The sequence below is a fragment of the Devosia sp. P2_G7 genome (assembly GCF_056403495.1).
The window spans coordinates 1-109,878 of sequence record NZ_JBFUFI010000005.1 but is presented as its reverse complement, the minus strand read 5'-3'; the positions used below and the strand labels follow the sequence as shown (position 1 = coordinate 109,878).

112 protein-coding genes, 1 other RNA gene, 1 pseudogene and 1 riboswitch (1 of these 115 only partly in view) are annotated in these 109,878 nt (G+C 65.4%); of the genes and pseudogenes, 52 read left to right on the top strand and 62 right to left on the bottom strand.

Going from position 1 to position 109,878, the window contains the following annotated elements:
* The 11 genes from AC1DWU_RS10145 to tkt form a co-directional block, all read right to left on the bottom strand.
* Positions 1-687, bottom strand: the 5' portion of a protein-coding gene (locus tag AC1DWU_RS10145; protein WP_477149857.1) for a peptidoglycan -binding protein. It extends 342 nt beyond the left edge of the window; the window shows 687 of its 1,029 coding nt (coding positions 1-687); it begins with the start codon at positions 685-687; its stop codon lies off the left edge, out of view.
* The gene (locus AC1DWU_RS10140) at positions 687-1,682 is read right to left on the bottom strand and encodes a flagellar motor protein MotA (RefSeq protein WP_477149856.1); all 996 of its coding nucleotides are present in this window, start codon (positions 1,680-1,682) and stop codon (positions 687-689) included. The genes AC1DWU_RS10145 and AC1DWU_RS10140 overlap by 1 nt, the downstream gene beginning before the upstream one ends.
* A 146-nt stretch (positions 1,683-1,828) precedes the next feature.
* Positions 1,829-2,620: an inositol monophosphatase family protein gene (locus tag AC1DWU_RS10135; protein ID WP_477149855.1), complete on the bottom strand. Its 792-nt coding sequence runs from the start codon at positions 2,618-2,620 to the stop codon at positions 1,829-1,831.
* Between the two features lie 64 nt (positions 2,621-2,684).
* Positions 2,685-3,806 (bottom strand): tetratricopeptide repeat protein, encoded by a 1,122-nt coding sequence (locus AC1DWU_RS10130; RefSeq protein ID WP_477149854.1) that lies wholly within the window; start codon positions 3,804-3,806, stop codon positions 2,685-2,687.
* Positions 3,803-4,357 (bottom strand): thiamine phosphate synthase, encoded by a 555-nt coding sequence (locus AC1DWU_RS10125; protein ID WP_477149853.1) that lies wholly within the window; start codon positions 4,355-4,357, stop codon positions 3,803-3,805. Before AC1DWU_RS10125 ends, AC1DWU_RS10130 begins: the two co-directional genes overlap by 4 nt.
* 165 nt (positions 4,358-4,522) lie before the next feature.
* On the bottom strand, positions 4,523-5,548 hold the full coding sequence (locus tag AC1DWU_RS10120) for a class I fructose-bisphosphate aldolase (RefSeq protein WP_477149852.1): 1,026 nt from the start codon (positions 5,546-5,548) through the stop codon (positions 4,523-4,525).
* Between the two features lie 121 nt (positions 5,549-5,669).
* Complete coding sequence (locus AC1DWU_RS10115) at positions 5,670-6,869, bottom strand: phosphoglycerate kinase (RefSeq protein ID WP_477149851.1); 1,200 nt, start codon at positions 6,867-6,869, stop codon at positions 5,670-5,672.
* Positions 6,870-6,939: 70 nt separating this feature from the next.
* The gene (locus AC1DWU_RS10110; RefSeq protein ID WP_477149850.1) at positions 6,940-7,227 is read right to left on the bottom strand and encodes a hypothetical protein; all 288 of its coding nucleotides are present in this window, start codon (positions 7,225-7,227) and stop codon (positions 6,940-6,942) included.
* A 100-nt stretch (positions 7,228-7,327) separates the two neighbouring features.
* Positions 7,328-7,873, bottom strand: coding sequence for a putative glycolipid-binding domain-containing protein (locus AC1DWU_RS10105; RefSeq protein WP_477149849.1), 546 nt, complete (start codon positions 7,871-7,873; stop codon positions 7,328-7,330).
* Between the two features lie 5 nt (positions 7,874-7,878).
* On the bottom strand, positions 7,879-8,886 hold the full coding sequence (gene gap, locus AC1DWU_RS10100) for a type I glyceraldehyde-3-phosphate dehydrogenase (protein WP_477149848.1): 1,008 nt from the start codon (positions 8,884-8,886) through the stop codon (positions 7,879-7,881).
* A 50-nt stretch (positions 8,887-8,936) separates the two neighbouring features.
* Positions 8,937-10,916: a transketolase gene (gene tkt, locus AC1DWU_RS10095; protein WP_477149847.1), complete on the bottom strand. Its 1,980-nt coding sequence runs from the start codon at positions 10,914-10,916 to the stop codon at positions 8,937-8,939.
* Between the two features lie 193 nt (positions 10,917-11,109).
* Between tkt and AC1DWU_RS10090 the strand changes: the two genes are divergently transcribed.
* Together AC1DWU_RS10090 and AC1DWU_RS10085 are read left to right on the top strand one after the other, a co-directional pair.
* On the top strand, positions 11,110-11,400 hold the full coding sequence (locus AC1DWU_RS10090; RefSeq protein WP_477149846.1) for a DUF4164 family protein: 291 nt from the start codon (positions 11,110-11,112) through the stop codon (positions 11,398-11,400).
* A gap of 1 nt (position 11,401) precedes the next feature.
* On the top strand, positions 11,402-11,773 hold the full coding sequence (locus AC1DWU_RS10085; protein WP_477149845.1) for a cell division protein ZapA: 372 nt from the start codon (positions 11,402-11,404) through the stop codon (positions 11,771-11,773).
* Here AC1DWU_RS10085 and AC1DWU_RS10080 read toward each other — a convergent pair.
* Entirely contained in the window at positions 11,770-12,699 is a 930-nt protein-coding gene (locus AC1DWU_RS10080; protein ID WP_477149844.1) for a lytic transglycosylase domain-containing protein, read from the bottom strand. The genes AC1DWU_RS10085 and AC1DWU_RS10080 overlap by 4 nt on opposite strands.
* A gap of 45 nt (positions 12,700-12,744) precedes the next feature.
* The gene (locus tag AC1DWU_RS10075) at positions 12,745-14,442 is read right to left on the bottom strand and encodes a cation:proton antiporter (RefSeq protein ID WP_477149843.1); all 1,698 of its coding nucleotides are present in this window, start codon (positions 14,440-14,442) and stop codon (positions 12,745-12,747) included.
* A 93-nt stretch (positions 14,443-14,535) separates the two neighbouring features.
* Between AC1DWU_RS10075 and ssrS the strand changes: the two genes are divergently transcribed.
* The 3 genes from ssrS to AC1DWU_RS10060 all read left to right on the top strand — a co-directional run bounded on the left by ssrS (position 14,536) and on the right by AC1DWU_RS10060 (position 16,120).
* Positions 14,536-14,692: non-coding RNA, 6S RNA (ssrS, locus tag AC1DWU_RS10070), on the top strand.
* A 19-nt stretch (positions 14,693-14,711) separates the two neighbouring features.
* The gene (locus tag AC1DWU_RS10065; RefSeq protein WP_477149842.1) at positions 14,712-15,308 is read left to right on the top strand and encodes a 5-formyltetrahydrofolate cyclo-ligase; all 597 of its coding nucleotides are present in this window, start codon (positions 14,712-14,714) and stop codon (positions 15,306-15,308) included.
* On the top strand, positions 15,305-16,120 hold the full coding sequence (locus tag AC1DWU_RS10060) for a TIGR00282 family metallophosphoesterase (protein ID WP_477149841.1): 816 nt from the start codon (positions 15,305-15,307) through the stop codon (positions 16,118-16,120). The genes AC1DWU_RS10065 and AC1DWU_RS10060 overlap by 4 nt, the downstream gene beginning before the upstream one ends.
* Here AC1DWU_RS10060 and AC1DWU_RS10055 read toward each other — a convergent pair.
* The gene (locus AC1DWU_RS10055; RefSeq protein ID WP_477149840.1) at positions 16,117-16,917 is read right to left on the bottom strand and encodes a hypothetical protein; all 801 of its coding nucleotides are present in this window, start codon (positions 16,915-16,917) and stop codon (positions 16,117-16,119) included. The two genes, AC1DWU_RS10060 and AC1DWU_RS10055, sit on opposite strands and share 4 nt — an antisense overlap.
* A 254-nt stretch (positions 16,918-17,171) precedes the next feature.
* Between AC1DWU_RS10055 and AC1DWU_RS10050 the strand changes: the two genes are divergently transcribed.
* Positions 17,172-17,921: a YebC/PmpR family DNA-binding transcriptional regulator gene (locus tag AC1DWU_RS10050; protein WP_477149839.1), complete on the top strand. Its 750-nt coding sequence runs from the start codon at positions 17,172-17,174 to the stop codon at positions 17,919-17,921.
* A 287-nt stretch (positions 17,922-18,208) separates the two neighbouring features.
* Positions 18,209-18,583 carry a VOC family protein gene (locus AC1DWU_RS10045; protein ID WP_477149838.1) on the top strand — a complete coding sequence of 125 codons (375 nt, stop codon included), beginning with the start codon at positions 18,209-18,211 and terminating at the stop codon, positions 18,581-18,583.
* Here AC1DWU_RS10045 and AC1DWU_RS10040 read toward each other — a convergent pair.
* Positions 18,580-19,353: a GGDEF domain-containing protein gene (locus tag AC1DWU_RS10040; RefSeq protein WP_477149837.1), complete on the bottom strand. Its 774-nt coding sequence runs from the start codon at positions 19,351-19,353 to the stop codon at positions 18,580-18,582. The two genes, AC1DWU_RS10045 and AC1DWU_RS10040, sit on opposite strands and share 4 nt — an antisense overlap.
* Positions 19,354-19,465: 112 nt before the next feature.
* Positions 19,466-20,242, bottom strand: a complete 777-nt coding sequence (locus tag AC1DWU_RS10035) for a GGDEF domain-containing protein (RefSeq protein ID WP_477149836.1) — start codon at positions 20,240-20,242, stop codon at positions 19,466-19,468.
* Positions 20,243-20,395: 153 nt separating this feature from the next.
* On the opposite strand from AC1DWU_RS10035, the gene ruvC reads away from it, so the two are divergent.
* Genes ruvC through AC1DWU_RS10000 form a run of 7 tightly spaced genes read left to right on the top strand, consistent with a single transcriptional unit; the run spans position 20,396 to position 24,202 of the window.
* Positions 20,396-20,899: a crossover junction endodeoxyribonuclease RuvC gene (gene ruvC, locus AC1DWU_RS10030; RefSeq protein WP_477149835.1), complete on the top strand. Its 504-nt coding sequence runs from the start codon at positions 20,396-20,398 to the stop codon at positions 20,897-20,899.
* Entirely contained in the window at positions 20,896-21,513 is a 618-nt protein-coding gene (ruvA, locus tag AC1DWU_RS10025; protein WP_477149834.1) for a Holliday junction branch migration protein RuvA, read from the top strand. Before ruvC ends, ruvA begins: the two co-directional genes overlap by 4 nt.
* A 53-nt stretch (positions 21,514-21,566) precedes the next feature.
* Entirely contained in the window at positions 21,567-21,863 is a 297-nt protein-coding gene (locus AC1DWU_RS10020; RefSeq protein ID WP_477149833.1) for an AbrB/MazE/SpoVT family DNA-binding domain-containing protein, read from the top strand.
* Complete coding sequence (locus AC1DWU_RS10015; protein WP_477149832.1) at positions 21,860-22,255, top strand: PIN domain-containing protein; 396 nt, start codon at positions 21,860-21,862, stop codon at positions 22,253-22,255. Before AC1DWU_RS10020 ends, AC1DWU_RS10015 begins: the two co-directional genes overlap by 4 nt.
* Positions 22,252-23,295, top strand: coding sequence for a Holliday junction branch migration DNA helicase RuvB (gene ruvB, locus AC1DWU_RS10010; protein ID WP_477149831.1), 1,044 nt, complete (start codon positions 22,252-22,254; stop codon positions 23,293-23,295). Before AC1DWU_RS10015 ends, ruvB begins: the two co-directional genes overlap by 4 nt.
* Positions 23,295-23,813, top strand: a complete 519-nt coding sequence (locus AC1DWU_RS10005; protein WP_477149830.1) for an NUDIX hydrolase — start codon at positions 23,295-23,297, stop codon at positions 23,811-23,813. The genes ruvB and AC1DWU_RS10005 overlap by 1 nt, the downstream gene beginning before the upstream one ends.
* Entirely contained in the window at positions 23,810-24,202 is a 393-nt protein-coding gene (locus AC1DWU_RS10000) for a YbgC/FadM family acyl-CoA thioesterase (RefSeq protein ID WP_477149829.1), read from the top strand. The genes AC1DWU_RS10005 and AC1DWU_RS10000 overlap by 4 nt, the downstream gene beginning before the upstream one ends.
* Positions 24,203-24,255: 53 nt before the next feature.
* Here the strand turns inward: AC1DWU_RS10000 and AC1DWU_RS09995 are convergent, their stop codons facing one another.
* The gene (locus AC1DWU_RS09995) at positions 24,256-24,696 is read right to left on the bottom strand and encodes a CHRD domain-containing protein (RefSeq protein ID WP_477149828.1); all 441 of its coding nucleotides are present in this window, start codon (positions 24,694-24,696) and stop codon (positions 24,256-24,258) included.
* A gap of 304 nt (positions 24,697-25,000) precedes the next feature.
* Between AC1DWU_RS09995 and tolQ the strand changes: the two genes are divergently transcribed.
* The 11 genes from tolQ (at position 25,001) to AC1DWU_RS09940 (ending at position 36,527) form a co-directional block, all read left to right on the top strand.
* Complete coding sequence (gene tolQ / locus AC1DWU_RS09990) at positions 25,001-25,705, top strand: protein TolQ (RefSeq protein ID WP_477150062.1); 705 nt, start codon at positions 25,001-25,003, stop codon at positions 25,703-25,705.
* Complete coding sequence (tolR, locus tag AC1DWU_RS09985; protein WP_477149827.1) at positions 25,705-26,166, top strand: protein TolR; 462 nt, start codon at positions 25,705-25,707, stop codon at positions 26,164-26,166. The genes tolQ and tolR overlap by 1 nt, the downstream gene beginning before the upstream one ends.
* Positions 26,167-26,170: 4 nt before the next feature.
* Complete coding sequence (locus AC1DWU_RS09980; protein WP_477149826.1) at positions 26,171-27,253, top strand: hypothetical protein; 1,083 nt, start codon at positions 26,171-26,173, stop codon at positions 27,251-27,253.
* A 35-nt stretch (positions 27,254-27,288) separates the two neighbouring features.
* Positions 27,289-28,596 carry a Tol-Pal system beta propeller repeat protein TolB gene (tolB, locus tag AC1DWU_RS09975; RefSeq protein WP_477149825.1) on the top strand — a complete coding sequence of 436 codons (1,308 nt, stop codon included), beginning with the start codon at positions 27,289-27,291 and terminating at the stop codon, positions 28,594-28,596.
* A gap of 183 nt (positions 28,597-28,779) precedes the next feature.
* Positions 28,780-29,271, top strand: coding sequence for a peptidoglycan-associated lipoprotein Pal (gene pal, locus AC1DWU_RS09970; RefSeq protein WP_477149824.1), 492 nt, complete (start codon positions 28,780-28,782; stop codon positions 29,269-29,271).
* Positions 29,272-29,470: 199 nt separating this feature from the next.
* The gene (gene ybgF / locus AC1DWU_RS09965) at positions 29,471-30,511 is read left to right on the top strand and encodes a tol-pal system protein YbgF (RefSeq protein WP_477149823.1); all 1,041 of its coding nucleotides are present in this window, start codon (positions 29,471-29,473) and stop codon (positions 30,509-30,511) included.
* Positions 30,496-31,521 (top strand): tRNA lysidine(34) synthetase TilS, encoded by a 1,026-nt coding sequence (tilS, locus tag AC1DWU_RS09960; RefSeq protein ID WP_477149822.1) that lies wholly within the window; start codon positions 30,496-30,498, stop codon positions 31,519-31,521. Before ybgF ends, tilS begins: the two co-directional genes overlap by 16 nt.
* A 144-nt stretch (positions 31,522-31,665) precedes the next feature.
* Complete coding sequence (gene ftsH / locus AC1DWU_RS09955; RefSeq protein WP_477149821.1) at positions 31,666-33,597, top strand: ATP-dependent zinc metalloprotease FtsH; 1,932 nt, start codon at positions 31,666-31,668, stop codon at positions 33,595-33,597.
* Positions 33,598-33,780: 183 nt separating this feature from the next.
* On the top strand, positions 33,781-35,124 hold the full coding sequence (glmM, locus tag AC1DWU_RS09950; RefSeq protein WP_477149820.1) for a phosphoglucosamine mutase: 1,344 nt from the start codon (positions 33,781-33,783) through the stop codon (positions 35,122-35,124).
* A 282-nt stretch (positions 35,125-35,406) separates the two neighbouring features.
* Positions 35,407-36,153, top strand: coding sequence for an outer membrane protein (locus AC1DWU_RS09945; protein WP_477149819.1), 747 nt, complete (start codon positions 35,407-35,409; stop codon positions 36,151-36,153).
* A gap of 101 nt (positions 36,154-36,254) precedes the next feature.
* Positions 36,255-36,527: a hypothetical protein gene (locus tag AC1DWU_RS09940; RefSeq protein WP_477149818.1), complete on the top strand. Its 273-nt coding sequence runs from the start codon at positions 36,255-36,257 to the stop codon at positions 36,525-36,527.
* 27 nt (positions 36,528-36,554) lie between these two features.
* Here AC1DWU_RS09940 and AC1DWU_RS09935 read toward each other — a convergent pair whose 3' ends face one another.
* On the bottom strand, positions 36,555-37,004 hold the full coding sequence (locus AC1DWU_RS09935) for a porin (RefSeq protein ID WP_477149817.1): 450 nt from the start codon (positions 37,002-37,004) through the stop codon (positions 36,555-36,557).
* 144 nt (positions 37,005-37,148) lie between these two features.
* Between AC1DWU_RS09935 and AC1DWU_RS09930 the strand changes: the two genes are divergently transcribed.
* Both AC1DWU_RS09930 and AC1DWU_RS09925 read left to right on the top strand, forming a co-directional pair.
* A complete protein-coding gene (locus AC1DWU_RS09930; protein ID WP_477149816.1) occupies positions 37,149-37,841 on the top strand; it encodes a pentapeptide repeat-containing protein in 693 nt (230 codons plus the stop codon).
* 176 nt (positions 37,842-38,017) lie between these two features.
* The gene (locus tag AC1DWU_RS09925) at positions 38,018-38,383 is read left to right on the top strand and encodes a hypothetical protein (RefSeq protein ID WP_477149815.1); all 366 of its coding nucleotides are present in this window, start codon (positions 38,018-38,020) and stop codon (positions 38,381-38,383) included.
* A 50-nt stretch (positions 38,384-38,433) separates the two neighbouring features.
* Here AC1DWU_RS09925 and AC1DWU_RS09920 read toward each other — a convergent pair whose 3' ends face one another.
* The 5 genes from AC1DWU_RS09920 to AC1DWU_RS09900 form a co-directional block, all read right to left on the bottom strand.
* Positions 38,434-39,570: a winged helix-turn-helix domain-containing protein gene (locus tag AC1DWU_RS09920; RefSeq protein ID WP_477149814.1), complete on the bottom strand. Its 1,137-nt coding sequence runs from the start codon at positions 39,568-39,570 to the stop codon at positions 38,434-38,436.
* A gap of 51 nt (positions 39,571-39,621) precedes the next feature.
* Positions 39,622-41,682 carry an ATP-dependent helicase gene (locus tag AC1DWU_RS09915; RefSeq protein ID WP_477149813.1) on the bottom strand — a complete coding sequence of 687 codons (2,061 nt, stop codon included), beginning with the start codon at positions 41,680-41,682 and terminating at the stop codon, positions 39,622-39,624.
* Between the two features lie 38 nt (positions 41,683-41,720).
* The gene (locus tag AC1DWU_RS09910) at positions 41,721-42,899 is read right to left on the bottom strand and encodes an MFS transporter (RefSeq protein WP_477149812.1); all 1,179 of its coding nucleotides are present in this window, start codon (positions 42,897-42,899) and stop codon (positions 41,721-41,723) included.
* A gap of 126 nt (positions 42,900-43,025) precedes the next feature.
* Positions 43,026-43,250, bottom strand: a complete 225-nt coding sequence (locus tag AC1DWU_RS09905) for a hypothetical protein (RefSeq protein WP_477149811.1) — start codon at positions 43,248-43,250, stop codon at positions 43,026-43,028.
* 30 nt (positions 43,251-43,280) lie between these two features.
* Entirely contained in the window at positions 43,281-43,652 is a 372-nt protein-coding gene (locus tag AC1DWU_RS09900) for an iron chaperone (RefSeq protein WP_477149810.1), read from the bottom strand.
* 169 nt (positions 43,653-43,821) lie between these two features.
* Here AC1DWU_RS09900 and AC1DWU_RS09895 point away from each other — a divergent pair, with 169 nt between their 5' ends.
* Complete coding sequence (locus AC1DWU_RS09895; RefSeq protein WP_477149809.1) at positions 43,822-44,091, top strand: protein usg; 270 nt, start codon at positions 43,822-43,824, stop codon at positions 44,089-44,091.
* 23 nt (positions 44,092-44,114) lie between these two features.
* Here AC1DWU_RS09895 and AC1DWU_RS09890 read toward each other — a convergent pair whose 3' ends face one another.
* The 6 genes from AC1DWU_RS09890 to AC1DWU_RS09865 form a co-directional block, all read right to left on the bottom strand.
* Positions 44,115-44,486 carry a hypothetical protein gene (locus AC1DWU_RS09890; protein ID WP_477149808.1) on the bottom strand — a complete coding sequence of 124 codons (372 nt, stop codon included), beginning with the start codon at positions 44,484-44,486 and terminating at the stop codon, positions 44,115-44,117.
* An 86-nt stretch (positions 44,487-44,572) separates the two neighbouring features.
* A complete protein-coding gene (locus tag AC1DWU_RS09885; RefSeq protein WP_477149807.1) occupies positions 44,573-45,709 on the bottom strand; it encodes a hypothetical protein in 1,137 nt (378 codons plus the stop codon).
* A 37-nt stretch (positions 45,710-45,746) separates the two neighbouring features.
* On the bottom strand, positions 45,747-46,439 hold the full coding sequence (locus AC1DWU_RS09880) for a TfuA-like protein (protein ID WP_477149806.1): 693 nt from the start codon (positions 46,437-46,439) through the stop codon (positions 45,747-45,749).
* Positions 46,436-47,560 (bottom strand): YcaO-like family protein, encoded by a 1,125-nt coding sequence (locus tag AC1DWU_RS09875; protein WP_477149805.1) that lies wholly within the window; start codon positions 47,558-47,560, stop codon positions 46,436-46,438. The genes AC1DWU_RS09880 and AC1DWU_RS09875 overlap by 4 nt, the downstream gene beginning before the upstream one ends.
* Before the next feature lie 84 nt (positions 47,561-47,644).
* Entirely contained in the window at positions 47,645-47,863 is a 219-nt protein-coding gene (locus tag AC1DWU_RS09870; RefSeq protein WP_477149804.1) for a hypothetical protein, read from the bottom strand.
* A gap of 19 nt (positions 47,864-47,882) precedes the next feature.
* Positions 47,883-49,646, bottom strand: coding sequence for a BTAD domain-containing putative transcriptional regulator (locus AC1DWU_RS09865; RefSeq protein ID WP_477149803.1), 1,764 nt, complete (start codon positions 49,644-49,646; stop codon positions 47,883-47,885).
* Between the two features lie 402 nt (positions 49,647-50,048).
* On the opposite strand from AC1DWU_RS09865, the gene AC1DWU_RS09860 reads away from it, so the two are divergent.
* Positions 50,049-50,516 (top strand): Ros/MucR family transcriptional regulator, encoded by a 468-nt coding sequence (locus tag AC1DWU_RS09860; RefSeq protein ID WP_477149802.1) that lies wholly within the window; start codon positions 50,049-50,051, stop codon positions 50,514-50,516.
* Between the two features lie 297 nt (positions 50,517-50,813).
* On the opposite strand, the gene AC1DWU_RS09855 is transcribed toward AC1DWU_RS09860, so the two are convergent.
* From AC1DWU_RS09855 to AC1DWU_RS09845, 3 genes are all read right to left on the bottom strand, one after another.
* A complete protein-coding gene (locus AC1DWU_RS09855) occupies positions 50,814-51,245 on the bottom strand; it encodes a DUF1284 domain-containing protein (protein ID WP_477149801.1) in 432 nt (143 codons plus the stop codon).
* A complete protein-coding gene (locus AC1DWU_RS09850; protein ID WP_477149800.1) occupies positions 51,242-51,826 on the bottom strand; it encodes a biotin transporter BioY in 585 nt (194 codons plus the stop codon). The genes AC1DWU_RS09855 and AC1DWU_RS09850 overlap by 4 nt, the downstream gene beginning before the upstream one ends.
* 83 nt (positions 51,827-51,909) lie before the next feature.
* Positions 51,910-52,575, bottom strand: a complete 666-nt coding sequence (locus AC1DWU_RS09845) for a GntR family transcriptional regulator (protein ID WP_477149799.1) — start codon at positions 52,573-52,575, stop codon at positions 51,910-51,912.
* A gap of 140 nt (positions 52,576-52,715) precedes the next feature.
* On the opposite strand from AC1DWU_RS09845, the gene dld reads away from it, so the two are divergent.
* The 3 genes from dld to serA all read left to right on the top strand — a co-directional run bounded on the left by dld (position 52,716) and on the right by serA (position 57,435).
* Entirely contained in the window at positions 52,716-54,425 is a 1,710-nt protein-coding gene (gene dld, locus AC1DWU_RS09840; protein ID WP_477149798.1) for a D-lactate dehydrogenase, read from the top strand.
* A 137-nt stretch (positions 54,426-54,562) separates the two neighbouring features.
* Positions 54,563-55,747 carry a phosphoserine transaminase gene (locus AC1DWU_RS09835; protein ID WP_477149797.1) on the top strand — a complete coding sequence of 395 codons (1,185 nt, stop codon included), beginning with the start codon at positions 54,563-54,565 and terminating at the stop codon, positions 55,745-55,747.
* 101 nt (positions 55,748-55,848) lie between these two features.
* On the top strand, positions 55,849-57,435 hold the full coding sequence (serA, locus tag AC1DWU_RS09830) for a phosphoglycerate dehydrogenase (RefSeq protein WP_477149796.1): 1,587 nt from the start codon (positions 55,849-55,851) through the stop codon (positions 57,433-57,435).
* A gap of 37 nt (positions 57,436-57,472) precedes the next feature.
* Here serA and AC1DWU_RS09825 read toward each other — a convergent pair whose 3' ends face one another.
* Together AC1DWU_RS09825 and AC1DWU_RS09820 are read right to left on the bottom strand one after the other, a co-directional pair.
* On the bottom strand, positions 57,473-58,636 hold the full coding sequence (locus AC1DWU_RS09825) for an epoxide hydrolase family protein (RefSeq protein WP_477149795.1): 1,164 nt from the start codon (positions 58,634-58,636) through the stop codon (positions 57,473-57,475).
* Positions 58,637-58,906: 270 nt separating this feature from the next.
* A complete protein-coding gene (locus AC1DWU_RS09820; RefSeq protein ID WP_477149794.1) occupies positions 58,907-59,404 on the bottom strand; it encodes a cupin domain-containing protein in 498 nt (165 codons plus the stop codon).
* A 107-nt stretch (positions 59,405-59,511) separates the two neighbouring features.
* Between AC1DWU_RS09820 and AC1DWU_RS09815 the strand changes: the two genes are divergently transcribed.
* Positions 59,512-60,417 carry a LysR family transcriptional regulator gene (locus tag AC1DWU_RS09815; protein ID WP_477149793.1) on the top strand — a complete coding sequence of 302 codons (906 nt, stop codon included), beginning with the start codon at positions 59,512-59,514 and terminating at the stop codon, positions 60,415-60,417.
* A gap of 57 nt (positions 60,418-60,474) precedes the next feature.
* On the opposite strand, the gene AC1DWU_RS09810 is transcribed toward AC1DWU_RS09815, so the two are convergent.
* Positions 60,475-60,855: a hypothetical protein gene (locus AC1DWU_RS09810; RefSeq protein ID WP_477149792.1), complete on the bottom strand. Its 381-nt coding sequence runs from the start codon at positions 60,853-60,855 to the stop codon at positions 60,475-60,477.
* A gap of 118 nt (positions 60,856-60,973) precedes the next feature.
* Here AC1DWU_RS09810 and AC1DWU_RS09805 point away from each other — a divergent pair, with 118 nt between their 5' ends.
* On the top strand, positions 60,974-61,783 hold the full coding sequence (locus tag AC1DWU_RS09805) for a helix-turn-helix domain-containing protein (protein WP_477149791.1): 810 nt from the start codon (positions 60,974-60,976) through the stop codon (positions 61,781-61,783).
* Here the strand turns inward: AC1DWU_RS09805 and AC1DWU_RS09800 are convergent.
* The 3 genes from AC1DWU_RS09800 to AC1DWU_RS09790 form a co-directional block, all read right to left on the bottom strand.
* A complete protein-coding gene (locus AC1DWU_RS09800; RefSeq protein ID WP_477149790.1) occupies positions 61,780-62,736 on the bottom strand; it encodes a DMT family transporter in 957 nt (318 codons plus the stop codon). The genes AC1DWU_RS09805 and AC1DWU_RS09800 overlap by 4 nt on opposite strands.
* Positions 62,737-62,828: 92 nt before the next feature.
* Positions 62,829-64,214, bottom strand: coding sequence for an FAD-binding oxidoreductase (locus AC1DWU_RS09795; RefSeq protein ID WP_477149789.1), 1,386 nt, complete (start codon positions 64,212-64,214; stop codon positions 62,829-62,831).
* Positions 64,215-64,357: 143 nt separating this feature from the next.
* Positions 64,358-65,728: an FAD-binding oxidoreductase gene (locus AC1DWU_RS09790; RefSeq protein WP_477149788.1), complete on the bottom strand. Its 1,371-nt coding sequence runs from the start codon at positions 65,726-65,728 to the stop codon at positions 64,358-64,360.
* Positions 65,729-66,040: 312 nt separating this feature from the next.
* Between AC1DWU_RS09790 and AC1DWU_RS09785 the strand changes: the two genes are divergently transcribed.
* Both AC1DWU_RS09785 and AC1DWU_RS09780 read left to right on the top strand, forming a co-directional pair.
* On the top strand, positions 66,041-67,330 hold the full coding sequence (locus AC1DWU_RS09785) for an adenylosuccinate synthase (RefSeq protein WP_477149787.1): 1,290 nt from the start codon (positions 66,041-66,043) through the stop codon (positions 67,328-67,330).
* A 49-nt stretch (positions 67,331-67,379) separates the two neighbouring features.
* Positions 67,380-69,527: a hypothetical protein gene (locus AC1DWU_RS09780; RefSeq protein ID WP_477149786.1), complete on the top strand. Its 2,148-nt coding sequence runs from the start codon at positions 67,380-67,382 to the stop codon at positions 69,525-69,527.
* 60 nt (positions 69,528-69,587) lie between these two features.
* Here the strand turns inward: AC1DWU_RS09780 and AC1DWU_RS09775 are convergent, their stop codons facing one another.
* The 3 genes from AC1DWU_RS09775 to thiB are packed head-to-tail and all read right to left on the bottom strand — an operon-like array spanning position 69,588 to position 72,793.
* Positions 69,588-70,220: an ATP-binding cassette domain-containing protein gene (locus AC1DWU_RS09775; RefSeq protein WP_477149785.1), complete on the bottom strand. Its 633-nt coding sequence runs from the start codon at positions 70,218-70,220 to the stop codon at positions 69,588-69,590.
* Positions 70,207-71,826: an ABC transporter permease family protein gene (locus tag AC1DWU_RS09770; protein ID WP_477149784.1), complete on the bottom strand. Its 1,620-nt coding sequence runs from the start codon at positions 71,824-71,826 to the stop codon at positions 70,207-70,209. Before AC1DWU_RS09770 ends, AC1DWU_RS09775 begins: the two co-directional genes overlap by 14 nt.
* Complete coding sequence (thiB, locus tag AC1DWU_RS09765) at positions 71,801-72,793, bottom strand: thiamine ABC transporter substrate binding subunit (protein ID WP_477149783.1); 993 nt, start codon at positions 72,791-72,793, stop codon at positions 71,801-71,803. Before thiB ends, AC1DWU_RS09770 begins: the two co-directional genes overlap by 26 nt.
* Positions 72,794-72,857: 64 nt before the next feature.
* Positions 72,858-72,955, bottom strand: a riboswitch (TPP riboswitch).
* Between the two features lie 74 nt (positions 72,956-73,029).
* Between thiB and AC1DWU_RS09760 the strand changes: the two genes are divergently transcribed.
* The gene (locus AC1DWU_RS09760; RefSeq protein ID WP_477149782.1) at positions 73,030-73,680 is read left to right on the top strand and encodes a thiamine diphosphokinase; all 651 of its coding nucleotides are present in this window, start codon (positions 73,030-73,032) and stop codon (positions 73,678-73,680) included.
* A gap of 105 nt (positions 73,681-73,785) precedes the next feature.
* Positions 73,786-74,550: pseudogene (blaOXA, locus tag AC1DWU_RS09755) on the top strand (class D beta-lactamase); the annotation flags it as partial.
* A gap of 150 nt (positions 74,551-74,700) precedes the next feature.
* Here blaOXA and rpoH read toward each other — a convergent pair.
* Together rpoH and AC1DWU_RS09745 are read right to left on the bottom strand one after the other, a co-directional pair.
* Positions 74,701-75,588 carry an RNA polymerase sigma factor RpoH gene (gene rpoH, locus AC1DWU_RS09750; RefSeq protein ID WP_477149781.1) on the bottom strand — a complete coding sequence of 296 codons (888 nt, stop codon included), beginning with the start codon at positions 75,586-75,588 and terminating at the stop codon, positions 74,701-74,703.
* Between the two features lie 163 nt (positions 75,589-75,751).
* Positions 75,752-76,771, bottom strand: a complete 1,020-nt coding sequence (locus AC1DWU_RS09745; protein ID WP_477149780.1) for an RluA family pseudouridine synthase — start codon at positions 76,769-76,771, stop codon at positions 75,752-75,754.
* Here AC1DWU_RS09745 and AC1DWU_RS09740 point away from each other — a divergent pair.
* Positions 76,770-77,120, top strand: a complete 351-nt coding sequence (locus AC1DWU_RS09740) for a hypothetical protein (RefSeq protein ID WP_477149779.1) — start codon at positions 76,770-76,772, stop codon at positions 77,118-77,120. The genes AC1DWU_RS09745 and AC1DWU_RS09740 overlap by 2 nt on opposite strands.
* Positions 77,121-77,126: 6 nt before the next feature.
* Here the strand turns inward: AC1DWU_RS09740 and AC1DWU_RS09735 are convergent, their stop codons facing one another.
* Positions 77,127-78,308 carry a hypothetical protein gene (locus tag AC1DWU_RS09735; RefSeq protein WP_477149778.1) on the bottom strand — a complete coding sequence of 394 codons (1,182 nt, stop codon included), beginning with the start codon at positions 78,306-78,308 and terminating at the stop codon, positions 77,127-77,129.
* A gap of 226 nt (positions 78,309-78,534) precedes the next feature.
* Positions 78,535-79,125 (bottom strand): DUF1134 domain-containing protein, encoded by a 591-nt coding sequence (locus AC1DWU_RS09730; protein WP_477149777.1) that lies wholly within the window; start codon positions 79,123-79,125, stop codon positions 78,535-78,537.
* Between the two features lie 127 nt (positions 79,126-79,252).
* Here AC1DWU_RS09730 and AC1DWU_RS09725 point away from each other — a divergent pair, with 127 nt between their 5' ends.
* Entirely contained in the window at positions 79,253-79,819 is a 567-nt protein-coding gene (locus AC1DWU_RS09725) for a YHS domain-containing (seleno)protein (RefSeq protein WP_477149776.1), read from the top strand.
* Here AC1DWU_RS09725 and glf read toward each other — a convergent pair.
* Positions 79,816-80,952 carry a UDP-galactopyranose mutase gene (gene glf, locus AC1DWU_RS09720; RefSeq protein ID WP_477149775.1) on the bottom strand — a complete coding sequence of 379 codons (1,137 nt, stop codon included), beginning with the start codon at positions 80,950-80,952 and terminating at the stop codon, positions 79,816-79,818. The two genes, AC1DWU_RS09725 and glf, sit on opposite strands and share 4 nt — an antisense overlap.
* Positions 80,953-81,363: 411 nt before the next feature.
* Between glf and AC1DWU_RS09715 the strand changes: the two genes are divergently transcribed.
* Both AC1DWU_RS09715 and AC1DWU_RS09710 read left to right on the top strand, forming a co-directional pair.
* On the top strand, positions 81,364-82,038 hold the full coding sequence (locus AC1DWU_RS09715) for a histidine phosphotransferase family protein (protein WP_477149774.1): 675 nt from the start codon (positions 81,364-81,366) through the stop codon (positions 82,036-82,038).
* Between the two features lie 373 nt (positions 82,039-82,411).
* Entirely contained in the window at positions 82,412-82,792 is a 381-nt protein-coding gene (locus AC1DWU_RS09710) for a response regulator (protein WP_477149773.1), read from the top strand.
* Positions 82,793-82,893: 101 nt separating this feature from the next.
* On the opposite strand, the gene AC1DWU_RS09705 is transcribed toward AC1DWU_RS09710, so the two are convergent.
* The gene (locus AC1DWU_RS09705) at positions 82,894-83,118 is read right to left on the bottom strand and encodes a winged helix-turn-helix domain-containing protein (protein WP_477149772.1); all 225 of its coding nucleotides are present in this window, start codon (positions 83,116-83,118) and stop codon (positions 82,894-82,896) included.
* Positions 83,119-83,184: 66 nt separating this feature from the next.
* Between AC1DWU_RS09705 and AC1DWU_RS09700 the strand changes: the two genes are divergently transcribed.
* On the top strand, positions 83,185-84,843 hold the full coding sequence (locus AC1DWU_RS09700) for an FAD-dependent oxidoreductase (RefSeq protein ID WP_477149771.1): 1,659 nt from the start codon (positions 83,185-83,187) through the stop codon (positions 84,841-84,843).
* Here the strand turns inward: AC1DWU_RS09700 and AC1DWU_RS09695 are convergent.
* Positions 84,828-85,484 carry a TetR/AcrR family transcriptional regulator gene (locus AC1DWU_RS09695; RefSeq protein WP_477149770.1) on the bottom strand — a complete coding sequence of 219 codons (657 nt, stop codon included), beginning with the start codon at positions 85,482-85,484 and terminating at the stop codon, positions 84,828-84,830. The genes AC1DWU_RS09700 and AC1DWU_RS09695 overlap by 16 nt on opposite strands.
* A gap of 119 nt (positions 85,485-85,603) precedes the next feature.
* Here AC1DWU_RS09695 and AC1DWU_RS09690 point away from each other — a divergent pair, with 119 nt between their 5' ends.
* Both AC1DWU_RS09690 and AC1DWU_RS09685 read left to right on the top strand, forming a co-directional pair.
* Positions 85,604-86,776: an HlyD family secretion protein gene (locus AC1DWU_RS09690; protein ID WP_477149769.1), complete on the top strand. Its 1,173-nt coding sequence runs from the start codon at positions 85,604-85,606 to the stop codon at positions 86,774-86,776.
* 24 nt (positions 86,777-86,800) lie between these two features.
* Complete coding sequence (locus AC1DWU_RS09685) at positions 86,801-88,387, top strand: DHA2 family efflux MFS transporter permease subunit (protein WP_477149768.1); 1,587 nt, start codon at positions 86,801-86,803, stop codon at positions 88,385-88,387.
* A 74-nt stretch (positions 88,388-88,461) separates the two neighbouring features.
* Here AC1DWU_RS09685 and ctrA read toward each other — a convergent pair whose 3' ends face one another.
* A complete protein-coding gene (gene ctrA / locus AC1DWU_RS09680; protein ID WP_477149767.1) occupies positions 88,462-89,172 on the bottom strand; it encodes a response regulator transcription factor CtrA in 711 nt (236 codons plus the stop codon).
* Between the two features lie 395 nt (positions 89,173-89,567).
* Between ctrA and fliI the strand changes: the two genes are divergently transcribed.
* Entirely contained in the window at positions 89,568-90,908 is a 1,341-nt protein-coding gene (gene fliI / locus AC1DWU_RS09675) for a flagellar protein export ATPase FliI (protein ID WP_477149766.1), read from the top strand.
* A 28-nt stretch (positions 90,909-90,936) separates the two neighbouring features.
* Positions 90,937-91,350 (top strand): flagellar export protein FliJ, encoded by a 414-nt coding sequence (gene fliJ, locus AC1DWU_RS09670; RefSeq protein ID WP_477149765.1) that lies wholly within the window; start codon positions 90,937-90,939, stop codon positions 91,348-91,350.
* A gap of 73 nt (positions 91,351-91,423) precedes the next feature.
* Here the strand turns inward: fliJ and AC1DWU_RS09665 are convergent, their stop codons facing one another.
* The 3 genes from AC1DWU_RS09665 to AC1DWU_RS09655 form a co-directional block, all read right to left on the bottom strand.
* On the bottom strand, positions 91,424-92,359 hold the full coding sequence (locus AC1DWU_RS09665; protein ID WP_477149764.1) for a PRC-barrel domain-containing protein: 936 nt from the start codon (positions 92,357-92,359) through the stop codon (positions 91,424-91,426).
* 286 nt (positions 92,360-92,645) lie between these two features.
* Positions 92,646-93,080, bottom strand: coding sequence for a GNAT family N-acetyltransferase (locus AC1DWU_RS09660; RefSeq protein ID WP_477149763.1), 435 nt, complete (start codon positions 93,078-93,080; stop codon positions 92,646-92,648).
* Positions 93,081-93,118: 38 nt separating this feature from the next.
* A complete protein-coding gene (locus AC1DWU_RS09655; protein ID WP_477149762.1) occupies positions 93,119-94,255 on the bottom strand; it encodes a zinc-binding metallopeptidase family protein in 1,137 nt (378 codons plus the stop codon).
* 123 nt (positions 94,256-94,378) lie between these two features.
* On the opposite strand from AC1DWU_RS09655, the gene AC1DWU_RS09650 reads away from it, so the two are divergent.
* Positions 94,379-95,419, top strand: a complete 1,041-nt coding sequence (locus AC1DWU_RS09650) for a hypothetical protein (protein ID WP_477149761.1) — start codon at positions 94,379-94,381, stop codon at positions 95,417-95,419.
* Between the two features lie 11 nt (positions 95,420-95,430).
* Here AC1DWU_RS09650 and flhA read toward each other — a convergent pair whose 3' ends face one another.
* Genes flhA through fliF form a run of 6 tightly spaced genes read right to left on the bottom strand, consistent with a single transcriptional unit; the run spans position 95,431 to position 102,704 of the window.
* Entirely contained in the window at positions 95,431-97,560 is a 2,130-nt protein-coding gene (gene flhA, locus AC1DWU_RS09645) for a flagellar biosynthesis protein FlhA (protein WP_477149760.1), read from the bottom strand.
* A gap of 45 nt (positions 97,561-97,605) precedes the next feature.
* On the bottom strand, positions 97,606-98,976 hold the full coding sequence (gene flbD / locus AC1DWU_RS09640; protein ID WP_477149759.1) for a sigma-54-dependent transcriptional regulator FlbD: 1,371 nt from the start codon (positions 98,974-98,976) through the stop codon (positions 97,606-97,608).
* Between the two features lie 2 nt (positions 98,977-98,978).
* Positions 98,979-99,266, bottom strand: a complete 288-nt coding sequence (fliN, locus tag AC1DWU_RS09635; RefSeq protein ID WP_477150061.1) for a flagellar motor switch protein FliN — start codon at positions 99,264-99,266, stop codon at positions 98,979-98,981.
* Between the two features lie 32 nt (positions 99,267-99,298).
* Positions 99,299-99,937, bottom strand: a complete 639-nt coding sequence (locus tag AC1DWU_RS09630; protein WP_477149758.1) for a FliH/SctL family protein — start codon at positions 99,935-99,937, stop codon at positions 99,299-99,301.
* Positions 99,937-100,971, bottom strand: coding sequence for a flagellar motor switch protein FliG (gene fliG / locus AC1DWU_RS09625; RefSeq protein WP_477150060.1), 1,035 nt, complete (start codon positions 100,969-100,971; stop codon positions 99,937-99,939). Before fliG ends, AC1DWU_RS09630 begins: the two co-directional genes overlap by 1 nt.
* 53 nt (positions 100,972-101,024) lie before the next feature.
* Positions 101,025-102,704 carry a flagellar basal-body MS-ring/collar protein FliF gene (gene fliF, locus AC1DWU_RS09620; RefSeq protein ID WP_477149757.1) on the bottom strand — a complete coding sequence of 560 codons (1,680 nt, stop codon included), beginning with the start codon at positions 102,702-102,704 and terminating at the stop codon, positions 101,025-101,027.
* A 154-nt stretch (positions 102,705-102,858) separates the two neighbouring features.
* Here fliF and AC1DWU_RS09615 point away from each other — a divergent pair, with 154 nt between their 5' ends.
* Both AC1DWU_RS09615 and AC1DWU_RS09610 read left to right on the top strand, forming a co-directional pair.
* A complete protein-coding gene (locus AC1DWU_RS09615) occupies positions 102,859-103,485 on the top strand; it encodes a glutathione S-transferase family protein (protein WP_477149756.1) in 627 nt (208 codons plus the stop codon).
* A gap of 25 nt (positions 103,486-103,510) precedes the next feature.
* Entirely contained in the window at positions 103,511-104,137 is a 627-nt protein-coding gene (locus AC1DWU_RS09610; protein WP_477149755.1) for a glutathione S-transferase family protein, read from the top strand.
* Between the two features lie 80 nt (positions 104,138-104,217).
* Here the strand turns inward: AC1DWU_RS09610 and sciP are convergent, their stop codons facing one another.
* Positions 104,218-104,496, bottom strand: a complete 279-nt coding sequence (gene sciP / locus AC1DWU_RS09605; protein ID WP_055046067.1) for a CtrA inhibitor SciP — start codon at positions 104,494-104,496, stop codon at positions 104,218-104,220.
* A 226-nt stretch (positions 104,497-104,722) separates the two neighbouring features.
* On the opposite strand from sciP, the gene AC1DWU_RS09600 reads away from it, so the two are divergent.
* Complete coding sequence (locus AC1DWU_RS09600; RefSeq protein WP_477149754.1) at positions 104,723-105,274, top strand: pyridoxamine 5'-phosphate oxidase family protein; 552 nt, start codon at positions 104,723-104,725, stop codon at positions 105,272-105,274.
* A 14-nt stretch (positions 105,275-105,288) separates the two neighbouring features.
* Here AC1DWU_RS09600 and AC1DWU_RS09595 read toward each other — a convergent pair whose 3' ends face one another.
* A complete protein-coding gene (locus AC1DWU_RS09595) occupies positions 105,289-105,978 on the bottom strand; it encodes a flagellar hook assembly protein FlgD (RefSeq protein ID WP_477149753.1) in 690 nt (229 codons plus the stop codon).
* Positions 105,979-106,045: 67 nt separating this feature from the next.
* Positions 106,046-107,830, bottom strand: a complete 1,785-nt coding sequence (locus AC1DWU_RS09590) for a flagellar hook-length control protein FliK (RefSeq protein ID WP_477149752.1) — start codon at positions 107,828-107,830, stop codon at positions 106,046-106,048.
* 225 nt (positions 107,831-108,055) lie between these two features.
* On the opposite strand from AC1DWU_RS09590, the gene mnmA reads away from it, so the two are divergent.
* Entirely contained in the window at positions 108,056-109,207 is a 1,152-nt protein-coding gene (gene mnmA / locus AC1DWU_RS09585) for a tRNA 2-thiouridine(34) synthase MnmA (protein ID WP_477149751.1), read from the top strand.
* Here mnmA and AC1DWU_RS09580 read toward each other — a convergent pair.
* Positions 109,204-109,386, bottom strand: coding sequence for a hypothetical protein (locus AC1DWU_RS09580; protein WP_477149750.1), 183 nt, complete (start codon positions 109,384-109,386; stop codon positions 109,204-109,206). The two genes, mnmA and AC1DWU_RS09580, sit on opposite strands and share 4 nt — an antisense overlap.
* Between the last annotated feature and the right edge of the window lie 492 nt (positions 109,387-109,878).

The following is a 109,878-nucleotide window of genomic DNA, read 5'->3' as shown; positions in this document are numbered from 1 at the left end:
GCCGAACAGCACCTCGGACTGGAACACGAAGCGGTCGCCGACGATGCGCACGTCGGCGCGGCCCTCGAGCACCTCGCGCAGCTTGCCGAAGAAATCCGAGCGGTAGCGGCTGAGATCCTGCACGCGCTGCGCGAGCGCGAGGTTCAGGCGGCGGCCGAGATCGGCGATCTGGGTGCGGTTCTCGGTGTCGGTGGCTTCGGACGCCTGCAACGCCTCTTCGAGAGCGGCGAGCTGGGTGCGGAGCGCCGCGAGCTGCTGGTTGAGTAGGGCCACTTGTGCCGTCGCCTCGCGCGACATGTCCTCCTGGGCTGTAAGATCGGACTCGAGCTTGGCGATCTGCGCGTCCTTGCCGTCGCCGCCGGCACCGATGCCCGCCAGTTGCGCGGCCAGCTGGTCACGTTCGCCGGTTGCCGAGGAGAGCGTCGCGGTCAGGGTGGCGATCGTGGATTCGAGGTCGCTGGAATTGACCTTCTCGAGTTGCAGCAGCTCGGTCAGCTCGGCGATCTGGGCGTTGAGCCGGCTCATCGCCGTGTCCTTGCCGCTGATTTCCTGGCCGAGGAAGAACTGGCTCAGCATGAACAGCGAGAGCAGGAAGATGATGACGAGCAACAGGCTCGAGAGGGCGTCGACGAAGCCCGGCCAGTAGTTGGTAACCTGCGAGCGGCGAGAGCGCGTGGAGCTTGCCATCAGTTCGGCCGCCGGTCGGATTCACCCTCGCGCAGCATGGCTTCCATCAGTTCGCGGAGCTTCTTGTTGGTCTCGCCCTGCTGGATGATGTGGCCGCGCAGGTCCTCCTGCTCGGCCTTGATGTGCTTTACCAGCCCGTCGATGCCACGCGCCAGCTCCGCCATGGCGCGGATGGCGTTCTGCGACGAGCCGGAGTTCTGCAGGGTGGAGCCGAACTGCGCCAGCATTGCCGACATCTCGTCGCCGGAGACGCCGAGCCCGGTGGCCTGCATCTGGGTGACGGGGTGGTCGAGTTCGGTCATCGAGGTCATCCAGTCCTCGAGGTCGGTGTAGAAGGCGTTCTGCGCCTGGCTTGCCTGCAGGTCGAGGAAGCCGAGGATCAGTGAGCCGGAGAGGCCGAGCAGCGAGGCGGAGAACGCCGTGCCCATGCCGCCGAGCGGCGCCGCGAGGCCGTCCTTGAGATTGGAGAACAGCGTCGCCGTATCGCCCGCCGTGGCGTCCAGCGCCTGGATGGTCGAGGCGACGTGGGTCACGGTTTCGAGCAAGCCATAGAAGGTGCCGAGCAGGCCAAGGAAGACCAGCAGGCCCGTCAGATAGCGCGAGGTGTCCTTGGCTTCATCGAGGCGGTTGCCGACGGAATCGAGGATCGAGCGCATCGAGGACGGCGTGATCACCGCTTCGCCAAGCCGGTCGCGCAAGAGGTTCGCCACGGGGGCAAGAAGCCGAGGCTGGGTCGCCGGCATGCGGCCCTCCTGCAGCGCGTTCACCCAGTTGATCTCGGGGAACAGCCGGATCACCTGGCGGAAGCTCAAGATGATGCCGATGAAAAGCGTCAGCAGGATCAGCGAGTTGATGAACGGGTTGGCCCAGAAGAAGATCAGCAGCTGGTTGGCGAGGATCGCGGCGACCAGCGCCACCAGCACCAGGAAGATGACGATCTTGACCAGGTAAACCGCGGGACTCGCCAAGCGGTACGGGTCGTAGCTCTGCGACATCTCGCTGCCCCCAGTCGGTAAAATCGTCCCGACAATAGTGCGCTTCGGCGAAGCCACGCAACGGTCGGCCACCGGCAATGCCGGTTAACCCCATGAAATCCCGGCAATGCGACTGGAGGGTGACGGGGCCGTGGCCCCGACGCGGCTTAGTTGACGGCTTTGACGATCTTCAGCAGCTGGCCCTGGATCACTTCGTTGCCGGCGATCACCTGGCCATTCCACACCGAACCGGTGGTCCCGGCATAGTCCGACATCGTACCGCCCGCCTCGCGCACCATCAGTTGGCCCGGTGCCACGTCCCAGGGGGCGAGGCCGGCTTCCCAGTAGCCGTCGAAGCGGCCGGCGGCGAGCCAGGCGAGGTCGGTCGAGGCCGAGCCGGTTCGGCGGATGCCGGAGACGGCCGGAACGACCTGCGCCAGTTGCTTCAACTGCAGCAAGTCCAGCGCGCGGCCGCGCGAATTGATGCCGGTGACGACGACGGCGTCGGCGAGGTGCTTGCGGCTGGCGACGCGCAGGCGCTTGCGGTCGTTCAGCCAGGCGCCGCCGCCCTTTTCGGCCGTGAACAGCTCTTCCATCGCCGGGTTGTAGATCACCGAGGCGACGATCTCGTTGTTGCGCTCGAGCGCAATCGCGCAGGCGAACATCGGGATGCCGTGGAGGAAATTTGTGGTGCCATCGAGCGGATCGACGATCCAGCGGTGCTGGCCGTCGGTGCCCTTCACCTCAGTGCCTTCCTCGCCGAGGAAGGAATAGGTTGGGCGGGCCTTCTGCAGCTCGTTGAAGACGATCTCTTCGGCGCGCTTGTCGGCGTTGGAGACGAAATCCGCCGGGCCCTTCACCGAGACCTGCAGGTTCTCGACTTCGCCGAAATCCTTGGCGAGCGAGCGGCCGGCTTTGGTAGCGGCCTGGACCATGACGTTGAGAAGCGCCGAGCGCATTGGGAATACTCCGCGCGAGAAACCGAGGACGTGGGAAGGGCCGCTATGTGCCCGAGAACGCTGTTCAGTTCAAGGGCGTCTCGGGCGGCGTTGCGGTCGCAGGCGCCGGCGCGATGGTGTTGGCGGCCACCTTGGTCGGCGGCACCGACGGCCAGAAGCGGGCGCGCTCCTCGGCACGCGACAGTTCTTCGGGCCGGATCGAGACCAGCAGCTTGTCGAGCATGGGGTCCTTCAACCCCTGCCGGCGGGCGAGGGCACGGTACATGGCGGCATCCTCGAGATTGAGCGCCACGCCCTCGCCAGCGGCGAGCAGCTTGGCATAGCGGTTCTGTGCAACGGGGTTGCCGCCATCGGCCGCGCGAGCGTACCAGCTGGCAGCGGCGGCACGATCCGCCGGCACGCCTTTGCCCAGATAGAGGATGGTGGCGTATTCGACCTGCGCCGCGGCGAGGCCATCCTCGGCAGCGAGGCGGAGCTGTTCGGCGGCGCCTTTGGGGTCGGGGGCGATGCCGGCGCCCTCGGCCAGCATGCCGGCGAAGTCATAGCGGGCTTCGGTGATGCCGGAATTTGCCGCTTCGCCGATCAGTTGCGCCGCCTTGGTAAGGCTGGGCTCGGCGTAGACGCCTTCGACATGCAGCAGCCCGAGATTGTACTTGGCCGCCATGTTGCCGGCGTCGGCGGCGGTCTTGAACAGATCGGCGGCGTGCTTGCGATCTTTTTCGACGCCACGGCCATTCTGATAGAGCATCGCCAGCTCGAACGTCGCCAGTGCATCGCCGTTCTTGCTGGCCATGCCGTACCAACTGGCGGCGGAGGTGAGGTTTTCGGGGACGCCGAGGCCCTTGGCGTAGATCTCGGCGATCAGCGTCTGGGCGTGCGGATCGCCCTTTTCCGCGCGGGGCAGGGCGAGGTCGAGGGCGGTGAGGAAGAAGCCACGCTGGTAGGCGCCATAGGCCGGGTCGACCTTCTCACCGAAGACGGAGTCACTGATGGTCAATGCGTCCGGAGCCGGCTGGTTCAGGAACTCCTCGGGCACTGGCCCGATCGGCAGTTCCTCCATGCCGAGATTGTCGGGGAACTGCATGTCCTTGGGGCGCAGGTCCTCGAAATCGGTGCGACCGGCCTGGGCCAGTGCAGGCAGCGACAGGCCGGCGAGGAGCAGGGCAAACCCGAGCCGGCGCATCATTTCGCCGGCTCCGTTACCGTGAGCGGCAAGCCGATGAACTCACAGTCACCGGCATTGTAGTTCGCCGGGCCGGCTTCGGGATCTGACAACACGCTCGGGATTTCCATGGTCTCGGCCCACCACTGCGCCATTTCGCGCTCGGCCGGCGATATGGGCCCGGAAAGCGGCCCAAATAGGATGTAGTCGACGCCGGCCTCGCCTTTCAGCATCGCATCGTCGCGCGAGTGGATATCGCCGGCGCCCACGATCATCTTGGGCTTCAGTGCGGCGATGGCCTCCTGCACCGCCTTGATGCCGCCCGGGACGTGCAGTCCGTCGGCGCCCAACAGGCGGACGAGGCCGGGGTCACCCTCGACCAGCACCGCAGCACCTTTGGCCTGCGCAAGCGGCACGATGCGCTTGGCGAGGTCCTTGTACGCATTCTCGGCCAGGTTACCGCGCGGCAGCAGCAGCGCCGCGACCTCGTCGCGCTCGAGCGTCGTGGTGAGCGCTGCGACGAGCTGGTCGGGTGGGGTGTCGGTGGGTGCGATGAGGAAGATTTCGGCTGACATGGCGGTGTTATAGCGGCCCCATCGCCGATGTGGAGCCGGATTCTGGCCGCAGCTGGGCAAGCGGTTACCGACGCGAAAAGAAAAGGGGCGCGTGAGCGCCCCGGTTCCCGGAAAAGAAAAGGGCGCGTCACGACGCGCCCCTAGTCGTCGGGAAGCTCTCAGAAGTCAGGCCGCGAGGTCGAGTTCCGGCTTGTACTGGCCGAGCGAGGCCAGCGCATTCATCCTGGCGCGATGAGTGAAGGCGCTCTGCGCGGCGGCGACGTTTTCGTCTTCGCCGTTCCAGGTCAGCAGCGCCGAGGTCTGCAGGGCGCGGCCGTAGGAGAAGGTCAGCGCCCAGGGCAGGCCGCCGATCTTGTTCATGGCCGAGAGGTGTGCGGTGGCTTCCTCGTCGGACTGGCCGCCCGAGAGGAAGGCGATACCGGGCACCGCTGCGGGCACGAAGCGGCGGAGCGTCTCGACGGTGCGCTGGGCCACTTCCTCGGTGCTGACACGATCGCGCGAACGCAGACCCGGGGTGACCATGTTAGGCTTCAGCAGCATGCCGCTGAGGTCGACCCCGGCGAGGCGCAGTTCCTTGAATACCGCCTCGAGCGTCTCGCCCGTGACTTCCTCGCAGCGCTGGATCGAGTGATCTCCCGGCTCGCCATCGGCCAGAACTTCCGGCTCGACCACCGGCACGATGCCGGCTTCCTGACAGTACATGGCGTAGCGGGCCAGCGCATGGGCGTTGGCACGGATACCGTTGCGGGAGGGGGCATAGGAGGTGATGGCGATGACGCCGCGCCACTTGGCAAAGCCGGCGCCGAGCTTGGCGTAGTGGGAGAGCCGCTGGCGCAGGCCATCGAGGCCCTCGGTGATCTTTTCATCCTTGCTGCCCGGCATGGCCAGCGCGCCGCGATCGACCTTGATGCCCGGAATGACGTCGGTTTCCTCGAACAGCTGGCGGAACGGCGTGCCGTCCTTGGCCTTCTGCTCCAGCGTCTCCTCGGTGAGGATGACGCCCGAGATGTAGTCGGTCATCGCGCCGGTGGAGCGGAACAGCATCTCGCGATAGTCGCGGCGGGTTTCCAGCGTTACCGGCAGGCCGATCAGCGCGAAGCGCTTGGCGATGGTGCCTTCGGATTCGTCGGCGGCGAGGATGCCCTTGCCGCTGGCGACGAGTTTTTTGGCGATTGCATTGAGCGAGGCCATGGGCGGGAGGGTCTCCGTTTCAACGCCCAAATAATGCCCCGCCCCAGGGCCGCCAGTCGATTGGACGTTCAGGTATCAGACGAAGGGTTGAGCGCGGCGTGACCAGCCGCGCCCGGGTTCGTCAGCCCTTGAGCGCCTCGACCCCCGGCAGCGGCTTGCCTTCCATCCATTCGAGGAAGGCGCCGCCGGCGGTGGAGACGTAGGTGAACTGGTCCTTCACGCCGGCATGGGCGAGGGCGGAGACGGTATCGCCGCCGCCTGCCACCGACACCACCTTGCCGGCCTTGGTGCGGTCGGCGACGTAACGCGCGACCTCAACCGTGCCGTGGTCGAAGGGCTGCATCTCGAAGGCGCCCAGCGGGCCGTTCCAAACGACGGTCTTGGCCTCGTCGATGGCGCCCTTGATGCGCTCGATCGAGCCGGGGCCGACATCAAGGATCATGCCCTCGGGATCCATCGAATCGACGCCGTAGTAGCGGTGCGGGGCGTTGGCTTCGAAGTGCCAGGCGACCGTGGCGTCGATCGGCAGGATGATGGCGCAGTGCGCGGCTTCCGCCTTGTCGCGGATGTCGTTGGCGGTCTCGGCCAGGTCCTTCTCGGCCAGCGACTTGCCGACACCGAGCCCGCCGGCATGGAGGAATGTGTTGGCCATGGCGCCGCCGATGACCAGGGCATCGACCTTGTTGAGGAGGTTGCCGAGCAGGTCGAGCTTGGTCGACACCTTGGCACCGCCAACGATGGCGATCACCGGACGTTCGGGGTTGCCAAGGCCCGCTTCGAGCGCTTTGAGTTCGGCCTCCATGGCGCGGCCGGCGGCCGACGGCAGCAGATGGGCGATGGCCTCGGTCGAGGCGTGGGCGCGGTGGGCCGCCGAGAACGCGTCGTTGACGAATATGTCGCCGAGTTCAGCCATGCGTGCGGCGAGTTCGGGGTCGTTTTCTTCCTCGCCGGGGTGGAAGCGCGTGTTCTCGAGCACGAGGATCGAGCCCGGAGGGGCTTCGTCGATCGCCTGCTTGGCCTTGCTGACATCGGTCCAGTCGGTGGCGATGAAGCCGACCGGGTGGCCTGTTTCGTCGGCCACCGATGGCACGACCATCTCGAGCGAGAACTCGGGATCGACCTTGCCCTTGGGGCGGCCGAAATGGCTGAGGATGATCGCCTTGCCGTCCACCTTGATGATCGAGCGGATCGTCGGCACCAGCCGCTCGATGCGGGTGGCGTCCGTTACCTTGCCATCGGCGACCGGCACGTTGAGATCGGCGCGGACCAGCACGCGCTTACCCGAAAGGTCGAAATCGTCGAGGGTCTTGAAAGCCGGCATGGGACGTATCCGCTGCTAAGGAGAGGTGCCGCTGCTATAGCAAGGATTGCAGCAAGGGCAACAGCGGAGGTCAGAGACCGACGAGGCCTGCCAGGGTGCCCGAGAGGGCAAACAGCAGCGCGCCGATGCCGATATGGCACGCCGCGAAGTAGAGGTTGGTGTTGAAGGTGAAGCGGGCGAAGCCCTCGCTCGGCCAGGCCCGCGGGCCGATGCGCCGGCGCAGCGCGCGGTCGGCCAGCACCACGTAAAGCCCGAAGGCGACAAGGGGTATCAGGAACCAGGTCGCATCGTGCCGGGCGCCGAGCGCGACGCTGCCGACGATGTTGGTGACGACCAGAAGTCGTTCAATATCACGCACCGGCTGATCGCTCCGGTTCAGGGATCAACTGATGCGAACGATAGCACGACGACGTAACGCTTTGGCGACCAAAACGTTAACGGTGGATGACAGTTCCTGCTCACACGCGGCTGAACAGGGTCGGATAGTCCACAACGAAGCCGCTTTCATCTACCGTCAGCACCTGCTCGAAGCTGCCGTCGCCGGACTGGTAGCGGTAGTGGGTGGCATCCAGCCTGGTGTAGATTTGCTCGTCGCGGAACGGCTCGAGCGAGTCCATCGGTACCCAGGCCATGGCGAAATGTTGCGGGACGCCGTCGGTGAACCTGGCGCGGCGGATCGGCAGGGTGTTGGTGAAGGGCGTGCCGGAAATGTCGATGTCGACGCAGCCTTCGAGTGCGGGCGCGCGCTGGCCATTCACCTTCCAGTCGCCGAGACCATCCGACAGCAGCCGCAGGACGCGGCCATCCTGCAGGCGGAGGGTGAGGGAGCGGAAGGTCCAGTCGGTGGCAAGCTGGATGTCGTACTGGGCGCCGTAGGCAAAGCCCTCGAACTCGCCGATCAGCACACTGCGTATGCTGATGCCGTCGTCGGTTTCCCAGACGCGGCAATGCTCGAGCCCGACCTCATCGACTGGTTTCCAGCGGAGGTCGAGCTCGAGAGGCATCGTCGTCAGAGGGTCTTGGCGAACACGGCGGTCATGTCGGCCATGCGGTTCGAGAAGCCCCACTCGTTGTCGTACCAGCCCATGATGTTCACGAAATCGTCGCCGATCACCTTGGTCTGGTCGAGCAGGATGGTGGCGGAATGCGGATCGTGATTCATGTCGCTGGAGACGTTCGGGTAGTACGTCACGGTCATGATGCCGTTGAGCGCGCCGTTCGACGCGGCGATCAGCGCGTCGTTGACTTCCTGCACAGTGGTGTTGCGCTTGGCGACGAACTTCAGGTCGACCAGCGAGACATTCGGGGTCGGGACGCGCACCGAGATGCCGTCGAGCTTGCCCTTCAGTTCCGGCAGCACGAGGCCGATGGCCTTGGCGGCGCCGGTCGAGGTCGGGATCTGGCTCAGCGCCGCGGCGCGGCCCCGGTAGAGATCCTTGTGCATGGTGTCGAGCGTCGGCTGGTCACCGGTATAGGAGTGGATGGTGGTCATCATCCCCTTCTCGATGCCGAGCAGGTCGTTCATCACCTTGGCCATCGGCGCGAGGCAGTTGGTCGTGCACGAGCCGTTCGAGATAACGGTGTGCTCCTTGCCCAGCAGCTGGTGATTGATGCCGTAGACCACGGTCAGGTCGGCGCCTTCGCCCGGAGCCGAGATGATCACCTTCTTGGCGCCGGCCGCGAGGTGCGCCGAGGCCTTTTCCTTCGAGGTGAAGAAGCCGGTGCACTCGAGCACGATCTCGACGCCGAGCTCCTTGTGTGGCAGCAGGGCGGGATCCTTGACGGCAGTGACCTTGAAGGTCTGGTTGCCGGCGGTGATCACATCGCCTTCGACCTTCACTTCATGAGGGAAGCGGCCGTGCACGCTGTCGAAGCGCAGCAGGTGGGCGTTGGTTTCGACCGGGCCCAGATCGTTGACGGCGACGACCTGGATGTCGTTGCGACCGCTTTCGACGATGGCGCGCAGGATGTTGCGACCGATGCGGCCAAAGCCATTGATTGCGACGCGTACAGCCATGATGGCTCCTTGAGGACTTCTAAGGGAGGAGAAAAGGAGAGCGCGGTGTCTTACAACTGCGCCATGACAGCTTCAACTATGGCTTTGGATGTAATGCCAAAGTGCTCATAGAGGGCCTCGGCCGGCGCGCTGGCGCCGAACGAGTGCATGCCGATGAAGCGACCTTTGTCGCCAAGCAGCTTCAGCCAGCTCATCTCGATGCCGGCTTCGATCGCCACCTTGGCCTTGGGCCTGCCGATCACGCTGTCGCGATATTCCTGCGACTGGGCATAGAACAACTCCTGGCTCGGGACGGAGACGACCTTGGCCGAGATGCCCTGGGCCTTCAGCAGCTCGAGGCTCGCGACAGCGATCGCGACTTCCGAGCCGGTTGCGAAGATCACCGCATCGGCGTTCTTGTCGCCGGCGATGACGTAGGCGCCCTTGGCGGACGGGTTGCCCTCGACCGTTTCGGTGCGCAGCGCCGGCAGGTTCTGGCGGCTGAGTGCGAGGATCGAGGGCTTCTCGGCCTCGATGGCGAGCTGCCAGCATTCGAGCGTTTCGACCGCATCGGCCGGGCGGAAGACCAGGAGACCCGGGATAGCGCGGAGCGTCGACAGGTGTTCCACCGGCTGGTGGGTCGGGCCGTCTTCGCCGAGGCCGATCGAGTCATGGGTCATCACGTAGATGACCTTCTGCTCCATGATGGCCGAGAGGCGGATCGCCGGGCGGGCATAGTCGGTGAACACCAGGAACGTGCCGCCATAGGGGATCAGGCCCTTGTGGAGCGCGATGCCGTTCATCGCCGCAGCCATCTCGTGCTCGCGGATGCCGTAGCGCATGTAGCGGCCGGTGTGGTCGGCGGCAGTGAAGGGCAGGGTCTCGGGCGTGTTGGTGAGGTTCGAGCCGGTGAGATCGGCGGAGCCGCCGATGGTCTCGGGCAGCACCTTGTTGATCACCTCCAGCGCCATCTGGCTCGACTTGCGGGTCGCGACCTTCGGCTTGTCGGCAACGAGCTTGGCCTTGAACGTCTCGATGGTCTCGTTCCAGTTCGCCGGCAGTTTGCCGGCGATGCGGCGCTCGAACTCGGCGCGCAGTTCGGGCTTGGCGGCAGCAAGGCGGCCTTCCCAGTCGCCACGGGCGTTCTCGGAACGGGTACCGGCCGCGCGCCAGGCGTTGAGCGTGTGGCTCGGGATTTCGAAAGCCGGGTAGTCGATGCCGAGCTTCTGCTTGGCGCCACCGAGTTCTGCCGCGCCGAGCGGCGAGCCGTGCACCCCGTGCGAGTCCGCCTTGGTGGGCGCGCCGAAGCCGATGATGGTCTTGGCGGCAATCAGTGTCGGCTTGTCCGTCGACTTCTTGGCGTCGAGCAGGGCCTTCTCAACCTGGGCCTGGTCGAGGCCGTCGATCTCGATGGTGTTCCAGCCGCTGGCCTTGAAGCGGGCGATCTGGTCGGTCGAGTCGGCGTTGGAGACGCGGCCGTCGATGGTGATGTTGTTGTTGTCCCAGATCACCACGAGCTTGTTGAGCTTCAGGTGCCCGGCGAGCGAGATGGCTTCCTGCGAGATGCCTTCCATCAGGCAGCCGTCGCCGGCGATGACCCAGGTGTGGTGATCGACGAGGTCGGAACCGAACTCGGCGGCGAGCTTGGCTTCAGCGACGGCGAAGCCGACCGAATTGGCGATACCCTGGCCGAGCGGGCCGGTGGTGGTCTCGATGCCGGGGGCGAAATGGTACTCCGGGTGACCGGCAGTCTTCGACCCAAGCTGGCGGAACTGCTTGATCTGGTCGATCGTCATTTCCTCGTAGCCGAGGAGATAGAGCGATGCGTAAAGCAGCATCGAGCCGTGACCGGCCGAGAGAATGAAACGGTCGCGATCCGGCCACCAGGGGTTCTTCGGATCGAACTTCATCACCTTGGTGAACAGCACCGTCGCGATGTCGGCGACGCCCATCGGCAGGCCGGGGTGACCGGAGTTGGCTTTCTCCACCGCATCCATGGCGAGGGAACGGATGGCATTGGCCATCTCATTGGCTTGGGCGGAGTTGGTCATTACGGGGTGCTCTCGGCTAAGGGGAAAGCCCGGAAAACCGGGCGCCTCGAACCCTCCTGCCGAGGCGGGTTGACGCTTAGCAGGTTCCTTTGACCTGTCAATGTCGCCTCCCGGAGGGGGGCGTTGCCACGCCGCGCTAGCTTTGCGCTATAGTGCCAAGTGGAATCGCCCTTTTCCGCGATGGGGGGTCGGGATGGCCGAGCATAACTCCGATGAAGGATACGAAGCCGCCGCCAGCCGGCTCGACAAGGCGTTCGCGCGGCTCGAAGCGAGCGTGCGCAGCCTCAACGGCCGGATGCGGGCGCATAGCCGGATAGAGTCCGACACCCAGAAGCTGGTGAGCGAACGGCAGCGGCTGGCGCAGGAGCTCGACAAGGTCAGCGCCAAGGCCAAGCGGCTCGACGACAGCTCCGCCGAAGTGGCGCGGCGCCTCGTCGTCGCCATGGAGTCGGTACGCGAAGTGCTGGCGAAAGAGGACAGCTGACATGCCCGAGGTCAATGTCGACATCAACGGCCGCAAGTACCGCATGGCTTGCGAAGAGGGCCAGGAGCAGCACCTGCTCGGCCTCGCCGACCGCTTCAACCAGCATATCGACCAGTTCAAGGGCACCTTCGGCGAGATCGGCGATAACCGCCTGACGGTGATGGCAGGCATCGCGGTGCTCGACGAGCTGGCCGAAGCCGAACGCCGTATCGCCGATCTCAAGCAGGACGTCGCCAACCTCACCCAGGTGGGCGAGGCGCTGACACATGAAGCCGAGGGGCTGGAGCAGCGTTTCGCCAAGCGGCTCAATGAAGCGGCCCGGAAGATCGAGGCGATCTCCACCGCCATCGACGAGACCGGCGCCGGCGCCTAGTTCTTCCTGACGATGCAGGAGCCGCCGGCAGCCTGCAGCCTGGCGCAGAGTGCGTCGGCGTCGGCCCGGTTGTCGCGCCCGATCATGGCATAGTGCCTGAGCCGCGGCCCGAAGTTCGGGTTGCGCGCCATCAACAGCATCAGCTTTTCGCTGCCGAGCACCTTGGGGTAGGCCGCCTGCACCCGCTCGAAGCGACGGATGACCACTCCCTGCGAGAAGTTCTGCGCCAGCAGCACGCCCCACGGCTTCCACTCGCTCGGCTGCCGATCGAGGCGAGGCACCCGTTCTGCTTCAGCCATCTTCACGCAGGCAGCGATGAACGGCTCGTCCTTGCCGATGGCGTAGTCGACCTCGGGTGGGATCTCGGCCAACCACGCGTCGGGATCGCGCCCAGTCACGACCTCCACATAGAACCGGGTCTCGGCTGGCAGATAGTTGCCACCTTTCACAAAGCCAGAGGCCCGTCCTTCGCCGCCGTTATAGGCGACAGCGGCCAGTCCAAGGTTGCCAAACTTGTCAGCGAGGAAGCGCAGATACTCTGCCGATTTCGCCAGCGCCTCGGTTGGATCGAACGCATTCCGCAGGCCGCGGATCCGGGCGGTCGAGGGGATGAATTGTGCAATCCCCTGCGCGCCGGCGGTGCTCAGAGCAAACGGATCGAACCGGCTCTCCTGCCAGATCAGCCGCGCGAAGTATCCGACCGGCAGCTCCTCGCGCCACGCAAACAGCTGGATCGCCCCGCAGGTGTCGCGAAAGAACTGCTCCTGCCCGATGCAGACGGCGGTCCACGCCGGAGCGGCAGGATCAGCGGCGTAGCAGGATCGGAGCTTGGCCGGTTCGGCGTCGCTCTCGACAGCCCAAGCGGTGCAGCTAAACGCCGCGATAACAATCGCTAGTCCGAGGCCGATCAGTCGTCCGCCGCGCATGCTGCAAAGCTAGGGTGCGCTCGGGGCTGGGGCAAGTCCGGCGCCTTAGTCGCTGAACCGTCCCGGTTCCCAGTTCGCCAGCACTGCCTGCTGCAGGTCGATCTCTTCCATGATTTCGCGCAGCACTTCGTCGTCGAGCTTGCGCTCGTCACGGGCGGCGACGAGGGCGGCGCGGCGGGCTTCGAGCACCGTGCGGCCCAGCTCGAGCACCATGGCGTCATGCTCGGAATGGGATTGGCGCTGCGCTGCGTCCTCGACGCTGGCGCGCTTCAGCATCTGCTCGGCGGCGGCCCGCGCGGCTGGATCAGTCTGGCCGTCGCGGAAGGCGGTGATGGCAGCCTTGCTGGCGGCGTCAGCGATATCTCGCGCGATCACGTGCTGTGCGGCGCGATACTTGTCCTCCTCCGGATCGGAGATACCGAGCACGCCGATCAGCCAGGGAAGCGTCAGGCCCTGCACCAGCAGCGTGCCGATGGTGACCGCGAAGGCGACGAACTGGATGACATCGCGTCCGGGGAAGGCCTCGCCCGCCAGCGTCGTCAGCGGAATACCGGCGGCGGCCGCGAGGGTGACCACGCCGCGCATGCCGGTCCAGGCGATGACCAGGTTCTCACGCCAGCTGAATGGCTCGGGTACGTCGTACCCGCCCTGCCGCAGCACTTCCCGGCGGCGCTCGAAACGGCCGCCTCGCCTGCCCAACCGCCGCGGCGGCTCCTCGCCGGCCTCCATGCGGGCGATCGATTCCCGCACCCTGCGTGTCTGCCAGCGCGATACGAAGCCAGTGCCGAACACCCAGGCGATACGCACGAGGATCACCGCAACGAGCACGACCAGCGAGAGCCCGAGCAGTTCGGGCAGGCTGAAGCCGGTTGCCGTCGCCTCCTCGATGACGAACTTCATCTGCAAGCCGATATAGGCGAAGACGAAGGCCTCGAGCAGCGCGTCGGCGGTGCGCCAGAACTGGCGTTCCTGGATGCGCGCGGCATAGCGCGCCTCGGTCGAGTTGTGCCCGAGCGAGAAGCCGGCGGCGACCACGGCGAGGACGCCGGACGCCCCGACTTCTTCGGCCACGAGATAGGCGGTGAACGGCACGAGCACGGAGAGCACGGTGACCAGTGAAGCGTTGGTCATATGTAGCCGAGTGCGATGCACGATCGCGCCGATCACCATCCCGATGACGATGCCGACGATCACGGCATAGCCAAAATAGAGGAAGCCGTTTTCGATGAAGAGGTGGCGGCCGGTCACCGTGGCGGTGGCGAAGGCGAAGAGGGTAAGCGCGGCCGCATCATTGATCAGGCTCTCGCCCTTCAGCACGGTCATCATCCGGCTGGGGAGCCCGAGCTTGCGGCCCACCGCGACAGCGGTCACCGCGTCGGGCGGCGACACCACCGCCGCAAGCACCGTCGCCACCGCCAGCGTCATGCCCGGGATGATCGAGGCGGAGACCGCGCCGACGACGGAGGTGGTGACCAGCACCAGCACCACGCCGAGGTTCACGATCGACCCCAGCCGCTTGATGAAGCTGACGAACGAGAATTCCGTCGCGGCCGAATAGAGCAGCGGCGGCAGCACGACGGTGAGGATGATCTCGGGCTCGAGTTCCAGCCGCGGCAGTCCGGGAACGAATGAGGCGGCGAGGCCGACCAGCGCCAGCAGCAGCGGCGCCTGGATGCTGCGGCGTTCGGCGATAATGGTGACCGCTATGGCTGCGATCATCACCAAGAGGATCTGTGAAACCATGCGTCGCCCCTGTGCCCTTGCCCGCCTGATATAGGCGGGGACGTGGAAAAGGAAAGAAGCGCTTGGCGTTGGCGCGCTGTGCACCCTATATTGAATGGGCTGCCCGGTGCGTGTTGGATCTTATTTCCCTGGGGCCGTACTGATCCTTAAGGGAGCTGTCACCGTTCGGACCCGTGGGTTCGGACACACGGCGCCCACCTACGTAAGTAGGTTCCCAGGATCTGTATCCCACGGCCAGGGCGGCACCTAATTCTTCGCCAGAAAGCCCCATGAGCGACGCAAAGATCGAAGAGGCGAAAGCGGCGCTCCGAGCCGTAGCGCACAAGAAGCGAGCGGCCTTCCATCCGTCCCTGCGCAACGAGGCGGCCCATGCGGCCATGCTGCATTTCTTCGATGCCGTGCCCATCGAGAAGGGCGAAGTGGTCGCAGGCTACTGGCCGATCCGTGACGAGATGGACGTGAAATCGGTGGTGGCCCGGCTGATGGATGCCGGCCAGCCAGTGTGCCTGCCGGTGGTGCTGGGCGACGAGCAGCCGCTCGAGCTTCGGCTCTGGGAAGACGGCGCGCCGCTTTACGAGGCCGGTTTCGGAACGCTCGCCCCTGCGGAGGAAGCGCCGCGCGCCGCGCCCGACGTCATCCTCATGCCGCTCCTCGGCTTCGACAAGCACGGCACCCGCCTTGGCTACGGCGGTGGCTATTACGACCGGACACTGGCCGCGCTGCCGAAGCGGCCAAGGCTCATTGGCTTCGCCTTTGCGCTGCAGGAGGTGGATCTGATCCCGCGCGAGGCGCACGATGTGCCGCTCGACGCTATCGTGACTGAACAGGGCGTCCGCAACTTCGACAAAAAGGCGCCGGTTACGTGAGAGTCCTGTTCCTGGGCGACGTGGTCGGCAAGTCCGGCCGGGACGCCGTTTCCGACCGCCTTGCCGGGCTGGTCGACAAGCACAAGTTCGATTTCGTGGTGATCAACGGCGAGAACGCCAGCCATGGGCGCGGGCTGACCGAAGGGCACTTCGCCGAGATCAAGGCAGCCGGCGCCGACGTCGTGACGCTGGGCGACCACGCCTTCGACCAGCGCGACACACTGACATACATCGCCCGCGAGCCGACGCTGCTGCGGCCGCTCAACCTCGCTCCGGGCACGCCCGGACGCGGTGCCAATCTCTATGAAAGCCGCGCCGGGCACCGGGTGCTGGTGATCAACGCGCAGGGCCGGGTGTTCATGGATCCGGTCGACGATCCATTCCGCGCCGTCGAGGCTGCGGTTGCCGCCTGTCCGCTCGGCGAGCAGGCCGATGCGATCATCCTCGATTTTCACACCGAGGCGACCTCGGAAATCCAGGCGATGGGGCACTTCCTCGACGGCAAGGTCAGCCTTGTCGTCGGCACCCACACCCACATCCCAACGGCCGATCACCGCATTCTCAAGGGCGGCACGGCGCTGATGGCCGATGCGGGCATGTGCGGCGACTATGACTCGGTGATCGGCGTTGAGGTCGACGAACCGCTCAACCGCTTCCTCACCGGCATCGCCACCGGCAGGTTTACCCCGGCGGATGGTGAGGCGACGCTGAGCGGAGTCGCAATCGAGACCGATCCGAGGAACGGTCTCGTCGCCAAGCTGTTTCCCGTGCGGGTCGGTGGGTCGCTGGCCCAGGCAGAGCCGGCGTTCTAGGGAGCAGCGGTCAGATACAGTTTGCACGTCCAGTTTTGCGGCTTCGGGAACAGATTGTAGGCGGCGTAGTAGTCACCAACCGGGATTTCGTTTTCGAGGGTGATGGTCAATTCGGTCCCGTTGGGCAGCGTAAGATGTATCTGGGTGCCGACCGGCCAAGAATCTGGTCCGAGGTTCTGGATGTCGACGCCCCACAGTGATGCGTCGTCGTTCGTGGGACGAAGCTGACACGTCGTCTCGGCGTCGAGAATGACGGGTGGCGCCGGGTCACCTTCGCCGGTCGGCAGATCCGGCATTGGGCCGGGCGGCTGCGCGTCGCCTCCATCGGGTGCTTGATCGCTTCCGTCAGGATCTGGCGTCCCTTCGTTTCCCTTGTCTTCGACTGGCGTGACTTTCATCGAGCATGCAGCGCCCTCGGGCAGTTCGCCGAGCTTCACCGGAACGCCGATCGACTGCCCGGGCTGCCAGTCCGTATCGAGCTTGAACAGCTTCTGGATGTTGCCTGGCTGCAGGTAGAGCGTCACTACCGTTCCCGCCGGGATCACCTTGCCGGTGCCGTTGACTGCAAGGATCGCCGGACCGTCGTGACCCTGCTTGATCAGGCACCGGACGCCCTCGGTGGACTTGGGCAGGCGCGGCTCTTGTCTAGTTTCGGTAGCGCCGGAACCGCTGCTGTCGTCACGTTCGACGACCGGCCGCTCCGGTCGCGTATCGCGGGTTTGTGCAAATGCCGGCGCCGTGCCCGCCGTGAGGAGCGCTGCCATGGCTACGAGCGAAAATCTCTTAAATGCGTCCATCTCTAGTTCTCTCTGCTTGCGGTCCCAATACCGCGCTGATGAGCGCTAGATGCCAGTGAACGACTGAATGTGCGGTGATATCCGCATTTATCGCGGGTTCATATTCAAGTTATCGCTGAAATGGCGGAAACTGTCACGCATTGCCTTGGATCGGGCGAGATGCTCGGCCGGCTGTCACACGGCCTTTATTTTCGCCGCCGCCGCCCCTATAACCGCCCACCACCATTGCCACACATGCCAACAGGGGTGACCGCATGGCCGGCCATTCGCACGCCAAGAACATCATGCACCGCAAGGGCAAGTCCGACGCGGCTCGCTCGAAGGTGTTTTCGAAACTCGCTCGTGAAATCACCGTGGCTGCCAAGCTCGGCGTGCCGGACCCGGCGTTCAATTCGCGCCTGCGCCTCGCAGTCAGCAACGCTCGCGCGCTGTCCATGCCGCGCGACAACATCGAGCGCGCTATCAAGAAGGCGAGCGGCGCCGACACCGAGAACTACGAAGAGATCCGCTACGAAGGCTACGGCCCCGGCGGCGTTGCCGTCATCGTCGAGGCGCTGACCGACAATCGCAACCGCACCGCCTCGAACGTGCGCTCGACCTTCTCCAAGAATGGTGGCGCACTGGGGGAAACCAACTCGGTCGGCTTCATGTTCGATCGCGTCGGCGAAATCTTCTACCCAGCCACCGCCGGCTCGGAAGACAAGGTGATGGAAGCTGCCATCGAGGCCGGCGCCGACGACGTCGAAAGCGACGAAGAGGGCCATTGGATCTACACCTCGTTCGAGGCGCTGAACGAGGTCGCGGCGGCGCTCGAGAAGGTGTTGGGCGAGGCAGAATTGGCCAAGTTCATCTTCAAGCCGCAGAACGAAGTGCCGGTGGACGCGGAAAAGGGTGCGACGCTGCTCAAGCTGATCGGCATCCTCGAAGAGGACGACGATGTGCAGAACGTCTATGCCAACTTTGACATCAGCGACGAAGACATGGCCAAGATCGACGCCGCCTAAGATCGACGCGTGAGCGTTTGACAAATCCGGGCCTGGGCAATAGTTCAGGCTCGTTACGCCGAAAAAACGTAGGCCGGTTAAGGTGAGTCCGGCCCTCCCGCGAGGGAGATTGTCCCGCCCAAAAGGCGAAGGACCCACGGCAAGCCGACGAGCGCCCGATCCCCGGGTGCCCGCTGCTTGTTGGGATATGGGTCGATGAGATTTCACCGCCAGCTTCATGCCCTGAGCCGCGTGCGCCTCGAGACCGGTCGTTCGACCGTTTCCTTCGCAACCATCAGGACATCATCATGCAGTTCAATCACGCCAATTTCGCCGTCGCTGACGTAGGCGCGGCGGCCGAGTTCTTCGCCCGGCATTTCGATTTCACCGTCGTCGGCGAAGCGCACGACAACTTCGCCGTCATGGAGGGTGAGGGCGGGTTCGTCCTCAACTTCATGGCATCAGGCAAGACCGAAGCCACCTACCACAAGAACTTCCATGTCGGCTTTTTCGTCGGCAGCGTCGCCGAGGTGCGGCTGAAGCATGCCGAACTCGTCGATGCCGGCTACGGTCCGGGCGACGTGCAACAGTTCAATCGTGGCGGCAGCCGGACGACGACGTTCTACTGCCAGGCCCCCGGCGGCTTCCTCGTTGAAGTCGCAACGACGGCTGCGGACGACTAGGCCGCTGCAGCGGGCAGCGTCTCGTAATGCGAGATGGACGCGACTGCGGTGCAGTTGCGTCCGTTCTGCTTTGCCGCATAGAGCTGTTGGTCGGCTAATCGGAACAACTCGGTGAAGGGCAGGGAGCGGTCGTAGACCGCGCCGCCCACGCTCACCGTCAACTGGTAGGGCTTCCCGTCGGGGGCGAACCTGGCTTCGCAGACCGCGAGGCGAAGCCGCTCGGCAACGGCCTCGGCGATCAGCAGCGTGGTGCCGGGCAGGTAGACGGCAAACTCCTCGCCACCGATGCGTCCGACGAGATCGGCAGCGCGCAGCACACTGCGCACCGATTTGGCGATCAGCCGCAGCGCGGCGTCGCCGTGGTCGTGGCCGTAGGTATCGTTGATCGCCTTGAAGTTGTCGGCATCGATAACGAGCAGGGTGCCGCGCATGCCATCGTCGGCGAAGCGGCCATCGGCCAGCGCTTCCTCCACTTCACGGGTGAAGGCACCACGGTTCAGCAGCTCGGTTAGATTGTCGGTCGCCGCATGGTGGCGCAGCAATTCGTGGGCGATGGCGAGCTCACGCAATTTGCTCAGCAGGAAGAACAGCATGGGGATGGCGAGGCCCATCGGCACGAACACGTCGAGGGCGATCGACCAGCGGAGCGACTCGGGGCTGAGATTGTGGAAATTGAAGGAATCGACGAACAGCGCGACTGCAATGCAACCGATCGTGCCCAGCGCTGTCCAGAGGAAGACGCGGCCCCAGCCGCTGGGCGAAAAATCCAAAGCTCGCGTTCCTTCAGCACTTCTGCGCAGAAGCCGTGGAAGCTAGGCCGGGCGAGTTGAGATCGCCTCAAGCCGCTGGATCGGATTTTATCTATCGCCGGAATTTAGTGCTTCAGCGCACCGCAGCGTTCAGCGCGACGAGGTCTGGATCGACCTGTTTGCCGCCCAACTCGACACGATTGCGCCCGGTGTGCTTGGCCTCGTAGAGGCGGCGGTCGGCGATGCGGAACAAGTCTGAGAAGCCGGCGTCGCCTGAGCTTACGGCGCCGCCGATGCTGACCGAAAGGCGCTGCGCGACGCCTTCGGACGTGACGAACAGCGCATTGACGGAATCGCGGATGCGCTCGGCGGTGCGCTCGGCAGCGTCCGCTCCGGCGTCCCTGACGAAGACGCCGAATTCCTCGCCACCGATGCGCCCGACCAGATCGCCCTCGCGCACGCTGTCGCGGATGGCGCGAGCGATCAGCTGCAGCACCTCATCGCCGCGCTCATGGCCGAAGCGGTCGTTGATGGTCTTGAAGTGGTCGGCATCGATGACCAGCAGCGCTGCGCTACCGTTCATCCCGCTGAGGCTCGCGCCGACGCGCGAGGTGAAAGCGCGGCGGTTGAGGCAGTCGGTCAGCCAGTCGGTGGAGGCAAGGGTCTCCAGCCTGCGGTTGGCCTCTCTCAGCTGCGCCGACCGGATCTGGAGGAACAGCAGGATCGGGCCACCCAAAGCGGTCGGCATCCCGAGGGCGAGGACGGTGCCGACATCATTCATGCCCTGGTTCAGGGACATCATGACGAGGTTGGAGATCACCCAGGACCCTACCGTCGAAGCGATGAGGATCAGGGTCGTGCGCCGCCAGACGATGCCCCATGCCGACTGCGGCAATACCAACCTGTTCATCCCGCGACCCCCGAGCGAATGCGCATGGCTTAAGGGGCAATGCTTGAATGCGAATTAATGCGGCCGGCAGGAATGCCGGCAATTCCCCCAGGGTGTTTCCGTTTCGTTCACAAAGCGCTTGGTAGGATTCATCACCTGCCCTAAAGCTTCAGAATGGCGGAAACAGTGCGAATCATCGGGATAGATCCGGGGCTGCGGCGCTGCGGCTGGGGGGTGATCGAGAGCTCGGCCAACCGGCTGGGCTTCGTTGCCTGCGGCACAATCACGCCGCCCACCGAGGGCTCGCTGGCCGACCGGCTGGTCGAACTGCATCGCGGCATCACGTCCGTGCTTGATGAATACGCACCGGAAGAGGCCGCGGTCGAAGAAACGTTCGTGTCCGCCGGCGCGCGCTCGGCGCTGCAACTCGGGCAGGCACGCGGCGTGGTGCTGATGACGCCGGCTTTGCGCGGGTTGCCGGTCGGCGAGTACGCCGCCAACCTGATCAAGAAGTCGGTCGTCGGCACCGGCCATGCCGAGAAAACCCAGGTGCAGATGATGATCAAGATCCTGTTGCCCACCGCGATCTTCAAGGGCGCCGACGCGGCCGATGCGCTGGCCATCGCCATCTGCCACGCGCATCACCGCGCCATCCGCAAGCTGAGTGTTCCTGCATGATCGGCAAGCTCAAGGGCCTCGTCGACGGGTTCGGCGACGACCACGTGCATCTCGACGTCAACGGCGTCGTCTACGAGACGTTCTGCTCGGCCAAGACGCTGGCGGCCCTACCGCAGGTTGGCCACGCTGCGGTGATCCATACCGAGATGATCGTCCGCGAGGATATGATCCGGCTCTACGGCTTCTTCACCGAAGCCGAGAAAGCCTGGTTCGGCACGCTGATGACGGTGCAGGGGGTCGGCAGCCGGGTGGCCCTCGCCATCCTATCGGTACTCACCCCATCCGAGCTCGCCAGCGCCATCGCGCTGCAGGACAAGGCGATGATCGGCCGCGCCAACGGCGTAGGTCCCAAGCTCGCCGTCCGCATCGTGACCGAACTCAAGGGCAAGGCCCCGGCGGTCGGTGCTATCGATGCCGGTGTGCTGGGCCTGCAGGCGGCACTTGGAGAGGGGGCTGCGGCCAGCAACGTCACCGATGCGGTCTCTGCCCTCACCAATCTCGGCTACTCGAGCGCGCAGGCCTCCGCTGCCGTGGCGCGGGTGGTCGGCCGCGACGGCGATGGGATGGCGACCGACAAGCTGATCCGGCTGGGACTCAGGGAATTGAGCAGTTAGCCTTGCAGTGCATAACATTCCTTACTACACTAAGAAAGTAAGGAGCACTCGCAATGTCTGGGAAATCACTGCCTGCAAGGACAAGGTACACCGGCAAGGTGACCAGCAAGGGTCAAACCACCGTCCCAAAGGAAGTGCGAGACTTTCTGGGCTTGGAAGAGGGGACGCAGATGGAGTGGATTCTGGACGATGGCAAAGTCACGGTGAAGCCGCGGAAGCTGCGGGCAGTCGACTTGGCTGGTATTCTAGGCCCGCCGCCCAGCGGCGACGTACACGTGACCGTTGAAGAGATGAACGAGGCCATTGGCGACGCAGTAGTGGAACGGTTCGAGCGTTCGACCCGGAGATGATCGGCGTCGACACCAATGTTCTGGTACGCTTGTTCGTGCCGGTTGAGCCACAACGTGAGGCCGCGGTCGCGTTCTTCGGTCAGCGGTCAGCCGCCGATCCGGCCTTCGTCACCACGGTGGTCCTCACCGAGTTCGCCTGGGTTCTGCGCCGCCGATACAAGTACGAGCATGATCAGGTCGGCCAAGCCATTCGCTGGATGCTGGACTCCGACGACTTCGTGATGGAGGACCGTGACCTCATTGAGTGGGCGCTCGCCAACTACACGCGATCGCGCATCGACTTCTCCGACTTGCTGGTGGCACGATCGAGCGAACTGGCCGGTGCGCCCCGCATCGCGACGTTCGACCGTGATGCTGCCAAATACGTCCCTGGCATGGAACTCCTCAAGTGACCGACCTGACCTCTGCCCATACCGGCCGGGACGACCCGCTGGACGTCTCCCTCCGTCCGTCCGGCTTTTCCGAGTTCATCGGGCAGGCCGAGGCGCGGGCTAATCTCGAGGTGTTCATCCAGGCGGCGAAGCACCGCGGCGCGGCGCTGGATCATGTGCTGTTCGTCGGTCCGCCGGGCCTCGGCAAGACCACGCTGGCGCAGATCGTGGCGCGGGAACTCGGCGTCGGGTTCCGCGCGACCTCGGGCCCGGTGATCGCCAAGGCCGGCGATCTCGCGGCGCTGCTCACCAATCTCGAAGAGCGCGACGTGCTGTTCATCGACGAGATCCACCGGCTCAACCCGGCGATCGAGGAAATCCTCTATCCGGCGATGGAGGACTACCAGCTCGACCTGATCATCGGCGAAGGGCCCGCGGCGCGTTCGGTGCGGATCGATCTGGCGAAGTTCACTCTCGTCGGCGCCACCACCCGCGCCGGACTGCTGACAACGCCGCTGCGCGACCGCTTCGGCATCCCGATCCGGCTCAATTTCTACACCCCCGAAGAGCTGGTGAAGATCGTCGAGCGCGGCGCGCGGCTGCTCGGCATCGGAATGGCGCCGGATGGGGCGATGGAAGTTGCCCGCCGTTCCCGCGGTACGCCCCGCATCGCCGGCCGGCTGCTGCGCCGCGTCACCGATTTCGCGCTGGTCGACGGCGCCAAGGAGATCACCCGCTCGGTGGCCGACAAGGCGCTGCTGCGGCTCGATGTCGATGCGCGCGGCCTCGATCAGCTCGACCGTCGCTACCTCAAGGTGATCGCCGATTTCTACGGCGGCGGGCCGGTGGGCATCGAGACCATAGCGGCTGCCCTCAGCGAGCCGCGCGACGCGCTGGAGGAGATCGTCGAGCCCTACCTGATCCAGCAGGGCTTCATCCAGCGCACGCCGCGCGGCCGCATGCTGACGGCGCTCGCCTTCCAGCATATGGGCATCGGCGTGCCGCAGGGGTTCGTCGGGATGCAGGGCAGCCTGTTCGAGGAACCGGAGGGAGAGAACTGATGGTAGAGCACCGCCCTGTCTTGCGCCATGACAGCATGGTCTGCTTCGATGACGGCGCCGCCCGCTTCCAGATGCGGGCTGCCGGCATCGCCATCCGGAATGGGCGCGTGCTGATCCAGAACATCAAGGGCGGGTACGGCACGTTCCTGCCTGGTGGCCGGATCGAGCAGGCAGAGGCGAGTGTCGAAACCCTGGTGCGCGAGATGCAGGAGGAATTCGGCCATCCCGTCGAAGTCGGCCAGCTCGCCTTCGTGATCGAGTCTTTCTATCCCGAGAAATCGCAGGTCTTCCACGAGGTCGGGCTCTACTACCGGATCGAAGTGTCCGACGATTTCCCCTATCACGACACCGATATCTGCCATCGCTGTTACGAGGGCCCGGTCGAGATGGAATATCGCTGGGTGCCGACGACGGCGGAAGCGCTCGCGACAAGCGTGTTCTATCCCGAGCCGCTCCGCGGGCGGCTTGGTGACATACCCTCGACCACGATCCACCTCCTCGATCGGTCGGCGGCATGAGCGGCAGCCATTTCCAGGCCCGCGTGTACTACGAAGACACCGACTTCTCCGGCAACGTCTACCACGCGGCGTACCTGCACTTCTTCGAGCGGGCGCGGACCGAGTTCCTGCGCGAGCGCGGCGTGCATCACTCGGAGCTGGTGAAGGATGGCATCGCCTTTGCGGTGCGCACGATGACCATCGACTTCAAGGCGGCGGCGCATATCGACGACCTGCTGGAGGTGACCACCGAGGTCGCGTCGCACAGCCCGGCGCGGCTCCATCTCGTCCAGTCGATCAGCCGCGACGGTGTCGAGATCACCCGGGCCGATGTACAGGTGGTGGCGATCAAGACCAGCGGCGGCGTGGCGCGGATGCCTCGCCATCTGGTCGAAGCGCTCAAGGCATAGAAAAGGGCCGCCGGTTTGCCGGCGACCCAAGGTTTTGCCTGCGATTGGCGTCCTTACATCGCGGCGGGCTTAACCTGTCCGCGGATCTCGCCGTCAGGGAACTTGGCCGTATGGAGGTTGAAGTACCACTGGCCACCCTGCAACTGGGTGATCTGGTCATCGGTCAGCGTGGCGTTGCCGTTGATCGGGCTCGCGAGCGGATCGGCAAGCGGTACAACCGGATCGGCATTGGCGCCCTCGGCAGCCGGGCCGTGGAAATGGGCGCCGGTCGCGTCGCCGCTCAAGCCTTCATAGGTGACAGTCCAGGTGAAGACCTTGCTGTCGGTGTCGAGCGTCGCTTCCACCTTGCCGGTGGCGGTAGAATCCGTTGGCGGCACCTCCGAGGCGGCCGTCAGGTCGGCGGTGAACTTCACCACTTCTGCAAAGGCCGGCATTGCCGAAAAAGCCAATACGGCGGTGGCGGCCAGCAAGGTGCGAGTCAGATTGAGATGCATTGGGATCTCCCTCGTCGTTGACGTGTTGTGGACAACCGCAGGCCTCCATCTGGCGGCAGGCCACGTCCACAACGCGATAGCTTGCGATCAGTTGCGCTGCGCTGATCGGTCGCGCTCACGCGAACGCGAGGAATCGCTTTGTTAACACTTGCTTGACCATAAGTAAGGCAGTGCACCACCAGTGCTGCCAAAGGTCCGGGATTCCGGGCTTTTCTCTTAAATTTGACAAATTTGGACCGCATCGACCCGACGATCAGGTTTCGGTCGTCGGGGCCGGACTGAGAAGGACCCTTACATGGAAGCCATGGACGCCGTCGGCACGGTCGCTCCGCATGCCGACCTTTCGATCTGGGCGCTGTTCTGGCAGGCCGACCTTGTCGTCAAGACGGTGATGATCGGGCTGCTCGCGGCCTCGGTCTGGTGCTGGGCGATCATCGTCGACAAGTCGATGCTCTATGGCCGCGCCAAGCGCGAGATGAATCGCTTCGAGCGCGTGTTCTGGTCGGGCCAGTCGCTCGAGGAACTGTACCAGCAGATGAGCGAGAAGCCGACGATGGGGCTGGGCGCCATCTTCGTCGCCGCGATGAAGGAGTGGAAGCGCAGCCATGAGCAGAACGCTTCCTCGTTCGTCGGCGTGCAGGGGCGCCTCGACAAGGTGCTCGACGTCGCCATCAGCCGCGAGAGCGAGAATCTCGAGAAGCGCCTCGGCTTTCTCGCCACCGTCGGTTCGGCGTCGCCCTTCATTGGCCTCTTTGGCACGGTATGGGGCATCATGAACGCATTTACGGCCATCTCGGCCGCATCGAGCACCAATCTGTCCGTAGTCGCCGGGCCGATCGCCGAGGCGCTGTTTGCAACGGCGCTGGGCCTGCTCGCCGCTATCCCGGCGGTTATCGCCTACAACAAGCTATCGGGCGACGCCAACAAGCTGATTGGCCGGCTCGAGGGCTTCGCCGACGAATTCTCGACCATCCTCTCGAGGCAGCTCGAAGCGCGGGGTGCCCGCTGATGGCAATGGCAGTATCGGGCGGTGGCGGCGGTGGCCGCCGGCGTGGCCGGCGCCGCGGCGGCGGTTCCAAGCCGATGAGCGACATCAACGTCACGCCGATGGTCGACGTGATGCTGGTGCTGCTGATCGTGTTCATGGTGGCGGCGCCGCTGATGACGGTGGGCGTCCCCATCGACCTGCCGAAGACGCAGGCGACGCAGCTCAATACCGAACAGAAGCCGATCACCATCTCGGTCACCAACGAGGGCGCCATCTTCCTGGCTGACCAGCCGGTGAGCCTCGACGATCTCGTCACCCAGGTGGCTGCCGTGGCCGTCAATGGCACCGAGGATCGCATCTACGTGCGGGGCGACCTCGCGGCCAATTACGGCTCGGTGATGCAGGTGATGGGCGCGCTGTCGGGCGCCGGCTACGCCAAGATCGGTCTGATCACGGAACAGGCCCAGCAACAGGACCAGTGAGCTGATGCGCACCGGGTTCACGGTTTCCACCATTGCACATGCCGGACTGATCGCCATCGCGATCATCGGCATCGGCATGGGGCGACCGATGGACGCGGTTCCGGTCGAGTCGATCGCCGTCGACCTCGTGCCGATCTCGGAATTCGCCAACATCCGCATGGGCTCGATGGACAGCACGGTCGTCGAGACCGAGGCGCCGTCGGTGGTCGACGACGTGAAGCCCGCCGAACTGGCGCAGCCGACCGGCAATACCCAGGAAGACCAGCCGACCCCCGAGGACAATCCCGACCCGACGCCCGCGCCGACCGAGCAGACCGCTCCGGCGCCCGAGGCATCGACCGAGCCGGTGGTCGAGCCCGAGCCGGAAGTTGCGCCGACACCCGCCGAGCGTCCCGCGGTCGAGCCGCAGCCCGAGCCAGTGGTCGAGCCGGTTGCCGAACCCACACCTGAGCCCACTCCGGTGGCGACGCCGGACGTGACGCCCGATCCGACCGATGCGGCACCCAAGCCGACGGTGCACACGGCCTCGCTCGACCAGAAGCGCGCCGAGTTCAAGAAGCAGCAGGAAGCGCAGAAGCAGCAGAAGGCCGATGAAAAGGCCAAGGCGGAAGCGGACAAGAAGAAAGCCGAGGAAGAGAAAAAGAAGAAAGCGGCTGAGGAGAAGGAGCGCGTCGAGCAGGCGAAGGCCGACGACGCAAAGAAGGTCGCCGACGAAGTCGCCAACCTGATCAACAACGAAGAGTCGCGCGGCGCTACTACCGGGGCCGGCGGCGAAGCGACGCTCGGTCGCGAGGATGGTCGCGCCGCTACGCTCAGCAATTCGGAGATCGGTGCGCTGGTGGCGCAGATCCAGGCCTGTATCACGCTGCCGGCCGGCGCCGAGGATGTCGACGCCCGGGCCGAGTTCACTTTCTCGATCGGGGCCGACGGTATGGTGGCGGGCCAGCCGCAGATGATGAGCTCGCCGGCCAATACCATCGAGGATGCCTATGCACGGGCAGTGCAGCGCGCCCTGATGCGCTGCGGTCCGTTCACAATGGCCATGGGCCAGGATGTTAGAGCACAGTTTGCGGCGCGGTCGTTCTAGCGAGCCCGATGCCAGACAAGACATGGAGACGTAAGATGACCCTGATCACCCGGCGCAACGCGCTGAAACTCGGCCTCGCCGGCGGCGCTTTCGCGCTCGCTACCCCGTCCCAGGCTCTGGTCGAGATCGTCGTGACCGGCGGCAATTTCACGCCGCTGCCGATCGCCATTCCGGATTTCGCCTCGTCCGACCCGGCCTTCGGCGCCGAGATCGCCGAGATCGTCCGTAATAACCTGAAGCGCTCGGGGCTGTTCGTGCCGCTCGACCCAGCGTCGCTCCCGATCCGCGTCGGCGACGTGACCAACGAGCCGGATTTCGCCGCCTGGCGTGGCGCAAGCGTCGATGCGCTGGTCATGGGTTCGGTGGAGCGCGGGGCCGAGGTCTCGTCGCAGGTCCGCGTCTGGGATACGCAGGCGGCGGCGCAGGTGGTCGGCAAGTCCTACAAGACCGACGCGCAGAACTATCGCCGCATCGCGCACATCGTCTCGGACGCCATTTACGCCTCGCTGTCGGGCGGCACCGGCTATTTCGATACCCGCATCGTCTATGTGGCCGAGAGCGGCCCCAAGGCGAACCGCGTGAAGCGCCTCGCGATCATGGATCAGGACGGCGCCAATGTGCAGTACCTGACCTCCGGCAAGTCGCTGACCTTCGGGCCGAAGCTCTCGCCGAAGGGCGACAGCCTGGTGTTCACCTCCTATGAGGACGGCAACCCGCAGGTCTACTATTCCGGCCTCGGCGGCGCTTCCAAGAAGCTGATCGAGGGCGCGCCGATGTCGTTTGCCCCGCAGTTCTCGCCCGATGGCGGCACTGTGGTATTCTCGGTGTCGAACGGTGGCACCACCAATATCTACGCGGCCGGTGTCGGCAGCGGCAACCCGACGCAACTGACCAGCGGCGCGGCGATCGACACGTCGCCGAGCTATTCGCCGGATGGCTCGCGCATCTGCTTCGAGAGCGACCGCGGCGGCAGCCCGCAGATCTACATCATGGGTGCCGGCGGCGGCGGGGCGCAGCGCATCTCCTACGGCGAAGGCAGTTATTCGACGCCGGTCTGGTCGCCCACTGGCGATCTCATCGCCTATACCCGCCAGTCGGGTGGACAGTTCCATATCGGCATCATGAAGCCCGATGGTTCGGGCGAGCGCATCCTGTCCTCGTCCGGGCAGGTGCAGGAGGGTCCGACCTGGGCTCCGAACGGTCGCGTCATCGGCTTCTTCCGCGATCCGGGCGGCGATGCCGGTCCGGGGCTGTGGTCGATCGATATCTGGGGACGGAACGAACTCAACCTCGCGACGGAGTCGTTCGCGTCCGACCCGAGCTGGTCCCCGCTGCGCGCCTAGTCGCTAACCAATTGCGGGGAGAGCACAGATCCGTGTCTTCCCCGCAACATCACGGAAAAGCCCGGATTCCGGCCACATTCGCGCCAGAATGACCAACAATTAACCAAGCGCGACAACACCACCTTAAGATTACCGGCGGTAAAACTTCGCCAATCAAATCCTTCCGTTCAGGAGATCAACCGGATGCGTTCCGTAACGCCCCTAATCGCCGTGCTGCGCGCTGCCGCGCTGGTGGTCCTCGTGGTCGCTGTGGCGGCCTGTTCGCGCAATGGCGCTGGCGGCACCGGCGTCGGTAACCTCGGGCCCGGTGGCGGTGCCCCCGGCAGCCAGCAGGAATTCCTGGTGAGCGTCGGCGACCGCGTGTTCTTCGAGACCGACTCCTCGAACCTGACGCCGACCGCCCTGGCGACCCTCGACAAGCAGGCGCAGTGGCTCAACCAGTACCGCAACTACCGCATCATGATCGAAGGCCACGCCGATGAGCGCGGCACCCGCGAGTACAACATCGCGCTGGGCGCCCGCCGTGCCTCGATCGTGGTCAACTACCTGACCTCGAAGGGCGTCGACGCTCGCCGCATCACTTCGAAGTCGTTCGGCAAGGAACGTCCTGTGGCCATCTGCAACGATATCTCGTGCTGGTCACAAAACCGCCGTGCTGTGACGGTCGTACAATAAGCTCGAGCGAACTTCGGGGCGGAGGTCGCGGCCACGCGATGTCTCGCGCGTAATCCCCGAAGCTTGTTCGTACTGGAGGCATAAGCGCCGGGCGCCAGCGTATTTGGGCCCGGCGCTTTCTTTTTGTCGAAATCCTGCGCTAATCCAAGCACGTGCAGCGCCCGCTGCGAGCGACCTCCTTGGACCCGACGGAGCTTTGATGGTGAAACTCCCCCGAATTCGCGGATCGGCCTACCGACCCGCGATCTATGCCACCTTGTTTGCCGCAGCGCTGGCGGTTCCGGCCTTCGCCGCGACCAGCCCGTTGCAGGTCGGTCAGGCGAGCCTCGTGCCGCCGCGGGCGATCGCGGAAACGCGCATCCATGTGGCACAGAACCAGCAGTCGAGCGCCGAGTTGCTGGTGCGCATCCAGGACCTCGAGGAGCAGATCCGCTCGCTCACCGGCCGCGTCGAAGGGCTGGAGTTCCAGCTGACCCAGATGCAGACCCAGCTCCAGAAGCAGGCTGAGGACAACGAGTTCCGCTTCCAGCAGCTGGAAGGCGGTGCTGGGGGAAAACCGCAGGCGGCAGCGCCAACTGACGGCGCGACGCCGTCCAATACGCTGCCGCAGACCCCGGCCCAGCAAGCTCCCGCAACCGCCGCAACACCGGAAGCGCCGGCCACGGCCGCGCCGATGGACGATCTGCCGCTCGCCGATCTTAACGGCGAGCCGATGGACAGCGTCGGCGATTCCGCCGATCCGCTGCTCAAGGGCGGCGTCGACCAGCTCGGGACCATGACAGGGGAGGATCCCCTTGGCGGGCGTCCGCTCGATCTGTCCCTCGGTGGCGGCGGCGAAATCTCCAATGGCGATGCAACGGCGCAGTACGACGCCGGCTACGACGCCATGACCCGCGGCGACTATGCCTTTGCGGCCGACCAGTTCCAGCAGTTCGTCGCGCTCTATCCCGACGATCCGAAGGCGCCCGATGCCATCAACTGGCTGGGCGAAGCACTGATCCAGCAGGGCCAGTTCACCGATGCGGCGCAGGTGCTGGCCGATGGCTACACCAAGCACAAGGACTCGAACCGCGCTCCGGACATGATGCTGAAGCTCGGGGTGGCGCTGGTTGGTGCAGACCAGGTGGATGTGGGCTGCCGCACCTTCTACACGCTGAAGCAGCGCTATACGCAGCTCACGCCCGCCTTCACGCAGCGGCTGGCAGAGGAAGCCCAGAAGGCCAAATGCCCGGTGAGCTGATCGACAGCGAGGCGGTCTTCGCCCCGCTGGCCGAATTCCGGCGGATCGGGCTCGCCGTCTCAGGCGGGCCCGACAGCCTGGCGCTCATGCTGCTGGCGGCAGAGTTCGCCAAGCGGCACGCGGCGCATCAGCGTTTTGTCGTCTACTCGGTCGATCATGGTCTCAGGCCCGAGGCGGCAGGGGAGGTGGCCTATGTCACCGAGGCCGCCGGGAAGCTCGGGTTTACCGCCCGCGGCTTGCGGTGGGAGGGGCCGAAGCCGGCGACCGGCATCCAGCAGGCCGCCCGCGCCGCCCGCTACGGCTTGATCGCCGAGGCGATGGCGACCGACGAGGTCGAGATCCTCCTCACTGCGCATCACCTAGTCGACCAGGCCGAGACTGTGCTCATGCGGTTGGCCCATGGCAGCGGCGTCGAGGGTTTGCGCGGCATGGACTACCTGGCCGAGATCGCCGGCCTCGTCGTCGTGCGGCCGCTGCTCGGCGTCGATCCGGCGGATCTCGCAGCCCTGGTCGCGGCTTCCGACCTCACACCCGTTGCCGATCCCAGCAATTCAGACACCGATTACGAGCGGGTCCGCTGGCGCCAGATGCTGCCGCAACTGGCGGCTCTTGGGCTCGATGCGCGCCGGCTATCGCGCTTCGCCAACCGCATGCGCGATGCCGACCAGGCGCTGGCAGCTATTGCGGCCACCCTCGCGACCGCCGTCGACCCCCGGACCGGGAGCAGCGGCGTCACGCGCGCAGTCCTGCTCCAATCCCCGCGCGCCGTCGCGATCCGGGTCATGGCGAACCTGCTCAATGCCGTCAGCGGCAGGCAGAAGCCGCATGATCTCGCACCCATCGAAGCGCTGACCGATCGCTTGCGGATGGAGCCAGCCCTGAAGCGGACAAGTTTGCATGGTTGTCTCATCGAGAGCGACGGGGTGACGATCGTCGTCGCGCGGGAGCCGGGCCGGCAGGCGGCACGTCAATCTCGCGTGAGGTCTGAGCCACCCGTGACACGGAATTAACCGGAAAAGCGCAAGCTCTCTCGACTTTTCGGCCAAACCGCCGCACGAGTTTCGGCCCGCCGCTACCTTGTAAGGCCCAGGAGCGAGGCCTACATTCGCTCCAACTCTCCGGCCTCTCCCGTGCCGGACTTCAGGACAGGATTGATGAACGTCAATTTCCGGAACTTCGCCATCTGGCTGGTGATTCTGTTCATGCTGATGGGCCTGTTCCAGGTCTTCCAGTCGTCGACCAAGTCGATCTCGATGACAGACAAAAGCTATAGCCAGTTTGTTTCCGACGTGGACGCGGGCAGCGTGAAGTCGGTGACCATTACCAACGACATCGTCTCGGGGGTGTTGAACAACGACACCAAGTTCGAGACCGTGCTCCCGCAGGGTGCCGATATCATTTCGCGCCTCGAGGATCGCGGCGTGCAGATCACGGCCCAGCAGCCGGAGTCGAGCCCGTTCTGGGGCATGCTGCTGACCTCGTGGCTGCCGTTCCTCGTCATCATCGGCGTGTGGTTCTTCTTCATCCGGCAGATGCAGGGTGGAGGCCGTGGCGGCGCCATGGGCTTCGGCAAGTCGCGCGCCAAGCTGCTGACCGAGACGCAGGGCAAGATCACCTTCGAGGACGTCGCCGGTGTCGACGAGGCCAAGCAGGACCTCGAAGAGATCGTGGAGTTCCTCCGCGATCCGGGCAAGTTCCAGCGCCTGGGCGGCAAGATCCCGCGCGGCGTGCTGCTGGTCGGCCCGCCGGGTACCGGTAAGACGCTCATCGCGCGCGCCGTCGCCGGCGAGGCGAACGTGCCGTTCTTCACCATCTCGGGTTCGGACTTCGTGGAAATGTTCGTCGGCGTGGGCGCTTCGCGTGTCCGCGACATGTTCGAGCAGGCCAAGAAGAACGCGCCCTGCATCATCTTCATCGACGAAATCGACGCCGTCGGCCGTCACCGTGGCGCAGGCCTCGGCGGTGGTAACGACGAGCGCGAGCAGACCCTGAACCAGCTGCTGGTCGAGATGGACGGCTTCGAGGCGAACGAGGGCATCATCCTCATCGCCGCGACCAACCGCCCCGACGTGCTGGATCCGGCGCTGCTGCGTCCGGGCCGCTTCGACCGCCAGGTCGTGGTTCCGAACCCGGATGTGCAGGGTCGCGAGAAGATCCTCAAGGTGCACGTCCGCAAGGTGCCGCTGGCTCCCGATGTGGACCTCAAGGTGCTGGCTCGCGGGACGCCCGGTTTCTCCGGCGCAGACCTGATGAACCTCGTCAACGAGGGTGCTCTGCTCGCGGCTCGCCGCAACAAGCGCTTCGTCACGATGAGCGAATTCGAGGATGCCAAGGACAAGCTGATGATGGGCGCCGAGCGCCGCACCCTCAGCCTGACCGAGGAAGACAAGAAGCTCACCGCCTATCACGAAGCCGGGCACGCGCTGCTCGCCATCAAGATGGACGCGTCCGATCCGATCCATAAGGCCACCATCATTCCGCGCGGGCGTGCGCTGGGCATGGTGATGCGCCTGCCGGAGCGCGATCAGGTGTCGCTGACCCGCCGCAAGGCCTATGCCGACCTCGCGGTCGCCATGGGTGGCCGCGTCGCCGAAGAGGAAATCTTCGGCTACGAGAAGGTGACCTCGGGCGCCTCCGCCGACATCAAGATGGCTACCGGGCTTGCCCGCGCCATGGCGACGGAATGGGGCATGTCCGACAAGCTTGGCCCGCTGCTCTACGGCGACAACCAGGACGAAGTGTTCCTCGGCCGCTCGATGATGCAGCGCCAGGTGCACATGTCGGACGAGACCCAGCAGGTGGTCGATGCCGAGGTGAAGCGCTTCGTCGAGGAAGGCTACCAGACGGCGCAGAAGGTGATCCGCGAGTACATCGACGATCTCCACACCATCGCCAAGGCGCTGCTCGAGTTCGAGACGCTGACCGGCGACGAGATTCGCGGCCTGATGGAGGGCAAGACTCCGCTCCGTCCGTCCGACACCGATACTCCGGTCAAGGGCACCAGCGTGCCGACCGCCGGCAAGACGGGCAAGAAGCGCCCTGACGCCGACCCGGGCACCGCTGCCGAGCCGCAGCCGGGCAATTAAAGCCCGTCGCTCGCAAAGATCAGGGCCGCCCTCCGGGGCGGCCCTTTTGCTTTGTGGTGTACAGACCGGTATGAGCCCCACATCCGCCCGGATTTCCGGGTTAACGAAACGGCACCAATCTATTTCGTATGCTTGGGGCTTGGCGCTAAAATTGCGCCATCCCAATCGAGGGGGGCTTACCCAATGGCGCGCAGGTATTTCGGCACGGACGGCATTCGCGGGCTGGCGAACGGCGACAAGCTGACGCCGGAGCTGGCGATGAAGGTCGGCATGGCGGCGGGCCTCAAGTTCGTCAACGGCGACCACCGCAACCGCGTCGTCATCGGCAAGGATACCCGCCGCTCCGGCTATATGATCGAGAGTGCGCTCACCGCCGGCTTCACCGCCGTAGGGATGGATGTCTACCTGCTCGGCCCGATGCCAACGCCGGCCGTTGCAATGCTCACGCGGTCGCTGCGTGCCGACCTAGGCGTGATGATCTCGGCGTCGCACAATCCGTTCGACGACAACGGCATCAAGCTGTTCCGCCACGACGGCTACAAGCTCTCCGACGCGCTCGAGGACGACATCGAGCAGCTGATGGATTCCAACATGCTGGGTGCGCTATCGCAGGGCCGCGACATCGGCCGGGCGCATCGCGACGAGGCGGCGCAGACCCGCTACATCGAATACGCCAAGCGCACCATGCCCAAGGGCGTGGACCTCAGCGGCCTGCGCGTGGTGCTCGATTGCGCCAATGGCGCGGCTTACAAGGTGGCGCCCACGGCGCTGTGGGAACTGGGCGCCGAGGTGTTCGTCATCGGCAACGAGCCGGATGGCTTCAACATCAACGACAAGGTCGGCTCGACAGCGCCGGAAGCGTTGATCGCCAAGGTCAAGGAACTGCGCGCCGATATCGGCATCGCGCTCGATGGCGACGCCGATCGGGTGATCATCGTCGACGAAAAGGGCGAGATCGTCGATGGCGACCAGTTCATGGCAGTGATCGCCCAGTCCTGGCATGCGCGCGGCGAACTGCGCGGCGGCGGGCTAGTTGCGACGATCATGAGCAATCTCGGGCTCGAGCGTTATCTCGGTGGCATCGGGCTCAACCTCGAGCGCACCCAGGTGGGCGACCGCTACGTGCTCGAAGCGATGCGTGCCAAGGGCTTCAATGTCGGTGGCGAGCAGTCGGGCCACATCATACTCACCGATTTCACCACCACCGGGGATGGGCTCATTGCCGCCCTGCAGCTACTAGCCGTGGCCAAGCAGGCGAACCGACCGGTGTCCGAGATCTGCAAGCGCTTCGACAAGGTGCCGCAACTGCTGCAGTCGGTCCGCTACAAGGAGGGCAAGCCCCTCGAGCACAAGCTGGTGCTGCAGGCGATCAAGGAGAGCCAGGCTCGCCTCGGCACCACCGGGCGCCTCGTCATCCGGCCCTCCGGCACCGAGCCGGTGATCCGGGTCATGGCCGAGAGCGACGATGAGGGGCTGGTTGCCGCCATCGTCAGCGAGATCGCCGCGACCATCAAGAAGGTGGCTTAGGCTTCAATCCTCATGCTCTGCGCCTTCACTGCCTCGCCACAGGGGCAGTTGATGGCGCTCGCCGAGGCCATCGTCGCCATTCCCCGCTGGGACGCATAAGGGCGGAGCAGGGGGGCGGGATAGGAAGCCGCCAAGTAACGACGCAGTCCCAGTAAGATTTCGTTTACGTATCTCCTTCACCCACAATTAGGGTTACCCGTTAGGGTTAAGCCGCTTTTAAGAAAATCCGGGCAGGATGCGTCCACTCGACTGGTGTCGTCGTGGCAACAAGGACCCTGCATAATGCGTAGATATTTTGCTTCAGCGGCTGCGGTAGGAACCGCCCTGCTGCTCGCCGGCCCCGTGGTGGCGGCCGATATGCCCGAATATCCGATCGAAGTCCCCGAAGTCGATTACGACATCGGCGGCTCGTTCTACCTGCGCGGCTCGGCTGCGCTGAACTGGCACTGGGCCCCTGAGGTGGTGCACCCGTCGAACGGCGAGATCAACGAGATCGTCGAGTACGGCTACGGCTACAGCTGGGGCGCCGGCTTCGGCTATGAAACCGGCACCGGTCTCCGTTTCGACGGCACGATCGACTCGGTCGAGACCAAAGGCCTGAAGATCACCAAAGTTGCGCCCGATCCGGATCCGGGTGACTACACCCTGATGCTGCGCTCCACCGTCGCGCTTGCCAACGTCTACTATGACTTTGGCCTCGGCGGCGACTTCACCTATTCCTCGGGTGCCGGCGGTGCCTTCGGCTACGTTGGTGCGGGCGCTGGTGTCGCCTGGAACCATGCCGAGATCAATTCTCCGCTTGGCGCGACGACTCCGGTCCCGACCGGCGGCAACGTCAGTGCCGCAGCGGCCGTCATGGTCGGCGTCGGCTACGACATGGGCAGCTGGGTGGCGGATGTGGGCTATCGCGGCCTCTATATCAACCAGATCAACAACGCGCCGACCGATCCCACGACGACCAGCTACTACGAGATCAACAACAACTGGATCCACGAGCTGCGCGGCACCGTCCGCTACCGCTTCAACTAAGCAGCCGGACGACACCAGTCCGACCCGGAACGGCGCCCAGAAGGGCGCCGTTTTGGTTTGTTGTCAGCGAACTGTCAGGTTCGCTCGCGTAGCTTTTCGCTATGCAAATCAATGGTATCGGCAAGCTCTACGCGAATGGCGAAACGCTCGCCGACGTAGAATTCACCCTCGTGATGACCCCGGGCTTCCCGGCCGGACGAGGCGAGTTGCGCTGCGAGACGCCAGCGCTTCACGAGGCCTACGGGGCCGACGTGGCGGCGCTGTTCTTCGCCGACTGGGGCGACCCCATCGAGATCATGATCGTGGGCGCGCCGGACGGTCCGGTGGCGGATTTCGTCACGGTAGGCGAATCGCCGCGCTACTGGGACGAATGAGCCTTGGAGCAGCCGGCGCTCCCGACCTCACCAGGAGAAGTTGACGCCGGCGCGACCGCCAGTGGTGCCTCGGCTGAGGCCGACACCGACAGCGGCGTTGATAGTAAGCCCATCCGTGGCCTCGAACGCCCCGCCGAAGCCCAGGGCGCTTTCGCCGTTGAAGGTGCCGAAGTTCACAGCAGCGCCGAAGGTCTTGCCCTCATCCACCGTTGCGGTCGGCAATGCTAGGCTGAGTGCCACACCTTCGTTGGCGTCTTTTGCTTGGTCCAGCTCGTCGCTTTCGCCATAGACGGTCCCGTCTGCGGTCTCCTTGCGCGTCTCGCCGGTCTTGGCATTGAGACAGGTGTCCGTACCGGGGATGTAGAACCAGTTGGCACCGTAGATGTGACAGATCTTCACGTATTCGACCGGAGCGGCGAACGATGAGGATGTAACAGAAATTGCCGCGATAGCCGCGGCCGCGATAAGTGTACGCATAAAGTACCCCCTTAATTGGCACGCAAAGCGTCAACATTGGCGGATGAAAGCACAGCGGGGCGCATCGGCATTCACAACTATTTTGTGAGCAGCGGCGGGGGCTTGCCGTCGACCGACTCGCCACCCGCCGCTAGAACTGGCGGCATGGATCCTCCCAGCATCACCATCGAAGATCGCACCCTGTCGCGCGCCGATGTCACCGCCCTTGTCGGCGATGATCCCATCCGTCTACTCGGCTGCAATCTCGAGGAAACCAAGCTCGCCGACCTCGATCTCACCGGCTGGATATTCGAGCGCTGCTCGCTCGTGCGCACCGATCTCGGCAATGCGACGCTGGAGCTGACGCGCTGGCTCAACTGCCGTGGCGCCTTCGCAGTCTTCCGTGGGGCCAACCTCGAAGACGCAGCGTTCCGTTCGTCCGACTTCAACAATGCCAGCTACCGTGGTGCGATGCTGTCCTCGACCTCGTTCGAGGATTGCAAGCTGACCGGTTGCGACATGGCGGAGGCCAAGGCACTCGGAGTGCGCTTTACCAACACCCTGCTGGTTTCGGCGAAGCTCCCCGGCTTCAACTTCCGCAAGGATAAGCTGGTGGGTGTGGACCTCAGCTCGGCCGACCTCGTCAAATGCGATTTCCGAGAAACCGTGTTCGAGAATTCGAGCCTCCGCGAGGCCAATATCGAGCAGGCGCGGTTTCAAGATGCGGACCTGCGCGGCGCCGATCTCGGTGGCCTGCCGATCCTCGCCCAGGCCGGACGCTTCAAGGGTGCGGTGGTCTCGGCGGCACAGGCCGAGCTGATCCTCAGCCAGACGGGTATCAAGGTGCGGGCGCGCTGAACCGACAGCGTGAGCCGTCGCATGTGCCTAAGCAGTTATGGCTGCAGGAGGACTAGGGTTTCCTTAGGGTTGTCGCCTTATCGTCGCGGCGTTTGGGGCGCTGTTCACGCCGAGAGACGAGCATCTGTGCCGAGAACGGTTCCCACCTGCCGATCAGTACACCCGGAGCTCTTTTCATGATCAAGATACTTGCCGTCATTCTGGCCGCCGCGACTTTGCCGGCGCTGCCGCTTTCTGCCGTAGCAGCCACCCAGTTCGCCGACTCGTCCGCCAGTTCGCTGTGCGGAGAGGCGGGCGCCGAAGGCTACAAGCGGCCTGGCGGCTTCTGCGAGCAGCTCGACGATCTGAAGTCGCTGGTCGATGACGTGGATGACGATGCTTGCGCCACGGTGGGCGATGCCGGCTTCCGCTACGACGAAATCCAGGGCCGGCTGCTCGTCGCAATGCCGATCGACCCCTGCTGCAATTTCGCGGAGATCGTCCCTGCCGACCATCTGCCGCCGGAAGGGATTCTCGTTGCCACTAGCGGCTGCCCGATCTGATCGAGCGAACCGTTGATCCAATGGGCCCGGTGTAGTTCGGGCCCATTGTCCTATTCCCCGAGCTGAAACCGCTCGAACCGCCCCAGCTCCTCCTCGAGCATCGCCTTATGCTCGACGGCGCTGCCCTTGCCCACCCAATGCCACGCCTGGATCAGCACCTTGCCGGCCGCCCGATCAGTCTTCAGGTCCATGGCTGCGACGATCTCGTCGCCGGCCAGCACCGGCAGGGTGAAGTAGCCGAATTTGCGCTTGGCCTTGGGCACATAAGCCTCGAACACGTGGTCGTAGCCGAAGAACAGGCTGGTGCGGCGGCGCTGGATGGCCATCGGGTCAAACGGCGAGAGAATGTGCACCAACGGTGGGCCTGACGGCTCCGGCGTCGCCAATGCCTCGGGCGTCGCGTAGTGCAGCGTCGGATCGTCCCCGATGGTCACCGGCAGCAGCGCCTTCTTTCGCAGCCGGGTTTCGATCTGCTTGGCCAGTTCCGGCGAAAAACGCAGTTTCGGATGCATGACCGAGGGGCCGCTGATCAGCCCCTGTGCGGTCAGCGCCCGATCGAGCAGATAGCTATCGATCTGCTTCGGTGTCGCGGGCTTCGGCAACTTGCCGAAATGCCGGCTTATCAGCTCGTAGGTCTTCACCATGCCGTTGCGTTCGGAGATGGTCAGCTCGCCGCTATAGAAGCCGTATTGCAGCACGCGCTTACTTGGCTTGCGGCTGCCCCACGGGTGATCCTTCTCCACCAGCTCGTCGTTATCGATATCGCGGATGGAGATCGCACCGTCCTTCGTGATCTGGCGCAGCAGCTTCTTCAGGTCGTTCGGATCGGCATCGGCATACCAGCGCATCGGCTCGCTGCGGTGCTGGCGCATCTCGCTGAGGTAGAACGCCAGGTCGCGCACCGGCACATAGGCCAGCGCGTGGGTCCAGTACTCGAACACCGACTTGTCGACCGATTGCGCATGCGCCAGGTCGCTGCGCCGATAGTTCGGGATGCGGGTGAAGAGGATGTGGTGGTGGGCGCGCTCGATGACATTGATGGTGTCGATCTGCACATAGCCCAGGTGCTCGACCGCCTTGCGCGTCGCCTCCGGCCCATCACCGAACGGCTCGCGCTCATCGAGCCGCTGGGCGTGCAGCCAGATGCGGCGGGCGTGGGGCAGGGTGATGTTGAGCGGCTTCTTCATACTGACAAACCTAACGCACCATCCTGCCAAGGCGTGTCAGGCTTTCGCGCATCATTTCTTCCACATCGCCAGCAGCCCGGCACCGACGTCGACCCGGGGCGCAGCCGGGGCGATGCCACTGATCGCCGCGGCCTTCACCGCCGGCCAGAACATGTCGTCGAACAGCGGCAGCATGGCCTTTGTGATGAAGCGGCTGCGCTGTGCGTAAACGTGCTTGTCGCCATATGGCGTCTGCTGGTGCACGTAGAACCGCTGCGGGATCATCAGATGCAGCTCGTCCTTGGCGCGGGTCATCGCGACGTAAAGCAGCCGCCGCTCCTCCTCCAGCTCGTGGGTCGAGCCGGTGCCGAGGTCCGACGGAATAGCGCCGTCGACGACGTTCAGCACGTGCACGTTTTTCCACTCCTGCCCCTTGGCCGAGTGGATGGTCGAGAGGATCAGGAAATCCTCGTCGAGCAGCGGCACGCCGGCCTGGTCGGAGGTCGCATCGGGCGGATCGAGCGTCAGCTCGGTGATGAAGCGCTCGCGGCTGGGGTAGCCGGCGGCGATCTGCTCGAGCTGGTAGAGGTCTTCCTTCCGAACCTCTGCATCCTCGTACACCGCCTCCATCAGCGGCTCGTACCACATGCGAGCCCGCAGCAGTTCGGCCGGCCAGCCGCCACCGCCCTTGCCCAGATGCTCCACCACTTCGAGCAGCGCTGGCCAGCTCTCCGAGCCACGCGGCGGGGGAGGGGCGTTCAGCAACTCGACCAGCGGGTCGGCGCTATCCGCCATCAGGTCCAACACCTTGCCCGCCGCACCCGGCCCGATCCCCGGTAGCAGCTGCAGCACGCGAAAACCGGCGACGCGGTCGCGCGGGTTATCAACGAAGCGCAGCAGCGCCAGCATGTCCTTGACGTGCGCGCTGTCGAGGAACTTCAGCCCGCCATACTTCACGAACGGGATGTTGCGCCGCGTCAGCTCGATTTCTAGCTCGGCCGAATGCGACGAGGTGCGGAACAGCACCGCCTGCTGTTTCAGCACCGTGCCACCCTCGCGACAGGCCAGCACGCTCTCGACCACATAGCGGGCCTGGCTCGGCTCGTCCTTCACCGTCACCAGCCGTGGCTTCTCGGTCGCGGCGCGCTCGGTCCAGAGGTTCTTGGTAAAGCGCTCGGCGCTCTCCGAGATCACCGCATTGGCCGCCTCGAGGATCGGCTGGGTCGAGCGGTAGTTCCGGTCGAGCGTCACGATCCGCGCCGGCGGGGTGAACGCGGCCGGGAAATCGAGGATGTTGCGCACCGTCGCGGCGCGAAACGAGTAGATCGACTGCGCGTCGTCGCCGACCACCGTCAGCCCATCGCCCGCCGGCTTCAACGCGAGCAGGATCGAGGCCTGCAGCCGGTTGGTGTCCTGGTACTCATCGACCAGCACATGGTCGAAGCGACCAGCAATGTCCTCGGTAATGACCGGTTCCCGCATCATCGCGGCCCAATAGAGCAGCAGGTCGTCGTAATCGAGCACCTGCTGGCGCTGCTTGGCTTCCACATAGGCGCCAAACAGCTCGCGCAGCTGCGGCCCCCACATGGCGACCCACGGAAACGCCTGCTTCAGCACCACGTCGAGGTCGTCCTGCGCGTTCACCACGCGCGAATAGATGGCGAGGCAGGTGCCCTTGGTGGGGAAGCGCTTCTTCGCCTCCGAGAACCCCATCTCGTGGCGGATGATGTTGATCAGGTCGCCGGAATCCTCGCGATCGTGGATCGAAAAGCCCGGGGTCAGCCCGATCTGCTCGGCATGCTCGCGCAGCAGCCGCGCGCCGATGCCGTGGAACGTCCCGGCCCAGCTCAAGGCATCGGTGATCACGCCGGACTTGGCGCCCATCACCTGCGCCACCAGCCGTTCCACCCGGCGCTGCATCTCGCTCGAAGCGCGGCGCGAAAACGTCATCAGCAGGATGCGGCGCGGATCGGCGCCCTTGACGATCAGATGCGCCACCCGGTGCGCCAGCGTGTTGGTCTTGCCCGACCCAGCCCCGGCGATCACCAGCAGCGGCCCGCCCAGATGCTCCGCCGCCTGCCGCTGCTCGGGGTTCAGCTTGTCGAGATAGTGGGGGGCAAGGGCAGTCTGCACGCGAATCGATCCGGAAGAGAGTTCCGGATCAGGAAGCACTATTCGCGGTTTGTTCGCAATTCACGCTCTCGCTCACCCTCGGGCACCCGGCGCCAGATCAGCAACGCCAGGGCCACCAACGGTGCCCCAATCAGCGGCAGTGCCATGGCGCCAAGGCTGTCCACGACGATGCCACCGACGGCGGCGGCCACGGCCATGCCAATCATGAACGCCGACATGTTGAGCGAGATGGCGACCGGGACCGCTCCCGGGGCGATCTGCGCCATGTGGCTCGCCACCGCGATCGAATAGGTGCGGACCACGAAGCCCTGCGCGCCGACCGTCAGCATCAGCGCCGGCAGCGCCAGGCCCGCCGGCAGGTGCGGCAACGCCACAAAGACCGCCATCACGGCGATCACGGCCAGCCCGGCAATCGTCGCCGTTCGCCGGCTGCCGAAGCGGTCGGACATCCGTCCTGCGGTGGCGCTGCAGGCAATCGCCCCGATCCCACCGCTGAGCAGCACCAGCGGCAGGGCGTCGTAACCGACACCAGCCGCCGTAAGCAGCGCGCTGATATAGACGATCAGCGGCGACGACCCGATCATGAACACCAGCGTCGATAGCAGCGCCGTGCCGATAGCGGGGTTGCGGAGCACCCTCAATCGATCGCCGATGCTCATCGTGTCGCCAAGCATGCCGCGCGGCAGCTTCACGTAGAGCGCCAGTGCCGCCAACCCTGCCATGATTGCCAGAGCGACGTACACAGACCGCCAGCCCAGATGTGCCGCCAGCAGCGCGCCCAGTGGCACGCCGGCCAGCGCTGCGATGGCCTGCCCCATGCTGATCACCTGCATGTAGCGTCCGCGCTGGCCCGTTGGAGCCAGCATCGCTGCAGTCGCCATCGCCGTCCCCGTGTAGGTCCCGGCCACCACCGCAAGGACGGTGCGGACCACGACCAGACCCTCGAAGAACGTCACCAGCACCATCAGCAGCGCGCAGACGGCGAGCCCGAACTCCGACCAGGCAAGGATGCGCCGCCGGCCAACCCCACCGAGCAGCAGCGCGAGGAGCGGCGGGCCAAACGCGTAAGCCAGCGAGTAGAACAGCACCAAGAGGCCCGCCTGCCCGAGGCTGACCCCCAGGTCGGCGCCGATCAGTGGCAGGATGCCGGAAATCAACCCGCCTTCGATGGCGCCGACAAAGGCTGCCAGCGCCAGCCAGAATAACCGCGTATCCATAAAACCCCCCGCCACTTCATGTACCGGGTCGGGTGGCAAATGGGGAGCAGGAGTTGCCGCTTTCCGCTTCGGCCATGCCCCCCAAATAGTAGGGGGCAGTCATCCCTTGGCTTCCGGGGTCGGGCTTCAGCCCGAGCTGTCCTCCGACCTGCCCAGCTCCCGCTGCCTCAACAGGAACGCCACGCCGGTGGTGTAGCGGTCGTGCAGCCTCGCGAACCGGCCGAGCGTGTCCTTGGGAACGCCGATCTCGATCAGCTCCTCATGCATGTCCTTGAGCCGCTTCTCCATCTCGTCCATCTCGAGGATCAGCCGCTCGATCTGGTCTTGGGTCAGTCGAACCATCGTTGCCATTAGCTGCCTCCTTCAAGGCTTGCTGCACAACTACCTACCGGCCTTCCGCGCTGCGTTCTCGTCGAGACGCGCCTGCACCAACCGGGTTACCAGTGCATCCGGGATCGGCTTATCCGGGGTGAAGCGCACCGTGCCCTTCGAGGTATCCAGCCCCTCCAGCTCGGTGGCCAGCGCTTCCATCACCGCCGGGCTCTGCACGTAGAGGGCGCAGTGGTTCTTGGCGGCTCCGAACGACACCAGCGCACCGTTGTGGCGAAACGCCGGGATGCCGTAGCCGACATACTCCTCTGCTTCCGGTGCGGCGGCGATGATCACCCCGCGCAGGTGCTCCAGCGCCTGCCGCTGCGGCGCGGGCAGCACATCGAGGAAGCCGCGGGTGGTCTCGGGCATCGGTTTGGCCATGACGATCTCCACTCCGACCATAACCTCGCACGACCGCTGCCGCGTTGTCAGCACTCCCCGGTGGTTGCTGCTATGCAATTGAAATTGTTAAACTATTCATGTTACACTCTTGTCATGCGGGCGAAGTCGCCTGATGCTCATCCGGTCGCCCGCCCATCGGAGGTGCCTGATGTCGCCGCTGACTACCCCCCATGCCGATACGGAAGGTTTCGGCCTCACCACTGCGCAGATCATCTACCGCGTGCCGGACCACCTGGACCTGCTGCAGGATTTCGTCTGGCAGCAATACGACGTGTTCCCGCAGTTCCCGAACCTCAAGAAGTTCCTCGCCTTCTGGGAGGAAAAGATCGAGGGCCCGCTGCATTCGATAACCGTTGCGCATGCACGGTTGATCCACCCAGTGGAGTTGAGAGCCCTGAGGGGCGCCCGGCTCCACTAGGATCGGTATTCGGTCCCGCCGGATCAGGATCCGCTATCGTCGGACGTATCGTCCCGGGGACCGCAATCGCTGTCCACTAGTACCTGCACCCCGTCCGGGATGACGTCGTCTTCGAAGCAGTGGTGGTCGTCGCCGCCGCCCGGCGTGCTCGCCAGTGAGTTGGTCTCGGGGCCGATATTGCTCGGCAGGCAGTTCGCTGCGTGCACATCCGGCGCCGAGATCAGCACGCCGGCGCAATCGATGAAGTGCTGCATGGGATCGACGCTTTGCGGCGTCACAGTTTGAGAACTCGCCGCCCCCGCAAGAATGAGCAGGCTGCCGGCGGTAACGCCGGCGACGATGCCGATCATACGAAGGTATTTAGCGAGGCCAGTTCCAGTCGAGAACGCAGTCATGCGAAATCTCCCTTAAGCCCTCCCGCGCATCGGGAAGTAAAGCACTGGTCCCGCAAGGCGCATAGCCAAAAAACAGCTAAAGCTGTTCACTTTTCCCAGAGCGTGTCGCCGGTCGTCATTTCGCGATAAAGCAACATGGCGGATAGGCAATGCTGGGTAGAGTCGATACGGGTTCGCAAAACATAAGCCCCGTTGAGAAAGGCGCCCACAAAGTTCTTGAGCTTGGGGTCCTCGTAGTAATGACCGGGACCGAATTCGAGGCGGGTGGCGTCGGGTAACTGCAGAGCGAGCGCCAATGGCAGTTCGCTCTCCACCTTGCCCCGCAGTTCCGCCGCCAATGCTGCGTCCCCCGCCTGATCGAGCGCGAACGAGGCTGCTGCAAGCCCTTCGAGCGCTGCGCAATTGTTCATCCGATTGTCGTTGGCCGGCATCAGCTTGCGCATGTAGTTGGCGCCGAAGCTTACGATGAAGTCGCGATAGCGGTTGTCGCCCGTAGTGCGGAGGCGTTGAGCCGCCGCCATCAGCCCCCAATGGGCGAACATCGTGTCGGGCGTCTCGAGGTACTTCAACATGGCGCCAGCCTCGAGCCGATCGAGCATCGCGGTCACCTCGGTCGCATCGGGGGCGAGCTCGGCATAGTGCGCCAGCGCCAGCCAGGTCTCGCCAGTCGAATAGGAATCCGCCTTGCTGTCCTCAGGACGCTGCGCGATGCGACCGTCCGCCAGTTGCTGGGCGGCGAGACCCTTCAGCCAGAGCACGCGAAGGTCCGGCCGGAAGTCACGGCCGATGGCACGGCTATGGAACAGCTCGGCGAGCAGCGCCAGGGCGGTGCCGCCGGCCCGGCCACCCTCAAGTGTCAGGTCCTCCGAGATCAGCGTGCCGTCGTCGCGCTTGACCGAGCGAGCCTCATAGTAGCCGATGGCACGGGCCGCCGGCTCCTCAAAGCCGGCCTTGCCGCTGAGGAAATAGAACTGGTTGAGCACGAACCCGGCGCCAGCCTGCCGCACGACGTTATCGGCGGTAAGGAAGCGGGAGCGGAGAAAATCGAACTCGTAGAGGAAACGCCCATCCGCCGCCTCGACAGCGACGAGATAGCGGGCGGCGGCTTCGGCGCGTTGTTCGACGGCGGCCCGGCTCAGATCCGTTTCCGCACCCGCAGTGGCGGTGCAGATGGCGAGCGCTGCAAGAAGAACGAGAACGGCACGGCGGATGGTCGCATGCATGAGCAGCCTCCGGTTCCGAAAGCAGCATAGCGCCCGGTCAGGCCCCGGCGGCAAGCCCCTTCAGGTAGTAGCGCCACGGTTCGGACTCGACGAAGGCCCAGTCCGGTATCGGCCGACGGCCGGCCGGCAGCGCCTTGAGCCGCTCGACCAGCAACAGTGCGTCGGCGGTTTTGGCGCGAACCCGCTTGGCTCGGTAGCGGTCGGCGAACTCAGCAGGCAATCCGGCACCGGCGATGATTGCCTCGACTGTGCGGTCGGCGAAATAAATCGATTGCGCCGACAGGCGCAGCGCTATGGCTTCCACTCCGGTTACGCCCATCGCCGCGACCGTTGCTTCGACATCGACCAGCGGCTCGCTCAGCGGCATGAAGTCGAGCTCGGCCGGCGCATGGGCGAGGCAGACATCGGCATCCTCGATGCGGGCGCCGCTCACGTAGCTCTCGGCGATCGGCCCGACCGCCTCCATGCCATACGGGGCGCATTCACCTGCTCGCAGCGCTCCGATCGACGCCGCGCCGAGCACCCGAATACCCTGCTTCAGTGCGAACAGGATTTCCTTGTGCCAGACCGAGGGCACGAAGCCGAACACCCCATCGACCAGGCCGATGGCATCGGCGCCATCGAGCACGGCACGGTGCAGGTCGCCCTGCCGCGCCGGCGGCCGGACATCGAGCCCGGTGCTGTCATAGCTCTGCCCCGCGAGCGACGGGCCGGCGAACAGGACTTTCACAGGAACCCCAGCATGGCAGCAGTGGCGCGCGAGCCTGGACGCCAGTTGCGGTTGGTGAGCCGATCCTCGAGGCCCGGCACGTAGAGCTTCACCACGCTGATGCCGATGCTCTCGCCGCCCAGCGGAATGGCGACGATGTGCTTCAGCCCGGCGCTGGCGAGGCCGGCCTGCAGTGCGGCAATCAGTTCGTCCTCGCCGGTGCCAGCCGGCAGGCCGATCGGGGCGGGCCGTGTGGCCGGAGCCTCCTCGGTCAGCACGGCTATGCTGCGCGCCAGTTCGAGCTCGTATTCGCCCTCGGCGATGTCATCGCGCGCTCCGGCGATGTTGGTGATCCGGGTCTGCGCCGCCTCGACGATGGCGCGACGCGCGGCGACCGCCGCTACCGGGTGGCAGCTGGCGCCGGTCGCGGCGTCGAAGTGCTTGTCGGCGCCGTCGTGGGGGGAGAGCACGGCATAGATCACCGGCACGCCGATATTGCTGGTCTGGTCGAACAGCCGCAGCCGGTAGCCGGCGCGGGCGATCTGGTTGGTCAGCGCATCGACCCCGGCATCGCCGAACGCCGCAGGCGATACGGCCGTCGCCTTGGCCGCCGTATCCGACTTGTAGCCCCAGAGGCACACCGCGTCGCGCTCCACCACTTCGCAGAGCGCGTGCAGCAGCGCACCCGACAGCCTTGTGCCGGCAGCGATGCCGTTGGTCGATTGCGACAGGCGGGGCAGGTCGCGCGGCGGCGTGCCGAGCACCACGGCGTCATAGGGAACCAGCACCAGTGCCCCGGTATCGAGCGCGAAGCCCTCCACCCAGGTGATCGGTTGCTTCTCGTCGACCGCCGCGTCGCGCGGCAGCAGGTGCGAGACGTCGAGCAGCTCGTGCCCGGCAGCGCGTGCCTCGGCGTTGCTCATCGTGCGCCGGGTTGTCTCCGGCACTTCGGCAATGGCGTATTCCGCGGCTTCCATCACCGCCGAGATCTGCGCCGAGATGTCGTCGATGCCCTTGCCCTGGTGGCTGGCGATGGTCGCCGAGTTGGGGCGGATGGCGGCGTAGCAGGGGATGCCGATCCGATCGAGGCCGGTCTGGCGGGCGAGGCGGGTGATGCCGAGCCTGTCGAAATGGAAAGACAAATCCCGCAGCAAGGCCGCGGGATTTCTAGCGCCGTCCGATGCCCTGACGGCAGCCGGGCGGAGTTTGGCTCCGAAGTTCAAGACTTATTTGGAGTGGTAGTGCCAGACGGCGCTGCCGTCCTCGCGCTGGCCCGCAGCCACGGCGATATCGATGCCATCGACGATGGTATTGCCCGCAGCGAGCGCCGAGCGAACGTTCGAGGGGACGACCGTCGACTGGTCGACCGAGGTAACGGTCATCAGCTGAGTATCCACCACCAGCAGCTGCGACGCGTCTTTCTGTCCGATAATCACGTAACGCATATGTACTCTCCTTACAGGCCTATTTGAATCCGGCCTTACGCAACGCTTCAATATACAGATCAACGTCAGCAGGATCGCGCTGCGGCATACGTGATACCCAACGAGCGGTAGTGAAATCCGGCTGCAATTTAAGCGCTTGCAACCGATAGCGCCGGGCCAGGTCCATGCGGCCGGCCATGGCCGCCGCAGCTGCCATCAGGCGCAGCGCCGGCTCCGGGTTCCGCATCTGGTTCAGGTGGCCAAGGGCCTCCTCCCAGCGGCCGCGGAAGAAGTTGATGCCGCCCAGCGTCCATAGGTATTCGTCCGGAGGCACCGGGTTGAGCCGCACCGCAGCTTCGATCTTTTCCTGCGCAGCGGTGAAGTCGGAGTTGTGGACAAGTGTGTCGGCAAAGTCGGCCAGCACGTCGGCATGATTGGGCGCCAGTTGGGCGGCCCTGGTCATGTGCTCGAGGCTCTGGTCGAGATCGCGGTCGAACAGCGCCACGCGGCCGAGTTCGCGATAGGCAGTGCCGTCGTTGGGGTCGATCGACACGGCGCGTTCGGCATGGAGCTTGGCCTTGTCGAGCAAGGTCTTGTCCGAGCCCGAGCGTAGCACCCACTCGACCACGTAGGAGCGGGCGAGCGCGCTCTCGATCGAGGCCTGCTCCGGCTCGATATCGCGGGCAATGCGCAGCGACTTGCGCCCCCGCCGAATCTTGGGCAGGTCGAACGACCTGAGGTTGTGCCGTCCCGCGAGATAGTGGGAGTAGGCGTTGGCGTCGCGCTGGGTGCGCTCGCGCTGCAGTTCGGCAGTCTCGATGCTGTCGGCGAGCGCTCGGGCCACCCCGTTGGTGAAGTCCCAGTAGTGCTCCGGAGCCTTCAGCGCGGTGAAGGCGAACTTGTCGGCCCAGACGATCTCGCGTCCGGCGGCACGCACCAGGCGGATCGCCAGCGACAGCCCGTCACTGGCAAAATGTGGAGCGATGCGGCTTTCCACCGCATAATCGATCTGGTGGGCGCGCACTTCATCGAGGGCGGTGAAGGGGTCGAGTTGCCATGCGGTGTGCGGGGCGATCACCGACACCGATTTCAGCCGCGACAGGCCGATGGTCACATCCTCAACCAAAGCCGGGGCCAGGTGCTTGGGAATGCTCGCCTGCTTGAAGTCCTGCAGCGGCGGCAGCAGCACGACGCGCGGCACGAAGCTCAGTCGTGCCGTATCGTCGGCCGGCAGCGGGCGCCGCTCGATGCTGCGCGGCTGGGCCGGCACGGGGCCGTCACCGTCCTCATCGTGATCGAACAACTCGGCGGTTTCCGCCGCGGGTTCCAGCCCGAGGCCGTGTCGCAGCCGGTTGCGGAACGCGGCGAACGCCGCACGGGCGCCGCTCTCGTTGTTTTCGGCCCGGAACAGCTCGATGGTGCCGCGGCAAACCACTTCGGAATAGGGCAGCCGTTCGGCCAGCCGGAACAGGGCCGAATGCGCGCCACGGCCACCGATGCGAAGCGCCGCTTCGGTCGCCTGGCTGGCGAACTGGTTTTCGATGCGGGTACGCTCGAGCGCCAGCCACTGGTCGAACTCGCTGCCCAGTCCGCTGACGCCGGCCAGCAGCTCGCCGCGATAAAGCGCGATCAGCCGCTCCAGCTCCGGTCCGTCCTCGGCGGCGCGGGCGCGACCGATTTCGCGCAGATCGAGCACCACATCGCGGTTGAGCTCGATTTCGGTGGCATCGGCGTCGAAGAGCTCAAACCCGTAGCGACCTTCGAGTTCGCGCGTATGCAACAGGGTCTGGCGGAGATTGGTCATCGCCTGTTCGGCGGTACTGCTCTCCCAAGCTCGCTCAGCTAAAGCCGAGCGTCGCGCGCGGCTGGAAAAGTCCAGATAAAGCAGAGCTGCCAAGGCAAAGGCCTTCTGACGCAGCTTTACAGCCGAGCCGTCCGCAAGACGGAGGACCGGTGTTCCCAAAAGCTGCAGGGTGACCGTTTCCCGCATAGAAGTGATCGGCATTGCTCAGTTGTTCCGTCGAATGTGGTGGAAGTTTACTTGACGAAGTAAAGGCCAAAGCGTAGCCACGTAACGGCTAGATAACGCATTGAAGTAAGCTACCCATGCGTAAGGCGCTAGCACAATAACTGCGAGAAGCGCGGCGGGTGGGCCGCAGTTCCCGCATATAGGACCCGAAACCTAGGCAACAATAACGAGGGACGAATGGAATCAGGAACATCGAACTTGGCTGCGGCAGATGCGAGGAGTTCCCAACTGGTCGAACTGAGCGCCGATATCGTCAGCGCTTATGTGAGTCACAATGCTCTCAGCGCCAGCGATATTCCCAAGCTGATCGCCAGCGTGCATGCAACGCTGTCGGGACTCGGTGGTGTCGTGGAAGCTGAGGCAGCAGTCGAACTTCGGCCGGCGGTATCGATCAAGAAATCGATCACGCCGGAATACTTGATCTGCCTCGAAGACGGAAAGAAGTTCAAGTCGTTGAAGCGTCATCTCAGGACCGAATACGACATGTCGCCCGAGGAATACCGGGCGAAATGGGGTCTTCCGGTGGACTATCCTATGGTGGCGCCAACCTACTCGGAAGCGCGGTCGCGCCTGGCCAAGACGATTGGCCTCGGCCGCAAGCCCAAAACGCCGGCCACTCGTGGCCGTGCGAAGGTCGTTTCCTGACGTCATCGACGAGCGAACACCCAAACCGACGCGCCTGGCGCCGGTTTATTATCCTAGCAGATCGCGTGCCGCGGCGGGTGGGCCGCGGCATCGCGGGCGCCACCGGGATGGCGCCTCAAAAAACTGCCCCCTCCATTTGGTGGGGGAGGGAGCAGTAGGACATAGGACCCGAATTTCCTATGCTTAACCATACTAGGCCCCCGGCCGTGATGTGGCCGTTATGCCTGTTCTCAGCAGCAAGTCAGTGAAACTCGAGTAGTCGCGCGCGCGATCGATCACCGGCGAGTGGGCGGGGCGTTAGCCGGCGGCGTTCGGCAGCGCTGTTCCGGCGTAGCCGCCGGCCGAGATGGTGGTGCAGAGCCCGTGCCACTCGCAACCGGCGCAGGCCTGACGGGTTCGGCCCGCCGAAAAGGCGTCGCGCATCTGGAGCAGCAGGGCGCGGTTCAGTTCCAGGCGATGGCCGAGATCGAGCGGTGTGGCCAGCAGGTCGCCGACATCGCGGAGCGCCAACCGGTCGCGTTCCGTGACGCTGTCGCGATGGCAGTGCGGATCGGCATCGGCCAGTAGCGGGGCGCAGATGTCGTCCGGCCCCGCGACGATCGTGATGTCTTCGCCATCGCCGATCCGAGCGGCGATGGCGTCGTAATTGGCGGTGAACGCTGCGCTGTAGCCTTTGCCTGCGTAGGTCAGCAGGCAAAGCAGGTGATGCGGGCGCAGCCGGACCGTCATTGTGCGGCGCGAACCTTGCCGCGGGCGAGAAGCGCAAGCACTGCGGCGCCGAGCACCGACTTCAGCACGCCACCGATAATGAACGGGGCCACGCCGCTGGTGAAGGCCGCCTCGACGCCGATGATGGTGGCGAGCCAAGCCGCGCCGAGCACGAGGCAAAGCAGGTTGCCCAGCAGCATGCTGACAAAGGCCAGCACCGGCCGGTGGCCGTTCCAGCCGCGTTCGGCGAGCCAGCCGACCAGTGCGCCAACGACCGGGAAAGCGAAGAGATAGCCGCCGGTGGGGCCGACGAAGTGCAGCGCGCCCGACGCTCCGCCCGCGAGAACCGGCAGTCCGAGGGCGCCTTCGGCGAGCCAGGCGATGATGGTGATCGCTCCGAGTCGCCAGCCGTAGAGTGCGCCGACCATGGCCACGGCGAAAGTCTGCATGGTGACGGGCACCGGCACCATCGGCACCTCGATATAGGACGAGAGCGCCAGGAACAGCGTGCCGAGAACAACTGCACCCGCCTGCCAGGCGAGTGGGCGGCTTCGCAGATCGAGTGGGCTGAAGGCGGGAGTGAGGGCGGCGGCGTTCGACACGAATGAGCTCCTTGCGCGAGTTATAGATAATTTTTCATATCTATCGCTAAAGAAGTCCACAGAAGCGGGAGCTTTGCAAGAGGCTATCGCCCGGTGGCGGCTTTTGCGGGCCGCTGGCCCGGCTTCCGTGGCTCCTGGCCGCTCCACCGGATGTGCCTGGCGAGCACCGAGGCCGCGGTGTCGATATCGCCCGCCCGCAACGCCGCGAGGATCGCCATGTGGTCCCGATCGGTCGGCGCTTCCCACTCTGCCCGCCAGCCCGAGAACAGGAAGCGGGCACTGGCGCTGTGCAGATCATCGATACTCTTGAGCAGGCGCGGCATACCGCAAGGCGCGATGATCAGTCGATGAAAGGCGCGATTCGCCTCCTCCCAGGCCTGTACGTCGCTTGCCCTGTCGCCAGCCTTGGTGACGCTCTCGGCCTCGTCGAGGATGGCCTTGGTCAAGTGCGGACTGGCATAGCGCAGCGCCAGCACTTCGAGCGCGGCGCGCATTTCGGCCACCTCGCGCACTTCGTCGAGGCTGAAGCCGGCAACCCGCACCCCGCGGCGCGGCTCGCTCACCGCCAGCCCTTGCGCCTCGAGCAGCCGGAACGCCTCGCGCACCGGCACATGGCTGGCGCCAAACTCCTCGGCAATGTGGTCCTGTCGCAAGCGCGTGCCGGACGGGATGTCCCCGGCGATGATCCGCTCGGCGAGAATTTTGCTGATCCGCACCGAAACGGTGTCGTCTTTGGCTGTGCTGGTCATTTTATAGATAATTCATCGCCTGCGTCGGCCAATTAGTCAATCGTGCCCGACGGTTACGAACCGCGACGAAAGCTGGCGTCGACGCTGGCGCAGTTCCGGCCTATGCAAGTGCCCGGCCGACGAATAGCGACAGACCTGCAATGATCACCTCTCCGACCCAGATTTCCGGCGACGCCCTGCTGGCGCAGTTGCGCGGCTTTGTCGGCGACAGCTACGTGCTGACCGACGCGCGACGCACCCGCCGCTTTCGCAAGGGCTATCGGTACGGCGAAGGCAAGGTGCTGGCAGTAGTGCGGCCCGGCACGCTGCTCGAGCAGTGGCGGGTGTTTAAGGCCACCATCGAGGCTGGCCGCATCGTCATCATGCAGGCGGCCAATACCGGCCTCAACGGCGGCTCGACGCCGTTCGGCGACGACTACGACCGCGAGGTCGTGCTGATCAACACCATGCGAATCGGCCGCATCGACATGCTCAAGGGCGGCGGGCAGGTGCTCGCCCTCGCCGGCGCGACGCTGCATCGGCTGGAAAAGCTGATCCGGCCGCTCGGGCGCGAGCCGCATTCGGTAATCGGCTCCACCACCATCGGCGCCTCAGTAGTCGGCGGGGTCAGCAACAATTCCGGCGGCGCGCTGCTGCGGCGCGGCCCCGCCTTCACCCAGCTGGCGCTCTATGCCCGGGTCGGCGAGGACGGCAGCGTGTCGCTGATCAATCATCTCGGGATTGAGCTCGGCAACGATCCCGAGGAGATCCTGTCGCGGCTGGATAGCGGCAAGTACTCCGAAGCCGACGTCTGGCACGACACCGGCAAGCTGGCCTCCGACCCCGATTATTCGACGTTGGTGCGCGATATCGCGGCGCCGGGTCCCGCCCGCTTCAACAACGATCCGCGGCTGCTCTACGAGGCCGCCGGCAGCGCCGGCAAGCTCTGCATCTTCGCCGTCCGGCTCGACACCTTTCCGAGCTCCGGCCCGTCGAAGGTGTTCTACGTCGGCTCCAACGACTTCATGGAGCTGACCAATATCCGCCGCCACATCCTCAGCCAGTTCAAGGCGCTGCCTGTGGCGGGCGAATACCTGCACCAGGACGCCTACGCGCTGGCTGAGAAATACGGCAAGGACCTCTACCTGCTGATCAAATATGCCGGTACCGAGCGCATCCCGACCGCTTTCGCGCTGAAGAGCCGGTTCGACGCGATCACCGGCCGGCTGGGGCTGGGCACCAACCTGTCGGACCGCCTGCTGCAGGTGATCACCGGCTTGCTGCCCAACCATCTGCCGGTGCGGATGAACGCCTTCCGCGACCGCTACCAGCACCACCTGCTGCTGCGCATGGACGGCGAGGGGATCGAGGAGGCGCGCGCCTATCTCAAGTCGATCTTCCCCACGGCGGATGGCGACTTCTTCGAGTGCGACGACGAGGAGGCGGCCGCGGCCTTCCGCAACCGCTATGCGGTCGGCGGCGGCTCGGTCCGCTTCCGCGCCGTCAATCCCGATACGGTCGAAAACATCGTCGCGCTCGACCTGGCCCTGCCGCGCAACACCATCGATTGGCGCGAGACGCTGCCCGAGGGCATCGAGGACAGCATCGTGCGCCGCATTCCCTGCGGCCACTTCTTCTGCCAGGTGTTCCACTACGACTACGCAGTGAAAAAGGGCACCGACTGGCTGGCGCTCGAGCACAAGATCATCGCCCACCTCAACGGCCGCGGCATCGAGTTCCCCTCCGAGCACAATGTCGGCCACCTCTACACCGCCAAGCCCGTGCTGGCCGATTTCTACCGCTCGCTCGACCCGACGAACACGATGAACCCGGGCATCGGGCAGACCTCGAAGCTCAAGGATTGGGCGTAGCGCGAGGTCAGGCCGTCTGCATTGCTCGGTATCACCACCAGACTTTTGGACGCTTGACGCGCTCCCGTCATGAGGAGTATCTGCCCGTCCCAGGACACCTCACCCTAACGTGAGGCTTTCGACCTGGGAGGGTCGCCATGGCTGATTTGCCCCTGACTGCGCCGGCAGTGAAACCGGCTAACCCCAATTTTTCGTCGGGCCCCTGTGCCAAACGTCCTGGCTGGACGGTGAACGTGCTTGCCGACGCGCTCGTCGGCCGCTCGCACCGGGCCAAGCCCGCCAAGGCGCGCATCGAGAAGGCTATCGCCTTGACCCGCGAGCTGCTCGAAGTGCCCGCCGACTACCTGATCGGCATCGTCCCCGCTTCCGATACCGGCGCCGTCGAAATGGCGCTGTGGTCGATGCTCGGCGCTCGCGGTGTCGACATGCTGGCCTGGGAGTCGTTCGGCGAAGGCTGGGTCACCGACGTCCAGAAGCAGCTGAAGCTCGATAATGTCCGCGTGCTGAAGGCGCGGTATGGCGAGCTGCCGGACCTCAAGACCGTCAACTTCGACAACGACGTCGTCTTCACCTGGAACGGCACCACCTCGGGCGTCCGCGTCCCGAACGCCGACTGGATCCCGGCCGACCGCAAGGGCCTCACCATCTGCGACGCAACCTCGGCCGCCTTCGCGCAGAATCTCGACTTCGCAAAGCTCGATGTCGTCACCTTCTCGTGGCAGAAGGCGCTCGGCGGTGAAGCCGCGCACGGCATCCTGATCCTTTCGCCCCGCGCCGTTGAGCGGCTCGAGACCTTCAAGCCGGATCGCCCGCTGCCCAAGGTCTTCCGCATGACCAAGGGCGGCAAGCTCATGGCCGATATCTTCGAGGGCGCCACCATCAACACGGTGTCGATGCTCTGCATCGAGGACGCGGTGGACGCGATGGAGTGGGGCAAGACGGTTGGCGGCCTCAAGGGCATGCAGGCGCGCGCCAACGCCAACTTCAAGGTGTTGAACGACTGGGTGGCCAAGACCCCGTGGGTCGATTTCCTCGCCAGGAACGAAGCCGAGCGCTCGAACACTTCGGTCTGCCTCGTCATCTCCGATCCGGAGATCACGGCGCTTTCCGAGGACGCGCAGGCGGCCTTCGCCAAGGCGATCGTTTCGCGGCTCGACAAGGCCGGCGTCGCCTACGACATCGGCGGCTATCGCGATGCCCCGACCGGTCTGCGCATCTGGGCCGGCTCGACCGTCGATGCCGATAGCCTCGCGGCACTGACGCCGTGGCTCGATTTCGCCTTCGCGACGGAGAAGGCCGCACTTTCCAAGGCAGCAGCCTAGAAGTTCACGAGCTTCACCGCTCCTTTCCCTGGAACAGGGGCGGTCCTTTCCATCGATTTCCATTCATCCGCGTGGCATTCCCGCGGCAAGAGGAGGGCGACATGCCCAAGGTTCTCGTTTCGGACAAGCTGTCGAAGACCGCTGTCCAGATCTTCAAGGACAACAATATCGACGTCGATTATCTGCCCGATCTCGGCAAGGACAAGGACAAGCTGTTCGAGGTGATCGGCCAGTATGACGGTCTCGCGATCCGCTCGGCGACCAAGGTCACCGAGAAAATCCTCAGCGCCGCCAAGAACTTGAAGGTGATCGGCCGCGCCGGCATCGGCGTCGACAACGTCGATATCCCCGCCGCCACCAAGGCCGGCATCATCGTGATGAACACCCCGTTCGGCAACTCGATCACTACGGCTGAACACGCCATCGCCATGATGTTCGCACTTGCCCGCCAGCTCCCCGAAGCCGACGCCTCGACCAAGGCCAGCAAGTGGGAGAAGAACCGCTTCATGGGCGTCGAAGTCACCAGCAAGACCCTCGGCCTCATCGGCGCCGGCAATATCGGCTCGATCGTTGCCGACCGTGCGCAGGGCCTCAAGATGAAGGTCGTGGCGTTTGACCCGTTCCTGACGCCCGAGCGCGCCCAGGCGATCGGCGTCGAGAAGGTGGAGCTCGACGAGCTGCTGAAGCGCGCCGATTTCATCACGCTGCACACGCCGCTGATCGATGCCACCCGTAACATTATCGACGCCGCGGCGATCGAGAAAATGAAGCCCGGCGTCCGCATCATCAACTGCGCCCGCGGCGGTCTCGTCGACGAGGCGGCGCTCTACGAAGCGCTGAAGTCGGGCAAGGTCGCCGGCGCCGCGTTCGACGTGTTCGTCGAGGAGCCGGCGCAGAACAACCCGCTGTTCGAGCTGGACAATTTCATCGCTACCCCGCACCTCGGCGCCTCGACCACCGAAGCGCAGGAGAACGTGGCGCTGCAGGTGGCCGAGCAGATCTCGGCCTACCTCAACACCGGCGAGATCGCCAACGCGCTGAACTTCCCCTCGATCACCGCCGAGGAAGCGCCGCGCCTCACTCCGTGGATCAAGCTCGCCGAAGCGCTGGGCTCGTTCGCCGGCCAGCTGACCGAGACCTCGATCAAGGGCATCCGCATCGAGTACGAGGGCAATGTCGCCGCGCTCAACACCAAGCCGATGACCGCAGCCGCGATCAACGGTGTGCTGAAGCCGCAGGTGGCCGAGGTGAACATGGTTTCGGCCCCGCAGATCGCCAAGGATCGCGGCATCAATGTCGAGATCATCACCCGCGACCAGCAGGGCGCCTACGAGGGCTACATCCGACTCACGGTGATCACCGAGCGGCAGGAACGGGGCTTGGCCGGCACCATCTTCGCCAACGGCAAGCCGCGCATCATCCAGGTCAAGGGCATCAACATGGACGCCGAGCTGACCCCGGCGATGCTCTACGTCACCAACGAGGATAAGCCGGGCCATATCGGCCGCCTCGGCACGCTGCTCGGCAACCTCGGCATCAACATCGCCAACTTCAACCTCGGCCGCGCCGAGGTGGGGGGCGACGCCATCGCGCTGCTGTCGATCGACGGCTCGGTGAACGCCGACCAGCTCAAGGAAATCGCCGGTTTGCCCGGCGTGAAGCAGGCCAAGGCACTGGCCTTCCAGTAAGAACGAAAGGCCGGGCCCAGTGCCCGGCCTTCTTGCTTCAGCCCCGCAGCGGGCTGAAGAACTTTTGCAGGTCTCCGGCGAGCAATGCCGGCTCCTCCATCGCCGGGAAGTGGCCGCCTTCTTTGAACTCGCTCCAGTGGCCAATCTGGTGTTGGGGGTCGAACAGTGGGCGGACCAGGTCGCTGGCGTTGAACACGGCGACGCCGCGCGGCGTGGCGCTGGGCGGCGCCCAGCCCATGGCCTTGAACGCCTCCCACAACGCATTCGCCGAGGCGGAACCGCCACCGCCGAACCAGTAGAGGCTCACATTGGTCAGGAACTGGTCGATATCGACCGCGTCCTCGATCGTCGCCTTGTTCGGGTTGGTCCAGGCCTCGAACTTCTCGGCGATCCAGGCGAGCTGGCCGATGGGCGAGTCGTTCAGCGCATAGCCGAGCGTCTTGGGACGGGTCGACTGGATGGCGATGTAGCCGTTGCGATCGGCGACCTTCGCCAGCAGGGCTCCGGCCCGCTGCTTCTGCTCGTCGGACAGCGCCGGGTTCTGGCTCAAGTCGCCGCCCATGAACGAGGCGACGGCTATGACGCTGTCGAGATCGGTGCCGAGGTGGAGGCCGATGGCGCGGCCATTGGTCAGCACATCAAGCTGCGCCGCGACGTCCGATCCCATGTCGGTGCCGTGGATGGCGAAGCGATCGTAGCCGAACTGGTTGAGCAGTTCGGCGATGGCTGCTGCCGTCTTGCCGGCGGTCCAGCCGGGCTGGCGCGGGGCAGGGGATAGGCCGAAGCCGGGAGCGGTCGGGATCACCAGGTGGAAGGCGTCCTTGCCGTCCGTCGGATTGGTCAGCGGCTCGACCAGCTTCAGGTACTCGATGCCCGAACTCGGCCAGCCGTGGCACAGCACCAGCGGGGTCGCATTGGCGTGCTTCGAGCGGATGTGGAAGGCGTGGATCTGCTCGCCCTCGAACTCGAGCATCACCTGGTCGTACTGATTGAGCTCCGCCTCTTTGGCGCGCCAGTCGAAGGCCTCCCAGCGTTCGGCGAGCTGGCGGAGATAGCCGCCGGGAATGCCGCGTTCCCAGGTGTCGGGGGCGACTTCTACCGGCCAGCGGGCGCTGCGCAGGCGGTTCTTGAGGTCAGCGATGTCGGCGTCGGCGATGGCGATCTTATGGGGCTTGGCGGTGGACGTCTTGGCGGTAGACATGGCGGTCTCTCCTCGGGCGGCTGAATTGGCGATGGCCGTGAACGCCGGCACGAGTGCTGCGGCTACGGCGGACCGGATGAGGGATCGACGGGTCAGGGGCATTTTCGGTCGTCCTCGCTGTTTCGGTGCCGGTCTCTGCCGGCCCCAGAACATTGCGCCAGCACTGCTGACAGAGCCTGTCAGCAGCGCCGGGACCGGCCAATCTTCGACCCAAAATGCAACGTCCCCGCGGTCTCCCACGGGGACGTTTGCAGCGCCTCGCCTGTTTGGTCAGTCGCGGCTCAGCGGCGGCCCGAGCAAGGTCATGCCGTGGCGGGTGAACACGGCCGCGATAGCCGCCCGGTCGGGATTTGCGGCACGCGCCACGGGGCCCAGTTCCTCGTAGAACTTGTGGCCGCCGCCAGGCACGTAGACCACCAGCACCTCGGCCGGCTCGTCGGTGAGGTTGAGGAAGGCGTGCGGCACGCCGGCGGGCAGATAGACGAAACCGCCTTCGTCGACGATCGCGGTCTGCTCGCCGCAGCGCACCTTGAAACGCCCCTTCAGCACCTGCAGCGTTTCCTCCTGCAGATGATGGACGTGCAGGGGCGGGCCGCCATGGGGCGCCACCTCGACGACGAAGTAGTCGAACTTTCCGGCCGTGTCTTCGCCGGTCACCTTGAAGATGAGATCGCGCCCGGGACCCGACTGCAGCCGCAGCCCCGCCTCCGGTGTCAGGAACTTCGGCTTGAGCATCACGTCGTTCGATTGTTCGCGTATCACCTGCATTCAGACCTCCCTGGCGTTGAAGTTATTGCCATCGCCACATTCGCGCCGCGGTCCGCTCACGTGCTACAGCAAAGACTGATAGGCCGTTTTTCATTTCTGGGGTTGCCATGGAATGGGATGATCTCCGGCACTTTCTCGCCGTGGCGCGCACCGGCAGCCTCACCGATGCGGCCCGGGCCCTCAAGAGCAGTGCGGCGACGGTCGGCCGACATGTCGAGGCGCTCGAGGAGAAGCTCGGCGCACAGCTGTTCGAGCGCCGGTCCACTGGCTACCTCTTGACCGAAACCGGCACCGCTGTCCTCGCCAAGGCGGAAGAGGCCGAAGAGGCGGTGCTGTCACTGGAACGCGAGACCATGGGCGCTGACCAGCGGCTCGCGGGTCGGGTGCGGGTTGCCACCACCGAAGACCTCGCAACGATGGTGATCGTGCCGGCCCTGCCCAGCTTTTGCAGCTACCATCCCCTGATCTCGCTCGAGGTACTGGCGCGCCTTGATCTCTCGAGCCTGACGCGCCGCGATGCCGACCTGGCGCTGCGGACGGTACGGCCGGACAAGGGGGAACTGCTGATGCGCCGGGTGGGGGCGGTCGATCTCGCGGTCTACGCTTCGCCTGGCTATGTCGTTTCGAGGCACCTGGAAGAGGGTGCGGTGGATTTCCGCAAGGTCGAGATCATCTCGTGGATCGAGGAGATGGCCAACCTTCGGGGTGGGGCCTGGCTGGCCGAGCATGCGGCCGGCGCGCACATTGCGCTGCGCGTCAACACGACGCGACTGTTGTTCGATGCCTGCCGAGCCGGCCTGGGCCTCGCCATTCTGCCGTGCTTCGGCGCCGACGGCGATCAGGGCCTCGTTTGCGTGGTGCCGCCCGAACAGGTGATCTCGATCGATGCCTGGCTGGTGATGCACCGCGACCTGGCGCGGACCGCCAGGGTGCGGGCGGTCGCCGATTTCATCGTCTCGCTCGGGCCAAGATTGTCGCGCCGGCCGTCTCCGGGAGACCCGGATTGGCACTAGCTGCGAGAACCGCCCTCGCGGTGCACCCGCGAGGACGGTTTTGCTGGCCCGCAATCCTCAGGCGAGGGCGCGAGCCCGGCCGAGGCCGATCCACTGGAGGGCGGCTAGCGCCGCAACCGCGACGGCCTGGGCGATGACGAAAGCCACGCCGAGGAGGGTCAGGGGGAACGTGCCGGCCAGCAGCACGATGACGCTGCCGACGACCCACGCGGCGTTGACAATGACGATCAGCATCGCGGCACTGCGCGGCGTCTGCTGCTGCATGCCGACCCAGCCGACGAACGCGGCAAAGGCGATGAGGAACAGGCCGAGCGGCAGCGTCGCGGTTGCCGGCAGGCCGGTCAGGCCGGTGAGGAGGCTGCCGCCGATGGCGAGCAGCGCGCCGGTGGCAACGGTTGCAACGGCGTCGGCAACAAAGGCAAAGCGGACGAGGTTCATTTCAGTTTCTCCGTCGGGGGGTCGTGAGTGACGGCGACACATTTCTACCTCCCGCTTCCTCATCTCAACTAACGCAGAGGTAATTGAACCGACGGCGCGACCGGTTAGGGTCCTCGACATGACACACGCACAAGCCACGGCCTCCGACCGTTCCATCGGTGACTACATCCGCGACTGGCGGCAGCATCGGCGCTTCAGCCAGCTGGCGCTCTCGCTCGAGATCGAGCTCAGCCAGAAACACCTCAGCTTCATCGAAAGCGGCCGCTCGGTCCCCAGCCGCGAGGTGGTGTTGCGCATCGCCGCCGGCCTCGGCGTGCCGCTGCGGATACGCAACCTGATGCTGCTGGCAGCGGGCTACGCGCCGGTCTACCCGGAGCGGCGGCTCGATCACCCAGATCTGGCGCCGGCGCGCGCTGCCGTTGATCTGGTGCTCAAGGCCTACGAGCCCTACCTGGCCATCGCAGTCGATCGCGGCTGGAACCTGGTGTCGGCCAATGCCGCCGCGGCGCCGTTCCTGGCTCAGGTCACCAATCCCGAGCTGCTGCAGGAGCCAATCAACGTGCTTCGCCTCAGCCTCCACCCGGAGGGGCTGGGAAAGCTGATCGTCAACTACGACGAATGGGCCCGCGACATCCTGCGCCGGGTCGCAGCCCAGCTCGAAGCAAGCGGCGATCCCGTCATCGCCGACCTGCTCGAAGAGCTGCGCGAGATCACCAGCATCCCCGCCGGCCACGAAGGTCGCGACGAGCATGGCGGCGTATTCGTGCCGATGAAGATGCGCTTCGGCGACGCCGTCGCCAGCTTCATCTCCACCACCACGGTGTTCGGCACGCCCACCGAGATCACCCTCAGCGAACTGGTGATCGAGGCGTTCCTCCCGGCGGATGCCGAGACGGCGGCGCTGTTGGCCTCGCTGGCGAACGGCTAGGCGGCCGGTTGACCCCGGCGCGCGGAGAACTCGGCCAGCACGATGCCAGCGGCCACCAGTACCGCCGCGACGAGATGGAACGGCTGCAATGCTTCACCCAGCACGATCACCGAGCCCACGGTGCCGAACAGCGGGATCAGGTTGACGAACAGGCTGGCGCGGTTGGAGCCGATGAGTTCGACGCCGCGGACGTAGAGCAATTGCGAGATCACCGAGGGGAAGATCACCGTGTAGGCGGCGATCAGCCAGCCCTGCATGTCGATGGCGGCGAGGTTGGCGGGGAGAGCCGCGGTGCCGTTGCCGAGGGTGGCCTGGTAGACGAGCGAGGCGATGATGGCGCCGGTGCAGGTGGCGGCGAGGAAACTCAGCCAGTGGGTCTGCGGGCGCCAGCGCAGCGCGATCGAATAGATGGCGTAGGCGAAGCAGGCGAGGATCACCAGGAGGTCGCCGAAGTTCACTTCCAGCTTCAGGATGCGGGCGAGGTCGCCGTGGGTGGCGATGATTGCCACGCCGAGGATGGTGATCAGCACGCCGAGCAGTTGCAGGCTGCGCACTCGGGTGCGGAACAGCGCGAAGTTGAGGATGATGACGAAGATGTTGACCGCCACCTGCTCGAGCGAGGTGTTGACGCCCGAAGTGTAATAGGCGGCGACGTAGACCAGCACGTTGAAGGTGGCGAAGCCGACCGCGCCGTAGAACAGGTAGAGCCACCACTTGGCCCGGATCACCGGCCAGTCGCGCTTCAGCGGGCCGATGGCGAAGGGCAGCACCAGCAGCAGTGCGCCGGTCCAGCGCAGGATCATCAGCGAGTGCGCGTCGATATGGCCGACCGCCAGCTTGCCGGCCACGACATTGCCGCCCCAGAACAGCGTGGTGAGGACGAGGATCAGGTAGGGGCGATCCATCAGGGCGTGGAACGCCCGGGCGCCGGTCGTGGCAGAGGAGTTGGTCATTGGGGCCGTCTGGTTCGGGCATCGGCCGCCACGGTGGGCGGCGGCCGAAGAAGGCGCGAACTTAGTCAGCCTTGGTGCGTCGCGCCAGCCCGTCAGGCGGCCGGCGGGATGTTCTGGTTGAGCCGGAACAGGTTCTCCGGGTCGTACTTGGCCTTGATCTGGCGCAGGCGGTCCCAGGTCGAGCCGGGATAGGCGGCGCGGAGGCCTTCGCCACCCTCGATGCCGAGGAAGTTGACGTAGGCGACGGAGTTGTCCTGCCGCACGGTGCCGATGGCGTCGGTTGCCCAGCGGTCGAAGTGGGCCGTGACGTCGGCGCCGCCCTCATACATGGCGAGGAAGGCCACCATGATCTTGCTCCGCCGGTGCGCGAAGGCCGTCGCCTGGGTGGCGACCCGGGAATATGCGCCGCCGAGGACGCGGATCTGGCCCATCTTCATCGGGCTCGGACAGGCCTCGAGCGCCGCCAGCATCTTTGCGGCGGTCTCGACGCTGACATGATCGACGAAGCGCGAGCGACACGACACCGCCGGGCGCATCTCGGGCGGCGGATCCATGGCGTACATGCTGGAGTAGGGCGCCGGCCGCACCAGGTCGGCGATCGGCGCAGCGATGGCGCGGAACGGCGCCAGGGCGAGCGCCGCGGCTTCGGGCGTGCCCGAGAAGGCCATCATGCCGATCAGCGCCAGCTTGCCATGGTATTCGGCCGGCACGAACGGCACCGGTGGGACGGGCATCACCATGGCGATGGTCGACAGCGCATCCGGCGCAGCATCAGCCAGCGCCGCGAACGTCGCGATGTTCTCGGCCGTTGCCGGCAGGACCAGCGGACCGCCGACGAAGGACGGGAGCGGGTTAAGCTTGAACTTCAGCCGCGTCACCACGCCGAAATTGCCGCCGCCGCCACGCAGCGCCCAGAACAGGTCGGGGTGGTTGGTCTCGTCGGCGATCAGGATGTCGCCGGACGCCGTCACCACTTCGGCCGCCAGCAGGGAGTCGATGGTGAGGCCGTGCTTGCGCACCATGTAGCCGATGCCGCCGCCGAGCGTCAGGCCACCGATGCCGACGGTGCCGGAATCGCCGAAGCCGACGATCAGGCCGTGCTGCTCGACGGCGCGGGTCACTTCGCCCGAAGTGAGGCCGGTGCCCGCCCAGACGGTGCTCGTCTCGGCGTCGACCTCGATGCCGTTGAGCTCGCGCAGGTCGATGACCAGCCCGCCATCGGTGCCGCTATGGCCACCGACGCTGTGGCCGCCGCTGCGAACCGCCAGCTCGAGATCGGTGGCGCGGGCGAAGTTGATCACTGCCGCCACGTCCGCAACGTTGGCGACACGGATCACCGCCGCCGGGCGCCGGTCGAAGTTACCGAGGGCGACGGTGCGCACCTCGTCATAGGCGGCTTCGCGGGCTGTGATCACCCGGCCGCGCAGGCTCGAAGCCAGCATGTCGATCTGGTCTTCGAGCGGAAAGCGTTTGTCCATTCCCTGAAATCTCGCTGAGGTTTGCGTTGGAGCGCAGGCCTCTAGGGGCGGCGGATTGAACGGCAAATGAATGCGCCGCTCAGCGCCGGATCAGGAATGAAACGGGCGCCCGGATGTGCTGGGACATCCGGGCGCGAGTGGCGTCAGGCCGGCGGGATGTTCTGGTTGAGCCGGAACAGGTTCTCCGGGTCGTAAACCCGTTTCACCTGTCTCAGCCGGTCCCAGGTGTCGCCGGGATAGGCGGCGCGGGCGCGGGCCGGACCCTCGTCGGCGACGAAGTTGACGTAGGCGCCGTCATCGCCCTGGTTGAGCGCTTTAGAGAAGTCGGCCACCCAGGCTTCCTTGGTGGGCTTGTCCGCCTCGCCGTCGTAGAAGGCGGCGACGTTGAGCATGATCGGGCTCTTGCGGTGCGCATAAGCAGTGGCCGCGGGGGCCACTCGTCCGACAGCGCCGCCGAGCACGCGGATCTGGCAGACGCGGAGGCTCGCGTCGGACTCCTCGAGATAGCCGATGATCGTCTCCGCTTCCGGGGTTCCGATGTGGTCGACAAGCAGGTTCAGCGCCGTCGCGGTCGGGTGGTAGTCCGGATCCTCCGGCGGATACATGCTGGCGTATGGCCCCGGCTTGACGAAATCGGCCAGTGGCGCGGCGAGGGCGCGGAACGGGGCGAGGGCTTTCTCGGCCGCCTCGGGCTCACCGGCAAAGGCGAGCATGGCAAGGATCACCATCTTGCCGTGCTGCTCGGCGGGGAGGAACGGCATCGGCGGAGCCGGCATGACATTGGCGATGCTCGAGAGCTCCTCGGGCGCCGCCTGCGCTGCGGCGACGAAGCCGGCAATGGTTTTGGCGGTCGCCGGGAGCACCAGCATGCCGCCGGTGAAGGCGGGCAGGGGGTGCAACCGGAACTTCAGCCGGGTGACCACGCCGAAATTGCCGCCGCCACCACGCAGGGCCCAGAACAGCTCCGGGTGGTTGGCTTCATCGGCGAGCAGGAGCTTCCCGTCGGCGGTGACGAGCTCAACGGCGAGCAGCGAGTCGATGGAAAGGCCGTACTTGCGGGCCAGGTAGCCGACACCACCGCCCAGGGTGATGCCACTGATCCCGACCGTACCGGCATCGCCGAAGCCGACGATAAGGTTGTGCGGGGCGAGGGCCTCGGTTAGTGCGATAGCGGTGACGCCGGCGCCGACCCAGACCGTGCGCGTGGCGGGGTCGATGTCGATTTCGGTGAGATCACGAACATCGATGACGAGGCCGCCTTGCGTCGTCGAGTGGCCGGCGCCGCTGTGGCCGCCGCTGCGCACGGCAAGCTCGAGCCCGCTGTCTCTGGTGTAGGCGATGGCCGCGGAGATGTCGGCGGCATCAGCTACGCGGACGATCGCGCCGGGGCGTTTGTCATAGCCGCCATACATGACGGCGCGGATCTTGTCGTAGTCGGAATCAGTTGCGGTGATGACCCGGCCGGTGGATCCGGCGGGCAGGCGTAGGGTATTCGCGGCAGTCGAGAGGGGCATAATCCTGACCTCAGGTTCTCGTGTTGGCGCGCTGGGTTGCGGTAACATGGGTGTGACTATCCGTGATTGCTAGAGCGAAGACCTCGCTTCGTTGCATCGCATCCCGCTTCGCGCTTCAGGTCTCACTCTCGGGGGGTGCGACGCAACGGGATTTGTCATCTGAGAAGGACTGCTCTAAAGGACGTCCGCAACTACCTCGGACTTCCTCGCTGGAAGCCGCACGGTCAGGTTGCAGCGAAATCGAAACTGATCTTTGCGGTCCGCCGGCACCAGGCCCGGCCGGGCTGCCGCTTCCTGAGGGGCAATAAGCGCATGGCAAATGTGATCGTCGTCGGCAGCCAGTGGGGTGACGAAGGCAAGGGCAAGATCGTCGACTGGCTCAGTGAGCGTGCCGACGTGGTGGTGCGCTATCAGGGCGGTCACAATGCCGGTCATACGCTGGTGATCGACGGGACGAGCTACAAGCTGGCGCTGCTGCCCTCGGGCGTGGTGCGCGGCAAGCTGAGCGTGATCGGTAACGGCGTGGTGGTCGATCCGCATCACTTCGTCATGGAAGTCGAAAAGATCGGCGCCCAGGGCATCGACGTCACCCCCGAGGTCCTGAAGATCGCTGACAATGCGCCGCTGATCCTCAGCCTTCATCGCGAGCTCGACGCGGTGCGCGAGAGCGGCAATTCCGGGCTGAAGATCGGCACCACCCGTCGCGGCATCGGCCCGGCCTATGAAGACAAGGTCGGTCGCCGTGCCATCCGTGTCTGCGACCTCAGTGAGCCCGATACGCTGATGCCCAAGATCGAGCGGCTGCTCGGGCACCACAATGCGCTGCGCCGCGGCATGGGCATGGCCGAGCTCTCGGCTCAGGCGCTCTACGACGAGCTGATGGAAGTCGCCGACAAGATCCTGCCTTACGTCGACCAGGTCTGGCGGTTGCTCGACGAAAAGCGGCGCTCGGGCGCTCGCATCCTGTTCGAGGGGGCACAGGGTGCGCTGCTCGACAACGATCACGGCACCTATCCCTTCGTCACCTCCTCCAACACCGTGGCGGGGCAGGCGGCGGCCGGCTCGGGTCTCGGCCCGACGGCGATCGGCTATGTGCTGGGGATTACCAAGGCCTACACCACCCGCGTCGGCGAGGGCCCGTTCCCGTGCGAACTCGATGATGAAATCGGCCGGCACCTGTCGACTGTTGGTCGCGAAGTCGGCGTAAACACCGGCCGGCCGCGCCGTTGCGGGTGGTTTGACGCTGTGCTGGTGCGTCAGACCGTGAGAACGTCGGGGATAAACGGCATCGCGTTGACGAAACTGGATGTTCTAGACGGCCTCAAAGAGCTCAAAGTGTGCGTGGCCTATGAGCTCGACGGTCAAAGAATTGACTACTTGCCTGCCTCAATGGGAGCACAAGCTGCTGTTAAGCCGATTTACGAAACCCTAGAGGGGTGGTCGGAAACTACGGCAGGGGCGAGAAGCTGGTCGGAACTCCCGGCACAGGCGGTTAAGTACGTCAGGTACATAGAGGAGCTGATCGGGGCGCCGGTCGCCATGCTCTCCACCAGTCCTGAGAGGCTGGATACCATTCTGGTGCAGGACCCGTTCCAAGACTGAGTTTTTTTCGTTAGAACATGCCTCCAAAATTACGGATGTCGTTTAGCGAATGGCGGACTACAAAGAGCTGTTACGTAGGGCGGTAGAAGCTCTGCCGGAGAACAATGGGGCCGCGCGCCGCGCGGTATACGAGAAGGCACGCGCTGCCCTCGTCGGGCAGTTGCGCGCCATTAATCCGCCATTGGCCGCCCGCGACATCACCGCTCACCGCCTGCAGCTCGAAGATTGCATCCGCCAGGTCGAGCAGGAAGCCAGCGAGGCAGTGATCGCCGGGCTCGGCTCGAGCAAGGAAGACAATCCGCCCCCGCCGCCGGTGTATTTCGAGGCGCCGGCCAAGAAGGCGCCAGCAGCGCTGGCCAAGCCCGTCGCCAAAGCCGCGCCGCAAAGCGCCAAGGAGCCGCCGCGTCCGCTGCCGCCGGGTGGCTCGATCGAAGAGATCATCGCCGCCGCCAATGCCGAGCAGACCGAGTCGTCGGATCGCTCGCGCTCGATCGTCAGGCCCGATGCCAAGCCTATGGGCAAGCCGGTGCCCAAGCTGGTGCCGCCACAGCGGCCGCAGCCGCAGCTGGCTGCCCCGGTGCAGCCGGACGAGGATGAGGACGAAGTCGAGCAGCCGCAGCGCCAGGCGCCGGTCCGCTCCGTGGTCCCCGCCAAGTCGCCCGCCGGGCGTTCGCCATTGCCGTCGATCGTCGCTCGTGCCGAGGCAGCCAAAAGCCGCACCGGCAACACTGCCTTCGGCGCCCCGATTGGTGGCGCGGCACGTGGACCGGTATTCGAGCCGCGCCGCGAGCTGCCGTCGCCGCGCCTTGAGCCGGCAGGCCGGAGTGGCCAGGCCGCGGCGCGCCAGGTGGCGGAGCCGATGGCGTTGTTCAACGAGCCGCCGATTGCCGCTGCCATGTCGGCAGTGCGCGAAGTCGAGGTAGAAGCTCCGCCGGCCGATCCGCAGGGCGCGATCGATCGCGCCATTGCGACGCTCGACCGCGAGGCACGCGGCGATGGTGATCTCGACGGAGGGATGACCAACGGCAACGGTTACGGTGAGTTCGAGGACGAAGCCGACGAGCAGCCGGCGCACAAGAACGGCTTTGCGCCATCGATCCTGCGGGCCGACGCACCGGCCGTGTCGCGGTCGCAGCGCGAGGGTAAGGCAGCCAAGGCCAGCGTGTTTGCCCGTGACGCACGCGAGCCGCGCGGCAAGCAGCGCCGTGAGGCCGAGCCCAGCTTCCCGCGGGCCCGGGCCGAGGACGAGCGCCGTGGCCTCGGCGCCGTTACGATCTTCCTTATCGTTTTCGCCGTGCTGTTGATCGGCGCCGGTGGCGCCGGCTTCTGGGCCTGGCGTGAAGGCTTCATCGACCTCGATGCGATGTTTGGGCGCGGTGCGCCGACGACGCAGCAGGCCGTGGTTACGCCTTCGACCTCCACTGACGCCGCAACGGATACGCCGGCCACTGGCGTCGGCAATACCGCGACGCCGGCCGAAAGCGTTGCGCCGACCGCAGAACTCGGCACCGAGGATCGTCTCGGTTCCGAGCCCGCTCCGGTGGCCGAGACCCAGGCACTGCCGCTGGTCGAGCCCTCGTCCGAGCGGCTGGGCGCCGATACCGCGACCGCCGCGGCTACCGATCAGGCCGGAGCTTCGGTCGATCCGGCCAGCCTCGCCGGCAGCCAGTCCCTGCTGCTCGAGGCCTCGGATGGCGGCACCACAGGCGCCGTGCCGTTCTCGGGCACGGTCGAGTGGAGCAAGGGGACCGACGAGATGGGCCTGCCGACGCTGATCGGCAAGGCGAACATCCCGGCGCGTAACCTCGCGGTCGACGTGCTGATCCGCAAGAACTCCGATGCCAGCCTGCCGGCCAGCCACCTGATGGAAGTGAACTTCCGGGTGACCGACAGCTTCATAGGCGGCTCGATCGCCGGCCTGCCCGGCGTGCTGCTGAAGAACGAAGAACTGGTGCAGGGCACGCCGCTGGTTGGCGCCTCTGCCCGGGTCGTCGGCAACTCGTTCCTGTTCGCGCTCAGCGCCTCGCCAGCCGACGTCGCGGCCAATAGCAACCTGTTGACCTCGCGCAAGTGGATGGATCTCGCGCTCATCTACGCGACCGGCAAGCGGGCGATCATCACGCTCGAAAAGGACGCCGCGGCCGAGACGATGTTCGCCGAGGTCGTCGGCGCCTGGAACAAGACCGCGACGAACTGATCGGGTTCGCCCAGAGTTCAAGACGCCCGGCCTGGTCCGGGCGTTTTCTTTTTGGCACTGCTAGCTCTGCGCCAGCTTTCCATCCGCCAGGTGATAGCGTTTGGCCGCCAGGGCCTCGACATCGTCGACGTGATGGCTGACCAGCAGGGTGATCCAGCCGTGGCGCTCGGTCAGGGATTTGACCAGCGTGCGGATAGTGCCGCGGGTCTCGTCGTCGAGCGCCGAGAACGGCTCGTCCAGCAACAGCACCGGCCGGTTGCGCAGCAGGGTGCGGGCCAGTGCCACGCGCTGCTTCTCACCGCCGGAGAGGGTGTCGGCGCGCTGCTTCAGCACGCCGGGCAGCCCGACTTCTGCCAGCGCCGCGGCCACCTGGACTTGCCGGTCGGCTGAGTTGCGCGGCAGTCCGAGCTCCAGGTTCTGGTACGCGCTGAGGTGCTCGAATAGCGTTTCCGACTGGAACAGGATGGAGATCGGCCGTTCCTCAGGGGGAAGCGGCAGCAGGTCGCGGCCGTCGAGCTTGAGCGTCCCGCCGGTGGGGGCGAGAAAACCGGCGATCAGGTCGAGCAGCGTCGATTTGCCTGCGCCGGACTGGCCGCTTACGGCAGTGATCTCTCCGGGCTTTGCCGAAAAGCTCAGGTCGAAATGCCTGGTCGCGCCCGGGTGCGTGAAGGTCAGGTGTTCAGCTTCGAGCATCGGTGAGCTTTCCAAACAGCTTCGGCAGCAGCACGAAGGCGGCGATGGTGATCACCAGCATCAGCGCCGCGATAGTGGCGGCGTCGTTGCTGCGATAGGCACCGAGCGCCCGGTACATGAGCAGCGGCAGGGTGGCGAAATCCTCGGTGCCGAACAACGCGATGACCCCGAGATCACCGAGCGAGAAGCAGAACGCCAGCGCCAGCACCACGCCCGCCTCGCGTCCGATCAGCGGCCATTCAACCGCAACGAACTGCTGCCAGCCGGTGAGCCCGAGCGAGCGGATCAGCCGCCCTCGCCGCTCTGCAATGGCATCGAGCGGGGGAGCCAGCGTCGCGAGCGCGAAGGGCAGGGACAGCAGCGCATTGGCGAGCAGCACCACCACTGGGGCCGCCGCCTCCGGCATCATCCCTGCGTTGCGCACGAGGAGGAACGCGCCGAGCGACAGCACCACGGCGGGTACGGCGAGATAAGCGTAGGCCGGCGCGCCGATGCCGACGCGGACTAGCGGGATACCCGAGGCGGCGCGGCCCATGCCGATGCCAAGCGCCAAAAGCAGGGTCAGCAGCGCCGAGCCAGAGCCGAGCGCGAGGCTGGTGCCCAGCGCCTTCCAGAAGCTCGCGCGGCTGGTGACATCGACGATGCCCGAGCCGATGCCGTCGATGAGGATGGCGACGAGCGGCAGCGCGAAGCCGACGATGCTGACGACGAGCACGGCCCATTGGGCGGCGCGGGCCGTTGACCGGTCGCGCCAACTCGGTGGGGTGGAGCCGCCAGTGCTGGCCGAGATCGGAGCGAAGGCGGAGGCGGCGATGATGATGGCCGAGCAGATGCCGATCTGCACCAGCGCCAGCGTCACCGCACCCCGCAGGTCGAAATCGAGCCGGACGGCTGCATAGATCGCGACCTCCAGCGTCTGGTTGGCCGGGCCGCCGCCGAGCAGCAGGACGATCGGGAAGCTGGTGAAAGCGAGGAGGAAGATGATCGCGGCGAGCCCGGGCAGGGTGGGGCGCAGCATCGGCCAATCGATCACTGAGAAGCGCTGCCAGGCGCCGAGGCCGAGGCTCTGGCCGGTCTTCAGCCGCTTCTCCGGAATGGCGTCGAGCCGGGCTAGGAGGATGCGGGCGGCGAAGGCGCCATCGAGGATGACGTGGGCGGCGAGGATGCCGCCGAGGCCGAACAGCGGCACCTCCAGCGGGTGCCCGGTCAGCGCCAGTGCGGTCTGGTTGACCCAGCCGGCACGGCCCCACACCGATAGCAGCCCGAAGGCGACGATCAGCCCGGGGGTGACGATGGCCGAGGCGAACAGCCCGACGATCAGGTCGCGGCCGGGAAAGCGCAGGCGGTTCAGCGCCCAGGCCAGAGCCGTGCCGACCAGCAGCGACAGGATGGTGGTGAGCCCTGCCTGGATGCTGGTCATCGACACGAGATGCCAGACATCGACGCTGGACTGATGAGCCGCCGGTTCACCGGCAGCCGTGGCCAGGATGGCCAGCAGCACCAGCGCCACCAGCCCGGCAATGGCCAGCGCGATGCCCGCCCCGGCGATGAGCCGGAGCGGGCGATGGGGCAGGACCAGGTTACTGGAGCGCGGCGAGAGCAGCATCGACCCAGGCCCGGCCGTTGGCGGCAAGCGCGGCCTCGTCGACCGGTAGCACCTTTTCCGGCGGTTTGCCGAAATCGGCGGGCAGGTCGGCGCCGATGTCGATCACCGGATACATCCAGTTGGTGGTCGGGATCACCTTCTGCGCCTCGGGAGTGACGAGATAGGCGAGGAAGGCCTTGCTGAGCTCCGCCTGGTCGGTGCTCTTGGTCAGCCCGGCCACTTCCACCTGCGGCACGAAGCCTTCGGTGAACGGCGCGTAGCCGTACTTGTCGTCCTTTTCGGCGATGGCGTGGTAGGCGGGCGAGGTGGTGTAGCTCAGCACCATGTCCGCCTGGCCGTCGAGGAACAGACCGTAGGCTTCGGACCAGCCACGCGTCATCGTGAGGACGTGCGGCTTCAGGCCCTTCCAGATCTCTGGCGCGCGGTCGCCATAGGCGGCCTGCACCCAGAGCACATTGCCCAATCCCGGTGTCGAAGAGCGCGGGTCCTCGATCACGATCTTGAAGCTCGCGGGCAGCGCAATGAGCTCTTCGAACGAGGTCGGCGGGTTGGGCGTCTTCTGCTTGTTGTAGACATAGGCGAAGTAGCCGTAGTCGAACGGCACGAATTCGGCGTCGCTCCACGGCAGCGTAAGACCCTCGAGGGTCAGCCCGTGTGGCGCGAACAGCCCGGTGGCACGGGCTTCGCCGGAGGTGGCGGTGTCGAGGCCGACGACGACATCGGCCTTGGTGGCGGCACCCTCGAGCTGCACCTTGCGCAGCGTCGAGATGGCGTCTTCGGCGGTGGTGAATTCGACGGTGCAGCCGCAGGTCTTCTCGAAACCGGCCTTCAAGGCCGGGCCGGGCCCCCACTCGGCGGCGAAGCTGTCATAGGTGTAGACGTTGAGGACCGGCTTGTCCTCGGCGAGGACAGGCAGGGCGGTGGCGCAGATGACTGCCGCCAACGCGAAGCGTGCGAACGAGCGCATATCGTTCCCTTCGGTTGCGGCCATGTGAATGAAGGGGGACGTGCATGGGTCGGACGCCTGCGCGCCCTTGCCATCTCGAACTTCCTCCGCCAGCATGACCTGGTTCAGGTTCAATGGGTAACTCTCAGCTCCGGAAGATCCGGAACACCCCAGCGAGACAGCTGACAGATAGACAGAGTTTTCCCTCCGTGCAAGCACGTGCCCCCCAGACTTCCGTTGCGGTCTTTGACGACCTTATGGTCATCGTTGGCGGCGGGACGGTCGATTTCGACCTCCTGCGCGAGCTCTATGCCTCAGGCGGCCACCTGGTGGGGGCGGACGGCGGCGCAGACCAGATCGTCGAAGCGGGGCTGAAACCCGAGCTGATCATCGGCGATTTCGATTCCCTCAAGAACCCACACTCCTGGCTCGGCAAGACACGGCTGATGCAGATCGCCGAGCAGGAAACCACCGATTTCGAGAAGGCGCTCTATTCGACCCGCGCCCCGGTGACGGTGGCGCTGGGGATGACCGGGCGGCGCTTCGACCACACGCTGGCGGCGCTCGACGCGGTCACCAAGTATGCGGCCAAGCGCAAGATCGTCCTGGTGGATGAAGAAGACGTGGCGCTGCCGCTGACCAAGTCGTTCTCATTCACGGTCGATGCGGGTGAGCGCGTGTCGATCCATCCGCTGGCGCCGGTGACGTTCTGGAGCTCGGAGGGGCTGAAGTATCCGCTCGATGCGGTGAAGCTCGCGCCGGGAGTGCGGACAGGCACTTCGAACGAGGCGCTGACCGGGCCGTTCAAGATCGTGCCGGAGGAGGGGGTGCATGCGCCGTACCTGCTGATCCTGCCGCGGAAATACCTGGCGCAACTGATCGCAAAGCTGCTGCTCGAGAAGCGGTAAAAAGCTGCTTCGACCTCCACAAAGTCTGCGGACCAACCCTGCCCCGGCGAAATTCCGCCACCATCGCGATGCCATGTCCCGGCCTTTAAGACGTTGGGGCAATTCGTGAAAGTTCTGATTGCAGCAGTATTGCTGAGCCTTGCCGCCGTGTCGGCGAGCCGGGCCGAAGTCGTGTGCACTTTGATCGTCGACGCGGAAAGCGGGGCCGTTCGACTACAGGAGGGTGGCGGTTGCGGCACCCCGACCTCGCCGGCCTCGACGTTCAAGATGACGCTGGCAGTAATGGGGTTCGATGCTGGAATCCTGACCGGCGCGGACGAGCCGGCCTGGCCCTACCTCGCCGAGTACAAGGCGGATCGGGCGGACTGGCGAGTGACGACCACGCCGGCGAGCTGGCTGCGCGATTCGGTGCTGTGGTACTCGCGGGTGCTGGTCCAAAAGCTCGGCGCCGAGCGTTTCCAGCAATATGTCACCGATTTCGACTACGGCAACGCCGACATCTCCGGCGATCCGGGCAAGGACAACGGCCTCACCCGCTCGTGGATCAACTCCTCGCTGCTGATCAGCCCGGAGGAGCAGGTGCGGTTCGTGCGGCGCTTGCTGGCGGGCGACCTGCCGGCGTCGGCGGCGGCGCAGGCGGCGGTGGTCGCGATCATGCCCAAGTTCGAGGCCGGCAAGTGGACCGTCTCGGGCAAGACCGGCACCTACTACGAGCGCAATGCCGATGGCACGTTCAGCTCGCGGCGGCAGACCGGATGGTTCGTCGGCTGGGCGCAGCGGGACGACCAGCGGCTGGCGTTCGCCTACCTGATCCGCGACACCAGGAAGACAGCCGGTTCGGCCGGGATGCGGGCGCGCGACGCGCTGCTGGCGCGGTTCGCCAAATGGGGCGAGGGGCAGTTTGCCTGGGCGCAGCCGCCCCGCCGCGAGGCGGCGCCGGCAAACGGCGCCGAGCTCAACGGCTGAAAAACGAAGGGCCCCGGTGATGCCGGGGCCCTTCTCATTCTATCGGCCGGTGGTTCAGAGGGCGGCTTCACGCGACTTGGCGTGGGCGGCCTTCTGCACGGCTTCCTGCACCTTTTCGAAGGCGCGGACCTCGATCTGCCGGATACGCTCGCGGCTGACATTGTATTCCTGCGCCAGCTCTTCGAGCGTCGCTGGCTCGTCGCGGAGGCGGCGGGCCTGGAAGATGGCCTTCTCGCGCTCGTTGAGGTCGCTCATCGCGTTGGTGAGCAGCCCCATGCGCTCGGAGAATTCCTCGGTTTCGCCGAGGGTGGTCTCCTGGTCCGGCGTATCGTCGACCAGCCAGTCCTGCCACTCTGAGGCGCCTTCGTCGGCGCGCATCGGCGCGTTGAGCGAAGCATCGCCCGAAAGGCGCTGGTTCATCGACACCACGTCGTTCTCGGTGACGTGGAGGGTCGTCGCGATCTGCTTGATCTGGTCGGGGTGCAGGTTGCCGTCATCGAGGGCGGCGATCTGCCCCTTGATCTTGCGCAGGTTGAAGAACAGTCGCTTCTGCGCGGCGGTGGTGCCGATCTTCACCAGCGACCACGAACGCAGCACGTATTCCTGAATGGCGGCCCGGATCCACCACATCGCGTAGGTCGCGAGGCGGAAGCCCTTTTCGGGCTCGAAACGCTTCACCGCGTGCATAAGGCCCACATTCCCCTCCGAGATCACCTCGGAGATGGGCAGGCCATAGCCGCGATAGCCCATGGCGATCTTCGCCACGAGACGCAAATGCGATGTGATGAGCTTCTGGGCGGAGCCGGGATCCTGATGCTCCTTGTAGCGCTTGGCGAGCATGTATTCCTCGTCAGGCTCAAGCATCGGAAACTTACGGATTTCCTGGAGATAGCGGCTGAGTCCACCCTCAGCCGAAAGAATTGGCAGATTTGTCTGGGCCATGATGCACCCTCGTCTTTCCCCCGTATCACGGGCAGATAAGCAGCCGTGTCCAGTCCGGCACACGGCTGACTGTCTGGCATATATAGGTCGAAAATGAGCCTTGATAAGGCCCACCAACCCTTGATGAGAACGTTGGTACGCCCCGAAGGTTGCGTGAACCTTGCTAGCGGGCGAAGGCCCGATCGAAAGGTTCGATGGCGGCCTCGAGCGCCTCAAGATCAGGCGGTAACGGGGCCTCGAATTGCATTTCCTCGCCCGTCACCGGGTGCTCGAAGCCGAGTTCAGCGGCGTGCAACGCCTGCCGCCCCAACGCGGCAACAGCCGCTTTGGCTGCATCGGGCAGGCGGTTGACCTTGGTGGCAAAGCCGGAGCCGTAGACAAGGTCGGCGACCAGCGGGTGGCCGATATGGGCCATGTGGACGCGGATCTGGTGGGTGCGCCCGGTCTCGAGTTCGCAGCGGATGCGGGTGATATCCCAGCCCTCGTCGCCGAAGCGGGCCTCGACCGCATAATGGGTGATGGCCTCGCGGCCGTCCTTGCGCACCGCCTGCTTCAGCCGGTTGTTCGGATCGCGGCCGAGTGGCGCCTCCACCGTCCCCGAGGCTTGCTGGGTCCGGCCCCAGGCAAAGGCCAGGTAAGCGCGGTGCAGCGGGCCGGTGCGCCCATGGTCGGCGAATTGCGCCGCGAGGTGGTTATGCGCCTGCTGGGTCTTGGCCGCGACCATCACGCCCGAGGTATCCTTGTCGAGGCGGTGGACGATGCCCGGCCGCTTGACGCCGCCGATACCCTGCAGGCTGTCGCCGCAATGGTAGAGGAGGGCGTTGACCAGGGTTCCGCTGTAGTTGCCGGGCGCCGGATGCACCACCAGGCCGACCGGCTTGTTGATGACGATGAGCTGGTCGTCCTCGTAGAGAATATCGAGCGGGATGTTCTCGGGGGTCGGGTCGGCCTCGATCGGCTCAGGCGCCAGGAGCGTGACTTCCTCGCCATCGCGCAGCTTGTATTTGGGCTCCGTAACGGTTCGCCCATTGATCACGACGCTGCCGGCCAGTATCAGGTCCTTGATCCGGTTGCGCGAGAAGACCGGCACGGCACGGGCGAGTGCGGCATCAAGCCGGCTGCCGGCGTCGGCGGCATCGACCAGCAACTGCCACTCCTGTTCCTCGCCGGAAATATCCTGCATGAGCGATCCTCAAGACAAACCCGAAACCACCCCGGAACTGACTCCGGAAGCGCGAGCGGTGCTGAACCGGGCGCGCAAGTCCTTCATGGTGTCGATCGGGCTATTGGTGGTCGGCCTTATCGCCATCGGCGGCGCGCTTGTCTACCGCGCATCGCAGAGCGACAGCAAAGCCGGCGGCGACTATGTCATCGCGGCGCTGAAAATCCCCACGGGCGGCGACGTCATCTCGGCCGTCGCGGCGGATGGCCGCGTCACCGTCACCTACAAGCTCGGCGCGATGACCAGCGTGCGCATCTTCGACGGCAAATCCGGCGAAATGATCCGCGAGATTCCCGTCGTCAGCGAGTAGCCGCCCCTAGTTGTCGTTCCGCAGTTCCTGCAGCGCCTTGAGGCGGTCGGAGACGGTCTGGCCCTCTGGGGCGTTGCCCTTCCGGGCATTGGGGCCGCGAACCGGGGCAGCTTCCGCCTCGGCGTCGACGAATTTCTGCATCCGCGCCGCGAGGCTCTCTTCCTCGTCCACTGGTCCGTTGCCCTCAAGGGCGTAGACGAGGCGGCTGACGTCCGAGGCGATGTCGTTGAGGCGCTCGCGCAGGTGCGACTGCTCGATGCGGTCGGTGTCCCAGTCGGCCATCACGGTGTCTTCGACGCTCGCCACCTTGGCGCGGAGCTTTTCCATTTCCTCTTCGAGGCCGAGCTTTTCGGCCAGCAGCATGTCGCGCTTTTCCTCGCCGTCGCCGACCAGCTTGGTGGTCTCGGCCAGCAGGGTCGAGACGCGGCTCTCGGCGTCGGCGATGCGCGCTTCGGCGGTCGCTAGCTCGGTCTGGGCGTCGGTGGCGGCATCGTCGCGCTTGGCGAGCTTCTCGCGAAGTTCCGTGGCCACGGCCTGCGCTTCACTGGCGCTCCTGCCGGAACTTTCCAGATTTTCGATGAGGGTGCGGTTCTGGGTTTCGAGGAACTCGGAGCGCTTCTTTTCGATCTCGAGGAACTGCAGCAACTCGTCGACGTCGGCATTGTAGTCGCCGCTGAGGGCTTTGCCTTCGAGGGCGAAGGGGCGCGGGGCGCTGCCGCGCAGGCTCTGGCGGGCGGCGTCGAGCTGGCTGGATTTCTCGCCCAACTCCCTGTCGCGCATACGCAGCTTCTGCGCGATATCGGCGCCTTCCTTCTCCAGTTCGAGGATGCGGCGGCGGGCTTCGGCCTCGCGTTCCTCGAGTTCGCGGACCACCTGCAGGTGGCTGTCGCGCTCGCCCTTGATGCCGCCGAGTTCGTTCTTCTTGCGATTGATGTCGCGTAACTGGTCGGAGAGGCGGCGGCGCAGGGCCTCGACGTTCATCTCCAAGCGTCTGGTGGACAAGGCGAATTCGGCGCGGAGCTGGTCCTTGTCAGCGCGGAACTCGGCCATGGTCATGGGCGTCGCGGCTTCGATGCGCTTCTTGGTTAGGCGCACCGCACGGCGCCACACGGCGGGCAGGATGATCAACGCCAACAGCCCGGCCACGAGCAGGCCGAGCACAAAATACATAACGTTTTCAATGACCATAACTCAACTCCGCCACCGGCACGCGCGGTCCCGGGTCTTCGCGCACCACCAGGATCGCAGCAATGGCCGCCCCCGGCCATGCTTGTCAGGTCGTAACCTTACCGGAAGTCGGGGACGCGGTCACGATGAGCCTAGCACGGAAACGACACCGATCCGACACGCTCGCGCCGCCGCGATGAACGGCGGCTGAACGTATCCTGAAGGGTTTTTGCGTGGTTTTCGGCCCTCAGAAGGGGTTCCAGGTCGGTTCCTGGGTGAACTTCAGGTAGCCGACATTGATGCCGAGGCGGGCGCCGACACCGGAGCGGATCGGCACCATCACCACGTCGCCGTACTTGATCACGGTCATGCCGAGGCCGCCGACCACATAGGCGGAGCCGTCGACGCCGGGATAGCGGCCATAGACGTCGGAGACCGTGTTGAGGTTATAGACCAGCATCATCACCTTGGAGCCGTCGCCGCCGAAATCGAGGCCGACCGTCGGGCCCTGCCAGAAGACCGGGTGCTCGCCCTGGTTGCGGGTATACATGGTGCCCTCGCCGTAGCGGGCGCCGGCGAAGATGGCGCCGCCGGCTTCCTCGCCAAGGATGTAGGCGTTGGGCAGGCCGAACTGGCTGACGGCGCGCTCGACCAGCGAGGCAAGACCCTGGGCCACGGAGCCGAAGAACTGACCGCCGGTAGCAACCAGCTCGTCACCTGAATAGGTATCGGAGACCGAGCCTTCCTGCGCCTGGCTGAAGGTCGGCGCGAGCACCAGCGTCGCCGCGGTCAGCGCGACGAAGGCGGCGAGGATAAGGTAGACCATGCGGTTGAGCATGAAGGGAACTCCGGGGGCTTAATTCGAGCGGCAGTCCATTTACGCGGTACTTACCATGACGACGCTAAGGTTCAGCGCATCCGGTCTGCCTGAGGAGACCTCAAGCTAGGCCTTCATGGCGGCAATGATGCGGCAAAAGCGTAAACAAAACTTAACCATAACCGGGCTTCTTGCAGTCATCTGGCTGGCGGCTGGGCTCTGTTTCAGCCTGCCCGCGAGCGCCGCGGCGCTGGTCACCGCGATCGTCACCGACCCGCTGACCGGAGTGGCGCTCGAAGGGTATGATCCGGTGAGCTATTTCACCGAGCCCGATCCGGTGCCGGGGCTGCCGGATTTCGAGTACCAGTGGGGCGGGGTGCCCTGGTATTTCGCCACGGCGGCGAACCGCGACGTATTCATGCGCAACCCTGAAATCTACGCCCCGCAGTTCGGCGGCCACTGCGCTACCAGCCTCAGCCGCGGCTATCTCTCGGACGGCAAGCCACGGCTCTACGCCATCGTCGGGATGAAGCTCTACCTGTTCTACTCGGTCGCCAACCGCGAGGCGTTCTTCCAGAGCGAGGAGACCTCGCTGCGCAGCGCCGAGAGCGGCTGGGTGCAGCTCAAAGGCACGCTGACGGGCGAAGAGGGCAGCGTCGCCGAGGCGGTGGGCAAAGCCGCCGATGTCGAGGCGGCCGAGCAGGCCGCGCCTTAGCTTGTTGCCATGGCTCGGGCTGGCCAATGGCGGGCGGCAAGGGTCTTCCAGTCGCGCAGGGCCAGCGAGATGGCCTGATGCATGTCGAGATAGGTGTATGAGCCGAGCCGGCCGCCAAACCAGACATTGGGCAGGGCTGCGGCCCTGACGCGATAGTTCTGAAGCCGCGCGCGGTCGGCGGCCGTGTCGATGGGGTAGAACGGTTCGTCGTCACGGCCGGCCGAGTGTGCGTACTCCCGGACAATCACCGTTCGATCCTCGGGATAGGCCCGTTCGGGATGCATGTGGCGATACTCGGCGACGCGGGTATAGGGGATTTCGGCGTCGGCATAGTTGATCACCGCGGTGCCCTGATGATCGCCAGTCGGCAACACCTCCTGCTCGAAGCGCAGGGTGCGCCAACCCAGGATGCCACCGGCGTAGTCGAAATAGCGATCGATGGCACCGGTATAGACGACCGGCAGATCGGGCCGGGCCAGCTGGCGTAACTCCAGCCAGTCCGCGTCCAGCACGATGTCGATGAGCGGGTGGGCCAGCATGCGGGCAAAGACCGCGGCGTAGCCATTGAGGGGCAGGCCCTGGAACCGATCGTTGAAATAGCGCGAGTCGAAGGTGTAGCGGACCGGCAGACGCGCGATGATGCTGGGGGGCAGCTCCCGTGGATCGGTCTGCCATTGCTTGGCCGTGTAGCCGCGGATGAAGGCCTCGTAGAGCGGGCGGCCGATCAATGAGATGGCCTTCTCCTCGAGGTTGGTGGGCTGCCGATCGCCGAGTTCGACGGTTTGTTCGGCAATCAACTGCCGTGCGGCATCGGGCGTGAGATGGCGGCCGAAGAACTGGCAAATGGTCGCCAGATTGATCGGCAGGGGGAAGACCTGGCCGCGATGCATGCTCCAGCCGCGATACTGGAAGCTGTTGAAGCCGGTGAAGCGGTTCAGGTAGGTCCAGACCGCCTCGTTGGGGGTGTGAAAGAAGTGTGGCCCATAGCGGTGTACCTCGATGCCGGTCGCCGGGTCGGGTTCGGAATAGGCGTTGCCGCCGACATGCGAGCGCCGGTCGAGCACCAGGACGCGCAGCCCTGATGCCGCCGCCTGCTCGGCGATCGTCGCTCCGTAAAAGCCGGCGCCAACCACGACTAGATCGGCACTGTTCAAGCTATCCATAGTAATCCCAAGTTGCGGCGCTTCGCGTGAACATGCATAGCGTAACTCAGTGGAGTTGCAGCGAGAAATCATGTCGTCGGGTCGCCGGTTTGTCGTCATCGTCCGCGCCGGAGAAAAGAGCCTGCATGCGGCTGCTCGATCAGGTGCGCACTCTGCCCAAAATGGCGTGACGACCACCGGCTGCGGACGCTGGTGCGTGGCTTTATCCGTGACCGGAAACCGGCCGGCCTGGAGCAGGTATTCTCGCTCTACGAGGGGCCACTGCGGTTCGACGCAGGTCGCGCCATTGCGGCGGCGGCGGAGTCGATCGGGACCCCCTAGGGCTGCTGCGTCCTTGCGGTTACGCTACGCCAAATTGATTCGACGGCAAGGACCTTACGAATGGCGGAATTCATCGAGCTCAAGGCGACCGATCTCGCGGCGATGCTGTGTTCTCGGGTCTGCCATGACCTGATCAACCCGGTGGGCGCGATCGGGAACGGGCTTGAGGTGCTGGCCGACCCGACCCAGGCGGCGATGGCCGATGGGGCGCAGGAGTTGATTGCCAGCGCCGCCAAGCAGGCCCGGGCGAAGCTGGAGTTCGCGCGGCTGGCCTATGGCGCCTCGTCGACGGCGGGCACGGATTTCGACACCCGCGAGTGCGAGCGGGTGGCGCGGATTTATTTCGAGATCGAGAAGGCCGATCTCGACTGGCAGGTGCCGCTGATCCTGTTGCCCAAGCACAAGGCCAAGCTGTTCATGAACATGCTGCTGATCGCCGCCATGGCGGTGCCGCGCGGTGGCGTGGTGACGGCCAAGATCGAGGGCAGCGCGGGCGCCGAGGTGTTCACCTTGCTCTCGAAATCGGACCCGGAGAAGCGGCAGAAGACGCTGATGCCGTCGGGCGCCGAAGGGCTGCTGTTCGGCTCGCCCGAGGGTGGCGTCGATGCGCGCGGCATTCAGCCATTCTACACCGGCATCCTGGCGCGGATGACCGATATGGAGCTCAAGATCGGCATCGAGAACGACGTGTTCGAGTTTTCGGCGACCCCGAAGGCCGTAGCCGCCGCCGCCTGACCCATCCCAGGATGGCCGCCTTCAGCAGACGGTTCGTGGATTTCGGCAATTGCACTTCTCGCGCTGCAATCGGATTGCAGGCGGCATTTGTGCTGCGCAAGTTTTGAGCGGCGCCGAGATTGTCGCATTGCGCGCTGGCCAAACAGGCAAAGCCGGCGTTGCTGGAAAAAACTCTCCCGATGGGGAGAAGGGTTCAAGTTTCGCTAACCATTCGTAGGGAGATTTGCGGGATAGTGTGCACTGGCGACCAACGTCGGACGATTGCTGCCGGAAGCGATTTGGCAAGGCAGATCAGGACGGTGACGGTCGCGCAGCGAAGGGGAGGGGCCTTGCGGCCGTTCATCTTCGTGCACTTGGGTCGGAGAGATGCGTCATGAAATCCTGCCTCGTGGTCGATGATTCCAGCGTGGTGCGCAAAGTGGCGCGCCGCATCCTGGAGGATCTCGACTACATTGTTGACGAGGCCGAGGACGGGCAGGAAGCCTTCGACAAGTGCCGGCAGGAGATGCCGGATGCAATCCTGCTCGATTGGCAGATGCCGGTCATGAGCGGGCTCGAGTTCCTCAAGCTGTTGCGCGGCTATGTCGGCGGGCAGGCCCCACGCGTCGTTTACATGGTCACCGAGAACGATATCGGGCAGATCGCGCTGGCGCTGAAGGCTGGGGTGAACGACTACATGATGAAGCCGTTCGAGCGCGACCATCTCGAAGGCAAGTTCACCGAGGTCCCGGCCGACCGCGTCAGCGTCGCCTAAGCCGGGTCACGTTTCCGGGTTGCGCCGGGTCGGGTGCCCAGTCTCTCGCCCAAGGCGGCGATCTGGACGGCGATGTTGCCTTCTTCGACGATGACGCGGACCTACACCCGCGCCATCATCTCGGCCTTGGTGACGATTTTGCCTCGTGCTTCGAGCATGTTTTCGAGCATCAGGAGGGCGCGATGCCCGATGGCGACCGGCTTGCCGTCGCGCTTCAGTTCGCGGCCTGGTGTCAGAACAAATGGGCCGAATGTGTGCCGTGCCTCGTCCCTGGCTGCCGTTGTGCATCGAACGGCAAGTCTTTCGCAGCGGCGCGGTCCTTTCATTTGTAGGGCACGGGGAAACTGCGCTAGCACTACTGCCGGGCGCAACTCCGGACGGGATATCCATTGATGCTGACGACGCAGGACTTGGCGGCGGTTCCGATGTTTTCGCCGGAGCCCGAGCCGGTGTTGCGCGAGTTGCTGCGCGGCTCGGGCGATATCCATGTCGGGAGCGGCGAGTTCTTCGTGCACGAAGGCGATGAGCCGATGCTGTTCGCGGTGCTTTCGGGCAAGCTCGAGGTGATCAAGCGGGTCGACGGGATCGAGCGCAAGATCGGCGAGCGCCTGCCGGGGGCGTTCCTGGGCGAAGTGCCGCTGATCTATGGCACGCCGTTCCAGGCCGGTGGGCGGGCGGTGGAGGCGGCACGGGTGGCGCGCATCGATCCACGGCAGTTCCACGCCGCAGCGGCCCTGTCGCCGGAGCTGGCGCGGCGGATGGGCGAGCTGGCGCGGGAGCGGGTCGGCGGGCTGCAGAGCATTATGGCCAATGCGCGCCGCAGCAAGGTGGTGATCGTGGGCGAGCGCTGGGACCCCGAATGCCTGGCGTTGCGGCGGTTCCTCGCCAGCAACCGGATCATCTTCGACGCCTTCAACCCGGATGCACCGGAACTGGCGGGGCGCTGGGTCGGCGAGCTGCCGACATTGCTGCCGGCGGTACAGATCACCGATGGTCCGACGCTGGCAAGGCCGCAACTACGGCAACTGGCGGAGGCGCTTGATCTCGACACGCGGGCACGGGCCGACACCTATGACACGGTGATCGTGGGCGGAGGGCCGGCCGGGCTGGCTGCCGCGGTGTATGGCGCGTCCGAGGGCCTCAAGACCCTTGTGATCGAACGCGAAGCGCCGGGCGGGCAGGCGGGGACGTCGTCGCGGATCGAGAACTACCTGGGGTTCCCGGGCGGCATATCGGGCGATGAACTGGCGAGCCGGGCGCTGCAACAGGCGAAACGGCTGGGCGCCGAGGTGGTTATCACCCGGCAGATCGACCGCATCGATCCGGTAGGCCGCACGATCGAGCTGGATGGCGGCGAGCGGATCACCGCTAGAACCATCATCCTCGCGACTGGCGTGAGCTGGCGGCGCGTTGCGATCGAGGGGTTCGACCGGCTGATCGGCAAGGGCATCTACTATGGCGCGGCGCGCAGCGAGGCGAGCACCACGCAGGGTCTCGATATCCACCTGATCGGGGCGGGCAACTCGGCCGGGCAGGCGGCGATGTTCTTTGCCAACCACGCGCGGACGGTGACCCTGCTGGTGCGCGGGGACTCGCTCGAAAAGAGCATGTCGCAATACCTGATCGGCCAGGTGCGCAGCAAAGACAACATCAAGGTGGCGCTCTACAGCGAAGTGCAGGCAACGCATGGCGAGGGCCATCTCGATGCCGTCGACATCATCGACCTCAAAAGCGGCGCGGTGCGGCGCGAGGAGAGTGCCGGGCTGTTTGTCTTCATCGGCGCCGACGCCGAAACAGAATGGCTGCCAACCGATGTGGCACGCGACGCACGCGGCTATGTGCTGACCGGGGAGGACCTGAAGAAGGCCGGCCGTTGGTCGGAAGAGCGCGACCCCTATCTGCTCGAGACCAGCGTGCCGGGGATCTTCGCCTGCGGCGACGTGCGGCTCAGCCCGGTGAAACGCGTGGCGGCCGCGGTAGGCGAAGGCAGCATGGCGATCGCCTTCGTGCACCAGTACCTGGCGCGGCTGGCGGCTCAGTCGACGCCGTAGCTCTTCATGAACATGGCGACGCCGCTGGCGACGACACGCTCGATCTGCGGCAGCGGCATCGGCTCTGGCAGGTTGCCGAACAGGCGGCGCTTGTAGACCGAGGCCATGGAGAGCTCGAGGAACTGTCGCGAGGCGAGGTCGGTGTCGGTAATGTTCAGTTCGCCGGCGGCGACCCTGGCGTCGAGGTATTCCTGCAGGATGTGGTGGGCGGAAAAGGAATCGCCGGTGAAGAAGCGGGCGGCGACTTCGGGCATGCGCTCGGCGACCCCGAGCACCATGCGCTGGGCGCGAATGACCTCCTCGGAGGTGAGGCGGGTGGTGACGTAGACACCGAAGCGCTGCAGGGCTTCAGGAATCGTGCCGCCGGCTTCTAGCTGAGTTTTGGCCGCGGCCATCACCGCTGATTTCTCGCGGTCGATGAGGGCCTTGAACAGGTCTTCCTTGTCCTCGAAGTAGACGTAGAGCGTGCCTTTAGAGACCCCGGCTTCGCTGGTGATCTCGTTCATGCTGGCCGCTTCGAAGCCGAGGCTGAGGAAGCAGCGCTTCGCTCCATCGAGGATTTGCGCGCGCTTGTTCGGATCCTGACCGGCGGCGCGGCGTCCGGTGCGCTCCTCCGATTTGTCGTCCTCCGGAATCTGCATGGCTGCACTCCAAATTTGTTCGAACCGCTCGGTTCGATTTCACTTGATATGGCGCATCGACAAGTCTATGTCAATCGAACCGAACGGTTCAGTTCAATTCAGATGCGCCGGAGGGCCAGATGGCTCAGCCTGAGAATTCCGAGAAGATCCGCCCCTTTCCCAAGGCCCCCGTAACGGCCGAAGCACCGCTGACCGAGCCGATTGTGCCGGCCAACGATGTCGAGCTCAAGCCGGCAGCAAAGAAGCAGTCGCGGCGGCCGATGATTTTCGCCGGGATTGGTCTGGTGGCACTGCTGGCAGGCGGCTGGGTTGGCTACGACTGGTGGGCAACCGGGCGCTTCATGGTATCGACGGATGATGCCTATATCGGCGGCGACATCGCGACGATCTCGTCCAAGCTTGCGGGCTATGTGGCCAAGGTCGACGCGGTGGCGAACCAGCGGGTTAAGGCCGGCGATCCGCTGATCACGCTCGACGATGGCGACTATCGCATCGCCCGTGACCAGGCGCTGGCGCAGATCGAAACGCAGAAGCTGACCCTGACCCGCATCGACGCGCAGGTTACCGGCGCCGAGGCGACGGTGGCGCAGGCTAGGGCGCAGAAGCTGGCGCTGGAAGCGGCGCAGAAGAACGCGGCGTTGAGCCAGGCGAGGGCCGCCGAACTTGCCAAGGGCGCGATCGGTTCGCAGGCCGACCTCGACAAGGCCAATGCGGCGCTCGACCAGGCCAACGCCAACCTCGTTGCTGCGGATGCGCAGATTGCCGCGGCGGAAGCCAATATCGCGGTTCTGAAGGGGCAGCACGCAGAGGCCGAGGGCCAGCTCAAGACGCTGGGCCTCGCGCGTGACAAGGCTGAGCGCGACCTGAGCTTCACCGTGCTGCGCGCGCCCTATGACGGGGTGGTGGGCAATCTCGCGGTGCAAACGGGCGACCTCGTCAGCGCCGGCATGCGGCTCGCCGCGCTGGTGCCGACCGAGGCGCTCTATGTGGACGCCAACTTCAAGGAGACGCAGCTCAAGAAGCTGGTCCCCGGTGAGAAGGTGAAGATCAAGGTCGATGCGCTTGAGGGTGATGCCATCGAGGGAACGATCGAGTCAATCTCGCCGGCTTCGGGCTCGGTGTTCTCGCTGCTGCCGGCGGAGAATGCGACCGGCAATTTCACCAAGGTGGTGCAGCGCGTGCCGGTGCGGATCGCCATTCCGGCCGCCGAGCTGGCGACGGGCAAGCTACGCGCTGGTCTCAGCGTCGTGGTCGAGGCCGATACGCGGACGGCGCCGGCCGTGGCAAACTAGAACCGCTGGCGGCGGGAGGATCTGATGGCCGATGCAGCTGTTTTGACGGGCGCTCTACCCGCCGCGCCTGGCGCCGACGCGATGCCGGTGCGCCGGATCGTGGCGTTCTTCTTCATGGTCGTGGGGATGTTCATGGCCATCCTCGACATCCAGGTGGTGTCGTCGTCGCTGGCCGACATCCAGGCCGGCCTCAGCGCGGGTTCGGACGAGATCGGCTGGGTGCAGACCGCCTATCTGATTGCCGAAGTGATCATGATCCCGTTGTCGGGCATGCTGGCCCGCATCCTATCGACCAGGGTACTGTTTTCGATCGCCGCGGCTGGCTTCACAGCAGCGAGCGCGCTTTGCGCCACGGCCACCAATATCGACCAGATGATCGTCTACCGTGCGCTGCAGGGCTTTATCGGCGGGGCGATGATCCCGTCGGTGTTCGCGGTGGCGTTCACGATCTTTCCGCCCGCCAAGCGTGCCATCGTCTCGCCGATCATCGGTTTGGTTGCGACCTTGGCTCCCACTATCGGGCCGACCGTCGGCGGCTATCTGACCAGCGCGCTCAGCTGGCACTGGCTGTTCCTGATCAACGTGGGGCCCGGCATTGTCGTCGCCATTGCGACCTGGATGCTGATCGACTTCGACAAGCCTGAGAAGGGGCTGTTCGCCAGCTTCGACTGGTGGGGGCTGCTCGGCCTCGCGGGATTCCTCGGCGCAATGGAATACGTGCTGGAAGAAGGCCCCAACAATGACTGGCTGGCCGACCAGAGCGTGCTGCTGTGCGCCATCGTCATGGTGCTGGGGGGCGTGCTGTTCTTCTGGCGGGCATTCACGGCCAAATCGCCGATCGTCGACCTCAGCGCCTTCGGCAACATCAACTTCACGTTCGGCTCGCTGTTCTCGTTCGTGCTCGGAGTGGGGCTCTATGGCCTCACCTTCCTCTACCCGGTGTTCCTTGGCCGCATCCGCGGCTACGACTCGATGATGATCGGCGAGACGCTGTTCATCTCGGGGCTTGCAATGTTCCTTACCGCCCCGGTCGCCGGAGCGCTGTCGGCGCGGTTCGACCTCCGCTACATGCTGATGTTCGGCTTCCTGATCTTTGCCGGCGGCACCTTCATGTCCGCCCAGATCACCGCCGACTGGAGCTTTGACCAACTGCTGTTCCCGCAGATCTTCCGCGGCGTCGGGATGATGCTGTGCATGGTGTCGATCAACAACCTGGCGCTGGGCACGCTGCCGCCGCAGAAGATGAAGGGCGCCTCGGGGCTGTTCAACCTGACGCGCAATCTCGGCGGCGCGGTGGGGCTGGCGCTGATCAACACGGTGTTGACCAACCGCACGGCGCTCCACACCGAGCGGCTTGCCGAGCACGTCAACTGGAACAACCCGGCGGCAGTCGACCAGGTGAACTCGATGACACAGAATTTCAACGCGAGCGGGCTGGACGGGGCGACGGCGGCGATCAAGCAGCTGACCCGCATGGTGCAACAGCAGGCCTATGTGCTGAGCTTCGTCGATGTGTTCCTGCTGCTCACCGGGCTGTTCGGCATCCTCGCGTTCGGCGCGGTGCTGATGCAGAAGCCGGGCAAGGCCGCGGCCGGGGCAGGCGGGCACTAGGCTCCCGCAGAAGCGAAAACCCCGCACCGTATGGCGCGGGGTTTTTCAAGTCCGCCGCAACGCGGGACTTCTAATTAGGCGACGCTCGATTCCGCGAACGTCTCGTTCTCGTCGGGCTCGCGCAGCACGTAGCCGCGGCCCCAGACGGTCTCGATGTAGTTTTTGCCACCGGTGGCGACCGAGAGCTTCTTCCGGAGCTTGCAGATGAAGACGTCGATGATCTTCAGCTCGGGCTCGTCCATGCCGCCATAGAGGTGGTTGAGGAACATTTCCTTGGTGAGGGTCGTACCCTTGCGGAGCGAGAGCAGCTCCAGCATCTGGTATTCCTTGCCGGTCAGGTGCACGCGGGCCGACTGGACTTCGACGGTCTTGGTGTCGAGGTTGACGGTCAGGTCGCCGGTCGAGATGACCGACTGCGCATGGCCCTTGGAACGGCGGACAATGGCGTGGATGCGGGCGACCAGCTCGTCCTTGTGGAACGGCTTGGTCATGTAGTCGTCGGCGCCGAAACCGAGGCCGCGCACCTTGTCTTCGATGCCGGCGAGGCCCGACAGGATCAGGATCGGGGTCTGCACCTTGGCCACGCGCAGGGTGCGCAGCACTTCGTAACCCGACATGTCGGGAAGGTTCAGATCGAGCAGGATGATGTCGTAGTCGTAGAGTTTGCCTAGGTCGACGCCCTCTTCACCGAGGTCCGTCGTGTACACGTTGAAACTCTCTGATTTGAGCATCAGTTCGATGCTCTGCGCTGTCGCGCTGTCGTCCTCGATCAAGAGTACACGCATGCCGTCAATCCCCTTAAACCGTTCCCTGCTGGAACTATGGATGAGGCGCCCTGCGCGTTCACCCTTAACCGAACCCTACTGGATATGACCCAAACCTAAGCGCAATTAGTTAACAAAGTTTAATTCTGATCCGCAAGATGCAATACGTCTGCCGTTAGTGATATGTTAAATCGTTGAAAATGCTACAGAAATCGCACCTAACGGACTTAAGAAACTAGGTTAAGAAAGCCCTTCAATCGACTCTGCCGACTCAAGGATTTGGGGCCCTTGAGGGGTGGAAAAGCGGCTCAGCGCGAGCTGGGCATATGTCGGGGCAGGTCCCCATGGTTAACGCTTTTTGCTTAACGTTCGGTTACCTTGGGAATCAAGCGATTCGCCGGCCCTGAAAGAGGCAAATGCAGTCCCTGAAAGCCGCAATTGATGCCATCGAGGACGTCGAGGTCTTCGGGCGGGTCAAAACTGTGCAGGGGTTGCTCATCGAGGTGGTCGGCCCGGTGCGCGAATTGCGGGTCGGCGGCCGCGTTTCGATCGAAACCACCAATGGCGGGGTGCTGGGCGCCGAGATCATCGGCTTTCGCGACGGCCATGCGCTGTGCCTGCCGTTCGGACCGCTGAACGGGGTGCGGCTCGGCTGCCGGGCACTGTTCAAGAGCCATGACGGATCAGTGCAGCCGGCGGAGAGCTGGCTCGGCCGGGTGATCAACGCCAATGGCGAGCCGATCGACGGCAAGGGCCCGCTGATGGGTGGGCCGACACCGTATCCGCTGCGCCAGGTGCCGCTGCCGGCGCATGAGCGGATGCGGGTGGGCGACCCGCTCGACATGGGCGTGCGCACGCTCAACACCTTCACCACCATGTGCGAAGGCCAGCGCATGGGCATTTTTGCCGGCTCCGGCGTCGGCAAGTCGGTGCTGATGTCGATGTTGGCGCGGAACGCGCAGGTCGATGTGGCGGTAATCGGGCTGATCGGCGAGCGCGGCCGCGAGGTGCAGGAGTTCGTCACCGACTATCTCGGCGAAGTCGGCATCCAGCAGGCGGTCGTCGTGGTCGCGACCTCCGACGAGGCGGCCCTGATGCGGCGGCAGGCGGCGTACCTCACGCTCACGCTATCGGAGTATTTCCGCGACCAGGGCAAGCGCGTGCTCTGCATGATGGACAGCCTCACCCGCTTCGCCCAGGCGCAGCGCGAGATCGGCCTCGCCATCGGCGAGCCGCCGACCGCCAAGGGCTATCCGCCGACGGTTTTCACCGAACTTCCCAGATTGCTGGAAAGAGCAGGGCCGGGCCTCGCTGAATCGGGCTCCATTACCGGTCTATTTACCGTTTTGGTGGAAGGTGACGATCACAATGAGCCCATTGCGGACGCCGTACGCGGCATTCTTGATGGGCACATCGTGATGGAGCGCTCGATCGCCGAGCGGGGACGCTATCCGGCGGTCAATGTGCTCCGGTCTATCTCGCGAACCATGCCTGGGTGCGTGCCGGCCAATGTGCGGCCCACCCTGCAGAAAGCGCGGGAGCTCATGTCGACATTTGCCGACATGGAGGAACTGATCCGGCTGGGGGCATACCGGAAGGGATCGGATCCAGGCGTGGACCGTGCCATCGCGATCAACCCGGCGCTGGAGGCGTTCTTGAGCCAGCAGCGGGAGGAGCGCACCTCGATTGCCGACGGCTATGTAATGCTGGAGGCGATCCTGGAAAAGGTGGGCGAACAATCCGCGTCAGTGAAGTGAATGACTTGAGGTGTAAGGAGTACAAGTCATGAAGTCGCGGAGCGAGAGCCTGATCCGGCTCAAGAAGTTCCAGGTGGACGAGAAGCGCCGTCAGGTCACGCAGATCGAGATGATGATCGCCGATTTCGAGCGCATGGCCGCCGAACTCGATCAGCAGATCGAAATCGAGCAGACCAAGACCGGCATCTCCGACATCGCGCATTTCGCCTATTCGACCTTCGCCAAGGCCGCGATCGCCCGCAGGGATAACCTGCTCGCGTCGGCCAACGACATGAAGGGCAATCTCGAGGCGGCGCAGGATGCGCTGGCCGAGGCGGTCGAGGACCTCAAGAAGGTCGAACTGCTGGACCAGCGCGAGCATGGCCGCGAGCAGGAAGCGGAAGCGAAGTCCGAGCAGGCGGAATACGACGAGATCGGCCGGCTGCGGCACATCCGGCGTTAGGAACGCTCAATCAGACAATGAAAAGGCCCGCCGGAGCGGGCCTTTCGCGTTTGCCGTAGCAGTTGGGCGGCGACTACAGCGCTTCGGTGCGCAGCGTCTGGGCGTCGCGCTCGTTGGCGTAAGTGTCCTTGTTGTAGGCGACGGCCTTGTCGAGCTGGTCGCGCGTCACGTTGAGGAACAGGTACTTGTTGCCGTTGGGATCGGTGGCAAAGCGCAGGTTCTCGATACCGACAGCAACCGGCTTGGTGCCGATGCCGAGGAAGCCGCCGAAGTCGATGATCACCGTCTCGACGGTCTTTCCATCCTGAGCCAGCACGACGTCGCCAATGGTCCCGAGATGCTCGTCCGCCGGGCCGTAGGCGTTGGTGCCGATCAACTCTTCAGCCGTCAGCGGTGCATCGGTCAGCGTATCGCGGGCGATCGGCGTCGCCGCGGGCGCAGCCGCCTTGTCTGCAGGCGCCGCGGCCTTGTCGGCTGGCGCTGCCGCATCAGCGGGCTGGTCGGCAGGGGCGGCAGCGTCAGTCGCCGGAGCGGTAGCGTCGGCCGGCGCCGCAGCGTCCTCGTCGGTGGTCTTGAAGTCGGGCGCAGTTTCCAGCGCTTCCTTGGTCGTGTTGAGGACGAAGCGTTCGGAGCCATCCTCGGCGGTGACCCACTCGAGTTCGGCGTAGTTCACGGCGACGTTCTTCTCGCCGATACCGAGAAAACCACCGACTCCGATGATGACCGCGGCGACTTCGCCGCGCTCACCGATCACCAGGTTGTTGACGTCGCCAATGTGCTCGGCATCGGCTTCGGTCGAGGAATAAACCTGTTTCCCGATGATCTCGGTGGCGAGATTGTCCTTGTCGGTCACCGAGTAGCCGGACGCGAGGATGGACGTGTCAAGCGGGGCGGCGGGCGCTTCCGTCGTGGCTGCGGGAGCCTCGGTCTTTGCCGGGGCATCCTGGGCCATAGCGCCGGCGGTCAACAGCGCGGCGACGGCAGTGGTGGTCAATAGGGTACGGAACATTGTAACGTCCTCTCGTTCGTGTCTGTCATGAACAAGGCCGTGCGGCACATCGCTTGGCTGTGGCGTGCCGCACGGCCCGGTGCATTACAACGTGACGGGTGCGCGAGTGTTCCGGGGCGGAGAAATCAAAAGGCCGGCCCCGTTTTCGAGGTCCGGCCCTTCACGCCTCCCAGCGTTTCTTCGGGGCGCGGCGAGGCGCCCCACATCCAACAAGCTAGCGGAGAATTGACGGCGGCGCGCGCTTTGCCGGGTTAACCGGTAAAGATTGAATTAATCCGGTAACGGCTCAGTAGGTCTTCATCGCGAGGTGGAGGATGCCCGAGCCGTCGTCGAACGGCTCTCCGAAGGCGACGAAACCCAGGCCCTGGTAGACGCCGAGCTTGTCGTGCTGCGCGGTGAGATAGAAGCGGGTTTCGCCCCTGGCGCGGGCCAGGTCCATGGCGTGCTGAAGCAACTGCTTCGAGATGCCCTTGCCGCGCCATGACCTGGCGACGACGACCCGGCCGAGCTTCACGTGCTCGGGCGTCCAGATGATCCGCAGCGTGCCCACGACGTTGCCGGCGCCGATGGCGACGAGATGGGTCGCGGTCAGGTCGTCGGCATCGAACTCCTCGCTTTCGGGGATCTGCTGCTCAATGACGAACACCTCGCGGCGGAGCGCGAAGGCAGCGTTGCAGAGGGTGGAAAACACCGGAACGGTGAGGAGCGTGATGTCGTGCATCCGCGATAGAGATCACATCGGCGCGGGGCGCTCCAGTGTCAGGTGCGGGGCAGCTCGGCGGGACCGGTGGGCACATTGATCGGCACGGGCCCGGCCGGGCTGGGCACCGTCCATTGCACCGCGCCGGCCTCGTGCACCAGCTTGTCGATGAAGCCGAGCTTTGCGATCACCTCCGGGGTAAGGACGAAGGGATAGGCGTCGTGCTGGCCGACGGCGCGGTTGAGGTTGTTCATCAGCGACGCGAGGGGGATCCAGTTCTCGATCAGCTCGTCGATGTTCGAATTGCCGTAGGGATCGTAGTCGAGGCGGGCCGTGAGTTCGCCAGCCTGGTCGACGTCGGGCCGGAGATTGACGCCGAACGAGGCCGCCATCTCGGTGGTATCGACCAGGTGCAGGTAGTGGGCGAAGGTCTCGGCGAAATCCTCCCAGGGGTGCGAGGTGGCGTAGGCGGAAATGTAGTGCTGCTGCCAGTCAGCGGGTGCGCCGTTGGCGTAGTGCGCTTGCAGCGCCGCCTCGTACTCGGCGGTCTCGTCGCCGAACAGGCTGTGGAACTCGTCGTGCGCAGGGCGCCCGGCAACCAGCACGTCCCAGTAGTAGTGGCCAATCTCGTGCCGGAAATGGCCGAGCAGGGTGCGGTAGGGCTCGTTGAACTGGGTGCGGCGATATTCTCGCGCGGCATCGTCGGCCTCTTTCAGGGCCACGGTGATGACACCGCTATCGTGGCCGGTGAGCACCGGGGAGCGGGAGATTTCCTCGTTGAGGAATTGAAAGCTCAGGCCATGGACCGGGTCTTCGTTGCGGGTGGCGAGCGGCAAATGCAGCCGCAGCAGCGAATAGATCAGCCGCTTCTTGGCGCGTTCGATGACCTGCCAGCGCCTCAGGTCGACCGGGTTCTGGATATCCGGGACGAGGCCGTTGTGGCGGCAGGCGAGGCAGTAGGGATCGGCGCCCGGCGCGTGCAGCAGCAGCCAGTTGCAGGCGCCGTGCGCGGCGTTGGCGCAATAGACGAACGAGCGATTGAAGAAGGCCGGCGCCATCCAGATGCCGGGACCACCATCGAGCGAGAACAGGTTGTTGGTGAGCGGACCATAGCCGAGCGACCGCCCACAGCGCTCGCAGCGGGTATTCTCGAAGTAGAGCAGGTGACCGCAATGGTCGCAGCGGAAGAGCTTCATTGGGGCTCACGAGTGACGCGGGACCAGAATGCTCGCCGGCGCGCGGCGGTTCCGCCCGCCATCCCGGAAAATTAACGGCGGCGCGGCATCATTCGCCGAGTTTATCGGGACATCCTGAACGCGATGCGTACGCGACTGGCAGAATTGCCGCAACCGTTGGCCTATGTCGTGCTTGGGCTGACGCTGGCTGCCATCGTATTGCTGCTGGTGGTGGCGATGGGGCGGGCGCCGCTGATTCCGGCTGACGCGGGGGGCGTGCCGGCGCCTGAGGGCGATCTGGTCAGCTATCAGCGGATCATCGAGCGGATGCGCGGCGGGGCGGACTACTACACGGCTGCTCATCAAGTGCTGGTGGCCGACGGCTATGGCACGCGCTCGGTGTTCAACTGGCGGACGCCCGCCTGGCCGATGCTGCTGGCGGCGCTGCCGGCAGGCTGGGGGCAGGGGATGTTGGCGGCGCTGGCGTTGTGCGGCGTGCTGATGGTCTATCGCATGATGCGCGAGGACGGTGGCGTGGTGGCGGCGCTGCTCGCGACCGTCGCTGTGGCCGGTAGTCTCGGTGGGATTGCGGCGCCGTCGAGCGTGGTGTTTGCGGAGGTAGCAGCGGGGACGCTGATCCTCGTGTCGGTTGCAGCATACGGGAACGGCTGGCGAGTGATCGGGCTCGTTGCGGGGCTGCTGGCGCTATTTCTCAGGGAGTTGGTGGCGCCCTATGTTGTGGTCTGCATCGTGCTGGCGCTCCGCGAGAAGCGCTGGGGCGAGCTGTGGATCTGGGCCGTCGGCCTGGTCGCCTACGCCGCCTATTTCGGTTGGCACTGGTGGATGGTGAGCCAGCAACTGGGGCCGATGGACAAGGCTTATGGGGAGGACTGGCTGCAGTTTGGCGGTCTGGGGTTTATCCTCGCGACCGCTGGGTTCAACGGGCTGTGGAGCCTTGGCCCGCTCTGGCTCGCAGCGGTATTCCTGCCGCTTGGACTGTTGGGCCTGTGGGCCTGGCCGAAGGGCACGCTGGCGCTGGCGGCGGTGGTGGCGTTCGTCGTGCTGTTCGCCGCTGTGGGTAAGCCGTTCAACTACTACTGGGGAGCGCTGTACACGCCTGCGCTGATGCTGGGCGTGGGGTGGGCGATCCTCGGCGCGTGGGAGGCTGTGCGGTCGCGGGTGTGATGCCCCGTCAGCTAGATGCTCCCGATCGTCTTCAACCTTACCCGCGGATGCACTTCGTTCTGGCTCATCACCACGGTCTGCGGGCGGAAGCGTTCGATGATGGCGCGGACGTGGGGGCGGATGCCGGGGCTGGTGATCAGCACCGGGATTTCGCCCATCTGGGCGGCGTTCTCGAAGCCCTGCTGGATGCCGATGATGAACTGCTGCAGGCGGGACGGGGCCATTGCGAGGTGGCGGTCGTTGCCGTCGCCGACCAGCGCCTCGGCGAAGTCGCGTTCCCACTGCGGCGAGAGCGTGAGGAGTGGCAGGTTGCCGTCGGGGCCGAGATTGGCAGCGCAGAGCTGGCGGGCGAGGCGGGAGCGGACGTGCTCGGCAATGGTCTGGGCGGTACGGCCCGGGCCGGCGATCTCGGCGATACCTTCGAGAATGGTCGGCAGGTCGCGGATCGAGATGCGCTCGATGAGCAGGGTTTGCAGTACGCGCTGGACGCCGGAGACCGAGATCTGGCTGGGGATGATGTCCTCGACCAGCTTCTGCTGGTCTTTGGTGAGGCCGGCGAGCAGCGACTGGACGTTGGCGTAGCTGAGGAGGTCCGAGACGTTGGCCTTCAGCACCTCGGTGAGGTGGGTGGAGATCACGGTCGAGGGATCGATGATCGAGTAGCCGCGGAGTTCCGCCTCGTCGCGCAGCGCCGGCTCGATCCAGGTGGCGGGCAGGCCGAAGGTCGGCTCGGTGGTGTGGACGCCGGGCAGGTTGATCTCCTTGCCCATGGGGTCCATCACCATCAACTGGTGCGCGAAGATCTGGCCACGGCCGGCATCGACCTCCTTGATCTTGACGCGATAGTCGTTGGGCTCGAGCTGCATGTTATCGAGGATGCGGACCGGCGGCATGATGAAGCCGAGTTCGGTCGCGAGCTGGCGGCGCAGCGCCTTGATCTGCTCGGTGAGCCGGTCAGTGCCGGTGTCGTCTTCCTTGACCAGTGACAGAAGACCATAGCCAAGCTCGAGCTTCAGCTCGTCGATCTTGAGGCTGTCCGAGATCGGTGCTTCCGAGGCGATCGGGTTGGCCTGGGCGTGCTCCATGGCGGCTTCGACGATGGCGCGGTCGGCAGTGGCGGCGTGCTTCTTGCCCGACTTGAAGGCCAGCCAGCCGCAGCCACCGGCGAGGGCGAGGAAAGGGATGATCGGCATGCCCGGCAGCAAAGCCAGCGCGCCGATGACGGCGGCGGACATGCCGAGCGCCTTGGGGTAGCCAGTGAACTGCTTCACCAGCGCCTTGTCGGCGGAGCCGGCGACGCCGGCCTTGGAGACGAGGAGGCCGGCGGCGGTCGAAACGATCAGCGCCGGGATCTGGGAGACAAGGCCATCGCCGACGGTGAGCAGAGTGTAGTTGTTGCCGGCTTCCTGGAAGGTCAGCCCTTCCTGCAGCATGCCGATGACCATGCCGGCGATGATGTTGATGAAGGTGATGAGGAGGCCCGCGATGGCGTCGCCGCGCACGAACTTCGAGGCACCATCCATGTTGCCGAAGAAGGCGCTTTCGGCCTCGAGGTTCTCGCGGCGCTTCCTGGCCGTGGTTTCGTCGATCAGGCCGGCCGAGAGATCGGCGTCGATGGCCATCTGCTTGCCCGGCATGGCGTCGAGGTTGAAGCGCGCCGCGACTTCAGCGATGCGGCCCGAGCCCTTGGTGATGACGATGAAGTTGACGATGATCAGGATGGCGAAGACGACGACGCCGATGACGAAGTTGCCCCGCATGACGAAGTTGCCGAACGCCTCGATGACGTGACCGGCAGCGTCGGTGCCGTTATGGCCTTCGGCGAGGATCAGGCGGGTGGTGGCGAGGTTGAGCGCCAGCCGCAGCATGGCGGCGATCAGCAGCACCGTCGGAAAGGACGAGAACTCGAGCGGCGTCTGGATGAACAGCGCCGTCATCAGGATCAGCACCGAGAAAACGATCGAGATCGCCAGCAGCCCATCGAGCAGCAGCGGCGGCAGCGGCACGATGAGGACGACGATGATCCCCATGATGCCGATGGCGAGCCCGATATCGGACGTGCCGAGCGCCTTCCAGAGGCCCTGGATCGAGAAGGTCGGAAGCTTCAGGCCGGAGGGGCCGGGGGCAGAGAGATCAGCCACGAGGGGATCCTGAAGTCAGAGCGCTAGGAGTGGAGTAGTCGTCGATCACGCCGCCGAGTTCCGCTGCTCGCCGGGAGCGGCGATGGCGATGCCTTCGTCGGCATACTGGTTGAGCTTGTTGCGAAGCGTGCGGATCGAGATGCCCAGGATGTTCGCGGCGTGGGTGCGGTTGCCGAGCACGTGGTCGAGCGTGTCGAGGATCAGGTCGCGCTCGACGTCGGCGACGGTGCGGCCGACCATGGTGCGCGAGATGTTCTCGGCGGTTTGCGCTGCCTGGCCGGCGAGCGACGCCATCGCGACGACTTCGCTGAGGCCGGTGCCGTCCGGCATCGAGATCGCGTCGGGGCCGATGATTTCGCCGCCCGAGAGCAGCACGGCGCGGTGCAGGGTGTTCTCGAGTTCGCGGACGTTGCCCGGCCAGGGCGCGCGGAGCAGGGCTTCGCGGGCTTCAGCGGAAAGGACGCGGCGGCCGAGGCCGTTGGCCTTGGCGTATTTGTCGACGAAGTGATCGCTGAGCGCGGCAGTGTCACCCGGACGTTCGCGCAGTGAAGGGAGCTTGAGGTTCACCACGTTGAGCCGGAACAGCAGGTCCTCGCGGAAGCTGCCTTCCTTCACCGCTTCATTGAGGTTGCGGTTCGAGGTGGCGATGATGCGGATATCGACCGGCACCGGCTTGGTGCCGCCGACGCGGTCGATCAGCCGTTCCTGGATGGCGCGGAGAAGCTTGGCTTGGAGCCGCACGTCCATTTCGCTGATTTCGTCGAGCAGCAGCGTGCCGCCGGTGGCTTCCTCGAACTTGCCGATGCGGCGCGCGATGGCCCCGGTGAAGGCGCCCTTCTCGTGGCCGAACAGTTCGCTCTCGAGCAGCGCCTCGGGGATGGCGGCGCAGTTGATCGAGATGAACGGGCGGCTGGCGCGCTTCGAGCGGGAGTGGAGGTACTTGGCCATGACCTCCTTGCCGGTGCCGCTCTCGCCGGTGATCAGCACCGAGGCGTCGGAGCCGGCGACCTGGTCGGCGAGCTTGACGACGCGGGCCATGGCCGGGTCGCGGTAGAGGAAGTCGGAGGACTCGCGGGCGACGGCAGCGATGACGGCGGCGATCAGCTCGGCGTCGGGCGGCAGCGGGATGTATTCCTTGGCGCCGGCACGGATGGCGCTGACGGCGGCGGCGGCGTTGCTCTCGGTGCCGCAGGCGACCACCGGGATGACGATGCGTTCGGCATCGAGCCCGGCGATCAGGCCGGCAATGTCCATCATCACATCGACCAGCAGCAGGTCGGCGCCGCGGCCGGCGCGGAGCGAAGCGAGCGCGATCTCGATCGAGGGGGCATGGGCAACCTTGGCGCCGCCGTCCATGGCGAGCTTGGTAGCGGTGGTGAGCTGGCCTTCGAGGGCGCCGACGATAAGAAGCCGCATGATCAGGCCGCCTTGATGATTTCGGTCATGGTGACGCCGAGACGGTTCTCGACGAGGACGATTTCGCCGCGCGCGACGAGGCGGTCGTTGACGTAGATTTCGACGGCTTCGCCGACCTGGCGGTCGAGCTCGACGACGGTGCCCACGTCCATCTTGAGGAGGCTCGCCACCGGCACCTTGGCGCGGCCGAGCACCACCGAGATGCGGACGGGGACGTCGAACACGGCCTCGAGGTCGGCGGCGGTCTTTTCGCCGGGCGGGGTGTGGCCCTCGCGACCGGGAGCAGTCATTTCCTCGAAGGTGACGCCGGTATCGCCAGTGCTCATTGCTCGGACTCCTCAATTCGTATGCCGCGGGCGGCAAAGTATTCGGCGATGCGGGCGTCGATTTCGGCGCTCAGCTTGCGGATGTCGCGGACCACGCCGCCATCGGCCCACTCGATGCGGGCGTCGCCGATGGCGATGTCGGGGTCGCCGAGGACGACGAGGCGGCCAGTGAAGCCGGAGGTGGTCATCTTGGCGGTGGCGATATCGCGCACGGCTTCGGCCAGCGCCGGATCGCAACGGATGACGAGGTGCGGCACGCCATCGAGCGTCGCCATGCACTCGGCTACCAACTGCTCGATTTCGACGGTGGGTTCGCGGGCGATCAGGCCACCGGCGAGCTTGCGGGCGATCGACAGCGAGAGCTCGACGCCCTCGGCGATGGTCTGCTTGCGCGCGTCGTCGATGCTGGCCGCCATCGCGGCGACACGAACGGCCAGCGACTCGGCGGCAGCGGCCTCGGCCTTCGCGGCCTTGGCCACGGCGGTGCGTTCGCCCTCGGCGAGGCCAGCCTCGCGCGCTTCGCGGCGGGCTTCCTCGAGCAGCGCGGCCATCGCCGTCTCGGTGACCAGCGAGTTGCGCTCCTGGCGGCGGCCGAGGTCGAGGTCGAAGGTGAATTTGGCGGGGGTGGCGCTCATCAGCCGATCATCTCTTCATCGGCCTTGCCCTTGGTGATGATGATCTCGCCCTTGGCGGCGAGGTCCTTGGCGGTGGCGACCATGCGGCCCTGCGCCTCGTCGACGTCCTTCAAACGGACCGGGCCCATGGCCTCCATGTCGTCCTTCAGCATCTTGCCGGCGCGGGCCGACATGTTGGCGAAGAACACCTCTTTCACCGTGTCGTTGGCGCCCTTGAGCGCGAGGCCCAGTTCCTTCTTGTCCATTTTCTGGACCAGCGTCTGGATCGCCGAGGCTTCCAGCCGCGCCAGGTCCTCGAAGGTGAACATCAGCGCCTTGATGCGGTCGGCGCCGTCGCGATCGCGCTCTTCCAGAGTGGTGATGAAGCGCGCTTCGGTCTGGCGGTCGAAGGAGTTGAAGATCTCAGCCATCTGCTCGTGGCTATCGCGACGCTTGGTGTGGCTGAGGGTCGACATGAACTCGGTGCGGAGCGTCGTCTCGATCTTTTCGAGGATCTCCTTCTGCACCGGGTCGAGCGACAGCATGCGCTGCACGACTTCCATCGCCAGCTCCTCGGGCAGGGAGCCGAGGACCTTGCCGGCATGGTCCGTGGCGATCTTGGAGAGCACCACGGCGATGGTCTGCGGGTACTCGTTCTTCAGGTAGCTGGCGAGCACGTCTTCCTGAACGTTCGACAGCTTCTCCCACATGTTGCGGCCGGCGGGTCCGCGGATCTCTTCCATGATCGAATCGACGCGATCCTGCGACAGGAAGCTCAGCAGCAGCCGCTCGGTGGTGTCGGAGTTGCCGGCGATGGTGCCGTTGGATGAGACGCGGGTGACGAATTCGACCAGCAGCGAATCCAGCATGTCCTGGGTGATGGGCCCCAGCTTCACCATGGCGCGCGACAGCTGGCGGATTTCCATCTCGTCCAGCTCTTCGAGGATCGGCTTGCCGAAATCGGGACCAAGCGCCAGCAACAGCACGGCGGCCTTCTCGTCGCCCGAAAGGGCGCGCTGGCTGGCATCGGCACCGATGACCAGCTGCTTGTTCATCACCTGGTCGGTGGTCTGGGCGATTGCAGCGGCGGCGGCCATCTACAGGGTCCTCATGTGGCGCTCGCCAGCCAGTCGCGCACGATCAGCGCGGCCTGCTTGGGGTTTTCATCGACCAGCTGGCCCACCGTCTTCAAGGTCTGGGCCTGGCTCTCGCCCATCGACTTGGCGTTGTTCATCCAGGCGGGGACGCGCGGTGGCTTCCTCGGCTCTTCCTCTTCGGTGTACTCGCCGTTGAGGTTGGGGAGGGTCGAGACGATGGCGTTGCTGCCGAAATTGCCAGGGCCGGAGCCGGGATGCCCGCCGAGTTCGGCGCTGGCGGGTAGCGCGAGGGTCTTGGGCTCCGGCGCCAGCACGCGCTTCAGCAGCGGGCGGAGGACGAAGAACACCAGCGCCAGGGCGATGAGCAGGGTGACCGCCATTTCGGCGCCGTTCATCAGGTCGTCGCGGGTGAAATCGAGCAGGCCGGGCTCGCTGGTGCCGGCGGCGGCGAGTTCGGGGCGGTCGGCGAACTGCAGGTTCGCGACCTGCACCTGGTCGCCGCGGGCGTCGGAGAAGCCGACGGCGGATTTCACCAGCGCGGTGATCTGGTCGATCTCGGCCTGGGCGCGCGGGGTGTAGACCGAGTTGCCGTTGGCGTCGGCGACGTAGGTGCCGTCGACCACCACGGCGATCGACAGCCGCTTGATGCCGCCGGCTTCGGTGAGCGCAGTTTCGGTGACCTTGGAGATTTCGAAGTTGGTGGTCTCTTCGGTTGTCGAGCCCTGCTCCATGGTCGACGTGCCGCTGCCGGTATTGGCCGAGGCGCCGGGCAGTTCGTTGGAGACGCTGACCTGGCCGCTGTCGCCACCCTGGGCGGAGTTGGCGAGGTCGCGGGTCTGGGTGGAGCGGACGACCTGGCTGTTCGGGTCGAACGTCTCGGAGGTCTTGCTCAGCCGGTTGAGGTCGAGTTCGGCCGAGACCTGAACGCGGGCGCGCCCCGAGCCGACGATGTTGGCGAGCAGGTCTTCGACCCGGCCGCGCAGGCGATTCTCGACGTTGAGAGTGCGCTCCTCGGTTTCGCCGGCAATGACGTCCTCGGGGCCGTTGCCGGCGCCGGAGGCGAGGAGCCGCCCGGTGTCGTCGACGACCGAGACGCGGGCCGGGGTCAGGCCCTCGATAGCCGAGGCGGCGAGATGCTGGATGGCGCGGATTTCGCCGGCCGAGAGTTCGCCGCGGACGGACAGGACGATTGAGGCGGTGGGGTCCTTCTGCTCGCGGCTGAACAGGGCGCGTTCGGGCAAGACGAGGTGGACGCGGGCGCTCTTGATGCGGGCGAGCGAGGAGATGGTGCGGGCGAGTTCGCCTTCGAGCGCGCGGACATTGTTGATGTTCTGGACGAAGCTGGTGGCGCCCAGCGTCGACTGCTGGTCGAAGATCTCGTAGCCGACCTGACCCTTGTTGGGCAGGCCATCCTGCGCCAGCGACATACGGATTTGGGTGATCTGGTCGCGCGGCACCAGTATGGTGTCGCCTTCGCCGCGGATTTCGTAATTGACGTTCTGGGTCTGGAGTTCGGTGACGATGGCCGCCGAATCCTCGAACGAGAGGCCGGAGTAGAGCGGCGCCAGTGGAGGCGTCGAGGCGCGCATGATGAGGAACGCGAAGAACCCCAGCATGAGTACGGCTATGACGGCCATGGCGGCGACGCGCGCCAAACCGAGGCGGTTGAAGAACTGCAGCAACCCGTCCACGCGGACTGTACCCTTGTCTATTCGAGGGTGCGCGCGAACGCACCGAGCCCATGGGCAAAAATTACCTAGTGGATGGTAAACAAGTCATTAACCGGCCGTTGCAGAATGCAAAAACAGGCAACGATTGCCGAGTGAGGGTTAAGGAGAGGTGAGTATGGGAAGTTTGCGTATCCTGGGTCGGGTAACCTCGATCAACGTCCGCAAGGTGAGATGGACGGCCGACCTGATCGGGATCGAGTACGAAACCGAGGTCTGGGGCCTGCCCGACCGTGACCCGAAGGTGCCGGAGTTCCTGGCGCTCAACCCCAACGCGCAGGTGCCGGTGATCGTCGATGACGGGTTCGTGCTGTGGGAGAGCAACGCCATCATGCGCTATCTCGCCGAGTCGCGGCGGAGCGGGCTGTGGCCGGTGATGCCGCGGGAGCGGGCGCTGGTCGACCAGTGGCTGACCTGGCAGGTGGCGGAACTCAACGCGCAATGGGGCTACGCCGTCTACGCGCTGATGCGCAAGAACCCGGCCTACACCGACGAAAAGCGCATCGCCGATTCGATCCGCAACTGGTCGGCGAAGATGCAGATGCTCGAGGCTCGGCTCGTCGAAGGCGGCGGCTTTGCCGCCAATGGCCGCCTGAGCATTGCCGATATCGGGCTGGCCGTATCGAGCCATCGCTGGTTCTCGACCCCGTTCGACCGCCCGGAACTGCCGGCCGTGCGCGAGCACTACGAGCGGCTGAAGGCCACCCCTGAAGGCCAGAAGTACATGGGGGAGGGGACGCCGTAGCAGCGGACCTCGGAGGGACACGGGCATGGGCCGGCTGAGGATTCTCGGGCGCGTCACGTCGAGCAACGTGCGCAAGGTCTTGTGGACTGCCGACCTGATCGGGCTCGACTACGAGCACGAGGTCTGGGGGCAGCCGCATCGCGATCCCAAGGTGCCGGAATTCCTCGCGCTCAACCCCAATGGGACGGTGCCGGTGATCGTCGATGACGGGTTCGTGCTGTGGGAGAGCAACCCCATCATGCGCTATCTCGCCAACACGAGGCGGAGCGCGCTGTGGCCGGTAGATGGCCGGGAGCAGGGGCTGGTCGATCAATGGCTCAGCTGGCAGGCGGAGGAACTGCTGCCGTCCTGGCTCTATGCCGTCACCGCGCTGCTGGGCAAGAACCCGGCCTTCGCTGACCCGGTGCGGATCGCGGAGTCCATATCGGCGTGGTCGGCGAAGATGCGGATGCTCGACGAGCAACTGGGCAAGGGCGGCGGGTTCGTTGCCAATGGACGGCTCAGCCTGGCGGACCTGGCGATGGCGATCTCGGCGCATCGCTGGTTCTCGACGCCGTTCGATCGCCCGGAACTGCCGGCGGTTCGCGAGCACTACGAGCGGCTAAGGGCGACGGCGGAGGGGCGGAAGTACCTAAGCGCGGAGACCCCTTAGCGAGGTCGCGGTGCCCGCCTGAAACGACAAAACCCGCCTCGGCTGCCCGGGCGGGTTGGTCGTCACCACAAGGGAAGGCGTCAGCCTTCGCGGTAGTGCTGGATCCAGGTCGTACGAAGACCGGCGAGGCCATGCTTGTCGATGGCGGCCTGCCAGTTGAGGAACTCGTCGACAGAGAGGGTATAACGCTGGCAGGCTTCCTCAAGGCTCAAGAGGCCACCGCGAACTGCGGCGACAACTTCGGCCTTGCGGCGGATAACCCAACGACGAGTGTCTTTGGGGGGCAAGTCCGCAATCGTCAGCGGACTTCCATCCGGGCCGATCACGTACTTTACACGCGGACGCATTTGGACGGTCATTGTACTCACTTACTCAACCTGACCACATCCCGAACCGTAGCCCATCGCACTTAAAATTCGGCTAAGGCATTACTTAAAATGCGTTAAAAGCCGGGGCTCTCGGGGTGTCGGGTCATTAACATCTCAACAGCTAGTCGCGACCGATTCCGGCGACAAGGCTTGGTCGCAAGTTGCATGGAATGTGACTTGATTTGTCGCTATCGGCGGCATGAAAGGGGGCCTCGTCATGGCCAAGGACTTCCCCGCGCTCAATGCGCACCAGCGTGATTTCATCTCGCGCCAGCACTTCTTCTTCACCGCCAGTGCGGCGGCCGGCACGCGCATCAACATCTCGCCGCGCTCGACCGACATGTTCCGCGTGATGGGCGACAACAGTGCTTGCTACCTCGATCGCACGGGCAGCGGTAACGAGACCGCTGCGCATCTCAAGGCGGATGGGCGGATGACCATCATGTTCTGCGCCGTCGAGGGCCCGCCGCTGATCCTGAGGCTCTACGGCCGCGGCCGCATCATCCCGCGCGGCGGGGAGGAATACGCGGCGCTGCTGCATGAGCAGTTCGCCGACACCGAGCCGCTCGGCGCCCGGCAGATCACCTGGCTCGACTTCGACCTGGTGAAGACCTCATGCGGCTACGGCGTGCCGCTGATGAGCTACGAAGGCGAGCGCGACACCATGGACCGCTGGGCCGAAGCCAAGGGCGTCGACGGGATCGACGCGTATTGGCAGGAAAAGAACATGGTCAGCATCGACGGGTTGCCGACCGGGTTCGGGGGATAGGGGAGCCCGGTCGATCAGACCGAACTCTCCTCCGTCGTATCCGCATCTGCCGCGGTCTTCGCTCGCACCGAGAGGACGGCCGAAAGGTTGACGCGGGCGCCGCCGACGATCAGCACGGGCTCGGAGCCGGAGAAGTCGATGCCGGTGACTTCGCCGGTCATGTCGGTGGCCACGTCGACCAGCTTGCCGTTGGAGTCGCGGGCTTCGATCGTGACGGTGTAGGAGCCGTCTTCGCGCTGCTTGCCGTCGTTGCCGATGCCATCCCAGCTGAAGACGCTCTCGCCCTGGTTGACCGTGCCGGCCTTGGTGTAGACCACGTTGCCCTTGGCGTCGCGCACGGTGGCGATGATGTCGGCCTTCGATTCCACGGCGAAGTGCCAGGAGACGGCGCTGTCCACCATTTCGGCCTTGGTGCCCGCGGCAGTGACGATCTTGCCCACATAGCTCACCGCCTGCGAGTTGTTGGCGGTCTGCGTCGAGGTCATCATCGCCTCGAGGAACTCATTGGTCTTGAGCTGCTGCTCGACGCCGGTGAACTGCACCAGCTGCTGGGTGAAGGCGTTGGTATCGAGCGGATCGAGCGGGTTCTGGTTCTTCAGCTGCGTGGTCAAGAGCTGCAGGAACGTATCGAAGTTCTGCGCGATGGTCTGGCGGGTGCCACTGAGGGCGCTGTTTGACGTTGAACCGACACCGGAAACGGCCATCTGGGCCTCCTCACAGCGGGGTCAGACTTCCTGACCCCAAGACACAAAAAACTAGAGCGACGTCGCTCTACACGAACAGGTTGAGGCCACTGGCCGAAGCCGTGCCGCGATAAGTGGTGGTGGCGGCTTCCGCCGCCGTGTCGTCGCCGCCGGCGAAGCTGTCGCCGCGGCCACTGAAGCTGGGTTGGTCGCCGCGGCTGTCGCCCATGCCGCCCTGCTGGGCGAACGGGTTCTGGCGCAGCGAGAATTCGAGGTTGGTCTTGGTGCCATCGAGCCCGGCCTGCTGCAGCGCCTGCTGCAGGGAGCGCTGGTCGCGCTGCAGCAGGTCGAGCGTCTCGGGGCGCTCGACAGTCATGCGGGCGCTGATGGTGCCGGATTTGTCGACGTCGAGCCGCACGTCGATGCGGCCGAGTTCAGCGGGATCGAGGCGGATCTGGAAGCGGCTGCTGCCGGCCTCGAACTGGCGCACCACCTCGAAGGCGACCTGCGGGAGGTTCACCTGCTGCACCGGCACCTGGTAGGCGGCGTGGATGCTGCGGGCCGCCGCGGCTGCGCCAGCGACGAGAAGCGGAGCCGGGGGGGCAGTGCTGGCGGTGGCGTCCTGTGCGGCGGGTGCAGGCGAGGCTGCGGTGACGGCGGCTGGCTTGGGTTCCGGATCGGCGACGCGCGTCTCGGTGGTCGTGGGGGTGAGCACGACGGAGTGGCGGACACTGCCGGGGTCGCGCGGTGCCGGTGCCGGTGCTTCGGGCGCTTCGAGCTCCGGAGCGGGGGGCGTTTCGGCGCTCGCTTCGGGCTTGGTCGACTTGGCGACGGCCACGGGCACGACAAGCGACGGGGCAATGAAGGGTTGCGGCGCGGGCGCCTTGGGGGCGGCCGGCTTGGGCGCGGCGAGCGCCTCTATGATGCGCGCGATCTCCGGGTCCGCCGCCGCATCGCCGGAGAGTTCGGCGATCAGCTCGGGTGGCACGCTGCCGCTCTTCAGGCTCTTGGCGAGGGTTTCGAGCTTGGCCGCCAGTTCGGGCGATTGCGCCGCGAGCTTGTTGCCAAGGTCCCCGATCAGCTTGCCGAGCTTCGCCAGTGGCGCAGGAACCGCAGTTGGTGCAGCGCCGGCGTCGGCGTCGGCGTTGGCGTCGGGGGCAAGCCCCGGGGCAGAGGCAGCAGTTGCTGCGACGGCCGGCGCCGGCGCCGCAGTGGTTGAGGCGTCCTCGGCTGCTGCGATGACGGTGTCACTGGTCGGGATCGGGACAACGGGTTCGGCGGCGGCGCCTTCCGGCACCGGGGCTTCAGCCGGAATCACAGCGGCGTCGGGTGCGACCGTGGGAGGTGTCTCTATCGCCGGGGTGGCGGGGAATTCGGGCGCCGCGGTGGGCAGGATGCCTTCGCCGCTGGCGAGCGCGGTGATCTTGGGATCGATCTGCGGGGCCGGCGGCGCGAAGGTGCCGAGGTAGACGGCGACGGCATCGAGCGCATCGCTGAGCTTGTCTGCCAAGGCCGGGTCGACAGGCTTGCCGGCGTCGAGCGCGTCGTTGATAGCGATCAGCGCGTCGCTGAGTGTCTTCAGCAGGGATTTTCCCTGTGCGGTCTGCATCGGAGGCTGGTCGTTGATGGCGATCAGCGGCGTTACCGTGGCCGTTTCGGGCAGCACGGCCGCCTGGCGCAGGACGGCAGTCTCGGCAAAAGCGGTGGCTGGGGTTTCGCTTTCGGGTGTGGGTTGTGGGCCGAGCAGCGACAGCAGGGCCGCGAACAGGCCGGGCTCGGCGACGTCACCTGCCGGCGCCGCAGCCGAAGCGGTGCCTGTCGTCACGATGGACAACGCGGCCGGCGCAAAACCCGATGTAACCGATGCCGTCACAAACGCCTCACGAGACACAATGCTCCGGTGAGAGCGTTGCAAGCGCCGTGCCGGATAGATGAGTGAGTATTTTCAACGGGTTACGATAGATGCGAGCCCGGCATGGGCGGCAAAGCCTGCACGGGGCGGCAATATGTGCCGAGCGGGCCGTCGCTTGCGCCTCAGGCCGTTCCCTCTTATACCGCGCCGCATCCGTCGGACCTTGAACCCTTCTGGATGAGAGATATGGACCTGAATTCGCTTGATTTGCCCAAGCGTCCCCAGGACACGCGCGTTGTCGTCGCGATGTCGGGTGGCGTCGATAGTTCGGTGGTCGCCGGCCTGCTTGCCCGTGAGGGGTATGACGTAGTCGGGGTCACGCTCCAGCTTTACGATCATGGCGAGGCGACGCACCGCAAGGGCGCCTGTTGTGCCGGCCAGGACATCCACGATGCGCGGCGCGTGGCGCAGGCGCTGGGGATTCCGCACTACGTGCTCGACTACGAAGAGCGCTTCAAGAATTCGGTGATGGAGCCGTTCGCCAATGCCTATCGGCAGGGCGAGACGCCGGTGCCGTGCATCGCGTGCAACCAGAGCGTCAAGTTCGTCGACCTGATGGAAGTGGCGAAGGACCTGGGCGCCGACGTGCTGGCGACGGGGCACTATGTGCAGTCGAAGCTCGTCGACGGCAAGCGGCGGCTGTTCCGGCCGGTCGATGACTCGCGCGACCAGAGCTATTTCCTGTTCGCCACTACCGAGCAGCAGCTGGATTTCCTGCGCTTCCCGCTCGGCGGCATGACCAAGCCCGCGGTGCGCGAATTGGCGCGCGAGTTCGGGCTGGAGATTGCTGAGAAGCACGACAGCCAGGACATCTGCTTTGTGCCGCAGGGCAAATATGCCGACGTGATCCGCAAGATGCATCCCGAGGCGCTGGAGCAGGGCGAGATCGTGCATCTCGATGGCCGCGTGCTGGGCAAGCACGACGGCATCGTCAACTACACGATCGGGCAGCGGAAGGGCCTCGGCGTCGCCGCGGGCGAGCCGCTCTATGTGATCAAGCTCGAGCACCGGACCAGCCGGGTGATCGTCGGCCCGCGCGAGGCGCTGATGACGAAGACCGTGCGGCTGCGCGACGTGAACTGGCTGGGCGAGCGCGAACTGGCGTCGCTCGCCGCCGGCAACGGCATGCCGATCGAGGTGAAGGTGCGCTCGACGCGCCCGCCGCAGTCCGGCGCCGTGCACATGGCCGACGGCGAGGTGTTCGTCACGCTGTTCGCGGGCGAATACGGGATTTCGCCGGGGCAGGCCTGCGTATTCTACGCCGACGAGAGCGAGACCAGCGAAGTGCTGGGCGGTGGGTTTATTGCCGAGGCGGTGCCGCAGGCGCTGGTGGCTTAGGGCGTCGTGGTTTCGGCGGCCGGTGGCGTCGTTGATTCCTTGAGCTTCTGATAGTTGCCGAGGCCGCCCATCATTGCGGAGATGATGTAGGTCAGCAGCAGCGCGCCGAGCAGCAGCAGCACGATACGGCTGCGGGTGAGCTTGAACGGGCTGTCGGGCTTTTTCGGATCATCGGACATACGGATGGGACTACGCTTCCTGTGGCCGAGCGGCAAGGGCGGAGGTGCGCCCTGTGGCTGCGGAGCACTCGATGCCCATCTCCCCCTTGGCGGGGGAGAATGGAATTTCTTGGGCTTAGCCCTTCGCTAAGCCTTAGAAGGGGGGCGATGGAGGGCACATTGGCTCCACACCCTCCGGGTGTCATCCCAGCGAAAGCTGGGACCCATTTCACCACCCGCACTAGCCGCGAGTTGGGTCCCAGCTTTCGCTGGGATGACACGGGAGAATGGTGTCAGATCAGTGGCTTAGCAGAATCTTTGCGGGATCTATCCCCCCACTCCCCACCCATGCGATTCTCTCACCCATCCGCTGCACCGAAGCGAGATCATGACGAGTGGTTGGTGCGGGGGAGACCGGGTGGGCTGCGGGTCGCTGCAGTTCAGGCGGAAACCATCACGGCAAGGACCGGTTCGCCGGTCAAGCCGCTATCACGCGAGGGTCGCTCGATGCGG

Bases quoted from the DNA above. Each gene is read 5' to 3' on its own strand.
- AC1DWU_RS10140 (WP_477149856.1), bottom strand. From the start codon at position 1,682: ATGTCGCAGAGCTACGACCCGTACCGCTTGGCGAGTCCCGCGGTTTAC.
- AC1DWU_RS10135 (WP_477149855.1), bottom strand. From the start codon at position 2,620: ATGCGCTCGGCGCTTCTCAACGTCATGGTCCAGGCCGCTACCAAAGCC.
- AC1DWU_RS10130 (WP_477149854.1), bottom strand. From the start codon at position 3,806: ATGATGCGCCGGCTCGGGTTTGCCCTGCTCCTCGCCGGCCTGTCGCTG.
- AC1DWU_RS10125 (WP_477149853.1), bottom strand. From the start codon at position 4,357: ATGTCAGCCGAAATCTTCCTCATCGCACCCACCGACACCCCACCCGAC.
- AC1DWU_RS10120 (WP_477149852.1), bottom strand. From the start codon at position 5,548: ATGGCCTCGCTCAATGCAATCGCCAAAAAACTCGTCGCCAGCGGCAAG.
- AC1DWU_RS10115 (WP_477149851.1), bottom strand. From the start codon at position 6,869: ATGCCGGCTTTCAAGACCCTCGACGATTTCGACCTTTCGGGTAAGCGC.
- AC1DWU_RS10105 (WP_477149849.1), bottom strand. From the start codon at position 7,873: ATGCCTCTCGAGCTCGACCTCCGCTGGAAACCAGTCGATGAGGTCGGG.
- gap (WP_477149848.1), bottom strand. From the start codon at position 8,886: ATGGCTGTACGCGTCGCAATCAATGGCTTTGGCCGCATCGGTCGCAAC.
- tkt (WP_477149847.1), bottom strand. From the start codon at position 10,916: ATGACCAACTCCGCCCAAGCCAATGAGATGGCCAATGCCATCCGTTCC.
- AC1DWU_RS10090 (WP_477149846.1), top strand. From the start codon at position 11,110: ATGGCCGAGCATAACTCCGATGAAGGATACGAAGCCGCCGCCAGCCGG.
- AC1DWU_RS10085 (WP_477149845.1), top strand. From the start codon at position 11,402: ATGCCCGAGGTCAATGTCGACATCAACGGCCGCAAGTACCGCATGGCT.
- AC1DWU_RS10080 (WP_477149844.1), bottom strand. From the start codon at position 12,699: ATGCGCGGCGGACGACTGATCGGCCTCGGACTAGCGATTGTTATCGCG.
- AC1DWU_RS10075 (WP_477149843.1), bottom strand. From the start codon at position 14,442: ATGGTTTCACAGATCCTCTTGGTGATGATCGCAGCCATAGCGGTCACC.
- AC1DWU_RS10065 (WP_477149842.1), top strand. From the start codon at position 14,712: ATGAGCGACGCAAAGATCGAAGAGGCGAAAGCGGCGCTCCGAGCCGTA.
- AC1DWU_RS10055 (WP_477149840.1), bottom strand. From the start codon at position 16,917: ATGGACGCATTTAAGAGATTTTCGCTCGTAGCCATGGCAGCGCTCCTC.
- AC1DWU_RS10050 (WP_477149839.1), top strand. From the start codon at position 17,172: ATGGCCGGCCATTCGCACGCCAAGAACATCATGCACCGCAAGGGCAAG.
- AC1DWU_RS10045 (WP_477149838.1), top strand. From the start codon at position 18,209: ATGCAGTTCAATCACGCCAATTTCGCCGTCGCTGACGTAGGCGCGGCG.
- AC1DWU_RS10035 (WP_477149836.1), bottom strand. From the start codon at position 20,242: ATGAACAGGTTGGTATTGCCGCAGTCGGCATGGGGCATCGTCTGGCGG.
- ruvC (WP_477149835.1), top strand. From the start codon at position 20,396: ATGGCGGAAACAGTGCGAATCATCGGGATAGATCCGGGGCTGCGGCGC.
- ruvA (WP_477149834.1), top strand. From the start codon at position 20,896: ATGATCGGCAAGCTCAAGGGCCTCGTCGACGGGTTCGGCGACGACCAC.
- AC1DWU_RS10020 (WP_477149833.1), top strand. From the start codon at position 21,567: ATGTCTGGGAAATCACTGCCTGCAAGGACAAGGTACACCGGCAAGGTG.
- AC1DWU_RS10015 (WP_477149832.1), top strand. From the start codon at position 21,860: ATGATCGGCGTCGACACCAATGTTCTGGTACGCTTGTTCGTGCCGGTT.
- AC1DWU_RS10005 (WP_477149830.1), top strand. From the start codon at position 23,295: ATGGTAGAGCACCGCCCTGTCTTGCGCCATGACAGCATGGTCTGCTTC.
- AC1DWU_RS10000 (WP_477149829.1), top strand. From the start codon at position 23,810: ATGAGCGGCAGCCATTTCCAGGCCCGCGTGTACTACGAAGACACCGAC.
- AC1DWU_RS09995 (WP_477149828.1), bottom strand. From the start codon at position 24,696: ATGCATCTCAATCTGACTCGCACCTTGCTGGCCGCCACCGCCGTATTG.
- tolQ (WP_477150062.1), top strand. From the start codon at position 25,001: ATGGACGCCGTCGGCACGGTCGCTCCGCATGCCGACCTTTCGATCTGG.
- tolR (WP_477149827.1), top strand. From the start codon at position 25,705: ATGGCAATGGCAGTATCGGGCGGTGGCGGCGGTGGCCGCCGGCGTGGC.
- AC1DWU_RS09980 (WP_477149826.1), top strand. From the start codon at position 26,171: ATGCGCACCGGGTTCACGGTTTCCACCATTGCACATGCCGGACTGATC.
- tolB (WP_477149825.1), top strand. From the start codon at position 27,289: ATGACCCTGATCACCCGGCGCAACGCGCTGAAACTCGGCCTCGCCGGC.
- pal (WP_477149824.1), top strand. From the start codon at position 28,780: ATGCGTTCCGTAACGCCCCTAATCGCCGTGCTGCGCGCTGCCGCGCTG.
- ybgF (WP_477149823.1), top strand. From the start codon at position 29,471: ATGGTGAAACTCCCCCGAATTCGCGGATCGGCCTACCGACCCGCGATC.
- tilS (WP_477149822.1), top strand. From the start codon at position 30,496: ATGCCCGGTGAGCTGATCGACAGCGAGGCGGTCTTCGCCCCGCTGGCC.
- ftsH (WP_477149821.1), top strand. From the start codon at position 31,666: ATGAACGTCAATTTCCGGAACTTCGCCATCTGGCTGGTGATTCTGTTC.
- glmM (WP_477149820.1), top strand. From the start codon at position 33,781: ATGGCGCGCAGGTATTTCGGCACGGACGGCATTCGCGGGCTGGCGAAC.
- AC1DWU_RS09945 (WP_477149819.1), top strand. From the start codon at position 35,407: ATGCGTAGATATTTTGCTTCAGCGGCTGCGGTAGGAACCGCCCTGCTG.
- AC1DWU_RS09940 (WP_477149818.1), top strand. From the start codon at position 36,255: ATGCAAATCAATGGTATCGGCAAGCTCTACGCGAATGGCGAAACGCTC.
- AC1DWU_RS09935 (WP_477149817.1), bottom strand. From the start codon at position 37,004: ATGCGTACACTTATCGCGGCCGCGGCTATCGCGGCAATTTCTGTTACA.
- AC1DWU_RS09930 (WP_477149816.1), top strand. From the start codon at position 37,149: ATGGATCCTCCCAGCATCACCATCGAAGATCGCACCCTGTCGCGCGCC.
- AC1DWU_RS09925 (WP_477149815.1), top strand. From the start codon at position 38,018: ATGATCAAGATACTTGCCGTCATTCTGGCCGCCGCGACTTTGCCGGCG.
- AC1DWU_RS09920 (WP_477149814.1), bottom strand. From the start codon at position 39,570: ATGAAGAAGCCGCTCAACATCACCCTGCCCCACGCCCGCCGCATCTGG.
- AC1DWU_RS09910 (WP_477149812.1), bottom strand. From the start codon at position 42,899: ATGGATACGCGGTTATTCTGGCTGGCGCTGGCAGCCTTTGTCGGCGCC.
- AC1DWU_RS09905 (WP_477149811.1), bottom strand. From the start codon at position 43,250: ATGGCAACGATGGTTCGACTGACCCAAGACCAGATCGAGCGGCTGATC.
- AC1DWU_RS09900 (WP_477149810.1), bottom strand. From the start codon at position 43,652: ATGGCCAAACCGATGCCCGAGACCACCCGCGGCTTCCTCGATGTGCTG.
- AC1DWU_RS09895 (WP_477149809.1), top strand. From the start codon at position 43,822: ATGTCGCCGCTGACTACCCCCCATGCCGATACGGAAGGTTTCGGCCTC.
- AC1DWU_RS09890 (WP_477149808.1), bottom strand. From the start codon at position 44,486: ATGACTGCGTTCTCGACTGGAACTGGCCTCGCTAAATACCTTCGTATG.
- AC1DWU_RS09885 (WP_477149807.1), bottom strand. From the start codon at position 45,709: ATGCATGCGACCATCCGCCGTGCCGTTCTCGTTCTTCTTGCAGCGCTC.
- AC1DWU_RS09870 (WP_477149804.1), bottom strand. From the start codon at position 47,863: ATGCGTTACGTGATTATCGGACAGAAAGACGCGTCGCAGCTGCTGGTG.
- AC1DWU_RS09865 (WP_477149803.1), bottom strand. From the start codon at position 49,646: ATGACCAATCTCCGCCAGACCCTGTTGCATACGCGCGAACTCGAAGGT.
- AC1DWU_RS09860 (WP_477149802.1), top strand. From the start codon at position 50,049: ATGGAATCAGGAACATCGAACTTGGCTGCGGCAGATGCGAGGAGTTCC.
- AC1DWU_RS09855 (WP_477149801.1), bottom strand. From the start codon at position 51,245: ATGACGGTCCGGCTGCGCCCGCATCACCTGCTTTGCCTGCTGACCTAC.
- AC1DWU_RS09845 (WP_477149799.1), bottom strand. From the start codon at position 52,575: ATGACCAGCACAGCCAAAGACGACACCGTTTCGGTGCGGATCAGCAAA.
- dld (WP_477149798.1), top strand. From the start codon at position 52,716: ATGATCACCTCTCCGACCCAGATTTCCGGCGACGCCCTGCTGGCGCAG.
- AC1DWU_RS09835 (WP_477149797.1), top strand. From the start codon at position 54,563: ATGGCTGATTTGCCCCTGACTGCGCCGGCAGTGAAACCGGCTAACCCC.
- serA (WP_477149796.1), top strand. From the start codon at position 55,849: ATGCCCAAGGTTCTCGTTTCGGACAAGCTGTCGAAGACCGCTGTCCAG.
- AC1DWU_RS09825 (WP_477149795.1), bottom strand. From the start codon at position 58,636: ATGTCTACCGCCAAGACGTCCACCGCCAAGCCCCATAAGATCGCCATC.
- AC1DWU_RS09820 (WP_477149794.1), bottom strand. From the start codon at position 59,404: ATGCAGGTGATACGCGAACAATCGAACGACGTGATGCTCAAGCCGAAG.
- AC1DWU_RS09815 (WP_477149793.1), top strand. From the start codon at position 59,512: ATGGAATGGGATGATCTCCGGCACTTTCTCGCCGTGGCGCGCACCGGC.
- AC1DWU_RS09810 (WP_477149792.1), bottom strand. From the start codon at position 60,855: ATGAACCTCGTCCGCTTTGCCTTTGTTGCCGACGCCGTTGCAACCGTT.
- AC1DWU_RS09805 (WP_477149791.1), top strand. From the start codon at position 60,974: ATGACACACGCACAAGCCACGGCCTCCGACCGTTCCATCGGTGACTAC.
- AC1DWU_RS09800 (WP_477149790.1), bottom strand. From the start codon at position 62,736: ATGACCAACTCCTCTGCCACGACCGGCGCCCGGGCGTTCCACGCCCTG.
- AC1DWU_RS09795 (WP_477149789.1), bottom strand. From the start codon at position 64,214: ATGGACAAACGCTTTCCGCTCGAAGACCAGATCGACATGCTGGCTTCG.
- AC1DWU_RS09790 (WP_477149788.1), bottom strand. From the start codon at position 65,728: ATGCCCCTCTCGACTGCCGCGAATACCCTACGCCTGCCCGCCGGATCC.
- AC1DWU_RS09785 (WP_477149787.1), top strand. From the start codon at position 66,041: ATGGCAAATGTGATCGTCGTCGGCAGCCAGTGGGGTGACGAAGGCAAG.
- AC1DWU_RS09780 (WP_477149786.1), top strand. From the start codon at position 67,380: ATGGCGGACTACAAAGAGCTGTTACGTAGGGCGGTAGAAGCTCTGCCG.
- AC1DWU_RS09775 (WP_477149785.1), bottom strand. From the start codon at position 70,220: ATGCTCGAAGCTGAACACCTGACCTTCACGCACCCGGGCGCGACCAGG.
- AC1DWU_RS09770 (WP_477149784.1), bottom strand. From the start codon at position 71,826: ATGCTGCTCTCGCCGCGCTCCAGTAACCTGGTCCTGCCCCATCGCCCG.
- thiB (WP_477149783.1), bottom strand. From the start codon at position 72,793: ATGCGCTCGTTCGCACGCTTCGCGTTGGCGGCAGTCATCTGCGCCACC.
- AC1DWU_RS09760 (WP_477149782.1), top strand. From the start codon at position 73,030: ATGGTCATCGTTGGCGGCGGGACGGTCGATTTCGACCTCCTGCGCGAG.
- rpoH (WP_477149781.1), bottom strand. From the start codon at position 75,588: ATGGCCCAGACAAATCTGCCAATTCTTTCGGCTGAGGGTGGACTCAGC.
- AC1DWU_RS09740 (WP_477149779.1), top strand. From the start codon at position 76,770: ATGAGCGATCCTCAAGACAAACCCGAAACCACCCCGGAACTGACTCCG.
- AC1DWU_RS09745 (WP_477149780.1), bottom strand. From the start codon at position 76,771: ATGCAGGATATTTCCGGCGAGGAACAGGAGTGGCAGTTGCTGGTCGAT.
- AC1DWU_RS09735 (WP_477149778.1), bottom strand. From the start codon at position 78,308: ATGGTCATTGAAAACGTTATGTATTTTGTGCTCGGCCTGCTCGTGGCC.
- AC1DWU_RS09730 (WP_477149777.1), bottom strand. From the start codon at position 79,125: ATGCTCAACCGCATGGTCTACCTTATCCTCGCCGCCTTCGTCGCGCTG.
- AC1DWU_RS09725 (WP_477149776.1), top strand. From the start codon at position 79,253: ATGCGGCAAAAGCGTAAACAAAACTTAACCATAACCGGGCTTCTTGCA.
- AC1DWU_RS09715 (WP_477149774.1), top strand. From the start codon at position 81,364: ATGGCGGAATTCATCGAGCTCAAGGCGACCGATCTCGCGGCGATGCTG.
- AC1DWU_RS09710 (WP_477149773.1), top strand. From the start codon at position 82,412: ATGAAATCCTGCCTCGTGGTCGATGATTCCAGCGTGGTGCGCAAAGTG.
- AC1DWU_RS09705 (WP_477149772.1), bottom strand. From the start codon at position 83,118: ATGAAAGGACCGCGCCGCTGCGAAAGACTTGCCGTTCGATGCACAACG.
- AC1DWU_RS09700 (WP_477149771.1), top strand. From the start codon at position 83,185: ATGCTGACGACGCAGGACTTGGCGGCGGTTCCGATGTTTTCGCCGGAG.
- AC1DWU_RS09695 (WP_477149770.1), bottom strand. From the start codon at position 85,484: ATGCAGATTCCGGAGGACGACAAATCGGAGGAGCGCACCGGACGCCGC.
- AC1DWU_RS09690 (WP_477149769.1), top strand. From the start codon at position 85,604: ATGGCTCAGCCTGAGAATTCCGAGAAGATCCGCCCCTTTCCCAAGGCC.
- AC1DWU_RS09685 (WP_477149768.1), top strand. From the start codon at position 86,801: ATGGCCGATGCAGCTGTTTTGACGGGCGCTCTACCCGCCGCGCCTGGC.
- ctrA (WP_477149767.1), bottom strand. From the start codon at position 89,172: ATGCGTGTACTCTTGATCGAGGACGACAGCGCGACAGCGCAGAGCATC.
- fliI (WP_477149766.1), top strand. From the start codon at position 89,568: ATGCAGTCCCTGAAAGCCGCAATTGATGCCATCGAGGACGTCGAGGTC.
- fliJ (WP_477149765.1), top strand. From the start codon at position 90,937: ATGAAGTCGCGGAGCGAGAGCCTGATCCGGCTCAAGAAGTTCCAGGTG.
- AC1DWU_RS09665 (WP_477149764.1), bottom strand. From the start codon at position 92,359: ATGTTCCGTACCCTATTGACCACCACTGCCGTCGCCGCGCTGTTGACC.
- AC1DWU_RS09660 (WP_477149763.1), bottom strand. From the start codon at position 93,080: ATGCACGACATCACGCTCCTCACCGTTCCGGTGTTTTCCACCCTCTGC.
- AC1DWU_RS09655 (WP_477149762.1), bottom strand. From the start codon at position 94,255: ATGAAGCTCTTCCGCTGCGACCATTGCGGTCACCTGCTCTACTTCGAG.
- AC1DWU_RS09650 (WP_477149761.1), top strand. From the start codon at position 94,379: ATGCGTACGCGACTGGCAGAATTGCCGCAACCGTTGGCCTATGTCGTG.
- flbD (WP_477149759.1), bottom strand. From the start codon at position 98,976: ATGCGGCTTCTTATCGTCGGCGCCCTCGAAGGCCAGCTCACCACCGCT.
- fliN (WP_477150061.1), bottom strand. From the start codon at position 99,266: ATGACTGCTCCCGGTCGCGAGGGCCACACCCCGCCCGGCGAAAAGACC.
- AC1DWU_RS09630 (WP_477149758.1), bottom strand. From the start codon at position 99,937: ATGAGCGCCACCCCCGCCAAATTCACCTTCGACCTCGACCTCGGCCGC.
- fliG (WP_477150060.1), bottom strand. From the start codon at position 100,971: ATGAACAAGCAGCTGGTCATCGGTGCCGATGCCAGCCAGCGCGCCCTT.
- AC1DWU_RS09615 (WP_477149756.1), top strand. From the start codon at position 102,859: ATGGGAAGTTTGCGTATCCTGGGTCGGGTAACCTCGATCAACGTCCGC.
- AC1DWU_RS09610 (WP_477149755.1), top strand. From the start codon at position 103,511: ATGGGCCGGCTGAGGATTCTCGGGCGCGTCACGTCGAGCAACGTGCGC.
- sciP (WP_055046067.1), bottom strand. From the start codon at position 104,496: ATGACCGTCCAAATGCGTCCGCGTGTAAAGTACGTGATCGGCCCGGAT.
- AC1DWU_RS09600 (WP_477149754.1), top strand. From the start codon at position 104,723: ATGGCCAAGGACTTCCCCGCGCTCAATGCGCACCAGCGTGATTTCATC.
- AC1DWU_RS09595 (WP_477149753.1), bottom strand. From the start codon at position 105,978: ATGGCCGTTTCCGGTGTCGGTTCAACGTCAAACAGCGCCCTCAGTGGC.
- mnmA (WP_477149751.1), top strand. From the start codon at position 108,056: ATGGACCTGAATTCGCTTGATTTGCCCAAGCGTCCCCAGGACACGCGC.
- AC1DWU_RS09580 (WP_477149750.1), bottom strand. From the start codon at position 109,386: ATGTCCGATGATCCGAAAAAGCCCGACAGCCCGTTCAAGCTCACCCGC.